This is a genomic window from Streptomyces iakyrus (assembly GCF_000717055.1).
GTDB lineage: Bacteria > Actinomycetota > Actinomycetes > Streptomycetales > Streptomycetaceae > Streptomyces > Streptomyces iakyrus.
The window spans coordinates 55,703-168,040 of record NZ_JNXI01000011.1 but is presented as its reverse complement, the minus strand read 5'-3'; the positions used below and the strand labels follow the sequence as shown (position 1 = coordinate 168,040).

General features: G+C 71.6%; 103 protein-coding genes and 4 pseudogenes (1 of these 107 running past the window's edge). 62 read left to right on the top strand and 45 right to left on the bottom strand.

Annotated features, from left to right (window positions below; all coding sequences use genetic code 11):
* From clpB to OO68_RS18550, 5 genes are all read left to right on the top strand, one after another.
* Positions 1-1,825: the 3' portion of an ATP-dependent chaperone ClpB gene (gene clpB / locus OO68_RS18570; protein ID WP_033309498.1), read on the top strand. 815 nt of this gene lie to the left of the window's left edge; the window shows 1,825 of its 2,640 coding nt (coding positions 816-2,640); its start codon lies beyond the left edge, outside the window; the stop codon is at positions 1,823-1,825.
* Positions 1,822-2,280: a thioredoxin gene (gene trxA / locus OO68_RS18565; protein ID WP_033309497.1), complete on the top strand. Its 459-nt coding sequence runs from the start codon at positions 1,822-1,824 to the stop codon at positions 2,278-2,280. Before clpB ends, trxA begins: the two co-directional genes overlap by 4 nt.
* 6 nt (positions 2,281-2,286) lie before the next feature.
* Complete coding sequence (locus tag OO68_RS18560) at positions 2,287-2,550, top strand: UBP-type zinc finger domain-containing protein (protein WP_033309496.1); 264 nt, start codon at positions 2,287-2,289, stop codon at positions 2,548-2,550.
* Positions 2,550-4,331, top strand: coding sequence for an FAD-dependent oxidoreductase (locus tag OO68_RS18555; RefSeq protein ID WP_033309495.1), 1,782 nt, complete (start codon positions 2,550-2,552; stop codon positions 4,329-4,331). Before OO68_RS18560 ends, OO68_RS18555 begins: the two co-directional genes overlap by 1 nt.
* A gap of 281 nt (positions 4,332-4,612) precedes the next feature.
* Positions 4,613-5,005: a DUF2267 domain-containing protein gene (locus OO68_RS18550; protein WP_033309494.1), complete on the top strand. Its 393-nt coding sequence runs from the start codon at positions 4,613-4,615 to the stop codon at positions 5,003-5,005.
* A 117-nt stretch (positions 5,006-5,122) separates the two neighbouring features.
* On the opposite strand, the pseudogene OO68_RS44110 reads toward OO68_RS18550, so the two are convergent.
* A pseudogene (locus OO68_RS44110) lies at positions 5,123-5,879 on the bottom strand (PP2C family protein-serine/threonine phosphatase); the annotation flags it as partial.
* Positions 5,880-5,916: 37 nt separating this feature from the next.
* Positions 5,917-6,366, bottom strand: coding sequence for a DUF1931 family protein (locus tag OO68_RS18545; RefSeq protein WP_033309493.1), 450 nt, complete (start codon positions 6,364-6,366; stop codon positions 5,917-5,919).
* Positions 6,367-6,828: 462 nt separating this feature from the next.
* Between OO68_RS18545 and OO68_RS18540 the strand changes: the two genes are divergently transcribed.
* From OO68_RS18540 to OO68_RS48305, 5 genes are all read left to right on the top strand, one after another.
* Positions 6,829-7,950: a hypothetical protein gene (locus OO68_RS18540; protein ID WP_209442598.1), complete on the top strand. Its 1,122-nt coding sequence runs from the start codon at positions 6,829-6,831 to the stop codon at positions 7,948-7,950.
* A 320-nt stretch (positions 7,951-8,270) separates the two neighbouring features.
* Positions 8,271-9,446, top strand: a complete 1,176-nt coding sequence (locus OO68_RS18535; RefSeq protein WP_051814712.1) for a glutathione-independent formaldehyde dehydrogenase — start codon at positions 8,271-8,273, stop codon at positions 9,444-9,446.
* 328 nt (positions 9,447-9,774) lie between these two features.
* Complete coding sequence (locus tag OO68_RS18530) at positions 9,775-11,949, top strand: FUSC family protein (protein ID WP_033309492.1); 2,175 nt, start codon at positions 9,775-9,777, stop codon at positions 11,947-11,949.
* A gap of 943 nt (positions 11,950-12,892) precedes the next feature.
* Entirely contained in the window at positions 12,893-13,873 is a 981-nt protein-coding gene (locus OO68_RS18525) for an acetate/propionate family kinase (RefSeq protein ID WP_245237039.1), read from the top strand.
* 61 nt (positions 13,874-13,934) lie between these two features.
* Complete coding sequence (locus OO68_RS48305) at positions 13,935-14,063, top strand: hypothetical protein (RefSeq protein ID WP_280922510.1); 129 nt, start codon at positions 13,935-13,937, stop codon at positions 14,061-14,063.
* A gap of 27 nt (positions 14,064-14,090) precedes the next feature.
* Here the strand turns inward: OO68_RS48305 and OO68_RS18520 are convergent, their stop codons facing one another.
* Entirely contained in the window at positions 14,091-14,774 is a 684-nt protein-coding gene (locus tag OO68_RS18520) for a haloacid dehalogenase type II (protein WP_033309490.1), read from the bottom strand.
* 370 nt (positions 14,775-15,144) lie between these two features.
* Complete coding sequence (locus tag OO68_RS18515; RefSeq protein ID WP_033309489.1) at positions 15,145-16,362, bottom strand: RsbRD N-terminal domain-containing protein; 1,218 nt, start codon at positions 16,360-16,362, stop codon at positions 15,145-15,147.
* A gap of 462 nt (positions 16,363-16,824) precedes the next feature.
* On the opposite strand from OO68_RS18515, the gene OO68_RS18510 reads away from it, so the two are divergent.
* The 3 genes from OO68_RS18510 to OO68_RS18500 all read left to right on the top strand — a co-directional run bounded on the left by OO68_RS18510 (position 16,825) and on the right by OO68_RS18500 (position 21,234).
* Entirely contained in the window at positions 16,825-19,851 is a 3,027-nt protein-coding gene (locus OO68_RS18510; RefSeq protein ID WP_033309488.1) for an aminotransferase class III-fold pyridoxal phosphate-dependent enzyme, read from the top strand.
* A gap of 102 nt (positions 19,852-19,953) precedes the next feature.
* Positions 19,954-20,145 (top strand): hypothetical protein, encoded by a 192-nt coding sequence (locus tag OO68_RS18505; protein WP_033309487.1) that lies wholly within the window; start codon positions 19,954-19,956, stop codon positions 20,143-20,145.
* Between the two features lie 63 nt (positions 20,146-20,208).
* On the top strand, positions 20,209-21,234 hold the full coding sequence (locus OO68_RS18500) for a 6-phosphofructokinase (RefSeq protein ID WP_033309486.1): 1,026 nt from the start codon (positions 20,209-20,211) through the stop codon (positions 21,232-21,234).
* A 4-nt stretch (positions 21,235-21,238) separates the two neighbouring features.
* Here OO68_RS18500 and OO68_RS18495 read toward each other — a convergent pair whose 3' ends face one another.
* Entirely contained in the window at positions 21,239-22,129 is an 891-nt protein-coding gene (locus OO68_RS18495) for a universal stress protein (protein ID WP_033309485.1), read from the bottom strand.
* A 359-nt stretch (positions 22,130-22,488) separates the two neighbouring features.
* Between OO68_RS18495 and OO68_RS18490 the strand changes: the two genes are divergently transcribed.
* The gene (locus OO68_RS18490) at positions 22,489-23,562 is read left to right on the top strand and encodes a zinc-dependent alcohol dehydrogenase family protein (protein WP_033309484.1); all 1,074 of its coding nucleotides are present in this window, start codon (positions 22,489-22,491) and stop codon (positions 23,560-23,562) included.
* A gap of 22 nt (positions 23,563-23,584) precedes the next feature.
* A complete protein-coding gene (locus OO68_RS18485; protein ID WP_033309483.1) occupies positions 23,585-24,262 on the top strand; it encodes a helix-turn-helix domain-containing protein in 678 nt (225 codons plus the stop codon).
* 29 nt (positions 24,263-24,291) lie between these two features.
* Here OO68_RS18485 and OO68_RS47700 read toward each other — a convergent pair.
* From OO68_RS47700 to OO68_RS18475, 3 genes and pseudogenes are all read right to left on the bottom strand, one after another.
* Positions 24,292-24,456, bottom strand: a pseudogene (locus OO68_RS47700) (regulator); the annotation flags it as partial.
* A 118-nt stretch (positions 24,457-24,574) separates the two neighbouring features.
* Complete coding sequence (locus tag OO68_RS18480; protein ID WP_051814711.1) at positions 24,575-26,329, bottom strand: ABC transporter permease subunit; 1,755 nt, start codon at positions 26,327-26,329, stop codon at positions 24,575-24,577.
* Between the two features lie 4 nt (positions 26,330-26,333).
* The gene (locus tag OO68_RS18475) at positions 26,334-27,851 is read right to left on the bottom strand and encodes an ABC transporter substrate-binding protein (RefSeq protein ID WP_033309482.1); all 1,518 of its coding nucleotides are present in this window, start codon (positions 27,849-27,851) and stop codon (positions 26,334-26,336) included.
* Between the two features lie 178 nt (positions 27,852-28,029).
* Between OO68_RS18475 and OO68_RS18470 the strand changes: the two genes are divergently transcribed.
* The 3 genes from OO68_RS18470 to OO68_RS18460 all read left to right on the top strand — a co-directional run bounded on the left by OO68_RS18470 (position 28,030) and on the right by OO68_RS18460 (position 32,828).
* Positions 28,030-28,896, top strand: coding sequence for an oxygenase MpaB family protein (locus tag OO68_RS18470; protein ID WP_033309481.1), 867 nt, complete (start codon positions 28,030-28,032; stop codon positions 28,894-28,896).
* 61 nt (positions 28,897-28,957) lie between these two features.
* Positions 28,958-31,189 (top strand): serine/threonine-protein kinase, encoded by a 2,232-nt coding sequence (locus tag OO68_RS18465; RefSeq protein WP_033309480.1) that lies wholly within the window; start codon positions 28,958-28,960, stop codon positions 31,187-31,189.
* Between the two features lie 61 nt (positions 31,190-31,250).
* Positions 31,251-32,828 carry a phytoene desaturase family protein gene (locus tag OO68_RS18460; protein ID WP_106974368.1) on the top strand — a complete coding sequence of 526 codons (1,578 nt, stop codon included), beginning with the start codon at positions 31,251-31,253 and terminating at the stop codon, positions 32,826-32,828.
* Between the two features lie 4 nt (positions 32,829-32,832).
* Here OO68_RS18460 and OO68_RS18455 read toward each other — a convergent pair whose 3' ends face one another.
* Positions 32,833-34,614 (bottom strand): serine hydrolase domain-containing protein, encoded by a 1,782-nt coding sequence (locus OO68_RS18455; RefSeq protein ID WP_033309479.1) that lies wholly within the window; start codon positions 34,612-34,614, stop codon positions 32,833-32,835.
* A 163-nt stretch (positions 34,615-34,777) separates the two neighbouring features.
* Between OO68_RS18455 and OO68_RS18450 the strand changes: the two genes are divergently transcribed.
* Positions 34,778-35,887, top strand: a complete 1,110-nt coding sequence (locus OO68_RS18450) for an NAD(P)H-dependent flavin oxidoreductase (protein WP_033309478.1) — start codon at positions 34,778-34,780, stop codon at positions 35,885-35,887.
* Entirely contained in the window at positions 35,884-37,437 is a 1,554-nt protein-coding gene (locus OO68_RS18445) for an acyl-CoA synthetase (RefSeq protein ID WP_033309477.1), read from the top strand. The genes OO68_RS18450 and OO68_RS18445 overlap by 4 nt, the downstream gene beginning before the upstream one ends.
* A gap of 29 nt (positions 37,438-37,466) precedes the next feature.
* On the opposite strand, the gene OO68_RS18440 is transcribed toward OO68_RS18445, so the two are convergent.
* A complete protein-coding gene (locus OO68_RS18440) occupies positions 37,467-39,893 on the bottom strand; it encodes a penicillin acylase family protein (RefSeq protein ID WP_033309476.1) in 2,427 nt (808 codons plus the stop codon).
* 185 nt (positions 39,894-40,078) lie between these two features.
* Here OO68_RS18440 and OO68_RS18435 point away from each other — a divergent pair, with 185 nt between their 5' ends.
* From OO68_RS18435 to OO68_RS18425, 3 genes are all read left to right on the top strand, one after another.
* The gene (locus OO68_RS18435; protein ID WP_033309475.1) at positions 40,079-41,581 is read left to right on the top strand and encodes an acyl-CoA synthetase; all 1,503 of its coding nucleotides are present in this window, start codon (positions 40,079-40,081) and stop codon (positions 41,579-41,581) included.
* Between the two features lie 60 nt (positions 41,582-41,641).
* Complete coding sequence (locus tag OO68_RS18430) at positions 41,642-42,475, top strand: alpha/beta fold hydrolase (protein ID WP_033309474.1); 834 nt, start codon at positions 41,642-41,644, stop codon at positions 42,473-42,475.
* Positions 42,476-42,546: 71 nt separating this feature from the next.
* The gene (locus OO68_RS18425; RefSeq protein WP_033309473.1) at positions 42,547-43,269 is read left to right on the top strand and encodes an alpha/beta fold hydrolase; all 723 of its coding nucleotides are present in this window, start codon (positions 42,547-42,549) and stop codon (positions 43,267-43,269) included.
* On the opposite strand, the gene OO68_RS18420 is transcribed toward OO68_RS18425, so the two are convergent.
* The gene (locus tag OO68_RS18420) at positions 43,241-45,205 is read right to left on the bottom strand and encodes an LTA synthase family protein (RefSeq protein WP_033309472.1); all 1,965 of its coding nucleotides are present in this window, start codon (positions 45,203-45,205) and stop codon (positions 43,241-43,243) included. The genes OO68_RS18425 and OO68_RS18420 overlap by 29 nt on opposite strands.
* A gap of 113 nt (positions 45,206-45,318) precedes the next feature.
* The gene (locus OO68_RS18415; protein ID WP_033309471.1) at positions 45,319-46,938 is read right to left on the bottom strand and encodes an acyl-CoA synthetase; all 1,620 of its coding nucleotides are present in this window, start codon (positions 46,936-46,938) and stop codon (positions 45,319-45,321) included.
* A gap of 175 nt (positions 46,939-47,113) precedes the next feature.
* Between OO68_RS18415 and OO68_RS18410 the strand changes: the two genes are divergently transcribed.
* The 8 genes from OO68_RS18410 to OO68_RS18380 all read left to right on the top strand — a co-directional run bounded on the left by OO68_RS18410 (position 47,114) and on the right by OO68_RS18380 (position 53,340).
* Positions 47,114-47,914: a crotonase/enoyl-CoA hydratase family protein gene (locus OO68_RS18410; RefSeq protein WP_033309470.1), complete on the top strand. Its 801-nt coding sequence runs from the start codon at positions 47,114-47,116 to the stop codon at positions 47,912-47,914.
* A 56-nt stretch (positions 47,915-47,970) separates the two neighbouring features.
* Positions 47,971-48,912: a Zn-ribbon domain-containing OB-fold protein gene (locus OO68_RS18405; protein ID WP_033309469.1), complete on the top strand. Its 942-nt coding sequence runs from the start codon at positions 47,971-47,973 to the stop codon at positions 48,910-48,912.
* A complete protein-coding gene (locus OO68_RS18400; protein ID WP_033309468.1) occupies positions 48,909-49,973 on the top strand; it encodes a thiolase family protein in 1,065 nt (354 codons plus the stop codon). Before OO68_RS18405 ends, OO68_RS18400 begins: the two co-directional genes overlap by 4 nt.
* Entirely contained in the window at positions 49,970-51,136 is a 1,167-nt protein-coding gene (locus tag OO68_RS18395) for a thiolase family protein (protein WP_033309467.1), read from the top strand. Before OO68_RS18400 ends, OO68_RS18395 begins: the two co-directional genes overlap by 4 nt.
* A gap of 82 nt (positions 51,137-51,218) precedes the next feature.
* Complete coding sequence (locus OO68_RS18390) at positions 51,219-51,461, top strand: DUF397 domain-containing protein (protein ID WP_010033039.1); 243 nt, start codon at positions 51,219-51,221, stop codon at positions 51,459-51,461.
* A gap of 184 nt (positions 51,462-51,645) precedes the next feature.
* Positions 51,646-52,548, top strand: coding sequence for a universal stress protein (locus OO68_RS18385; protein WP_033309466.1), 903 nt, complete (start codon positions 51,646-51,648; stop codon positions 52,546-52,548).
* Positions 52,549-52,648: 100 nt separating this feature from the next.
* Positions 52,649-52,795, top strand: a complete 147-nt coding sequence (locus tag OO68_RS48805; protein WP_500691361.1) for a CGNR zinc finger domain-containing protein — start codon at positions 52,649-52,651, stop codon at positions 52,793-52,795.
* Positions 52,796-52,842: 47 nt separating this feature from the next.
* Positions 52,843-53,340: a hypothetical protein gene (locus OO68_RS18380; protein WP_033309560.1), complete on the top strand. Its 498-nt coding sequence runs from the start codon at positions 52,843-52,845 to the stop codon at positions 53,338-53,340.
* Between the two features lie 69 nt (positions 53,341-53,409).
* Here the strand turns inward: OO68_RS18380 and OO68_RS18375 are convergent, their stop codons facing one another.
* On the bottom strand, positions 53,410-54,549 hold the full coding sequence (locus OO68_RS18375) for an aminoglycoside phosphotransferase family protein (RefSeq protein ID WP_033309465.1): 1,140 nt from the start codon (positions 54,547-54,549) through the stop codon (positions 53,410-53,412).
* 232 nt (positions 54,550-54,781) lie between these two features.
* Here OO68_RS18375 and OO68_RS18370 point away from each other — a divergent pair, with 232 nt between their 5' ends.
* Positions 54,782-56,275, top strand: a complete 1,494-nt coding sequence (locus OO68_RS18370) for a DNA-binding protein NsdB (RefSeq protein ID WP_033309464.1) — start codon at positions 54,782-54,784, stop codon at positions 56,273-56,275.
* 28 nt (positions 56,276-56,303) lie between these two features.
* Here the strand turns inward: OO68_RS18370 and OO68_RS18365 are convergent, their stop codons facing one another.
* The 3 genes from OO68_RS18365 to OO68_RS18355 form a co-directional block, all read right to left on the bottom strand.
* On the bottom strand, positions 56,304-57,713 hold the full coding sequence (locus OO68_RS18365) for a PP2C family protein-serine/threonine phosphatase (RefSeq protein WP_033309463.1): 1,410 nt from the start codon (positions 57,711-57,713) through the stop codon (positions 56,304-56,306).
* 274 nt (positions 57,714-57,987) lie between these two features.
* Complete coding sequence (locus OO68_RS18360; protein WP_033309462.1) at positions 57,988-59,082, bottom strand: baeRF3 domain-containing protein; 1,095 nt, start codon at positions 59,080-59,082, stop codon at positions 57,988-57,990.
* Positions 59,083-59,132: 50 nt separating this feature from the next.
* Entirely contained in the window at positions 59,133-60,704 is a 1,572-nt protein-coding gene (locus tag OO68_RS18355; protein WP_033309461.1) for an alpha/beta hydrolase, read from the bottom strand.
* Between the two features lie 247 nt (positions 60,705-60,951).
* Between OO68_RS18355 and OO68_RS18350 the strand changes: the two genes are divergently transcribed.
* Positions 60,952-61,629, top strand: coding sequence for a chaplin (locus OO68_RS18350; RefSeq protein ID WP_051814710.1), 678 nt, complete (start codon positions 60,952-60,954; stop codon positions 61,627-61,629).
* A 10-nt stretch (positions 61,630-61,639) separates the two neighbouring features.
* On the opposite strand, the gene OO68_RS18345 is transcribed toward OO68_RS18350, so the two are convergent.
* On the bottom strand, positions 61,640-62,374 hold the full coding sequence (locus OO68_RS18345) for a hypothetical protein (protein ID WP_033309460.1): 735 nt from the start codon (positions 62,372-62,374) through the stop codon (positions 61,640-61,642).
* Positions 62,375-62,582: 208 nt separating this feature from the next.
* Between OO68_RS18345 and OO68_RS18340 the strand changes: the two genes are divergently transcribed.
* Positions 62,583-63,359: a GNAT family N-acetyltransferase gene (locus OO68_RS18340; RefSeq protein WP_033309459.1), complete on the top strand. Its 777-nt coding sequence runs from the start codon at positions 62,583-62,585 to the stop codon at positions 63,357-63,359.
* Positions 63,360-63,414: 55 nt separating this feature from the next.
* Positions 63,415-64,341 carry an NAD-dependent epimerase/dehydratase family protein gene (locus tag OO68_RS18335; protein WP_033309458.1) on the top strand — a complete coding sequence of 309 codons (927 nt, stop codon included), beginning with the start codon at positions 63,415-63,417 and terminating at the stop codon, positions 64,339-64,341.
* Positions 64,342-64,418: 77 nt separating this feature from the next.
* Here OO68_RS18335 and OO68_RS18330 read toward each other — a convergent pair whose 3' ends face one another.
* Entirely contained in the window at positions 64,419-64,859 is a 441-nt protein-coding gene (locus OO68_RS18330) for an SPW repeat protein (protein WP_033309457.1), read from the bottom strand.
* Between the two features lie 240 nt (positions 64,860-65,099).
* Here OO68_RS18330 and OO68_RS46835 point away from each other — a divergent pair, with 240 nt between their 5' ends.
* The 5 genes from OO68_RS46835 to OO68_RS18315 all read left to right on the top strand — a co-directional run bounded on the left by OO68_RS46835 (position 65,100) and on the right by OO68_RS18315 (position 68,708).
* Positions 65,100-65,264 carry a DUF8839 family protein gene (locus OO68_RS46835; protein WP_490723321.1) on the top strand — a complete coding sequence of 55 codons (165 nt, stop codon included), beginning with the start codon at positions 65,100-65,102 and terminating at the stop codon, positions 65,262-65,264.
* Positions 65,265-65,380: 116 nt separating this feature from the next.
* The gene (locus tag OO68_RS48610; protein ID WP_350710819.1) at positions 65,381-65,464 is read left to right on the top strand and encodes a putative leader peptide; all 84 of its coding nucleotides are present in this window, start codon (positions 65,381-65,383) and stop codon (positions 65,462-65,464) included.
* 191 nt (positions 65,465-65,655) lie between these two features.
* Positions 65,656-66,210 (top strand): NADPH-dependent FMN reductase, encoded by a 555-nt coding sequence (gene ssuE, locus OO68_RS18325; protein ID WP_033309456.1) that lies wholly within the window; start codon positions 65,656-65,658, stop codon positions 66,208-66,210.
* A 40-nt stretch (positions 66,211-66,250) separates the two neighbouring features.
* Positions 66,251-67,402, top strand: a complete 1,152-nt coding sequence (locus OO68_RS18320) for an LLM class flavin-dependent oxidoreductase (protein WP_033309455.1) — start codon at positions 66,251-66,253, stop codon at positions 67,400-67,402.
* A gap of 103 nt (positions 67,403-67,505) precedes the next feature.
* A complete protein-coding gene (locus OO68_RS18315; RefSeq protein ID WP_033309454.1) occupies positions 67,506-68,708 on the top strand; it encodes a serine hydrolase domain-containing protein in 1,203 nt (400 codons plus the stop codon).
* On the opposite strand, the gene OO68_RS18310 is transcribed toward OO68_RS18315, so the two are convergent.
* Complete coding sequence (locus OO68_RS18310) at positions 68,705-69,754, bottom strand: acyl-CoA dehydrogenase family protein (protein WP_033309453.1); 1,050 nt, start codon at positions 69,752-69,754, stop codon at positions 68,705-68,707. The two genes, OO68_RS18315 and OO68_RS18310, sit on opposite strands and share 4 nt — an antisense overlap.
* 372 nt (positions 69,755-70,126) lie before the next feature.
* Between OO68_RS18310 and OO68_RS18305 the strand changes: the two genes are divergently transcribed.
* Positions 70,127-70,960, top strand: coding sequence for a PIG-L family deacetylase (locus OO68_RS18305; RefSeq protein WP_033309452.1), 834 nt, complete (start codon positions 70,127-70,129; stop codon positions 70,958-70,960).
* An 80-nt stretch (positions 70,961-71,040) separates the two neighbouring features.
* Here the strand turns inward: OO68_RS18305 and OO68_RS43130 are convergent, their stop codons facing one another.
* The 4 genes from OO68_RS43130 to OO68_RS18285 form a co-directional block, all read right to left on the bottom strand.
* Positions 71,041-71,865 carry a M57 family metalloprotease gene (locus OO68_RS43130; RefSeq protein ID WP_157852737.1) on the bottom strand — a complete coding sequence of 275 codons (825 nt, stop codon included), beginning with the start codon at positions 71,863-71,865 and terminating at the stop codon, positions 71,041-71,043.
* A complete protein-coding gene (locus OO68_RS18295; RefSeq protein ID WP_157852736.1) occupies positions 71,855-72,115 on the bottom strand; it encodes a hypothetical protein in 261 nt (86 codons plus the stop codon). Before OO68_RS18295 ends, OO68_RS43130 begins: the two co-directional genes overlap by 11 nt.
* A gap of 36 nt (positions 72,116-72,151) precedes the next feature.
* The gene (locus tag OO68_RS43125; RefSeq protein WP_051814708.1) at positions 72,152-72,499 is read right to left on the bottom strand and encodes a hypothetical protein; all 348 of its coding nucleotides are present in this window, start codon (positions 72,497-72,499) and stop codon (positions 72,152-72,154) included.
* Between the two features lie 547 nt (positions 72,500-73,046).
* Positions 73,047-74,171, bottom strand: coding sequence for a substrate-binding domain-containing protein (locus OO68_RS18285; protein WP_033309450.1), 1,125 nt, complete (start codon positions 74,169-74,171; stop codon positions 73,047-73,049).
* Positions 74,172-74,252: 81 nt separating this feature from the next.
* On the opposite strand from OO68_RS18285, the gene OO68_RS18280 reads away from it, so the two are divergent.
* From OO68_RS18280 to OO68_RS18265, 4 genes are all read left to right on the top strand, one after another.
* Positions 74,253-74,690, top strand: coding sequence for a MarR family winged helix-turn-helix transcriptional regulator (locus OO68_RS18280; protein WP_033309449.1), 438 nt, complete (start codon positions 74,253-74,255; stop codon positions 74,688-74,690).
* A gap of 273 nt (positions 74,691-74,963) precedes the next feature.
* Positions 74,964-75,854 carry a glycoside hydrolase family 19 protein gene (locus tag OO68_RS18275; protein ID WP_033309448.1) on the top strand — a complete coding sequence of 297 codons (891 nt, stop codon included), beginning with the start codon at positions 74,964-74,966 and terminating at the stop codon, positions 75,852-75,854.
* Positions 75,855-75,923: 69 nt separating this feature from the next.
* Positions 75,924-77,291, top strand: coding sequence for a PI-PLC domain-containing protein (locus tag OO68_RS18270; RefSeq protein ID WP_033309447.1), 1,368 nt, complete (start codon positions 75,924-75,926; stop codon positions 77,289-77,291).
* 42 nt (positions 77,292-77,333) lie between these two features.
* Positions 77,334-78,242 (top strand): oxidoreductase, encoded by a 909-nt coding sequence (locus OO68_RS18265; protein WP_033309446.1) that lies wholly within the window; start codon positions 77,334-77,336, stop codon positions 78,240-78,242.
* Positions 78,243-78,249: 7 nt separating this feature from the next.
* On the opposite strand, the gene OO68_RS18260 is transcribed toward OO68_RS18265, so the two are convergent.
* Together OO68_RS18260 and OO68_RS18255 are read right to left on the bottom strand one after the other, a co-directional pair.
* Positions 78,250-78,708: a pyridoxamine 5'-phosphate oxidase family protein gene (locus OO68_RS18260; RefSeq protein ID WP_033309445.1), complete on the bottom strand. Its 459-nt coding sequence runs from the start codon at positions 78,706-78,708 to the stop codon at positions 78,250-78,252.
* 61 nt (positions 78,709-78,769) lie between these two features.
* Positions 78,770-79,162, bottom strand: coding sequence for a tautomerase family protein (locus OO68_RS18255; RefSeq protein WP_033309444.1), 393 nt, complete (start codon positions 79,160-79,162; stop codon positions 78,770-78,772).
* Between the two features lie 139 nt (positions 79,163-79,301).
* Between OO68_RS18255 and OO68_RS18250 the strand changes: the two genes are divergently transcribed.
* Positions 79,302-79,694 (top strand): VOC family protein, encoded by a 393-nt coding sequence (locus OO68_RS18250; protein ID WP_033309443.1) that lies wholly within the window; start codon positions 79,302-79,304, stop codon positions 79,692-79,694.
* 44 nt (positions 79,695-79,738) lie between these two features.
* Positions 79,739-80,818 (top strand): adenosine deaminase, encoded by a 1,080-nt coding sequence (locus OO68_RS18245; protein WP_033309442.1) that lies wholly within the window; start codon positions 79,739-79,741, stop codon positions 80,816-80,818.
* Here OO68_RS18245 and OO68_RS18240 read toward each other — a convergent pair.
* The 3 genes and pseudogenes from OO68_RS18240 to OO68_RS18230 all read right to left on the bottom strand — a co-directional run bounded on the left by OO68_RS18240 (position 80,800) and on the right by OO68_RS18230 (position 83,822).
* Positions 80,800-81,315 (bottom strand): mycothiol transferase, encoded by a 516-nt coding sequence (locus OO68_RS18240; RefSeq protein ID WP_033309441.1) that lies wholly within the window; start codon positions 81,313-81,315, stop codon positions 80,800-80,802. The genes OO68_RS18245 and OO68_RS18240 overlap by 19 nt on opposite strands.
* Positions 81,316-81,342: 27 nt before the next feature.
* Positions 81,343-82,839 (bottom strand): annotated as a pseudogene (locus OO68_RS48730) (carotenoid oxygenase family protein).
* Positions 82,840-82,904: 65 nt separating this feature from the next.
* Positions 82,905-83,822 carry a LysR family transcriptional regulator gene (locus tag OO68_RS18230; RefSeq protein ID WP_033309440.1) on the bottom strand — a complete coding sequence of 306 codons (918 nt, stop codon included), beginning with the start codon at positions 83,820-83,822 and terminating at the stop codon, positions 82,905-82,907.
* Positions 83,823-83,940: 118 nt separating this feature from the next.
* Here OO68_RS18230 and mgrA point away from each other — a divergent pair, with 118 nt between their 5' ends.
* The gene (mgrA, locus tag OO68_RS18225; RefSeq protein WP_033309439.1) at positions 83,941-84,933 is read left to right on the top strand and encodes an L-glyceraldehyde 3-phosphate reductase; all 993 of its coding nucleotides are present in this window, start codon (positions 83,941-83,943) and stop codon (positions 84,931-84,933) included.
* Positions 84,934-84,976: 43 nt separating this feature from the next.
* On the opposite strand, the gene OO68_RS18220 is transcribed toward mgrA, so the two are convergent.
* Positions 84,977-85,264 carry a DUF1905 domain-containing protein gene (locus tag OO68_RS18220; RefSeq protein WP_033309438.1) on the bottom strand — a complete coding sequence of 96 codons (288 nt, stop codon included), beginning with the start codon at positions 85,262-85,264 and terminating at the stop codon, positions 84,977-84,979.
* Positions 85,265-85,605: 341 nt separating this feature from the next.
* Between OO68_RS18220 and OO68_RS18215 the strand changes: the two genes are divergently transcribed.
* From OO68_RS18215 to OO68_RS18195, 4 genes and pseudogenes are all read left to right on the top strand, one after another.
* Positions 85,606-86,016: a hypothetical protein gene (locus OO68_RS18215; protein ID WP_033309437.1), complete on the top strand. Its 411-nt coding sequence runs from the start codon at positions 85,606-85,608 to the stop codon at positions 86,014-86,016.
* Positions 86,017-86,074: 58 nt separating this feature from the next.
* Positions 86,075-88,414, top strand: a complete 2,340-nt coding sequence (locus OO68_RS18210; protein WP_033309436.1) for an FHA domain-containing protein — start codon at positions 86,075-86,077, stop codon at positions 88,412-88,414.
* 9 nt (positions 88,415-88,423) lie between these two features.
* Positions 88,424-88,975, top strand: a pseudogene (locus OO68_RS18205) (hypothetical protein); the annotation flags it as partial.
* Between the two features lie 785 nt (positions 88,976-89,760).
* Entirely contained in the window at positions 89,761-90,759 is a 999-nt protein-coding gene (locus OO68_RS18195) for a serine/threonine-protein kinase (RefSeq protein WP_033309435.1), read from the top strand.
* An 8-nt stretch (positions 90,760-90,767) separates the two neighbouring features.
* Here OO68_RS18195 and OO68_RS18190 read toward each other — a convergent pair whose 3' ends face one another.
* Positions 90,768-92,066 (bottom strand): streptophobe family protein, encoded by a 1,299-nt coding sequence (locus OO68_RS18190; RefSeq protein ID WP_033309434.1) that lies wholly within the window; start codon positions 92,064-92,066, stop codon positions 90,768-90,770.
* 175 nt (positions 92,067-92,241) lie between these two features.
* Between OO68_RS18190 and OO68_RS18185 the strand changes: the two genes are divergently transcribed.
* A complete protein-coding gene (locus OO68_RS18185; protein ID WP_051814707.1) occupies positions 92,242-93,393 on the top strand; it encodes a DUF6777 domain-containing protein in 1,152 nt (383 codons plus the stop codon).
* Between the two features lie 27 nt (positions 93,394-93,420).
* On the opposite strand, the gene OO68_RS18180 is transcribed toward OO68_RS18185, so the two are convergent.
* A complete protein-coding gene (locus OO68_RS18180; RefSeq protein ID WP_033309433.1) occupies positions 93,421-93,837 on the bottom strand; it encodes a PRC-barrel domain-containing protein in 417 nt (138 codons plus the stop codon).
* On the bottom strand, positions 93,834-94,418 hold the full coding sequence (locus tag OO68_RS18175; RefSeq protein WP_033309432.1) for a PRC-barrel domain-containing protein: 585 nt from the start codon (positions 94,416-94,418) through the stop codon (positions 93,834-93,836). The genes OO68_RS18180 and OO68_RS18175 overlap by 4 nt, the downstream gene beginning before the upstream one ends.
* Before the next feature lie 36 nt (positions 94,419-94,454).
* Here OO68_RS18175 and OO68_RS46295 point away from each other — a divergent pair, with 36 nt between their 5' ends.
* A complete protein-coding gene (locus tag OO68_RS46295; RefSeq protein ID WP_157852735.1) occupies positions 94,455-94,601 on the top strand; it encodes a hypothetical protein in 147 nt (48 codons plus the stop codon).
* Positions 94,602-94,742: 141 nt separating this feature from the next.
* Complete coding sequence (locus OO68_RS18170; RefSeq protein WP_033309431.1) at positions 94,743-95,207, top strand: ATP-binding protein; 465 nt, start codon at positions 94,743-94,745, stop codon at positions 95,205-95,207.
* 130 nt (positions 95,208-95,337) lie between these two features.
* Here OO68_RS18170 and OO68_RS18165 read toward each other — a convergent pair whose 3' ends face one another.
* Positions 95,338-96,225 carry an RNA polymerase sigma factor SigF gene (locus OO68_RS18165; protein WP_033309430.1) on the bottom strand — a complete coding sequence of 296 codons (888 nt, stop codon included), beginning with the start codon at positions 96,223-96,225 and terminating at the stop codon, positions 95,338-95,340.
* A gap of 202 nt (positions 96,226-96,427) precedes the next feature.
* Here OO68_RS18165 and OO68_RS18160 point away from each other — a divergent pair, with 202 nt between their 5' ends.
* The gene (locus OO68_RS18160; protein ID WP_033309429.1) at positions 96,428-96,841 is read left to right on the top strand and encodes a helix-turn-helix domain-containing protein; all 414 of its coding nucleotides are present in this window, start codon (positions 96,428-96,430) and stop codon (positions 96,839-96,841) included.
* A 20-nt stretch (positions 96,842-96,861) separates the two neighbouring features.
* On the opposite strand, the gene OO68_RS18155 is transcribed toward OO68_RS18160, so the two are convergent.
* The 3 genes from OO68_RS18155 to OO68_RS18145 form a co-directional block, all read right to left on the bottom strand.
* On the bottom strand, positions 96,862-97,464 hold the full coding sequence (locus OO68_RS18155) for a ClpP family protease (protein WP_033309428.1): 603 nt from the start codon (positions 97,462-97,464) through the stop codon (positions 96,862-96,864).
* Positions 97,464-98,105 carry an ATP-dependent Clp protease proteolytic subunit gene (locus OO68_RS18150; RefSeq protein ID WP_033309427.1) on the bottom strand — a complete coding sequence of 214 codons (642 nt, stop codon included), beginning with the start codon at positions 98,103-98,105 and terminating at the stop codon, positions 97,464-97,466. The genes OO68_RS18155 and OO68_RS18150 overlap by 1 nt, the downstream gene beginning before the upstream one ends.
* A 135-nt stretch (positions 98,106-98,240) precedes the next feature.
* Positions 98,241-99,446, bottom strand: coding sequence for an epoxide hydrolase family protein (locus tag OO68_RS18145; RefSeq protein ID WP_033309426.1), 1,206 nt, complete (start codon positions 99,444-99,446; stop codon positions 98,241-98,243).
* A 122-nt stretch (positions 99,447-99,568) separates the two neighbouring features.
* Here OO68_RS18145 and OO68_RS18140 point away from each other — a divergent pair, with 122 nt between their 5' ends.
* Entirely contained in the window at positions 99,569-100,051 is a 483-nt protein-coding gene (locus OO68_RS18140) for a VOC family protein (RefSeq protein ID WP_033309553.1), read from the top strand.
* A 108-nt stretch (positions 100,052-100,159) separates the two neighbouring features.
* Here OO68_RS18140 and OO68_RS42335 read toward each other — a convergent pair whose 3' ends face one another.
* On the bottom strand, positions 100,160-101,002 hold the full coding sequence (locus OO68_RS42335; protein WP_329503400.1) for an aminoglycoside phosphotransferase family protein: 843 nt from the start codon (positions 101,000-101,002) through the stop codon (positions 100,160-100,162).
* Positions 100,999-101,898, bottom strand: a complete 900-nt coding sequence (locus tag OO68_RS18130; RefSeq protein WP_033309425.1) for an SGNH/GDSL hydrolase family protein — start codon at positions 101,896-101,898, stop codon at positions 100,999-101,001. The genes OO68_RS42335 and OO68_RS18130 overlap by 4 nt, the downstream gene beginning before the upstream one ends.
* Positions 101,899-102,101: 203 nt before the next feature.
* Here OO68_RS18130 and OO68_RS18125 point away from each other — a divergent pair, with 203 nt between their 5' ends.
* Both OO68_RS18125 and OO68_RS18120 read left to right on the top strand, forming a co-directional pair.
* On the top strand, positions 102,102-102,896 hold the full coding sequence (locus OO68_RS18125) for a VOC family protein (RefSeq protein ID WP_033309552.1): 795 nt from the start codon (positions 102,102-102,104) through the stop codon (positions 102,894-102,896).
* Between the two features lie 41 nt (positions 102,897-102,937).
* Positions 102,938-103,636 carry a ribonuclease H family protein gene (locus OO68_RS18120; RefSeq protein WP_033309424.1) on the top strand — a complete coding sequence of 233 codons (699 nt, stop codon included), beginning with the start codon at positions 102,938-102,940 and terminating at the stop codon, positions 103,634-103,636.
* On the opposite strand, the gene melC2 is transcribed toward OO68_RS18120, so the two are convergent.
* The 3 genes from melC2 to OO68_RS18105 form a co-directional block, all read right to left on the bottom strand.
* Positions 103,637-104,458, bottom strand: a complete 822-nt coding sequence (gene melC2 / locus OO68_RS18115; RefSeq protein WP_033309423.1) for a tyrosinase MelC2 — start codon at positions 104,456-104,458, stop codon at positions 103,637-103,639.
* Positions 104,459-104,490: 32 nt separating this feature from the next.
* Positions 104,491-104,859, bottom strand: coding sequence for an apotyrosinase chaperone MelC1 (gene melC1, locus OO68_RS18110; protein WP_033309422.1), 369 nt, complete (start codon positions 104,857-104,859; stop codon positions 104,491-104,493).
* A gap of 309 nt (positions 104,860-105,168) precedes the next feature.
* Positions 105,169-106,908 carry a cholesterol oxidase substrate-binding domain-containing protein gene (locus OO68_RS18105; protein ID WP_033309551.1) on the bottom strand — a complete coding sequence of 580 codons (1,740 nt, stop codon included), beginning with the start codon at positions 106,906-106,908 and terminating at the stop codon, positions 105,169-105,171.
* Between the two features lie 139 nt (positions 106,909-107,047).
* Between OO68_RS18105 and OO68_RS18100 the strand changes: the two genes are divergently transcribed.
* Positions 107,048-108,031, top strand: coding sequence for an aldo/keto reductase (locus OO68_RS18100; RefSeq protein ID WP_033309421.1), 984 nt, complete (start codon positions 107,048-107,050; stop codon positions 108,029-108,031).
* 9 nt (positions 108,032-108,040) lie between these two features.
* On the opposite strand, the gene OO68_RS18095 is transcribed toward OO68_RS18100, so the two are convergent.
* Positions 108,041-108,388 (bottom strand): hypothetical protein, encoded by a 348-nt coding sequence (locus OO68_RS18095; protein ID WP_033309420.1) that lies wholly within the window; start codon positions 108,386-108,388, stop codon positions 108,041-108,043.
* Between the two features lie 176 nt (positions 108,389-108,564).
* Here OO68_RS18095 and OO68_RS18090 point away from each other — a divergent pair, with 176 nt between their 5' ends.
* Entirely contained in the window at positions 108,565-109,035 is a 471-nt protein-coding gene (locus OO68_RS18090) for a DUF6328 family protein (RefSeq protein ID WP_078625365.1), read from the top strand.
* Between the two features lie 59 nt (positions 109,036-109,094).
* Here the strand turns inward: OO68_RS18090 and OO68_RS18085 are convergent, their stop codons facing one another.
* Both OO68_RS18085 and OO68_RS18080 read right to left on the bottom strand, forming a co-directional pair.
* Positions 109,095-109,520, bottom strand: a complete 426-nt coding sequence (locus tag OO68_RS18085; RefSeq protein ID WP_033309418.1) for an SsgA family sporulation/cell division regulator — start codon at positions 109,518-109,520, stop codon at positions 109,095-109,097.
* Positions 109,521-109,582: 62 nt separating this feature from the next.
* Complete coding sequence (locus tag OO68_RS18080; protein WP_051814706.1) at positions 109,583-110,623, bottom strand: hypothetical protein; 1,041 nt, start codon at positions 110,621-110,623, stop codon at positions 109,583-109,585.
* A 150-nt stretch (positions 110,624-110,773) separates the two neighbouring features.
* On the opposite strand from OO68_RS18080, the gene OO68_RS44095 reads away from it, so the two are divergent.
* Positions 110,774-111,469, top strand: coding sequence for a hypothetical protein (locus tag OO68_RS44095; RefSeq protein ID WP_078625364.1), 696 nt, complete (start codon positions 110,774-110,776; stop codon positions 111,467-111,469).
* On the opposite strand, the gene OO68_RS18070 is transcribed toward OO68_RS44095, so the two are convergent.
* Positions 111,366-112,337 carry an LLM class F420-dependent oxidoreductase gene (locus OO68_RS18070; protein ID WP_033309416.1) on the bottom strand — a complete coding sequence of 324 codons (972 nt, stop codon included), beginning with the start codon at positions 112,335-112,337 and terminating at the stop codon, positions 111,366-111,368. The genes OO68_RS44095 and OO68_RS18070 overlap by 104 nt on opposite strands.
* Between the last annotated feature and the right edge of the window lies 1 nt (position 112,338).

Here is a 112,338-nt window from a genome sequence, read left to right as displayed (position 1 = left end):
GGCAGCCCAGGGCCACATCCTGCTCTTCGTCGACGAACTCCACACCGTCGTCGGCGCGGGCGCCGCCGAAGGAGCCATGGACGCGGGCAACATGCTCAAGCCGATGCTCGCCCGCGGCGAACTGCACATGATCGGCGCCACCACCCTCGACGAGTACCGCAAGCACATCGAGAAGGACGCCGCCCTCGAACGCCGCTTCCAGCAGGTCCTGGTCGACGAGCCGAGCGTGGAGGACACCATCTCCATCCTGCGCGGACTGCGCGAACGCCTGGAGATCTTCCACGGCGTGAAGATCCAGGACACCGCGCTGGTGTCCGCGGCCACCCTCTCCCACCGCTACATCACCGACCGGTTCCTGCCCGACAAGGCCATCGACCTCGTCGACGAAGCCTGCGCCCGGCTGCGTACCGAGATCGACTCGATGCCCGCCGAACTCGACGAGATCACCCGCCGCGTCACGCGTCTGGAGATCGAGGAGGCCGCCCTCTCCAAGGAGACCGACCCGGCCAGCAAGACCCGCCTGGAGGAGCTGCGCAGGGAACTGGCCGACCTGCGCGGCGAGGCCGACGCCAAGCACGCCCAGTGGGAGGCCGAACGGCAGGCCATCCGCCGTGTGCAGGAGCTGCGCCAGGAACTGGAGCAGGTCCGCATCGAGGCGGAGGAGGCCGAACGCGCCTACGACCTCAACCGCGCCGCTGAACTCCGCTACGGCCGCCTCCAGGACCTGGAGCGCCGGCTCGCCGCGGAGGAGGAGCAACTGGCCGCGAAGCAAGGGGAGAACCGGCTGCTGCGCGAGGTCGTCACGGAGGAGGAGATCGCCGAGATCGTCGCTGCCTGGACCGGCGTTCCCGTCGCCCGCCTCCAGGAGGGCGAACGCGAGAAGCTGCTGCGCCTCGACGAGATCCTGCGCGAGCGTGTCATCGGCCAGGACGAGGCCGTCAAGCTCGTCGCCGACGCCATCATCCGCGCCCGCTCCGGCATCCGCGACCCGCGCCGCCCCATCGGCTCGTTCATCTTCCTAGGCCCCACCGGCGTCGGGAAGACCGAGCTGGCCAAGACTCTCGCCCGGGCCCTGTTCGACTCCGAGGAGAACATGGTGCGCCTCGACATGAGCGAGTACCAGGAGCGGCACACCGTCAGCCGGCTGATGGGGGCCCCGCCCGGGTACGTCGGCTATGAGGAAGGCGGACAGCTCACCGAGGCCGTACGCCGCAAGCCGTACTCGGTCGTGCTGTTCGACGAGATCGAGAAGGCGCACACCGATGTCTTCAACACCCTGCTGCAGCTCCTCGACGACGGCCGCATCACCGACGCCCAGGGCCGCACCGTCGACTTCCGCAACACCGTGATCATCATGACGTCCAACATCGGCTCCGAGCACCTCCTCGACGGCGTCACCGCCGAGGGTGAGATCAAGCCGGACGCCCGCGCCCTGGTGATGGGTGAGCTGCGCGGGCACTTCCGTCCGGAGTTCCTCAACCGCGTCGACGACATCGTGCTGTTCAGGCCGCTCGGTGAGCGGCAGATCGAGCGGATCGTGGAGCTGCAGTTCGATGAGCTGCGCCGCCGCCTCGCCGAGCGTCGCATCACCGTCGAACTCACCGAGGCGGCCCGGGAGTTGATCGCCCACCAGGGTTACGACCCGGTGTACGGGGCCCGGCCGCTGCGGCGTTACATCTCCCACGAGGTCGAGACGCTGGTCGGGCGTGCCCTGCTGCGGGGCGACGTCCAGGACGGCGCGACGGTCCGTGTCGACGCCCAGGCCGGAGAGCTGGTGGTCACCTATGACCAGCCCGAGGACCTGAAGGGAGCGCAGGCGGCATGAGCACTGTTCAGGCCACGAACGTCACCTGCCCGCACTGCGGGCGCAAGAACCGGGTGCCCGTGTCCGCCGAGGGCCGCCCCAGGTGTGGCAACTGCAAGCAGCCGCTGCCGTGGATGGCGGACGCCGGCGACGACGACTTCGCCGAGGTCGTCGAGCGGGCCGACGTGCCCGTCGTGGTCGACCTGTGGGCCACCTGGTGCGGCCCCTGCCGCATGGTGAGCCCCGCGCTGGAGAAGGTCGCCGCCGATCTCGCCGGCCGCATCAAACTCGTCAAGGTCGACATCGACGACAACCCGCGCCTGGCACAGCGGTTCGAGGTCCAGGCGGTTCCGACGCTGTTGGTCCTCGACAAAGGACAGACCATCGCCCGGCAGGCGGGCGCCGCACCCGCCCCTGCCCTGCGGCGGTGGGTGGAGCAGTCGATCGCGGGCCGCGAACCGGCCGGGAAAGGGTGATCAGCCATGACCGTACGAACCGACCCCCACCTCGCGCTGGTCCGGCCGATCCAGCCACTGACCCCCGAAGGGTGTCAGGAGTGCCTGCTCCTCGGCTCCCCGTGGGTCCACCTCAGGCTCTGCCTGACCTGCGGCCACGTCGGCTGCTGCGATTCCTCGCCGAACCGGCACGCGCGCCGTCACGCCGCCGCCGACGGCCATCCGATCGCGGCGTCGTTCGAGCCCGGTGAGAGCTGGCGGTGGTGCTTCGTCCACGAGGCGTTCGTGTGATGCCCGGCGACGAGACGCGGCCGGGCACAGCGCAGGTGCCTGACGAGACGGAGGAAAGCGTCCCCTTCGAGACCGCCGACATCTACGGCGCCTATCCCCGCCTGCCGGAGGAGCAGATGGACCGCTTGGCGCAGCGTGGCCGACGGCGCGAAGCCGACGCCGGCGATGTGCTGATCAGGGAGGGGGAGCCGTGCGAGATGTTCTACGTCGTCCTCAGTGGCTCGATCGCCATCGTTGAGGGCTACGGCGCACCCGACGAGCGTCTGCTGCGTGTGCACGGCCCCGGGCGCTTCATCGGCGAACTCGGCCTTCTGCACGGGCAGGTGGCCTTCTACACCGCCGTCGTCAGGGACCCCGGTGAGGTCCTCGCCGTGTCCATGGACCAGCTGCGTGACCTGGTGACCCGGGACTCCGTCCTCGGCGACGTGGTGCTGCGCGCCTGCCTGGGCCGGCGTGCTCTGCTCGTCGGGCAGGGCGCCGGTTTCCGCATCGTCGGCTCGCGCTATTCGCCCGACACCAGGCGGCTGCGTGAGTTCGCCGCCCGCAACCGGCTGCCGTACCGCTGGATCGATCTGGAGACCGACGAGGAAGCCGAGGAGTTGCTGCGCCGCTTCGGCGTCGGCCCGGCGGAGACACCGCTCGTCATATGGCGGGACACCACACTCTTGCGGAATCCCAGCAACGTGGAACTGGCCCGGCTCATGGGCCTTCCCTCGCTGCCTGCCCGAAACCATCACGGCGATCTCCTGATCGTCGGCTCCGGACCCGCCGGTCTCGCTGCCGCGGTGAACGCCGCCTCGGAGGGCCTGGACACGACCGTGGTCGAGGCCATGGCCAGCGGCGGCCAGGCCGGCACGTCGTCCCGCATCGAGAATCTGCTCGGCTTCCCCTCCGGCATCTCCGGCGCCGAACTCACCGAACGCGCCGTGCTCCAGGCCGACAAGTTCGGCGCCAGGATCAGCGTCCCGGCGGAGGCGGCCCGACTCGAACCGCGGGACGGTTACTACGCCGTCGGGTTCGCCGACGGCAGCGAGATCACCGCCCGCACCGTCGTGCTGGCCACCGGCGCCCGCTACCGCCGCCTCCACGTGCCCGGCATCGAACGCCTGGAGGGAACGAGCGTCCACTACTCGGCGACCCTCTACGAAGCCCAGCAGTGCCGCACTGACCCGGTGGCCGTCGTCGGCGGCGGCAACTCCGCGGGCCAGGCCGTGCTCTTCCTGGCCGGGTACGCACCGCAGGTGTATCTGCTCGTCCGTGGGCCGAGCCTCGAGGCGCACATGTCCCGCTACCTGATCGATCAGGTGGAGCGCCACTCGCGGGTGCGCGTGCTGCTGCACACCGAGATGACCGAGGCACTCGGCGACGAGGTGCTGGAGGCGGTCACCGTGGTCGACCATCGTACGGGCGGGCATCGGCAGCTCGCGGTGCGCGCCCTGTTCGTCTTCACCGGCGCCGAGCCGCACACCGAGTGGCTGTCCGACGCGCTCGCCCTCGACGCGCGCGGCTTCGTGCTCACCGGGGCGGAGGCGCAGGCCTGCTCCGTCCCCGGACTGTGGCAGAGCCAGGGCCGCGACTGCCTGACGTTGGAGACCAGCCTGCCTGGGGTCTTCGCCGCCGGAGACGTCCGTAGCGGCTCGGTGAAACGCGTGGCCTCCGCGGTCGGCGAAGGCGCGATGAGCATCCACTTCGTGCACCGCTACCTGGGCCACACGGCCGCGCCCGGCGGCACTGACAGCTCCCCGCGTACCCGTCCGAAGGAGTCCGCTTGGCTCGGATGAGCCCGAAGAGAGACAAGATCACGAGGAGGAGAAGGAGGCGATGGGAATGACTACGCCCGTCCGGCATCAACGGGGTGCCGCAATGCAGGCCAGGCCGCTCGGCTGGGCACGCAATCCGCTGACGGAGTGTTGCTTCCCTCCGCAACCGGCCCGGCGAGCCGCGACCGACTCGAGCAAGACGCTTGCCAACGGCAGCTACGCGCCGACGGACGGACGCCGCCGGCCCCGCAGCGCACAGGACGACCTCATGACCGGCGGTGACCGGGGCAAAGGAGGCAGCGATGAAATACGACGGATTCCTCGCCCACGTACGGGAGCGAGGCGAATACAAGGACCAGGACGAAGCCGCGGACGTCACCAACGCCGTGTTGGAAGTGCTGGCCCAGCGGATCAGCCCGGGAGAGGTCAAGGACCTCGCATCCCAGATGCCCGGCCCGCTGAGACAGGTTCTCCACCGAGTGACGCCCCAGCAGACGCAGAGCTTCGGGATCGAGGAGTTCTACCGCCGGGTCGCCGAGCGCACGGGCGCCCGGCCGCGTACGGCGCAGTGGGACGCCAGCGCGGTCCTGACCACCGTTGCCGACGCCGTGACCGGCGGAGAGCTGAATCAGATCATCAGCCAACTCCCTTCCAGTTACGCGGTCTTGTTCGGAAAGGCCGACCTCGCGGACTGAGTTCGTGGGGAGGTCAGAACGAAAGGCCCACTCATGGCAGCACCTCACATCCCGGGCGCCGAACCAGCTTGCCGCGCTCCTGCCGTGACCACGGTGGAGAAGGTCGTGCTCTTGCGGTCACGGATCAGGGGGCCGCCACTCGAACATCAAGATCGTGGCGTCGTCGCTGAGTTCGTTGTGCTGATGCTCGAGGATGGCATGGATGAGCAGGCGCAGTACTTCCGGGGCACTCTGCCCCGCTGCGGTCGACCGGATGATGTAGTCGGTGAAGCGCTCAAGGCCGAATCTTCACCCGCCTCGTCGCGTGATTCCACGACGCCGTCCGAGTAGAGCAGTATTCGGTCACCGGGTTCGAGGCTGACGTCGTGCACCTGCCGGGCGCTCCCGGCGAGGCCGGCGGGCAGACCCAAAGGGGGCTCAGGCGGCCGCTCCAGGGCCTTGTGAAGCAGGCGGTGGCGACGGATGAGCAACGGAGGCGGGTGGCCGCAATTGCACCAGCGCAACACACCGGTGGGCATGTGCAACTGGGTAAAGACACCCGTGCAGAACTGCTCCGGAAGCCACTTTGCCAACGCCTCGTCCAGGGCACCCACGAGTTCGTTCAGATCTGCCCCGCTGCGCCGGGCGTTACGGCAGCCTGCCATGGCGACAGAGGTGGCAAGTCCGGACGCCAGATCGTGCCCTATGCCGTCGAGGACTGCGGCGTGGAGAACGTCCTCGGTGAACGCATGGTCGAAAGCATCGCCGCCCAGTTCGTACGCAAGCTCCAGGACCGCCGTCGACACGACCCGCCCGGTGCCGATCGACGGGGAGGGAGAAACGCCCTGACCATCTCCGTGGGCAGGTGCATCGGCCGGGTACGCATGCGCTGCGCGGACCCGGCGGACACGTTCCTGTCCATGCTTTTCGAGTCACAGCAGAAGGTCGAAGACGGCTCGAGCCTCGTCCCAGTGCTGGGTCTGGGGGTTTTTCAGGTCGGGGTGGAGGATCTTGAAACTCTGGGCAAGGGCCAGGCTGAGTCCGCCGATGATGTCCGGATAGGCCGCCTCGGTCTCCTCATCGGGCGTACGGTCCAGAGCGGGATGGGTGGCGAGCTGTTCCAGGATCGGCTTGAGTTCTACGTCCTGGTCGATCTTCCGGAAGTGGTGAATGCTCTCCTGAAGGCCTTTCGTGATCGGCAGGTCACCGGTCCGGATGACGTCGCGCCCGTTGGCCTTGGCAGTGGCCTGGGCGACGGTCAGCAGATCGTAGAGCTTTGCGTCGACGAAGTCGCTGTAGCGCTTGAGATCGTTCTTGTCGACGTCCAGTCCTGCGGCCGCGCGAAAGAACTTCTCGAATCTGGCGATGGACATCACGGTCATGATGGCAACCTCCGGCTGCGGGAGCCGGCCGGCTCCCGGCCCCTGGGCTTGCCAGTCAGCCTGGCCGACGGGAGCGCGCGAATGCATGCGTATGTCGGGCCCAATTAGCCTTCCTGTTTTGCCCTGCCAGGCCCATGCGTCCGACTGCCCGGGGCGTTGGATGGGCGTGCGGACCTACGGCAGGGCCAGAGAGCGCTCGGGAGAGGCCGGTGAGCAGCAGCCGGGCCGGTGCGTTGTGGATTTCCCGCGTAGCAGGGCTTTGCGGACTCCGGCTCCCGGGCGGACACCGGAGCGGGGTGGTCGGTGGCGCGGCGTGTGGTGCGTGCGCGGGATGATGCCGGAGCGGGTCTTCGCGGTGGCGGACGCGCGCGGGGGCTGGCGTGTCACGCGGCGTCGACGTTACCTCGGCGGCGTCCGTGGGCACTTGGGAGCGGCGGGGCAGCCGACGAGGAGGGCCCAGTCATGCAGCTGTTGTCTCAGGGCGTTACAGTCGTGGTTCTCCTGGCGGATCCGGACGCGCCGACGGAGATCGCGCAGCGCATGGCCCGGACACTTGCTGCTCGGCTCGCCGAGAAGTCGGGTCAGGGGCGACGGTTCGACGTCGAGGTGGTCAGTGAGCCCTTCACCGCCGGGACGGAAGACCCGCCCACTTTGATGCGCCGGATCATGGACCGTGGGAGCGCGGAGAACTGGGACATCGTCGTGGCCCTCACCGACCTTCCGCTGCACACACACGGGCGCAGGCTCGCTGTGGATCTGAATCACGAATACGGCTTGGCGCTGCTCTCTCTTCCTTCTCTGGGAGGCCTGCGGTTGCAGACGAGGGCCCGGCGGGCCGTCGAAGAAGCCGTGCTTGGGTTGGCGGGTCCGCAAACCACTGAGGCTGAAGGACCTCCGCGAAGTCAGCCGCTTCTGGGGCCCTCCGTCGATCGTCTCGCGCCTGTTCATCCGGGCCGAACCGGTGAGAAGGAGACCGACGATCTTCGGTACGTCGTCAGCGGGCCGCGCGGTTACCTGCGGGTGCTCGCCGGTATGGTCCGCGCCAACCGGCCGTGGCGGTTGGTGCCGGGCTTGCAGAAAGGCCTGGCGGCCGCACTCGCCACGGGGGCAGTCGCCACCGTGAACTCCACCGTCTGGACCCTGGCCGCGTCTCTCAGCACGCCACGCCTCGTGATCGCCACGGTCGGATCTGTCGCGATCATGATCGGTTGGCTGATCATAGACGCGGAGCTGTGGCATCGATCAGCAGAGAGCTCGCCGGAGGCGAGGCAGAGGGCGCGGCTGTACAACGCCTCGACGGTCGTGACCGTGGGTATCGGCGTGCTCGTCTGCTACGTGGGTTTGTTGGTCATCAACTGGGTGTGGGCGCTGTTCATCCTCAACGACCAAGCTTTCGCCGCCGTGACACGAACTCCACTGCACGCTGAGGAGTACTTGACGCTGTCCTGGTTCGTCGCTTCGGTCGCCACCGTCGGTGGCGCGCTGGGATCAGGCCTGGAGAGCGACGAGGCGATCCGGGCGGCCGCCTACTCCAAGCGCGAACAGGAACGTCGCCGCGAGCTTCAGAAGAGCGACGATGACTAGCCGGGGTCCGAGTCGGGGATACGCCGGTGGCCGGTGGTCGTCCGGATGGAGGATTTCGCTGATCGGTGCGCGCGTGCTCGTTTCGCGTCGAGGCCGGCGGGGACCCGGACGGCACGCCGCCGGGACGCCGGCGCTCCGCGTGGCAAACCACCGGCGGTGCCGTTGCACCTGATCCGGGTGAACGACCCGCAGAGGCATGCCGGTGCCATGGACCGCGTCCCGCCGACCCCCACGCGTTCAACTCCCGGGAGTGAGGCTCTTCGCGCCGTCTCCATCACCGCCGTGGTGCGGTCATGCCGCGACATCAAGGGATCGCAATCATGAAGGCAGCGGTATACGAAGGCCCGCGAACGGTCGCGGTGAAGGACGTACCGGACGCGAAGATCGAGCACCCCTGCGACATCATCGTCAAGATCACCACCACCAACATCTGCGGATCGGACCTGCACATGTACGAGGGCCGCACCTCGTTCGAGTCCGGCCGCACGCTGGGACACGAGAACTTGGGCCAGGTCGTGGAGGTCGGCTCGGCCGTACGCAAGGTCCAGGTCGGCGAGTATGTGGTTCTGCCCTTCAACATCGCCTGCGGCTTCTGCAAGCAGTGCGAGCGGGGGCTGACCAACTACTGCCTGACCATGCAGCCGGAACCGGCCCTCGCCGGAGCCGCCTACGGCTTCGCCGACATGGGCCCCTACCAGGGCGGCCAGGCGGAACTGCTGCGCGTGCCCTACGGCGACTTCAACGCGTTGCGCCTGGGCGAGGACGCCGCCGAGCGACAGACCGACTACGTGATGCTCGCCGACATCTTCCCCACCGGCTATCACGCCACCGAGATGGCCGACGTCAAGCCGGGCGACCAGACGATCGTCTTCGGGGCCGGCCCCGTCGGGCTGATGGCGGCCTACTCCGCCGTGCTCAAGGGCGCCGGCCGTGTCTGGGTGGCCGATCACCAGCCCGACCGGCTGGCCAAGGCGGAGGAGATCGGGGCCATACCGATCAACACCGCCGAGCAGAACCCGGCGGAGGTCGTCAAGGAGGCCACCCTCGGTCTGGGCGCCGACAATGGCTGTGAATGCGTCGGTTACCAGGCACACGACCACGAGGGACACGAGGACGCCAGCCTCACGCTCAACGGCCTGATCGACTCGGTCAGGTTCACGGGCCACATCGGCGTGGTGGGCGTCTTCCTGCCCCAGGATCCCGGCGGCGAAGAGGCCCAGGGCGAGCTGGAAGCTCAGGGCAAGGTGCCGATCGACTTCGGCATGATGTGGTTCAAGGGCCAGCGCATGGGGACCGGCCAGGCGCCGGTGAAGAAGTACAACCGGGCGCTGCGGGACCTGATCGCCGGCGGGAAGGCGGAGCCGAGCTTCGTCGTCTCGCACGAACTCGGCCTGGACGAGGCCCCCACCGCCTATGAGCACTTCGATGCCCGTGACGAGGGCTGGACCAAGGTGGTCCTGCATCCGAACGGACACGGGAACGGCAGCAAGCGATAGGAACCCAGGGGCCGCCGCCGTCTGTCTTCCGGACCAGTCCGGGTGACGGGTGGCAGTCACCCTGATTCCGGCAGGGGCTGAACCAGCGGCGATCACCGGAGTTCGGCCCGACACTACGGACGGCGGCCCCGTATGTCGGCCGGCCGGAGGCGAAAGCCCCGCCGGACGTGCGTGCGAGGAAACCCTGGGACTGGTGAGGCCGCATGCTGATGTGCCGCGTATTCACCGATGCTCAATTCTTGGGCCCTGCGGGAGGCTTCCTCGCCCGGCGGCCGCACCTCGACCAGCCCGTCGCGACCCGGCAGGGCGTTCCGACCGGGCTCACACCGTGAAGTGGCTGCGGACCCTCGGGGAGGTCGGGCGCTCCGGACTCACGATCGAGGAGACGCGGCTGGAGCCCCTGCTCGCACTGCGCACGGCCGCTGGGGTGGCGCTCGTCATCGGACCGGCGCTGTGGCTGGTCTCCCCTGCGTACGCCGCGTCCGCCGCCCTCGGTGCCTACTCCGCGGGTGCTGCCACCTTCCAGCGCACCTGGCGTCCGCGCAAGGTGATCGCGCTCGGCGCGGGCGCGGGTCTGGCGCTCAGCACCTTCGTGGGCTACCTGGCGGCCGGGCGACTGGTGACGTTCCTCCCGCTGCTGGCCGTATGGGCCTTTGCCGCGGGGATGGCGTGGGCCCTCGGATCGACCGCTGGGATCGTCGCAGCGACGACGGTCGGCAGCATGCTGGTGACCATCACCCTGCCCACGAGCATCGGGCGAGCTCTGGAACACGCCGGGGTCATCGCGCTCGGAGGCGTGGCGCAGGCCGTGCTGATCCTGCTGTTCCCGATTCGCCGCTGGGGGGCGCATCGGGACGCGCTGGCCGACGCTCTGGCCGCCGTGGCTGACCACGCCCGCCGGCTGCGGCACGACCCGACCGCCCCGTTCGACCCGGAGCCGCTGATGACGGCCCGGGACGCGGCCGCCGTGACGCCATCACAGGCCCGCACCCGGCCCCCCGTCCTCCACGGCCCCCGGGGCCTCGCCGAGCGCATTCTGCCGGTCGTTGCCGCGCTTGCCGATCCGGACGTCGGCGCCCCGGCGGAGGGACCCGGGCGGGACCGAGCACGGGAGTTGCTCGGCGCGGCCGCCGACGTCCTGGACGCGGCCGCCCGTTCGATCCGCCGCGGCACTCCCGCTGAGATACCGCCCCGCAGCGCGGACGTCCTGCGCGTCGACGAGGAGGGCGAGGTGCTGGAGGGGCCCGCCCAGCAGGCCGCCGAACGGCTCGTGAAACTGCTCGCCGAGGCGTTGGAGATCGCCGGGAGCGGCGGGGCGCACGACAAGGCGCCTACGCCGCCCGGCCTCGCGAGCGCCCAGTTCTTGGTGCGCCCGACCATGTTCAGGCTGCTCCCGGTCGTCCTCCGGGCGGTCCGCCGTGAGCTCCGCCGGGACTCGCCCGTGTTCCGGCACGCCGTCCGCCTGGCGGCGGTGGCCACGCTCGGCTATCTGGTCGCTTCCCGGCTGCCCCTGGAACACGGTTACTGGGCGCCCATCGCCTCGGTGATGGTGATGCGGCCGGACTTCCACCGGACGTACGCGCGTGCGGTGGGTCGTCTCGCCGGGACCCTGGCGGGGGTCGCGCTCGCCACCGGGATGGTCCGGGCCCTGGGTCCGGACGCCCAGGTGTTCGGCGCGCTGGCGGTGGTCTCGGCGGCCCTGTCGTACACGCTGTTCCGTACCGGCTACGCCTACTCCCAGTGCTTCACCGCCGCGTACGTCGTCTTCCTGCTCGGCATGGGCGGCCAGGCATGGGAGCAGACGGTCCCGGAGCGGGTGGTGCTCACCCTGCTCGGCGGGGCCCTGGCCATGCTGGCGTACGTGGTGTTCCCCGCATGGGAGACCCCCCGGCTGCCGGGCCGGCTGGCGGACTGGCTCGCCGCCGACGGCCGCTACGCGGCCGCAGTGCTCCGCAACTACGCCGAACCGACCCGGGAGCATAGAGCCGACATGCGCAGAGCCCTGCTGGCGAGCAGGGAGGCACGTGCCGCCTGGCAGGACGCTTACGACCAGGCGAGGCAGGAACCGGTCCGCCCCAGGGGGCTGACGTCGCGCGAGGCGGAGGATGCGCAGGAGGCGCTCAAGGGGTTCGACCGGGCGGCGATGCTCATGGAGAGCCACGTCCCGCGGGTCGACAGCCGTTTCGTCCCCGAGGCGGAGCGGTTCGCCGAGGCCTTGGAAGCGGACACAGCGCAGGCGTCGGACGACGTGCGCGAGCACAGGAATCCGGACTGGGGGCGAGTGGAGAAGGCGCTCCACGCGTGGGAGGGCGCCAGAGGGGACCGGAGCCCGGTGCTGCGGCGCGGTGCGGAACTGCAGAAGAGGGCCTTGGACAACCTCGCGACAGCCGTAAGCCGCACACCCCTGGAACGGGACGTCGGCTCTGCTCGCGAGGAGCAACGGGTGCGGGCTGCCAGGGCTGCGGAAGGTGACGGATCAGCACCCGTGCAAGGGGGTGGCTGAGGACTCCGGCTACGGGGAGCGCGGCGTCTCCTGGGGCGGGAAGTAGTCTCCCGGCGGCTTCGAGCGCCGCGACCGGCTCCACGCGGTACGGCACCTGGATCGGCCTGATGACGTCAGGGACGACCCCGACGGTGAGGAGCCCCGCGAACAGCACGAAGAGTGCCGCGACGACAAGGTGGATGCCGTCCTCGATGAGCCGTAGGAAGCCCTGTACCCCGGCTGCCCTCGATCCTCGGGAGAATGGGTCGCACATTCAGCATGCAGTGGATGCCCCCCCGTAGGCGCGGCGTGCTGTCGAACGGGTGGACGAGCGGATCCCTCCCTGTGCTGGCAGCCTGGGGGGAAGTGGCGAGGCGCGACATCACCGAGGCCTATCAGGCGTCAGGACAAGGGTTATGAGGCAGCCCGACTCGAGCACGAACGGCAGGAACCTACGGCCCGTCCTGGCGCCGACCCGGAGTCTGCCCTCCGAGACGGACCGGGGAACGCGTCTCCAGCCGGCGGGAGGAACCGCGCCATTCCACCGCGGGGCATCCGCTGGCAGACGGAGACGGCGCCCCTGGCGGCGAAGGAACAGGTCGAAGTCCGACGTGGCCGAAACAGCGGCACCCGCCTGGAGGACGGCGACTGGGACATCAGTGTCTTCCTCACCGACCTGCCCGGGCGGATCACAACCCGGTTCGCACCGAGGCCGACCATGAGCACGATGTCGCACTCCGTGGCGGGCGCACCGTGCCGGAGGACGTAGGTGCACTGGAGGTGTGTGATGAGTGCTGACCGCTCCCACGAGAGTCGTGATGGTCACGTACTGGTCCTCGACGCCGGCTCTTCGAGCCTCCACACCGCTCTGTTCGCGGCGGACGGTGAACGGGTGGCGGATCGAGACGCCTCTCAGCCCCCGGGGCCCGCTGCGGCGGCGGAACTGCGGAACTTCCTCAGCGAGGTGCCCGCTCCTGCGGCGGTTGGTCACCGAATCGTCCACAGCGGCCCCCACCTGACTGGACATACGCTGATCGACGCACGCGTACGAGCTCTGCTGGCGGACGTCGCCGAACTCGCGCCGCTGCACGTGACTCCTGCCCTGCAAGTGGTGGATGCCGCACGAGAACTCCTGCCCGACCTTCCTCATGTCGCCTGCTTCGACACTGTCTTTCACAAGGATCTGCCGGCACAGGCGCTCACGTACGCCGTGCCGAAGCGATGGCGAGCCGAATACGGGCTGCGCCGGTACGGCTTCCACGGGCTTTCCTACTCGTGGGCACTGAAGAGGACAGCGCAGGCCCTGGGCCGGCCCGTCGACAACCTCCATGTCGTACTTGTGCACTTGGGCGGCGGCTGCTCGGCCTGCGCCGTCCGGAACGGACGCAGCGTGGACACCACCATGGGCCTCACTCCGCTGGAAGGCCTGGTGATGAGCCGGCGCAGCGGCAGCCTCGACCCCGGCGCGCTGCTGTGGCTGCAGCGGAGGCACGGTCTGAGCACGGACGACTTGGATGACACACTCCACCGGCATTCAGGTCTGCTGGGCCTCTCCGGTACCTCGGGAGACACCCGGGACCTGGTGCGCGCCCGCGCGGAGGGTGATGCCGCGGCCGCGTTGGCGCTGGCGACGTTCACACTCAGCTGCCGCAGGGGCATCGCCTCGATGGCCGCCTCGCTGGACCGGCTGGACGCGTTGGTCTTCACCGGGGAGATCGGCGAAGACCAACCCGAGGTACGCGAGGAGATCTGCTCGGCCCTGACCGTTCTCGGTGTACGAGGCGGGCTGCTCGTCCCCGAACTGGAAGATCTGATGCGGGAAGGGCTCCGGCGCATCGATCAGGCGGGGAGAGGTGTCCCGGTCCTCGTGGTCGCAACCGGCGAGACACAGCAGATCGCCGCCGAGACCCGACGGGTGCTCGGCATTGCTGACGGGACGCGGTAGTCGTCACCATTTGGACAACTCGTTGTCACACCTTGTGAGTGGCCAGTCGGGTTGTCACCAGGTGACGGACGTCGCCTTCGAGGTCGACCACCTGGGCGAGGCCAGTGTGCGCGTCGGCGAGCGGGCGCTGGTGTCGACCTTGTCCTTCTCCACGAGGCCGACGTGGGCGCCCTTGCGTGCCGCGTGGTAGGCGTTGGACCGCTCGGGGGGCCCGGCTTCAGCAGCCGAGCAGGGCCGGCAGGCCGGACAGGTCGGGCAGCTCGTCGAAGGGCTGGTAGTCGGCGCTGCCACGGGCGCCGATGGAGCCGTTGTGGCCGTAGCGGTTGATCCACACGCGGCGAGCGAGGCCGAGGTCGCGGGTGGGGATGAGGTCGTACTCCCAGCCCTGGGCGACGTGGATGACCTGGGCGGGGTCGATGTCCATGGCCTGGAAGGCGTACTCGAAGGCCTGCCGGGACGGCTTGTACGCCTTGGCCTGCTGGGCGGTGATGACATGGTCGAACTCGACGCCCATGTTGGCCAGGTTCTGGGCGATGAGGTCGTCGTCCGTGTTGGAGATGATGGCGATCTCGTACCGGGACTTCAGCGCCCGCAGGGCGGCCGGGACCTCGGGGTGGGGGCCGAAGGTGGGCACGGCCGCGACCAGGGCCTCGCCGTCGGACTGCCGGTACTCCAGGCCGTGCAGACGCATCGCTGTCTCCAGGCTGACAGGCAGCAGCTCGCGGAAGGGGCGGTATGCCTCCAGGACGGCGTGGAACCGCATGATGCGGAAGTCGTCGAGGAACTCGTCGACGTTCAGACGGTCCAGGTCCAGCCGGTCGGCCAGAACCTTCAGGGTGGTGGGACCGAGCTGGAAGTCGACCAGGGTGCCGTAGGCATCGAAGGTGACGATCTGACGCATGGTGTTCAACCTCTTTCCGGGCATATGGGACACCCTGATCATCGAGAGGCGCGATCTCGTCGAGTGCGGCCAGGTCGGCCGCCTCGGGGGTTCGGACAGGGCCGGGGACGACGTATGCAGATCAGGCAGTCGGCGGCAGCATCAGTACTGCTCCGATGCGATGAGCCTCTCGCCGGCTCAAGGTGATGCGTCAGTGAAGCACTGGGGAGAATCCGGCAACAAGGGACGTGAGGCCGCGAGATCGACCGCGCATTTTGTGCCTGTGCACAATTTCCTGTCAGAGAACGGATGCAGTTTCGGTCCACGCTCTGCCTCCGGCCCTCCCGGTCGCGGCCCGGCCGGTTGCCTCGGCCGTCCAGCGATCGGTGGATCAGGACATCGTCGCCCGGAAGCGGGCGCCCGCGTCCGTCTCCAGCCAAGCCAGGGCGAGGACCAGCCGGGCGGCGTCGTTCGGTCGGGACAGCTTCAGCCCGGTCGCCTCTTCCGCAGCCTGCAGGCGATTGCCCACCGTGTTCCGGTGACGGTAGGTGCGTGCGGCCACCTCGGCGACCGAGCCCAGGTCGAGGTACCAGCGCAGGGTCTCGACGATGCTGGCGCTGTCGCGCAGCCCGAGCAGTGGGCGCAGCACGCCGGTGGCCATGGCACCGGTGAGCTCCTCCTGCGCCGACATGATCACCCCGGTCCAGTGGCCCTCCACATGCCGCACTCCGGGCTGCGCGGAGCTGCGGATCGCGGCACGTGCGAACCGGATGCCCCGTGCCGTCAGCGCCAGCCCGGGGACTTCCGCGACGCCGCAGCGCCACGGGGCGAACGGCCGGAGCATGGCAAGCACCTCCTCTTCATCGCGCCGTCCGTGACCGATGATGCCGAGGAGCTCGTCGCCCATCCATCCGAAGTGACGCAGCAGGCCGCCCCGACGCAGCGCGTCGTCGACCTGGGACACGGCCGGGTCCCCGGTAGGAACGGATTCGACCACGACCACGGTCAGGGCGACGTTCTCGGAGAAACCCAGCAATGTGGAGGCCTCGGCGACGGTCGAGGGATCCTGCTCCCCTTCCAGGACCAGGCGGCTGAAGGCGCGGTTGCGCACCTCCGTACGACGGCTCGCCAGGTCGCGCTCGGTGCGGCGGTAGGCGTCGACGACCTCGACGCTGTTGGCGTCCGTCGCCTCCCAGACACGGATCAGCCCGTCGAGGAAGTCGGGATCGGCGCTGATGCCACGTGCTCGCCCCTCTGCGAGCACGGCCTCCCACAGGGTCCTGAGGTCCAGCTGGAAGGAGTGCATCAGAGCGGTCAGGGGGAACGCCTGCTCCGCTCGCTCGCGTCCCACGTCCTCGGTGGCGCGCGAGACCGTCCGGGGCACGGGACCGCCGGCCAGCCGGGTCAGGGCGAGTTCGAGGGTTCGTCGCATCCCCTCCCGTTTCTGGACCGGGTCCCAGTCCGCCGACGCGTAGGCGGGCTCCTCGGCTTCCAGTTGTTCGAGAGCGCGAGAGGTCAGTTCGTCGAGTCGTTCCTCGAGGAGCCTGCGCGCGATCGCCTGCACGGCGTCGTGGCGGGCCCCGCCCTGACGGCGTCCCGGGCCGCTCATGAGGACCGCCTCTCCCTACGACAGCGGTAACCGGACGGATCCGGGGCCGGCTCCGCGTGATGCCGCTGACATGTCGCTGGGGTTCTCCGACAGAGATTGTGCATAGGCACAAAATACGGGGTCGATGTCGTGGCCTGGCGTCCCTTGTTGCCGGATTCTTCGCGGTGTTTCATCTGACGCACCACCTCGGGCTGGAGAGAAGAGGACACCAATGGACCCAGCCGAGGCGCTGCGCGGGGTGCTCGACGCCGACGTCACCTGGGACGCCATGACCGCCGCCGCGTGAGGTGATGACCGGTCCCGTGAGCGCTCCGCCTTTGAAGCACCGAACGGGAGTCCGCCCTGGACCTGTTGGTCGTCGACCTGGCCGAGGTCTGCGCAGCCCTGGCCACGGCCTGAGCGTCGTGCCACAGGCCCACGGTGAGTGATGAGCGACCTGACGACGAGAGAGAGAACGCACCGATGACCGCAGTGACCACCACCGGCCAGGACGGAACGACCATCCCCGGTCACACCGGCCCACTGCCGGGCCCGCTCCTCGACCACGTGCTGCGGCAGTCCTTCGGACTCGACGGATACGTCCAGCACCCACTGGGAGGGGAGATCGACCAGAACGTCCGGATCACCGGCGACGACGGCACGCGCTACTTCGTACGGGTCACTCGCGCGGAGCCGGACTCGGCCGACGTCCTCTGGCAGAACTCGCTCTTCCAGCATCTGGCCGCCACCGTTCCCGACCTTCCGGTGCCACGGCTGGTCCCGACACGCGAGGGGAAGTTCCTCGCCGTCGTCGTCCACGAGGGCCGAACGCACGTGGTTCGCGTAATGAGCTGGCTTGAGGGCCGGGTCCTGGCGGAACTCGACGACCACCCCGCGGCGCTTCTGCGTCAGCTGGGAGAAGCCGCCGGGCGGCTGAGCCTCGGCCTCTCCGGCATGGAGCCACCGGTGGGCTTGGAACCGCACGACTGGGACATGCGCCGGGCCGCTGAGATCGTCGAGGCGTCGCTGCACGCTGTACAGGACGCGGACCGGCGGGAGTCGGTGCGCACGATCATGGGCTGGTACGACGCTCTCCTGCCGGCCTGGGACCGACTGCCGCGGAGCGTCGTACACCAGGACCTCAACGACGCCAACGTCCTGGCCGACGCCGACGAGGACGGAGTGCTGCGGATCTCGGGCATCGTCGACCTGGGCGACTCGCTCTACAGCGTGCGCGCGGCGGAGGTGGCGATCGCGGCGGCCTACGCCATGGTCCGCAAGGCCGACCCGCTCGCCGCGGCGGCCGAAGTCGTGGCCGGCTTCCACTCGGTGCTCCCTCTCACGGCTGAGGAACTGGCGGCTGTCCATCCGTTGGCGGCAGCCCGGCTGTGCATGAACGCCGTGACGTGGACGCGCCGGGTCGCCGAGAGCGACACGCCGTACGGGCGGAGCCGCATGCAACACACCTGGCCGGCGATCGCTCAGGTGGCCGAGATCTGCCCCGACGTCGCCGAGGCGACATTCCGGGTCGGCTGCGGGCTCCCCCCGACGCAGGAGCAGCGAGGTTTGGAAGAGGTCCTGGCTGAGGCAGCCCGAGACGGTGCCCCGCACATAGCGGCCCTGCAACTGCTCGGCCTGCGACCGGCAAGTGATCTCTACGACGAAGTCGACTGGCACGACGCGAGGGCGGTGCGCGCGCGCATCGACGACGTCCTCGACGGACGACGGCGACGGGGCTACCTGCCCCACCTCAGCGCATCGCTGCTCCTGGGGGGACGGCGCCGCCCGGGCGCCGACGAGCCCGCGACGGTCCAGGTCGGCGGCTCACTGATCGTGGCCGACGCCGAGGAAGTTGCCAGCCCGCTGTCCGGCGTCGTCGAAGCCGCTGGTGGCGCCGGTATGCCGTTGGTGCTGCGACATGCGGTCGAAGGGTTGGAGTTCTGGACGTGCTGGTGGGGACTCGACGAGACGCCGCCCGTCGCGGCGACAGTCCCGGCCGGGGCGCCGTTGGGACGCGCCGCCGCGAGCGAGGAGAAGGACCCGCTCGGATCCTGCGTCCAGGTGCAGGTCCACCGCACCGCGCGGATGGCCACATGGCCGCCGCCTCGTGTCGTGCCGCCTTCCGCACGGCAGGTCTGGAGCCACCTGTCACCCGACCCCGCCCGGCTCCTCGGGTTCACCGAAGCCCCCGCCGAGGCCCCCACCATCGACGACGTCGTCTCAGTGCGCCGTCGCCACATCGCTCGCTCCCAGCGCAACTACTACCGCACCCCGATGAACCTCGTGCGGGGGCGGGACGTGTGGTTCCACGACGAGGACGGCCTGGCCTATCTGGACTCGCTGAACAACGTCACCCACGTCGGCCATGCCGAGCCACGCGTGACGGCCGCCGCCACCCGGCAGATGCGCAAGCTCAACACCAACAGCCGTTTCGTCTACCCGCAGATCGCCAGTTACGTGCAGAAGCTGGTAGCCACGCTGCCCGACCCGCTCGAGGTCGTCTTCCTCGTGTGCACCGGCAGCGAGGCGAACGACCTGGCGCTGCGGATCGCCCGCCAGGTGACAGGCCGTCAGCACATCGTCAACATCGACGGCGCGTACCACGGAAACACCGGCGTGGTGACCGGGATCAGCCCGAACCGTTACAAGGGCCCCGGCGGCGCCGGTGCGCCCGCGACCACCCACGAGGTCGTCATCCCGGACCGCTACCGCAGCACCTACGGGTACGACGACCCGGACGCCGGAGCCAAGTACGCGCGTGACGCCGCGGCTGTCATCGACCGGATCACGGCCGACGGCCGGCCCCCGGCCGCCTTCATCGCCGAGTCCCTGATGGGATCGGGTGGGAACATCGTGTTCCCCGACGGCTACCTCGACGGCGTTTTCACCGCTGCCAGGCGGGCGGGCGCCCTGTGCATCTCCGACGAGGTCCAGGTCGGCGTCGGACGACTCGGGCCCTGGTGGGGGTTCGAGCTCCAGGGGGTGGTCCCCGACATCGTCACGATGGGCAAGCCGCTCGGGAACGGGCATCCCCTCGCGGCGGTGGTCACGACTCGGGAGATCGCCGACGCGTTCGACACGGGCATGAAGTACTTCAACACCTTCGGCGGCAACCCGGTCTCCTGCGCGATCGGCGAGGCCGTGCTCGACATCGTCGAGCAGGACGGGCTGAGGGAGAACGCCGTGAGCGTGGGCGGGTACTTCGCCCGGTCGCTGCGCGAGCTCCAGCAGCGCCAGCCGCTCATCGGTGACGTGCGGGCACAAGGGCTCTACCTCGGCGTCGAACTGGTCCGCAACCGCACCACCAAGACGCCGGCCACTGAGCAGGCCTTCATGGTCACCGAACTCATGAAGGAGCGAGGCGTCATCGTCTTCCCCAATGGCGTGCACGACAACGTACTGAAGATCAAACCGCCCATGACCTTCCGCCGCGAGCACGTGGATCTCTACGTCGACGTGCTGGACGAGGTCCTGTCCCTGCCCGAGCTGCGCTCGGCCGTTCAGTCCTGAGACGGGCAACCGCCTACTGAGGCAGTGAACGGAAGTGGCCCGCGAAAGCGAGAAGTGCCTCGCGGGCCGGCTTCTCCGGCCAGACCTCAAGCAAGAAGACACATGACCCTGACCATCGGCCCGCTGAGGACCGAGCCCGGCCAGAAGACCCGCGGGACTGGCGACGCCGGGCTCGACGCGAAGAACAAGGCGATGGCCCACGCGGTCGGATACGAGCTGGTCATCCTCGGCACCCGACTGGGACGCGTGCAGGAACCCCGCCGGTCGGCGTCCGCCGAGTGGCAGCCGTCGTGAGAACCGGGGGAGGCTGGAAGGGGCGACCACATGCCCCGGGGTGCGGCGGATGGGAGAAGACCCATGAAGGTCGGAGTGCTGACCGGGGGCGGTGACTGTCCCGGCCTCAACGCGGTGATCCGCAGTGTCGTACGCAAGGGCGTACAGGAGTACTCGTTCGACTTCGTCGGTGTGCGGGACGGCTGGCTCGGTCTGCTCAAGAACGACGTCGTTCCGCTCGACATCGCCGGCGTTCGGGGGATCCTCCCCCGGGGAGGAACCATCCTGGGTTCCTCCCGTACGAACCCGTTCAAGCACGACAACGGCCTGCAACGGGTGCGGGACACCCTGGCCGCGCACGATGTCGACGCGCTCGTCGTGATCGGCGGGGAGGACACGCTCGGGGCGGCGACAGAGCTCAGCCGGCAGGGGATCAACCTGGTCGGCGTGCCGAAGACCATCGACAACGACGTCTCGGGCACCGACTACACCTTCGGCTTCGACACCGCCGTCGGCATCGCGACGGAGGCCATCGACCGCCTGCACACCACCGCCGAATCACACATGCGCGCCCTCGTGGTGGAGGTGATGGGCCGCCACTCCGGCTGGATCGCCCTGCACGCCGGCGTCTCCGGCGGCGCCAACGTCATCCTCATCCCTGAGCGGCCGTTCGACATCGATCAGGTCTGTGAGCTGGTGAGGCGCCGGTTCGAGATCAACTACGCGCCGATCGTCGTCGTGGCCGAAGGGGCCGTCCCCAAGGAAGGGCAGATGATCCTCAAGGACCAGTCGCTGGACGAGTTCGGGCATGTGCGGCTGTCCGGCATCGGCGAATGGCTGGCCCGGGAGATCTCGGCACGCACCCAGAAGGACGCTCGCACCACGGTCCTCGGCCACATCCAGCGCGGCGGCACCCCGAGTCCCTTCGACCGGTGGCTTGCCACCCGTTTCGGGCTGCACGCCATCGACGCGGTCGAGGAAGGGGACTTCGGCTGCATGGTCGCCCTTCAGGGCACCGACATCGTCCGCGTGCCCCTCGCGGACGCCACCGCGGAGAACAAGACCGTGAAGCCGTCGCTGTACGACGAGTTCGAGGTGTTCTTCGGCTGAGCCGTCATCCTGCGTGCGGCACGACGGCGACCGGGCAGCGGGCATGGTGCAGGACGGCGTGAGTGACCGGGCCCAGCCGGCCCTCGGCCGCGGTCGGCTCGGTGCGGCGCCCCACGACGAGCAGGTCCGCGTTCCGGGAGGCGTTCAGGAGCGCTTCCGCGGGATGGAGCAGCATCAGATCGGTGGCGGCCGGAACGCGCGGGTACTTCCCCTGCCAGGGCCGCAGGGCGTCGGAGAGCTGCAGCACTTCCTGGTCCTCCCAGGTGGCGCGATCCTCCTCGGTCACCACCAGGGTGCGGGAGGAGACGGACTCGGCGGGCAGGCCCCAGGCCTGCACCACGCGCAGGCGTGCCGCGCGCGCCTCGGCGGCCGAGAACGCGAAGCCGGCCGCCTCACCGACCGGACGGTGGGCGTCGAACCCCAGCACGATCTGGCCGGTGCGGCGGGTGGCGGACGCCCCGTCGGCGTAGGCGCCTGGGCGGGGCGGCGGGACGAGTACGACGGGGCAAGGGGCCGCTGCCGCCATCCGCAGGGCGACCGAGCCGACCGCGAGACCCTCGAAACCGCCCGTCCCGCGGGTGCCGACGACGAGGAGCCCGGCATCGCGTGCCGCACCGAGGAGAGCGTCGACCGGGGGCTCTTCCGCCTGCTCGCCCTCGACCTGGAGATCCGGGTGGCGGTCGGCGAGGTCCTCGGCCGTCCGCTGTGTCAACCGGACGCCGATGAGGCGCAACCGGTCCAGGGCGGGGCGCGGAACGGTGGCCCCGGGAAGCTGCGGAGACGCATGCAGCAGCCGCACGGGGACGCCGCGCCGCGCGGCTTCCCGCGCCGCCCAGCCGGCGGCTGCCGCGGCGCACTCGGATCCGTCGATGCCCGCCAGCACCAGGGGATGCATCCTGGCCTCCTTCGTCCGGCCCGCACCCTTGTGGGCGCCGAATGTCCTCTCCTCCACTGTTCCACGGCGGCCGTGGCCGGGCTCGGCGTCAGGGATCACGTGACATTCGGCGGCCGCGAGGGTTCCGACGCCGATACGGAGCGAGACATGGGCGGCGAAGACGGATACGGAACCGCGACGGGCACGGCAGGCTGCGGCCGATCACCGGCAGCACTCATGTCGTGTGAGCCGGAGGCGCTCGCGCGGCCCTGCCGGGCTGGTCGGGGCCGACCGGCCCCAGCGTGTCCGGCCGATCCGCGCCAAGCTGGAACTGTGGTGCGGAACCCGCACATCGCCCGCGGCGATAGGGAGGCAACTCCATGAAGGCCTACGTCTTCCACGGTCCACGACAGTCCGCATGGGAGGACGTCCCGGACCCGGGCGTCCAGGAACCGACCGATGCCATCGTGCGCGTCGACGCCGTCACCCTCTGCGGAACCGACCTGCACATCCTCAAGGGCGACGTTCCCGAGGTGCGCCCCGGCACGGTGCTGGGGCACGAGGCGGTCGGCGAGATCGTCGACGTCGGCGCCGACGTACGCACGGTGCGGCCGGGCGAGCGGGTCCTGGTCTCCTGCATCACCGCCTGCGGCCGCTGCCGGTACTGCCGTGAGGGCACGTACGGGCAGTGCCGGGGTGGCGGAGGCTGGATCCTGGGCCATCTGACCGACGGGACACAGGCCGAGTACGTCCGCGTGCCGTACGCGGACCTCTCGGTGCACCGGCTGCCCAGCGCCCTGGACAGCAAGGACGCCGTGCTGCTGGCCGACATCTTCCCCACCTCCTACGAGGTCGGCGTGCTCAACGGGCAGGTGCGGCCCGGAGGCACCGTCGCCGTCGTGGGCGCCGGGCCCGTCGGGCTCGCGGTCGTCGCGACGGCCCGGCTGTTCGCTCCGGAGCGCATCATCGCGGTGGACCTGGCCCCCGCCCGGCTGGACGCGGCCAAGCACCTCGGCGCCGACGCCGTCGCGGACGCCCGGGAGGCCCCCGAACAGCTGATCGCGGACCTCACCGGCGGACTGGGCGCGGACGTCGTCGTCGAAGCGGTCGGGGTCCCGGAGACCTTCGAGCTCTGCACGCGCATGGTGCGGCCCGGCGGCCACGTCGCCAACGTGGGCGTGCACGGCGAACCCGCGACGCTCCATCTGGAAGACCTGTGGATCAAGAACGTGACGATCACCACGGGACTGGTGGACACGTACTCCACCCCCACGCTGCTCCGGATGGCGGCCGCGGGCCGCCTGCCCACCGGTCAGCTGGTCACGCACACCTTCCCGCTGAACCACATGGAGGAGGCCTACGACGTCTTCGCCCGGGGCGCCGACACCGGTGCGCTCAAGGTGGTGCTCGGCGAGGAGCCGCACGAGGAAGTCGTCCCCTACCGGGCGGCCTGACGAACGAGAGAGGTGACACGTCATGCCCGAACGGCCTTCGTCGCACCCCGTGGAAGGCCGCCCGCTGGGCGACCTCGGGCGCCGGATCACCCAGCGGCGTACGGAACTCGGCCTGAGCCGGCAGGAGACGGCCGCACGGGCGGGCATGTCGCCCGCCTACCTCCAGTACCTGGAGGAGCGGCCGCCGGCCGACCCGGGCGCGGGCACCCTCCTCCGGCTGGCGGGAGCACTGAAGACCACGGTGTGGCACCTGACCGGTGGCGACACCGAGCTGCCGCCGGGCCTCGGCCGGGCCGCCCGCACACCCCGTTTCGCGGAGCTGACCGAGGCGGAGTGCCGCTCCCTGCTCTCCACGCACGGGGTGGGACGCCTCGCCGTGCCCGCGGACGCCGGGCCGGTCGTCATCCCGGTCAACTACAGCGTCATCGAGGGTGGGATCGTCTTCCGCACCGCACCCGGCACCGCCCCGGCACAGGCGGCCGGCCACCGGGTCGCCTTCGAGGCCGACCGCATCGACGAGGCGTTCAGCGAGGGCTGGAGCGTCCTGGTGCGCGGGCCCGCGACGACCGTGACGGACCCGGACGAGGTCGCCCGTCTCGAAGAACAGGCGTACAGCACACCCTGGGCGGGAGGCCGCCGCGACCTGTGGCTGCGCATCGAGCCCGTCGCCGTCACGGGGCGCCGGATCACGGTGGTCTGAACGAGTTCACCCCCGGCCGCGCACGGCGCGCTGCCGCTGCCGCAGGGGGTGAAGAGGTCGAGCAGCCGGACCCGCGACGCGTGCAGCCGGTGGGCGATCACGCGGCCGACGCGGTCCGCGATCCCGCGGCCGAACTCGGGGTCCCGGGCGCACATCGCCCGTACGGCTTCCGCGTCGGACTCGTGGGCACCCACCTCCGTGCCCCACCACGTGGACAAGCGGCGCCGTTACGTGATCCACGAGGTGCACTCCGCCTGGAAGGCGAGGGGCCGACGCCCCCGGCCGGTGGTCTCCACCGGCCGGGGGCGTTCGCTATGCGCCTTTCCCCCGCCCCCGTACGCTGGCCGTCACCGCCAGGACGGACAGCACGACGAGCGCGGCTGCCGGGCCCAGTACGGTCCAGGGTGCCAGTTCGGCGTACGGCTGGTTCTCCGAGAGGAGGCGGCCCCACTCGGGGGTGGGCGGCTGCTCGCCCAGGCCGAGGAAGCCGAGCGAGGCCAGGACCAGGACGGTCGTGGGCAGCCGGAGCAGGGCGTTGCGCAGGAGCGCCGGGACCACCGAGGGGAGCAGGTGGCGGCGCAGCAGGTGCAGCCGCCCGGCGCCGAGCGCGACGGACGCGGCGATGTGCCCGCTCGCACGTTCCTGCTCCAGCAGCGCGGCGGTCTGGGCGGCGTACGGAGTCCAGCCCACCGCGCAGACCGCGCTCGCCGCGCCCCACACCGAGGGCCCGGTCACACCCGCGATCAGCAGGCCCGCGAGGACCGCGGGCAGCGTCGACACGACCTCCGTCGGCCCCGCGCTCGCCCGTGGTGCCAGGCCCAGCAGCAGTCCGGTGGCGGCGCTGACCGCCGTGACGGCCAGGGCGACGCCCGCGGTGCGCAGCGCACCGTGGCCCAGCCGGGCCAGCAGGTCACGGCCCAGGGCGTCCGTGCCCAGAGGGTGGTCGAGGGACGGCGACAGCAGCCGGGCCGTCGTGTCGACCTGGAGCGGGTCGCGCAGCAGGCCCGCCGTGACCAGGGCCAGCAGGACGAGGGCGCATGCGACGGTGATCCAGCGCAGGGAGGACGGCACCGTGAGCGGGGGCCGGTGCAGAGCGGGCAGGGCGCCGTCGAGCAGGGTCCGGCCGAGGAGTGCGTGACGCAGGGCGCGGATCACGATGCCCGCGCACACGCCGAGCAGGACCAGTGCCAGCGTCGCGGTCTGGAGCACCGGGAGGTCCTGGGCGACGGCGGAGTCGAGCGAGAGCCGGCCGAGGCCCGGGATATTGAAGATCTTCTCCACGGCGACCGCACCGCCGACCAGCGCCACGACGGTCGGCAGCAGCTGCGGCAGGATGCCGGGCAGGGTGCGGCGCAGCGCGCCCTGGGCGATGCGGCCGGGCGGGAGGCCGACGGCGTACGCGGTGCGCGCCCAGGGTTCGTGGAAGGCCGCGGGCAGCGCCTGGTCGAGCATGCCGCCGAGCATCGCGCCCGACGGGATGCCGAGGGCGAGCGAGGGCAGCAGCATCGACTGGGGCCCCTCCCATCCGCTGGAGGGGAACCACCCCCACCACACCCCGAACACGGTGGCCAGCACCGAGGCGAGCAGGAACTTCGGCAGTGACGCGAGGACGGCGGCGGTGGCGCCCGCCCGGTCCTGCCGCAGCCGGCGCCGGGCACCGAGGAAAACCGTACGGGCGCACACCAGTCCGGCGACCAGCGCCGTGACCGCGAACGCACCCAGCATCAGCGTGAGGGAGACCGACAGGGCGGTGCCCACCTGCGGCATGACGGGCGCGCCGGAGACCCATGAGACGCCCGCGTCCCCGCGCGGGAGGCCGCCCAGCCAGTGCGCGAGGTGGGCCCAGGGGCCTTCGTCCAGGCCCAGCTGCTCGCGTACGGCGGCCAGTTGGGCGGGTGTCGGATCCACGTCCGCCGAGCGGGCCCGCAGCACGGTGCGCGCGGGGTCGCTGCCGGACAGCCACGGCAGCGTGGCCACCGCCGCCAGCAGGGCGGCCCCGGCGAGGGCCCGGCCGGCCGCCAGCCGCCCGGTGTACGGGCGGGCGGCCGGGAGGTGAGCGACGGCCATACCGCTACTTCAGGTGCGTGTCGAGGTCGACCAGGGACCGCTCGCGCGGGTCGAGGACCACGCCCTCGACATCGGCGGCGACGCCCTGGACGACCCTCTCGTGGACCAGCGGCACGACGGCGTCCGTGCGGAGTATCTCCGCCTCAGCCTTCATGATCTTCTGGTGGCGCCGTTCCGTGTCGCTCTCCGCCGCGGCCGCCCGGATCGCCTTGTCCACGCCGGCATCCTTGAGGCGGGCGATGTTGTAGACGCCGTCACTCGTGAAGTCGCTGGCCAGGTAGGCGACCGCGTCGCCGGTGTCGAGGAGGGTCACGCGGGAGAAGACGAGGGCGTCGTAGCGGCCCGCGAGGAGGCCGGCCTCCATCTGCGTGTACTCGCGGACGTCCAGCTTCACCGTGAACCCGGCCTTCTCCAGCCGCTGCTGGAGGACGGTCGCCGCCTCGGGCAGCTCCGCGCGGTTCGTGATGGCGGCCAGGCGCAGCGTCTTGCCCTGGGTCTCGGCCTTGACCCGGGCGGGGGCCGCGGCCTTCGCCCGTCCGGTCACGGCGACGCGCAGGTCGGCGGCCCAGGGGACGGCGGGCCCGAAGAGGCCCTGGGCGGGGTCGGCGTAGCCGCCGAAGACGGAGTCGACGAGGTCGGTGCCCTCGACGGCCTCACGGGCGGCCGCCCGCAGGCCGGGGTCGGTGAACATGCCCTTGCCGGTGTTGAGGATCAGGCTGTCGGTGCGCACCGAGGAGACCACGTGCCGTGTGCCGGCTGTGAGCAGCTTCGCCTGCGAGGTCGGGATCCACTCGGCGATGTCGGCCTCGCCGCCGCGCAGCGCGTTGGCGCGTGCCGTGCCGTCCGGGATCCAGGTCACGTCGAGGCCGGGCGCCTTCGCCTTGCCACCCCAGTAGCCGTCGAACCGGTCGAGCGTGGCGCTGGTCTTGCCGTTCAGCTTCTTGATCACGAAGGGGCCGGACCCGGTGCCGACCGGGCTGACCGTGCCGTCCTTCGCGTACGCCTTCGCCGACAGGATCGCCAGTGCGGGGCTGGCCAGTCGCAGCGGCAGCACCGGGTCGGGCGACTTGGTGGTGAGGGTGACGGTGTCGGCGTCGTCGGCCTTGGCGGTGAGTGTCACGTCACTCAGCACGCGCGGCTTGGGCTGGGCGGCGCCCGCGTGCCCGAGCGCGTCGACGACGGACTTCGCGGTGAGCGGGGTGCCGTCCTGGAACTCGGCCTTGCGCAGCTCGAAGGTCCAGGTGGTCGCGTTGTCCTGCTTCCAGGACTTCGCGAGCGCGGGCGCGGCGGCACCGTTCTTGCCGAGGACGGTGAGTCCTTCCGCGACGGACAGCTTGCTGAGCAACGTCGCGTCGTTGCTGTAGGGGGAGAGCGCCTGTATGGGAGGGATGGCCAGGGCGATCCGCAGCCGTCCCTGCGATCCGTTTCCACCCGTCGCGCCGTCGTCGCCCGGCGCGAAGCAGCCGGCCAGCAGGGGAGTGAGGGCGAGCGCCGCTATGAGGCCGCGGGAGGTGGTGCGCATGGGGGGTCCTGTCGTGTGCGAGGCGGGCATGCCGATGGGACCCGGTCCGGGCCTTGATCGACAGGACACACCATATAAGGGGAGCCTTACCAAACCTGCCACGAGGAAGGTGAAATCTCAACAACCGGACGGTTTGCGGGTATCGACCACCCGTTCGGTGTGTGCCAGGGTGAGCGCCGTGGCGGAGACGAGGCGCACGACCGGACCGGACCCCGGACTGTTCGGTCCGCGATCGGTGACCTGGCAGCTGCACGGCGACCCCATGATGTGGATCGCCGGCATCCGTGCGCTCTACCTGCAGGCCCTGCACCCGCGCGCGGTACGCGGCGTCACCCAGAACTCCGACTTCCGCCGCGACGCGTGGGGCCGGCTGATGCGCACCGCCCACTTCGTCGGCACGACGACGTACGGCACCACCGAGGCGGCCGAGCGGGCGGGCGCCAGGGTCCGGAAGATCCACCGCAGGCTGACGGCGACCGACCCGGCCACAGGGGAGCGCTACGGCGTCGACGAGCCCGGGCTGCTCCTGTGGGTGCACTGCGCCGAGATCGACTCCTATCTGCACGTGCTGCGCAGGTCCGGCCTCCGGCTCACCGACGCCGAGGCCGACCGCTACCTCGCCGAACACCGCGAGAGCGCCCGCCTCGTGGGCCTCGACCCCGGCGCCGTACCGGGCAACCGGGCCGAGATGGCCGCGTACTTCGACAAGGTGCGCCCGGACCTCGCCGCCGGACCCGAGGCACGCGAGGTGGACGACTTCCTGCTCCGCCCGCCGACGCACCCCCTCCTCGTACCGGCGCGCGAGGTGCTGTGGCGGCGCGTGGCGCATCTGGCGTACGCCTCCCTGCCGCCGTACGCCCACGAGTTGTACGGCAGACCGGCCCCCGCGCCCGCCACCGTCACCCGCCAACTGCGCCTCGCGGGCCTCCTGCTGCGCCGCGTTCCCGCACGTGTGCGGTGGCAACTCCCGCCCAAACACATCCTGCGGGCCATGGCGAGGCTCGGCCCCGGCGCCCGCCCGGCACCGTACAAACTCGGACGATAGCCCGCCATACTGAGTGGGCCAGGGGGCGGGCGAACAGCTACCGGGGGGAGCGTCGCGCGACATGGGGGACAGCAGGCTCATCCAGGGCCGGTACCGGCTGCTCGATCTGATCGGGCGCGGCGGCATGGGCGAGGTGTGGCGGGCACGGGACGAGTCCCTGGGCCGGCACGTCGCCGTCAAGTGCCTCAAACCGCTGGGCCCGAACCACGACCACGCCTTCACCCGCGTACTGCGGGAGCGGTTCCGCCGCGAGGCCCGGGTGGCCGCCGCGCTCCAGCACCGCGGCATCACCGTCGTGCACGACTTCGGCGAAGCCGACGGCGTCCTTTACCTCGTCATGGAATTGCTCGACGGCCGCAACCTCAGCCAGCTCCTGGAGGACAACAAGCAGCACCCGCTGCCGGTCGCGGACGTCATGGAGATCGCCGAGCAGGTCGCCGCCGCCCTCGCCTACTGCCACGAACAGGGCATCGTCCACCGGGACCTGAAGCCCGCCAACATCGTGCGGCTCGGCGACGGCACGGTGAAGATCTGCGACTTCGGCATCGCCCGCCTCGGTCACGACATCGGCTTCACCTCCCGGCTGACCGGCACCGGCATCGCCATGGGCACCCCGCACTACATGTCCCCGGAGCAGATCGGCGGCGACGGGGTCGACCACCGCAGCGACCTCTACTCCTTCGGGTGCGTCCTGTACGAGATCGCCACCGGCGTACCGCCGTTCGACCTCGACGACGCCTGGGCCGTCCTCGTCGGCCACCGCGACACCCCGCCCCGCCCGCCGCGCGAGCACCGGGCCGAACTGCCCGAGTACCTGGAGCGGGTCGTCCTCGACCTGCTCGCCAAGGAACCCGGGCAACGCCCCGACGACGCCCGTGAGCTGGCCCGCCGGATCAGCGCCCACCGGGCCGCCCCGGCGTACGTGCCCGCCGTCGCGGCGGCCCGCCCGGCCCCCGGCGGGACGGCGGGCGCGGCCAGGCTGCCGTCCTGGACCCGCGGCATGACCACCGGCCACAAGGCGACCGGCACCGGGCTGCGCACCACGCCCGCGGACCCCTCGGCGGGACTGTCCGGCGAGTGGATCGCACGGCCCGCCACCGGCCCCGTCATCGAGGAACCCGCCCCCGCCCGGCGGCCCGCCCCGCCCACGGAGGTCCTGACCGCCCTGGCCGGCCGGCACAACGCGGGCCTGAGCCTCGGACGGCTCGGCCGCTGGGCGGAGGCGGGCGAGGTGCACCGGGCGGTCGCCGCCGAACGCGAGCACCTCCTCGGGCCCGACCACCCCGACACCCTCTCCAGCCGCTACGAGGTCGCCTTCACCCTCAGCCGCACCGGCCGCGCCGCGGACGCCCTGCGCGAGTACAAGCACGTCGCCGAGGCCAGGATCCGCACCCTCGGCGCCGACCACGCCGACACCCTGGCCGCCCGCCAGGAGATGGCCTACGTGCTCGGCCAAATGGGCCGTCCCTTCGACGCCCACCGCGTCTACACCTCGGTGCTCACCGCCCGCGAGCACACCATGGGCCCCGACCACCCCGACACCCTGCGCTGCCGCCACAACCTCGCCTTCAACCTCAGCCGCCTCGGCCGCCTGGAGGACTCGTACCGCATGGCCCGCGAGGTGGCCACCGCCCGCGCCCGGGTCCTCGGCCCGGACCACCCCGACACGCTCGTCACCCGCTACGAAGTCGCCTACGCCCTCGGTCAGCTGGGCCGCTGGCCCGAAGCCCTGGAGACCTACCGCGAGGTCGCCGAGGCCCGCGGCCGCGCCCTCGGCCCCGACCACCCCGACACCCTCGCCGCCCGGCACGAGATCGGCATCAGCCTGGGCCGCCTCGGCCGCAGCGCGGAGGCCCTTGACCTCTACCGCGGCCTGGCCGAGGACCGCGGCCGCAGCCAGGGCCCCACCCACCCCGAAACCCTGCGCGCCCGCCACGGCCGCTGCGTCAACCTCGGACGGCTCGGCCGCTGGGAGGAGGCCCTCACCGAATCCCGGGAGGTCGCCGCCCTCCGCGAACAGGTCCTCGGCCCCGACCACCCGGACACCCTGGTCAGCCTGCGCGAGGTCGCCGTCGGCCTCGGCTGGCTGGGCCGCTGGGCCGACGCGCTCACCGAGTACCGGCGCGTGGCCGGCGCCCGCGAACGCGTCCTCGGCACCGACCACCCCGACACCCTCGCCAGCCGCAACGACGAGGCCCACTGCCTGGAGCAGCTCGGCCGCGGCGCCGAGGCCGTGGCCCTGTACCGAAGAGTGGCGGCCCTGCGAGAGCAGCGGGCCGCGGCCGCACGCTGACCCCGGGCAGCCGGGCAGGCGCCGTCTGGCCGACCCGGATCACCCCGTGTTACCAAGAACCATGACCGCACCCGAGGGACCCCGCGCACACCGGACGTACGACGCCGTCATCGTCGGCGGCGGCCACAACGGCCTGGTGGCCGCCGCCTATCTGGCCCGGGCCGGGCGTTCCGTACTCGTACTGGAGCGGCTGGACCACACCGGCGGCGCGGCGGTGTCCACCCGGCCCTTCGCCGGGGTCGACGCCCGGCTGTCCCGCTACTCGTACCTGGTCAGCCTGCTGCCGAAGAAGATCGTCCGGGACCTCGGCCTGGACTTCCGGGTCCGCACCCGGACCGTCTCCTCCTACACACCCGCCGAGCGCGACGGGCGCCCCACCGGTCTCCTCGTCGGCGGCGGCGAGCGGCGCACCCGTGAGGCGTTCACCCGGCTCACCGGCTCCGACCGCGAGTACCGGGCCTGGCAGGAGTTCTACGGCATGACCGGCCGCGCCGCCCGGCGGATCTTCCCGACCCTCACGGAGCCGCTGCCCACCCGCGCCGAACTGCGGGGCCGCCTCGACGACGAGGAAGCCTGGCGGACGCTCTTCGAGGAGCCGATCGGCAGCGCCGTCGAAGAGCGTTTCGAGGACGACCTGGTGCGTGGCGTCGTCCTCACCGACGCCCTCATCGGCACCTTCGCCGACGCCCACGACCCCTCCCTGAAGCAGAACCGCTGCTTCCTCTACCACGTGATCGGCGGCGGCACCGGCGACTGGGACGTACCGGTCGGCGGCATGGGAGCCCTCACCGACGCCCTCGCCGGCACGGCACGCGCGGCGGGCGCGGTCCTCGCCACCGGTCACGAGGCGCTGCGCATCACCACGGACGGCCGAACCGCCGAGGTCACGTATCGCACGGCCGACGGCGAAGGCACCGTCGCCGCCCGCCACGTCCTGGTGAACGCCTCACCGCAGGCCCTGGCCGACCTGACGGGCGACACACCTCCGGAGCCCGCCGAGGGCGCACAGCTCAAGGTCAACATGCTGCTCAAGCGGCTGCCGCGGCTGCGCGACGGCTCCGTCGACCCGCGGGAGGCCTTCGCCGGCACCTTCCACATCGCCGAGGGCTACGAGCAACTGGCCACCGCCCACGCCCAGGCCGCCGCCGGGGAGCTGCCCGCCGCGCCGCCCTCCGAGATCTACTGCCACTCGCTCACCGACCCGACCATCCTCGGGTCCGGCCTGGCCGAACAGGGCTACCAGACGCTCACCCTCTTCGGCCTGCACACCCCGGCCCGCCTGTTCGAGCGGGACAACGACGCCGTACGCGAGGACCTGCTGAAGTCCACCCTCGCCCAGCTCGACGCCCACCTGGCCGAACCCCTCGCCGACTGCCTGGCCACCGACGCCGACGGACGCCCCTGCATCGAGGCCCGGACCCCCCTCGACCTGGAGCGGGACCTCGGCCTGCCCGGCGGCAACATCTTCCACCGCGAACTCAGCTGGCCCTACGCCCAGGACGGCACCGGCCGCTGGGGCGTGGAGACCGCGCACGCCAACGTGCTGCTGTGCGGGGCCGGTGCGGTCCGCGGGGGCGGGGTCAGCGGGGTACCGGGGCACAACGCGGCCATGGCCGTGCTGGAGAACACCGGAGGGTGACCGCTCAGTCGGCCTCCCGCGTCCACCCCTCGGCCTTCAGGCGCGCCCCGTCCGCCGGACGCGTCTCGTCGAACAGGACGTCCCCGGGCGCCTCCACCCGCAGCCCGTCCACGTAGCAGCCGCGCCCGACGTACAGCCGGTCCGTCGCGTACCGCCAGCGCAGGGCGAGTTCCCTCGCGGCCGGGAGGCCGGCGGTGAGCTGGTGCCACACGCGGCCGGACCAGCCCGTGACCGAGCCCGAGGGGTGCTGCTCGGGGCCCTGACCGCGGCGGGAGGTCGTGAAGGGCACCGGCTGCCAGGTCGTGCCGCCGTCGGTCGTGGCCTCCAGGACCAGGACGTCGGCCCCGGGCTCGGTGTCCCACCACAGCGCGCAACGCAGCCGCGCCCGCCCGGCAGAGGTGTCCAGCACCGGAAGCGCGAGGGTCGCCGCGGTGGCGAGCGCCATCCCGGAGAACCAGGCCGTGCGTCCCCGCGCCGGCCGGACCGGCACGGCTCGCGCCATGTTGTTCGCCGCGGCGACCCTGGGCGCCGAACCGGAACGCCAGCTGCGCACCGGATGAACCGAGTTGCCGAGGACGACGAGGAACGAGTCGGTCGTCGGGTCGAGCACGAGCGAAGTGCCCGTGAACCCGGTGTGTCCCGCGCTGCGCGGCGTGGCCATCGCGCCCATGTACCAGTGCTGGTAGAGCTCGAACCCGAGGCCGTGCTCGTCTCCGGGGAAGGCCGTGTTGAAGTCGGTGAACATCAGCTCCACCGACTCCGGCGTCAGGATCCTGGACCGCCCGTAGACACCGCCGTTGAGCAGCGTACGGCCGAGCACCGCCAGGTCCCACGCGTCGGAGAACACGCCCGCGTGGCCCGCGACCCCGCCCAGGCCGAAGGCGTTCTCGTCATGCACCTCGCCCCACACCAGACCCCGGTTCAGACCGGACCACGGTGCCCGCGCGTCCTCCGTGGCCGCGATCTTCGGCCGCCAGGACGCGGGCGGGTTGTAACGGGTGCGGCGCAGGCCGAGCGGCCCGGTGATCTCGTCCCGGAGCAGGACGTCCAGGGTGCGGCCGGTGACCCGTTCCAGCACGAGCTGGAGCGAGATGAGGTTCAGGTCCGAGTACAGGTACGCCGTGCCCGGCGCGCTGACCGGTGCCTCGTTCCAGATGCGCTGGAGTTTCTCCTCGTACGTCGGAGCGCTGTACAGCGGGATCCAGGCGCGGAATCCGGAGGTGTGGGTCAGGAGCTGACGGATCGTGATGTCCTGCTTGCCCGCACGCCCGAAGTCCGGCAGGTACGAGGCGACCTTCGCCTCCAGCTCCAGTGCGCCCCGCTCCATCTGCTGCACGGCGAGGATCGAGGTGAACAGCTTCGACACCGACGCCAGGTCGAAGACGGTGTCCTCGGCCATCGGGATCTGCTCGCCGGGCGGGAACTCGATGCCGGTGTCGGTCTTCTCGTCGTAGGCCCGGTAGCGCACCGCCATGCCGATGGGCCGGTGCAGCGCGACCGTGCCGCCGCGTCCGGCGAGCAGCACGGCGCCCGCGTACCAGGGGTGTGCGGGGGAGGGGCCGAGGAACGCCTTCGCGTCGGTGACGAGCCGGCGCAGGTGGGAGGAGAGCAGCCCGGCGCGGGCGGCGGAGCCGTGCCGCAGGGTGGGGCGGTGGCCGGCCCCGCCCGGAGCGGCCGAGGCGGGCCCGGCGGGCAACGGGGAGAGGGCGAGCGCGCCGCCCAGGGCCAGCCCCGCCCGGCCCAGTTGACGTCGGGTCAGTTCGCTGCTCGCAGGTCTGTCGGTCACCGCACACACACCCCTTCGTCCCAACCGTCTCGCATGTCCCGTGCAGTATGTCCGCCGCGCGTCTCCGCATACAGACCGCACGCACGGGCCGGCGACGGCCTGAATCTGACGGAGCATCAGAAAACCCCTTCCGTCCTCCGGAGGACTCCGGCATCCTGCGCCCATGCAGACGGAGCTGAGCCAGACACTGGGAATCGAGCACGCCGTCTTCGGCTTCACGCCGTTCCCCGCCGTCGCCGCGGCCATCAGCCGGGCCGGTGGCTTCGGCGTGCTCGGCGCGGTCCGCTACACCGCCCCCGACGAGCTCCAACGCGACCTGGACTGGATCGAGGCACACGTCGACGGCAGACCGTACGGCCTGGACGTCGTCATGCCGGCGAAGAAGGTCGAAGACGTCACGGAGGCCGACGTCGAGGCGATGATCCCCGAGGGCCACCGGCAGTTCGTCCGGGACACCCTCGCCAAGCACGGTGTGCCCGAACTCGCCGAGGGCGAGGCGTCCGGCTGGCGCATCACGGGCTGGATGGAGCAGGTCGCCCGCAGCCAGCTCGACGTCGCCTTCGACTACCCGATCCGGCTCCTCGCCAACGCCCTCGGCTCACCGCCCGCCGACGTCATCGCCCGCGCCCACGACCAGGACGTCCTCGTCGCCGCACTCGCGGGCAGCGCCCGGCACGCCCGCAAGCACCGGGACGCCGGGATCGACATCGTCGTGGCGCAGGGCTACGAGGCGGGCGGCCACACCGGCGAGATCGCCTCCATGGTGCTCACCCCGGAGGTGGTCGACGCCGTCGACCCGCTGCCCGTGCTGGCCGCCGGCGGCATCGGCAGCGGGCAGCAGGTGGCCGCCGCGCTCGCCCTCGGCGCCCAGGGGGTATGGCTGGGCTCCCTGTGGCTGACCACCACGGAAGCGGACCTCCACTCACCCGCCCTGACCCGCAAGCTCCTCGCGGCCGGCTCCGGGGACACCGTCCGGTCCCGGGCGCTGACGGGCAAGCCCGCACGCCAGTTGCGCACCGAGTGGACCGACGCCTGGGACGACCCGGAGGGGCCCGGCACCCTCCCCATGCCCCTGCAGGGGCTGCTGGTCGCCGAGGCCGTGTCGCGCATCCAGAAGTACGAGGTCGACCCGCTGCTCGGCACCCCGGTCGGACAGATCGTCGGCCGGATGACCAGCGAACGCAGCGTCCAGGCGGTCTTCGACGACCTCACCCGCGGCTTCGAGCGGGCCGTGGACCGCGTCAACCGCATCGCCGGAAGGAGCGGACAGTGAACACCCAAGCTCCCGTGGGCTTCTGGGCCCAGGCCGCCATCGACCCCGACCGCGCGGTCATGGTCGCCCCCGACGGCGAGGAGTGGACCGCCGGACGCCTGCACGCCGCCGCCAACCGGCTCGTGCACGGCCTGCGCGCGGCCGGGCTGGAACGCGGCGACACCTTCGCGGTGGTCCTGCCCAACGGCGTCGAGTTCCTCACCGCGTACCTCGCCGCGAGCCAGGCCGGGTTCTATCTCGTGCCCGTCAACCACCACCTGGTCGGGCCGGAGATCGCCTGGATCGTCTCCGACTCCGGCGCCAAGGTCCTCCTCGCCCACGAGCGCTTCGCCGCCGCGGCCCGCGCCGCCGCCGACGAGGCCGGTCTGCCGCACACGTACCGGTACGCCGTCGGCACGGTCGAGGGCTTCCGCCCGTACGCCGAACTCCTCACCGGACAGCCCGAGTCACCGCCGGCGGACCGCACCCTCGGCTGGGTCATGAACTACACGTCCGGCACCACCGGACGCCCCCGCGGCATCCGCCGCCCCCTGCCCGGCAAACCCCCGGAGGAGGCCTACCTCGGCGGGTTCCTCGGCATCTTCGGCATCCGCCCGTTCGACGACAACGTGCACCTGGTCTGCTCGCCGCTCTACCACACGGCCGTGCTCCAGTTCGCCGGCGCGTCCCTGCACATCGGCCACCGGCTGGTCCTCATGGACAAGTGGACGCCCGAGGAGATGCTCCGCCTCATCGACGCCCACCGCTGCACCCACACCCATATGGTCCCCACCCAGTTCCACCGCCTGCTGGCCCTGCCCGACGCGGTGAAGGACCGCTACGACGTCTCCTCGATGCGCCACGCCATCCACGGCGCCGCGCCCTGCCCCGACCATGTGAAGCGGGCCATGCTCGACTGGTGGGGGCCCTGTGTGGAGGAGTACTACGCCGCCAGTGAGGGCGGCGGCGCCTTCGCCACTGCCGGGGACTGGCTGAAGAAGCCCGGCACCGTCGGCAAGGCCTGGCCCATCAGCGAACTCGCCGTCTTCGACGACGACGGCAACCGGCTGCCGCCCGGCGAACTCGGCACCGTCTACATGAAGATGAACACCGGTGGCTTCTCGTACCACAAGGACGAGGCCAAGACCCGCAAGAACCGCATCGGCGACTTCTTCACCGTCGGCGACCTCGGCCACCTCGACGAGGACGGGTACCTCTTCCTGCGCGACCGCAAGATCGACCTGATCATCTCCGGCGGCGTCAACATCTACCCGGCCGAGATCGAGTCGGCCCTGCTCGCCCACCCGGCCGTCGCGGACGCCGCCGTCTTCGGAATTCCGCACGACGACTGGGGCGAGGAGGTCAAGGCGGTCGTGGAACCGGCCCCCGGACACCGTCCCGGGCCCGCCCTCGCCGCCGACCTCCTCGACCACTGCGCCCACCGGCTCGCCGGCTACAAGCGGCCCCGGAGCGTCGACTTCATCACCGAGATGCCCCGCGACCCCAACGGCAAGCTGTACAAGCGGCGGCTGCGGGAACCGTACTGGGAGGGCCGGACGCGCCCGGTGTGAGCGCGCCCGGCCCCTGGGCGGTGTCCCGCTCAGCGGCGCTCGTGCACCCGCACCACCTTCAGCTTCGGCGAGGCCAGGATGTCCTTCTCGCAGAAGCGCGACGTCACCCAGCGTTCACCGGAGAACAGCCGGGTCTGGTCGGCGTGGTGCGGTGATGTCGGGTCAGACGACTGGGCGTACGTCAGCAGCGTGCGCGCCACCGGGCAGCGACTGCCGTCCCAGCCGACGGCCTGGAGGTGGCTGGAGCCGAACGGCACCTCCCTATAGCCCCCGGATGCCGCGTCCCACGTCGGCTCGATCACGTTCCACACGCCGAGCCGCCCCGAGCCGCCCGGCACGGGCAGACGCTCGCCGCCGCGGACGACGAACTGGTGCGCGCCGAGCGGCGCGTCGAGCGCGATGCCTGCGGCCCGCAGCTCGCCCACCGCGTCGGCGAGGGCGGTGGGGAAGCCGGGCGCGTCCGTGTTCAGGGTGTTCGGGGTGCGGACCGGGTCCGCCGCCGAGTACGGCACCTTCCACAACCGGTCGGCCGGCACCACCTGTTCGAGCCTGCGCCAGAACCGGTCGAAGAGAAGCGCTCCGCGGCTCCCGGTGTCCATGGTGCGGTCCCATGCCTTCAGCACCCCGCAGGCCTCCGACACGTCGACGGTCTTGCCGTCGCCACCCGTCGCGGTGCCCCCGGGCAGCGTGGCGCACGCCCGAGCCACGTCACCGACGGCGAGATCACCCGCCGGCACCCGGTTGGCGAACTGCTGCCGTTGCAGGTCGCGTACGGTCAGGCCGCCGCGGTCCGCCATCGCCGCCACGTCCTCGATCGCGCCACGGGTGCGCAGGCCGAGCTGTGTGCCGACCGTGCCGAAGATCCGCTCATAGCCGGTGAGCGGCCGGTCGGTGTTCGTCATCCACGCGGTGCCGTTGGAGTTCTCCGCGTACGGGGCGTCCTTCAGCGTCGGCATCCTCGCCGGGCCGAAGATCCCCGGCACGACGGCGTCGGAGTCACCGCCGAGAGCGCAGTCGCCGCGCGAGCCGTCGAGGATCGCGATGCCGGACGCCGGGTACGTGGTCCTGCCGAGCTCCGTCGAGCAGCGCCGGGCCAGGTCGTCGGTGATGCGGGGGAGCACCTGCGACTGGGTGAAGAGGGAGCGTCCCGCACGGTCGGCGGCGAGCGTGTTCACCCAGGGGAGGCCCTGGTGCCGGTCGAGGGAGGCGAGGACGTCGGCCGTGCTCCGCGCCTTGCCGAAGCCGAGCGAGGTGTCGGCGAAGCGGAGGTTCGAGGCGTTGGGGTCGTGGAGGGCGTACGCCGTCTTCTCGGTCCAGGGCAGGGGGACCTGGGGGCTGAGGGAGGTGACGACCGGGCCGTAGCGGGTCCACCACTGGGTGCGGGTGACCGGCGCGCCGTCCTTCACGGCGACCGTCACGGTCCGCTTCGTCATGCGCTCCGGCCTGCCGTCTACGAGGTACGTCGTGGGATCGGCCGCATCGAGCGTCAGCCGGTGGAAGTTGGCCGGGATGCCGGTGGAGACCGTGTGGCTCCACGCCACATGTGCGTTGAAGCCGATGGAGACCGCCGGGGTGCCGAGCAGGGACCCGCCGGACACGTTCAGCTCGCCCGGGATCGTCTGCTGCGACTGCCAGAACCGGCGCCCGCCCTCCCACGGGTAGTGCGGGTTGCCCAGCAGCAGACCACGGCCGCTCGCCGTCGTGTCACCGCGGAAGGCGACCGCGTTGGAGCCCATGCCCGGGTCGCCCCACAGCTCCTCCGCCGCCTTCGCCACGGCCCTGGCGCCCGGCACGCGGGCGGACGGAGCGCCGGAGGGCGCGGTGCCGCCGGCCGGCGGCTGCGCGGCCGTGATCGTCTCGACGAACCGTCCCTGGCCGGATATCGAGGCGATGGCCAGGCCGCGGGCCGCCACGTCCAGCTCGGTGACCGGCCGCACCCAGGACGCGCCCGCACAGGCCGGATCCGTGACCTTCTTCTGCTTCAGCCAGGTGTTGTAACCGGCGGCCCAGCCCCGCATCATGGCCCGGACCTCACGGCTCGGCCCCACGGGAGCGGGCTCGGCGAGGTGCTTCCGCACCGTGCGGGTCTCGCGGACCCCGCGGAAGTACAGGTCACTGGCGAGGTTCGTCCTGGCCGCCGAAAGATCGCCGCCGGCGGACGCGTCGGCACCGAAGTACCGGGACCGCTCGCCCCGCAGCGTCACAAACCCGTCGGCGAGCGTGCACACCTCGTCGGCGGCCTGCGCCCAGCCCGTACCGAAGCCCAGGCCGGCGTAGTTCTTGGCGAGGATGTGCGGGATGCCGTACTCCGTGTAGCGGATGACGGCGGACAGACCGTCGTGGGAAGGGTGTTGCTCCGCTCGCTGCTGGGTCGTGGCGGCTGCCGCGGGTAACGCGGACGCGGCGGTGAACAGGGCCGTGGCCCCGAGAACGAGTCGTCTCAGACGACTGCGCATCGTGCCCTCCAACATCGTCGGGGGATGGAAGCGCCGACGGCACGCACCCTGTTTCGAACGTCTGTCGGCTTCATGACACCGGACGCCGTCGGCACCGGCAGGGTTGCTCATGGCCGAACACCGCCCCTGCCCGTGCCCATCGGGGTCCTTGACCTCCACGGGCCGTGAACCGAGGATCATGTGTCATGACGACGTCCGGACACGGCAGCACGGTCGACGCGGTCCTGCGGCGCAGCGCCCGGCGGACACCGGCACGCGTCGCGGTGGAGTACGCAGAGCGCAGCTGGACGTACGACGAACTCGACACCGCCGTCTCCCGGGCGGCGAGCGTCCTCCTCGACCAGGGGCTGGCCCCCGGGGACCGGGTGGGCGCCTACGGCCACAACTCCGACGCCTACCTGATCGCCTTCCTGGCCTGCGCCCGCGCCGGACTGGTGCACGTGCCCGTCAACCAGAACCTGACCGGCGACGACCTCGCCTACATCGTCGGCCAGTCCGGCAGCTCCCTCGTCCTCACCGACCCGGACCTCGCGCCGCGACTGCCGGAAGGCGTACGGGCCTTGCCCCTGCGGGACGCCGAGGACTCGCTGCTCGCGCGGCTGCCCGGGGCGCCCGCGTACGACGGCCCCGAGCCGCGCACCGAAGACCTCGTGCAGCTGCTGTACACGTCCGGCACGACCGCCCTGCCCAAGGGCGCGATGATGACGCACCGGGCCCTGGTGCACGAGTACCTGAGCGCGATCACGGCCCTCGACCTCAGTGCGGGCGACCGGCCCGCGCACTCCCTGCCGCTGTACCACTCGGCCCAGATGCACGTCTTTCTGCTGCCCTACCTCACCGTCGGCGCGACGAACATCATCCTCGACGCGCCCGACGGCGACCGGCTCTTCGACCTGATCGAATCGGGCCGTGCGGACAGCCTGTTCGCGCCGCCCACCGTCTGGATCGCCCTGGCCAACCGGCCCGACTTCGCGACCCGTGACCTGTCCGGCCTGCGCAAGGCCTACTACGGCGCGTCGATCATGCCGGTCCCCGTACTCGAACGGCTCCGGGAGCGCCTGCCGGGCCTGGCCTTCTACAACTGCTTCGGCCAGAGCGAGATCGGCCCCCTCGCCACGGTGCTCGCGCCCGACGAGCACAAAGGCCGTATGGACTCCTGCGGCCGGCCCGTGCTGTTCGTGGACGCGCGGGTGGTCGACGAGGACGGCAAGGACGTCCCCGACGGCACCCCCGGTGAGATCGTCTACCGCTCCCCGCAACTGTGCGAGGGCTACTGGGACAAGCCCGAGGAGACCGCCGAGGCCTTCCGTAACGGCTGGTTCCGCTCCGGCGATCTCGCGGTACGCGACGCGCACGGCTACTACACGATCGTCGACCGGGTGAAGGACGTCATCAACTCCGGTGGTGTGGTCGTCGCCTCACGCCAGGTCGAGGACGCGCTGTACACCCACCCCGCAGTCGCCGAGGCCGCGGTCGTGGGCCTGCCGGACGAGCGCTGGATCGAGGCGGTGACGGCCGTCGTCGTGCCACGCGGCGACGTCTCCGAGGCGGAACTGATCGACCACGTCCGCGGGAAACTCGCCCACTTCAAGGCGCCGAAGCGGGTGGTGTTCGTGGACGAACTCCCGCGCAACGCCAGCGGGAAGATCCTCAAGCGGGAGCTGAGGAACGAACTCGGGACGCGGTAGCGCGCACGAGCCGCAGAACCCGGTTGTGCCGGACCGGCTCCGGACACCAGGATCGGCGGCATGCCGATCTTCCGTGCCCCGGACGGGACCCGACTCACCTACCACCTGCGCGGCGAGGGCGAGCCGCTCGTCGTGCTGCCCGGCGGACCCATGCGGGCCTCCGCCTACCTGGGGAACCTGGGCGGACTGGACGCCCACCGGCAGCTGGTGCTGCTCGACCTGCGCGGCACGGGGGAGTCCGAGGTACCGGAGCATACGGGCACGTACCGCTGCGACCGGCTCGTGGACGACGTCGAGGCGTTGCGGCGCCGGCTGGGCCGGGAGCGGCTGGACGTGCTCGCGCACTCGGCGGGCGGCAGTCTCGCCATGCTGTACGCGGCCCGGCATCCGCAGCGGCTGGGACGGCTGGCGCTGATCACCGCCACGCCGTGGGCCCTCGGCATGCCCGCGACGGCCCGGGACCGGCTGGCGGCGGCCCGGCTGCGCGCGTCCGAACCCTGGTTCGCGGACGCGTTCCCGCCGTTCGAGGCCTGGCTGGAGGGCAAGGGCGACTTCGACCCGGCATTCCTCCCGTTCTTCTACGGGCGGTGGGACGACACCGCCCGGGCCCACGCCGACCGTGAGGAGGCCGAGACCAACGACGACGCCGCGGAGATCTACGGTGCCGACGGCGCCTACCAACCGGACGCGACCCGCAGCGCGCTCGCCCGCGTGCGAACCCCTGTACTCGTCCTGGCCGGTGAAGTCGACGGCGGCCCGAGCCCGGCGCTCGCCCGGAAGGCTGCACAGGCCTTCCCCTCCGCCGAGTTCGCGGTGCAGCCGGGTGCGGGACACTACCCGTGGCTCGACGACCCGGACCGGTTCGTGCGGCGCGTGGCCGGCTTCTTCGCCTGACGCGGCAGGCACCCCTCTGCTGTCGGCAGAACGGCCCCGGCCCGGCGGCGCCCCTCGCCTACCGTGCCGGTATGGACGACCGACCGCGCACCCTACGGGCGAACGGCATCACCCAGGCCTACCGCGTCTGGGGACCGCAGGACGCACCGCCCCTCCTGCTGCTGCACGCCCGCGGGGCCGACGGCGGCGACTGGGCGGAGATCGCCCCCGCCCTGGCCACGGGGGCAGCGGGGCCCCGCCGGGTCTACGCGCCCGATCTGCGCGGACACGGCCGCAGCGACTGGCCCGGCAGATACGCGTACGAGACCCTGCGCGACGACGTTCACGCCTTCCTCCGCACGCTCGGCATCGAGCGCGCCGACGTCGTGGGCCACTCGCTCGGCGGCGCCGTCGCCTACCTGCTCGCCCAACGCGGCCCGGGACTCGTCCGGCGGCTCGTCCTGGAGGACGTGCCCGCGCCCTTCCCGCTGGACCCGCCGCGCCCACCCGCCGAACGGCCCGCCGGGGACCTGCCGTACGACTGGGCCATGATCCTCGCCACCGACGAACAGCGCAACGCACCGAACCCCGAGTGGTGGGACCACATGGGGCGGATCACGAGCCCCACTCTGCTGATCGGCGGCGGGCCGGGCAGCCTGATCCCGCAGGAGCAGATCGCCGCCTTCGCCGAACTGCTCCCCGACGCCCGGCACATCACCGTCGACGCGGGGCATCTCGTGCACGAGGCCCGCCCGGAGGAGTTCCTCGCGGCCGTCGAGAACTTCCTCAGCCCTGCGGACCGTACGCCGTCATGAAGCGGTCGCGGAACTTGTCCATGCCCCACCGGGGGGCGTTCGCGGCCGGCTTGAGGCCGTCCGTCCAGTTCCAGTCGGCGACCCGGTCCAGGACCTTCTTGTCCTTGGCGACGATGGTGACCGGCACGTCCTTGCCGGTGTCCCCGGCGGTGACGGTCGGTACCGGCTGGTGGTCGCCGAGGAAGACCAGCACCGTGTCCTCGTCGCCGTAGCGCTCGACCCACTCGGTCAGGCTCCGGATCGAGTACTCGATGGCCCGCCGGTACTCGGTGCGCACCCTCTCCGGGTCCTTCCAGACCTCCGTGGGGTTGGTGCCCTCCTTCTTGATCCGGTGGAACACCGAGCCGTCGCCGAGGTCGTCCCAGTCGATCATCCGCGCGATGGGGGACCAGGGGTTGTGGCTCGACGCCAGGATGATCTCCGCCATGATCGGCTCGCGGTCCTTCTTGCCGTGCTCCAGCCGCTGGAAGGCCTCCATGCTGAACTGGTCGGGCACGGGCGTCCAGCTGAAGTACGGGCCGTGGTAGCCGAGGTGCTCGGAGTCGTAGATGTGGTCCAGGCCGAAGTACTTCCCCTCCGGCCAGGCCCGCCGCACCCCCGGCACGATGCCGACGGTCCGCCAGGCGCCTGTCTTCCCGAAGTACTTCGTCAGCGTCATGCGATCGCTCGTGGTCAGGTTGCGGTACCGCTGCTGGTTCTTGATCCACAGGCCGGACAGGAAGGTCGAGTGGGCGAGCCAGCTGCCCGCGCCCGTCACCGGCGACTGCAACCAGCCGCTGCGCGACGCGAACCCGGCCGCCTTCAGCCGGCCGGTGCCCTCCTTGAGGACCGTGTCGGTCTGCTGCGCCATCGCCGGGTCGTCGATCGCGACCCGGCCGTAGCTCTCGATGAAGGTGAACAGGACGTCCTTACCGCGCAGTCCCGTGAGCAGCTGGTCGGGCGGCGTCTTCGCGAAGGCGTCGACGGCGGCCTGCTTCTCGAAGACCCGTGCGTCCTTCAGGCCCGCCCGGACCTGCTCCACCCGGTTGCCCAGGAACTCAGCGTTGCCCTTGGTGGCGATCGGCACCGTGCCGATCTGGAGGCCCAGGGTCATGCAGGTCATCCACGCCGTGCCGAGGATCAGCGTCGCACGGGCGGCGACGGGCCGGTGCCGGACCATCAGACGGGTCAGCCGCACCACGGAGAGGGTCGTGAGGACCAGCACCGCGACGAACAGCACGATCACGCCGGTCACGGCCAGCACCTGGCCGGTACGGCCGAACGTCTCCCTCAGGAAGTCCGTGCCGTTCTCGATCAGGATCCAGTCCAGCACCAGGTCGAAGGGGCGGGCCAGGATCTGGTAGAAGCCCATGTCCACGAACTTCAGGATCGTGACCAGGCCGAGGAACGCGCCCATGACCACGGCGGCGATCCGGCGGGCCTTCGGCGGCAGGGCGAGCAGCAGGCCCGCGAGCAGCACGCCCTCGGCGGGGATCCTGACGAACGAGGCGAACTCGATCTTGTCGACCTGATTGGGCACGAGCAGCGCGAACAGCACGAGGGCACCCGCCAGCACGGTGGTTCCCACGCTGACGCCGCGTGCCACCCGGGGATAGCGGCGCCGCCAGCCGAACCAGCCGGGCTTCGGCGCACCGGGGGGCCCGTCGGAACCCGGGCCGGGAGCCGGGTCCGGGTCAGGGGCCGTGTCCTGGCCGGCGTCCACAGCCGTGCCCGGTGAGGTCTCCACCGCCGTGTCCGGTTCGTCCTTCGGGGCGGTGCCCGGCGCCGCCTCCTCAGCTGTGTCCGGTTCCGTCTCCGCACCCGTGTCCGGTTCCGCGTCCGGCCTCTCCGCCTCGGCCCGTTCCCCGGCCGGATCCTCTGCCGCCGTGTCGTCATCCGGTTCCGCTCCGCCCTCGGTCGGGTCCGAGAGCTGACGGGAGCGAGTGAAAGGCGACACCCGGTGGTCCTTCCGTGCGGTCTTGCTGGCATGGCTGACAGAGCCCGGAGTCCGAGCCTGCCACCACCAGTACGTCCGCACGTCATCCTGGGTTCAACGTTCCGGCCGGAGAATCACCCGTCCGCCGCCACTGCCACCTCCCGGGCCCACCGGTAGTCCGCCTTGCCGCTCGGCGACCGCCGGATCGATTCGGTGATCACCAGCCGGCGCGGGACCTTGTAGCCGGCGAGCCGGTCACGGCAGTGCGTGCGGATGTCCTCCAGCGACAGCCGTGCCGCCCCCTCGCGCAGTTGCACCACCGCCGCCACGTGGTGGCCCCACCGGGGGTCGGGCACCCCGGCCACCAGCGCGTCGTAGACGTCCGGGTGGGACTTCAGGGCCTGCTCGACCTCCTCCGGGTACACCTTCTCGCCGCCGGTGTTGATGCACTGCGAGCCCCGGCCCAGGACGGTGACCACGCCCTCCTCGTCGACGGTGGCCATGTCGCCGAGCAGCACCCACCGCTCGCCGTCCCTCTCGAAGAAGGTCGCGGCGGTCTTGACCGGGTCGTTGTAGTAGCCGAGCGGCACGTGTCCGCACTGGGCGATCCGGCCCACCTCACCGGCCGGCACCGGCGCGTACGTGGCCGGGTCGACCACCTGGGTGCGGGCGTTGACCCGCACCCGGAAGCCCCGCTCCGGACCGGAGTCCTCGGTCGCCGTGCCGTTGAAGCCGGACTCCGAGGAGCCGAAGTTGTTCAGCAGCATGGCGTTCGGCACCAGCGCCTGGAACTGCCGGCGCACCGTGTCCGACATGATCGCGCCGGACGACGACACGCTGAACAGCGACGAGCGGTCGATGTGCCGCAGCGGTCCGCTCAGGGCGTCGATCAGCGGCCGCAGCATGGCGTCGCCCACCAGCGAGATGCTGCTGACCCGCTCCTTCTCCACGGTCCGCAGCACCTCCTCGGGCACGAACTTGCGGTGGATGACGACCCGCTGCCCGAAGTTGAAGCCGATGAACGCGGTGAGGGTGGAGGTGCCGTGCATCAGCGGGGCCGTCGGGAAAAACGTGATGCCCGCGCCACCGGCCGCGACCCGCTCCGCCAGTTCCTCCGGCTTCTTCACCGGTTCCCCGGTCGGGGCGCCCCCGCCGAGGCCCGCGAAGAACAGGTCCTCCTGCCGCCACATCACGCCCTTGGGCATGCCGGTCGTGCCGCCGGTGTAGATGATGAACTGGTCGTCGGCCGAGCGGGACGGGAATCCGCGCTCGGGCGACCCGGCGGCCTCCACCTGCGCGAACTCCACGCAGGGCACCTCCGCGGCTCCCGGCGGCGCAGTGCCCACCCGGATCAGATGCCGCAGCTTCTCCGCCCGGGGACGCGCCGCCGCCACCCGGTCCGTGAACTCGGCGTCGAAGACCAGCGCGACCAGGTCGGCGTCCCGGTAGAGGTACACCAGCTCCTCTTCGACATAGCGGTAGTTGACGTTGACCGGCACGATCCGCGCCTTCAGGCAGCCCAGCACCGTCTGGAGGTACTCCACCCCGTTGTAGAGGTGGAGCCCGAGGTGCTCGCCGGGGCGTATCCCGCTGTCGAGCAGGTGGTGCCCGACGCGGTCGGCCGCCGCGTCCAGCTCCGCGTACGTCAGGCGTCGCTCCGCGCCCGTGCCGGGATGGTCGGCGTACACCAGCGCCTCACGGCCGGGGACGACGTCGACGACCGACTCGAACAGGTCGGCAAGGTTGTACTCCACCGCTCCTCCTGACCCCGGGCGTGCCTGGCATCGGACGGTTCGCCGGTCATCAGAGCAAAGGGCGGTCCAACTGTGAAGGGTCTCCGCGAAAGAATCTGACTGACTGTCAGAAAACCCTTGAAGTGCTTCCCGCCCTACTGCAACCTGTTCTCGTTCCAGGAGACGGGAGTTCGCCATGGGCGGGACGGAACACCTCACCGTGCAGCGCGAAGGCGCCACACTGGTGCTCACGCTCAACAGGCCGGAAGCCAGGAACGCGCTCTCGCTGCCGATGCTCGTCGGCCTCCACGACGGGTGGCTGGAGGCCGACGCGGACGACTCGGTCCGCTCGATCGTCTTCACCGGCGCTGGCGGCTCGTTCTGCTCCGGCATGGACCTCAAGGCCCTCGCCGGGAACGGCATGGCCGGGGAGGAGTACCGCGACCGGCTCAAGGCCGACCCCGACCTGCACTGGAAGGCCATGCTGCGTCATCACCGCCCGCGCAAACCGGTGATCGCCGCCGTCGAGGGGGCGTGCGTCGCGGGCGGCACCGAGATGCTCCAGGGCACCGACATCCGGGTCGCCGCCGAGTCCGCCACCTTCGGCCTGTTCGAAGTGCGGCGGGGCCTGTTCCCGATCGGCGGCTCCACGGTCCGCCTGCAACGCCAGATCCCGCGCACCCACGCCCTGGAGATGCTCCTCACCGGCCGCCCCTACAGCGCCCGCGAGGCCGCCGCCATCGGCCTGGTCGGCCGCGTCGTCCCCGACGGCACGGCACTCGACGCAGCCCTGGAGATCGCCGAGCGGATCAACTCCTGCGGCCCGCTGGCCGTCGAAGCCGTCAAGGCCTCCGTCTACGAGACCGCCGAGATGACCGAGTCCGACGGCCTCGCCGCCGAACTCGCCCGCGGCTGGCCGGTCTTCGACACCGCCGACGCCAAGGAGGGCGCCCGCGCCTTCGCGGAGAAGCGACCGCCCGTCTTCAAGCGAGCCTGACCGTGCGCGTTCAAGCGAGCCCGACCGTGCGCGCCCGAGAGAAGGAGCCCTCCGGCATGGCCGAAGTCCTCAAAGCCCCCCTCGTCGTCGAGTTTCCCTTCACCCGCTCCCTCGGCCCCGTCCAGAGCGCGTTCCTGACCGGCCTGCGCGAGCGCGTCGTCCTCGGGGTCCGCACGGGCGACGGCCGCGTCCTCGTCCCGCCCGTCGAGTACGACCCCGTCACCGCCGAGGAACTCGGCGACCTGGTCGAGGTCGCCCCCACCGGCACGGTCACCACCTGGGCCTGGAACCCCGCCCCCCGCCGCGGCCAGCCTCTCACCACGCCCTTCGCCTGGGTCCTGGTCCGCCTCGACGGCGCCGACACCGCCCTCCTGCACGCCCTCGACGCCCCCGGCCCCGCCGCCGTGCACACCGGCATGCCGGTCCGCATCCGCTGGGCGGGCGAACGCACCGGCGCCATCACCGACATCGCCTGCTTCGAGCCCTACGACGGCCACCGGGCCGAACCCACGGGACACACCGGCGAGTTCGAGGACCCCGTCACCGGCATCGTCGCCGCCGCCCGCCTCGACTACACCTACTCGCCGGGGCGCGCCCAGACCGCCTACATCAACGCCCTCTCCGGCCGGCGCACCGTCGGCGAACGCTGCCCGTCCTGCCGCAAGGTGTACGTCCCCCCGAGGGGCGCGTGCCCCACCTGCGGGGTCGCCACGTCCGAGCAGGTCGAGGTCGGGCCGCGCGGCACGGTGACCACGTTCTGCATCGTCAACATCAAAGCGAAGAACCTCGACATCGAGGTGCCGTACGTCTACGCCCACATCGCCCTCGACGGCGCCGGCCTCGCCCTGCACGGACGGATCGGCGGCATCCCCTACGACGAGGTCCGCATGGGCCTGCGCGTCGAACCCGTCTGGACCGCGGACGCCCGCTACCCCGACCACTACCGGCCCACCGGCGAACCCGACGCGGACTACGACACCTACAAGGAGCTGCTGTGACGAGCGCACCGCGGGACCGCGAGATCGCCGTCGTCGCCTTCGCCCAGACCGACCACCGGCGCACCAGCGAGGAGCTCTCCGAGGTGGAGATGCTGATGCCGGTGCTGCACGAGGTCCTCGACTCCACCGGCCTGAAGACCGCCGACATCGGCTTCACCTGCTCCGGCTCCAGCGACTACCTCGCCGGCCGCGCCTTCTCCTTCACCCTCGCCCTCGACGGCGTCGGTGCCTGGCCCCCGATCTCCGAGTCCCACGTCGAGATGGACGGCGCCTGGGCCCTGTACGAGGCCTGGACGAAACTCCTCACCGGCGACGCCGACACCGCCCTGGTCTACTCCTACGGCAAGTCCTCACCCGGCTCGGTCCGCGACGTCCTGACCCGTCAGCTCGACCCCTACTACGTGGCACCCCTGTGGCCCGACTCCGTGGCCCTCGCCGCCCTCCAGGCCCAGGCGCTCATCGACGCCGGCGACACCGACGAGCCCGCCCTCGCCGCCGTCGCCTCCCGCAACCGCGAGGCGGCGACCACCAACCCCCACGCACAAGTGAGCGGAACCGTGCCGCAGGGCGACCACATCGTCCAGCCCCTGCGCACCGGCGACTGCCCGCCCATCGGCGACGGCGCTGCGGCCGTGATCCTCGCGGCGGGGGACAGGGCCCGCGACCTGTGCGCACGCCCCGCCTGGATCCGCGGCATCGACCACCGCATCGAGGCGCACGGCCTCGGCGTGCGCGACCTGACGGACTCGCCGTCCACCCGCCTGGCCGCCGAGCGGGCCGGAGCCTTCGAGCGGCCCGTCGACACCGCCGAACTGCACGCGCCCTTCTCCTCACAGGAGATCGTCCTGCGCAAGGCCCTCCGGCTGGGCGAGGACGTGGACGTGAACCCCTCCGGCGGCGCCCTCGCCGCCAACCCGATCATGGCCGCCGGCCTGATCCGCATCGGCGAAGCCGCCGCCCGCATCCACCGCGGCCGGTCCGACCGCGCCCTCGCCCATGCCACGTCCGGCCCCTGCCTCCAGCAGAACCTGGTCGCCGTACTCGAAGGGGAACCCCGATGAGCAAGGAGCCCGTGGCCGTCGTCGGCATCGGCCAGACCAGGCACGTCGCGGCACGCCGGGACGTCTCCCTCGCCGGACTGGTCCGGGAGGCGGCCCTGCGCGCCCTCCAGGACGCGGAGCTGACCTGGGCCGACATCGACGCCGTCGTCATCGGCAAGGCGCCCGACTTCTTCGAGGGCGTCATGATGCCGGAGCTCTACCTCGCCGACGCCCTCGGCGCCGTCGGCAAACCCATGCTCCGCGTGCACACCGCCGGCTCGGTCGGCGGCTCCACCGCGCTGGTCGCCGCGAACCTCGTCGCGGCCCGCGTCCACGGCACGGTCCTCACCCTCGCCTTCGAGAAGCAGTCCGAGTCCAACGCCATGTGGGGCCTGTCCCTCCCCATCCCCTTCCAGCAGCCCCTGCTCGCCGGTGCCGGCGGGTTCTTCGCACCGCACATCCGCGCCTACATGCGCCGCAGCGGAGCGCCCGAGACGATCGGCGCCCTCGTCGCCTACAAGGACCGCCGCAACGCGCTCAAGAACCCCTACGCCCACCTGCACGAACACGACATCACCCTCGACAAGGTCATGGCCTCGCCCATGCTGTGGGACCCGATCCGCTACTCGGAGACCTGCCCCTCCTCCGACGGGGCCTGCGCCATGATCCTCACCGACCGCGCCGGGGCCGCCCGGGCACCACGGCCACCGGCCTGGATGCTCGGCGGCGCCATGCGCAGCGAACCGACCCTCTTCGCCGGCAAGGACTTCGTCTCCCCGCGGGCCGGGCAGGACTGCGCCGCCGACGTCTACCGGCAGGCCGGGATCACCGACCCCCGCCGCGAGATCGACGGCGCCGAGATCTACGTGCCGTTCTCCTGGTACGAGCCGATGTGGCTGGAGAACCTCGGCTTCGCCGGCGAGGGCGAGGGCTGGAAACTCACCGAGTCCGGCGTGACCGAGCTGGACGGCGACCTGCCCGTCAACATGTCGGGCGGCGTGCTGTCCACCAACCCCATCGGCGCCTCCGGCATGATCCGCTTCGCGGAAGCGGCGCTCCAGGTGCGCGGGCAGGCCGGAGAACACCAGGTGGACGGGGCGCGCCGGGTCCTCGGACACGCCTACGGCGGCGGATCGCAGTTCTTCTCCATGTGGCTCGTGGGCGACCGGCCCCCGGACTCCTGAAGAGTCCCCCTCACGTGCCCTGTTGGCCGTGGGACACGATCGCTAGGCTGGCCGCGGACGACGAACCGGGAGGAGCACGGACGTGGCCGAGACCACCACCCAGCAGCGCCCGCTCACAGGCTGGGACAAGCCGGAGCTGGACCTCACCAACGCACAGTGGCAGTCCAGCAGCCGAGGGCGGGGGGATGTCCAGATCGCCTTCGTCGAGGGCTTCATCGCCATGCGGAACAGCGCCCGCCCGGAGAGCCCTTCGCTGATCTTCACCCCCGCCGAGTGGGGCGCGTTCGTGTCGGGAGCGCGGGAAGGAGAGTTCGACCTCACCTGAGGACGAGCCGGACCCTTCTCGCTCGAGGAGGGACCGAACCCTTCCGGACGGCCGGGAGCCGACGGCCGATCCGGGGGTTTCCGTCCCCATTTCCGGACACGCGACCTGACGCGACGTCCCGGAGCCACCGCCTGAGTCAGGCTGGCCCCAGGAGGAGACGGCCGGATCACGGAGGTGAGGACCCATGAGCACCCTGCCCGTCGTCGCGGCGGTCGACGGTTCGGACGACAGCCTGCGTGCCCTGGAATGGGCTGCCGACGCCGCTCGCCGGCGCGCCGCACCCCTGCGCGTGGCGCACGTCCGCCAGTACGCCCACTGGGCACAGCCCGAAGTCCTCGCCGCCGGGCCCGCGGACCCGCAGGACGACCCCGTTCTCACCCAGGTCCGCACCCACCTGGAGGGCCGTGCCGATCAGCCGGACACGGAGTACGCCGGCCTGGAGGGCGCGGCCGGTGCGGTCCTGCCCGAACTGGGTGCGACCGCCCAACTGCTGGTGCTCGGCTCCCGGGGCCGCGGCGGCTTCGCCAGTCTGCTGCTCGGCTCCAACAGCATGGCCGCCGCCCGCGACGCCGAATGCCCCGTCGTCGTGGTGCCCCGGCCCGGACGCGAGGTCCACGGCGAGGCACCGGGCGGTCCCGGCCCGCGCGTGGTCGTCGGCCTGAAGGTGGACGGCCCCGACGAGGCCACACTCGAGTTCGCCTTCGCCGAGGCCGCCCGGCGCGGCGCCCGGCTCCAGGCGGTCGCCGCCTACCCCTGGCCGGCGCAGCCCTGGATGATGCCCGGGGAGATGCCCCCGCCGATCGTCGACCAGGACGTCATCGAGGACGAGACCCGGGTGCTCGCCGACGGCTTCCTCGCCCCGTACCGCGAGCGGCACCCTGACGTCCCGATCCAGCTGATCCCTGCGGCGGGCGACGCGGCCGGCTACCTCGTCGCGGCCTCCCGGGACGCCGACCTCGTCGTCGTGGGCCGCCACCGGCGGCGTCTGCTCTCACCCGTGCGCATGATGGGCTCGGTCACCCACGCCGTCCTGCTGCACGCCGCGAGCCCCGTCGCCGTGGTGCCACCGGCGTCCTCCGCGGGCTGACCTCGCCTTTCAGGGATGCAGCCGTACGGCTTCTCAACAGCGGTGCCGCCCGCAACGGCGGCCCTCGCACACGCCGTGATCGCATTCCTCGCGAGCTCCGATCGCGACCGGCCGCGGCCCTGCCACGCGCCACGCTGGGTGCGGTACTTCCTCATGGAGCACTCCGCGTCGGGAGTGGTGCACACCCCGCTGCGGCGACCGCGCCCGAGTGGCCCGCCACCACCGGCGGCACCAGGCGCCGGCCTGAGCCGCCCGCCCCGCACTTCGCAGGCCGGGACACGTACCATGGGCGACATGTCGTTCCTCCGCCGCCGCAGCGCCACTCCCGCCGGGCCCGACTTCGACGTACTGGCCATGGACCCGGGCGACTGGCCCGGCAACCTCGGTGCGGGACTGCTGCCCGCGCCCGACGGCACCTGCCAGGGCGTCTTCCTGCGCTACGACCTGTTCGGCGGTCGCGGCCCCGCGATGATCATCGGCAATCTGCCGGAGGGCTCCCCGGCCCGCGAGGTCCCCGAGGGAGAGGTCCCCTTCGAGGTCGCCCAGCTGCTGCTGGCCCTGGAGAACGACGAGGAGGTCACCGTCGTCGGCACCGAGGACGTACCGGTGATGCAGGGCGACAACCTCCTGATCGTGCGGCGCGTGAAGCTCTCCGAGAGCCGGATCTCCTGCGTGCAGTTCGACCGCAGCGACAACGTCCTCGTGACCATCGCCGCCTGGGACCGCCCCATCACGGACGACCTCTACGCCCTCCTCAAGCCGCTGCCGGCGGAGCTCTTCCAGCAGGGCTGAGCCGAACCGACCGCACACGAAAGGGCCGCTGCCCGCCTGATCCGGCGTGCAGCGGCCCTTTCGTCCCCGTCAGCGAGTGCCGACCGCCGCGCGCACGGCGCGCCGGGCCAACTGGCAGTCGTCGTGCAGCCGCCGCAGCAGCAGCCTCTGCTCCTCGCCGGACGGCGCAGCAGCCGGGTGGGCCGTGCCCGGTGCCGCCGGGGCCGCGTCGTGCAGGGAACGCTGCACGGCCGTCTCGTAGGTACGGATCTCACGGGTCAGCACCAGCATCAGGTTCACCAGGAAGGCGTCCCTGGACGCAAGCCCCGCCGACTGTGCAATCTGGCTGATCTGGCGGCGGGCGACCGGTGCGTCCCCGAGCACCGACCACAGCGTCGCCAGGTCGTAGCCCGGCAGGTACCAGCCGGCATGCTCCCAATCCACCAGCACTGGACCGGCCGGTGACAGGAGAATGTTGGACAGCAGTGCGTCGCCGTGGCAGAACTGGCCCATGCCCTGCCGCCCGGCCGTCTGTGCGATGCCGTGCAGCAGCTTCTGCAGGTCGCCCAGGTCCCGGTCGGTGAGCAGGCCCAGCTCGTGGTACCGGGAGATCCGGGCCGCGTAGTCGAGTGGGGCGTCGAACGTGCCCGCCGGTGGACGCCAGGCGTTCAGCCGGCAGATCGCGCCGAGTGCCGCTCTGATGTCCGCCCGGGGCGGTGCCTCGACTGGGTGCCGCTGGAGCGCCGCCACCCGGCCCGGCATGCGCTCGATCACCAGGGTGCAGTTGTCCGGGTCCGCCGCGATCAGTCTCGGCGCCCGCACGGGAGGGCGGTGCCGGACGAACGAGCGGTACGCCGCTATCTCGTGGCGGATCCGCTCGGACCAGGCGGGGGAGTGGTCGAGTAAACACTTGGCGACAGCCGTGCTCCGACCGGTCGTACCGACCAGGAGCACGGACCGTCCGTTGCGGCGCAGGACCTGCACCGGGGCGAACTCCGGGCAGATGCGGTGCACGGACGCGATCGCCGTGCGCAGCTGCGCGCCCTGGGGGCCGGACAAGTCGAGTCTCCCGCTGAGCGGTTGGGTGCCGATGACCGCGCCGCGCCTGGCCCTGCCCGCACCGAGCACGGGGGCCGCCGGCCGCGCGGGGGCGAGGTAGGGGCCGCTGTCCGTGGGACGAGGGTGCAGCGACCGGGGCGGTGCGGACACGGAGGACGATGCTGCGTACATGGGCGAAACAGATCCCTTCGTGTGCCTGCGACGACAGCGCACCACCCGGCCCGGAGGCCCGGGAGAACCCTGGGGAGTGTCCCTGGCGACCGGGTCGGGGTGGCGCGTTCCTACCTGACACCGGATGGCCCGTGGCACACCATCTGGCGCACCCTGGCGAACCCTGGCGAATAGTCGCCCGGCAAGTCTCCTCGGGCTACTGTCAACTCAGCCGAGAACCTGGGGGCTTGACGTGAGCGGACAACCCAACACCCGGCTCGCGGACCTGTTCGGCCTGGCCGGCTGGTCCAAAGGCGAACTCGCGAGGCTGGTCAACCGGCAGGCGGCGGCCATGGGCCACCCCCAGCTGTCGACCGACACCTCCCGGGTGCGGCGGTGGATCGACACGGGAGAGATCCCGCGCGATCCGGTGCCGCGGGTGCTGGCGGCTCTGTTCACCGAGCGTCTCGGCCGTGTCGTGACCATCGAGGACCTCGGTCTGGTCCGGCACGGGCGTGCGGGGAAACGGCAGGGCGGCGGGAGCGCCGAAGCTCCCGACGGCGTGCCGTGGGCGCCCGAGCGGACGGCTGCGGTCCTCACCGAATTCACGGGAATGGACCTCATGCTCAACCGACGCGGCTTGGTGGGCGCGGGCGCCGCGCTCGCCGCGGGCTCCGCACTCAGCAGCGCCATGTACGACTGGCTGCACACCGACCCTTCCCTGGCTGCCGACGCCCCCGACCTCGACCACCCCCTCCACGCCGACCCCGCTGGGTTCGACCGCTACGAGGCGGCCCCCATCGGGTCGCAGGAGATCGAGGAACTGGAGCGCTCGGTCGAGGTTTTCCGCGCCTGGGACGCGGCCCGCGGCGGCGGGCTCCAGCGCAAGGCCGTGGTGGGCCAGCTCAACGAGGTGGGCGGCATGCTCGCCTACCGTCACCCACCCCACCTCCAGCGGCGCCTGTGGGGCGTCGCCGCCAACCTCGCCGTCCTCGCGGGCTGGATGTCGCACGACGTCGGTCTGGAGCCCACGGCCCAGAAGTACTTCGTCATCGCCGCGCACGCGGCCAGAGAGGGCGGGGACCGCCCCCGAGCGGGCGAGGCCCTGTCCCGCGCGGCCCGCCAGATGGTGCACCTGGGCCGGCCGGACGACGCCCTGGACCTGATGAAGCTCGCCACGTCCGGCTCCGGTGACGAGGTGCTGCCGCGCACCCGGGCGATGCTGTACACCATCGAGGCCTGGGCGCAAGCCTCCATGGGCAAGGGCCAGGCGATGCGCCGCACGCTCGGGCGGGCCGAGGACCTGTTCGTCTCCGACAAGGCCGACGTACCGCCGCCGGACTGGATGCAGACCTTCAAGGAGGAGGACCTCTACGGCATGCAGGCCCTGGCCTATCGCACGCTGGCCGAGTTCGAGCCGGGGGCCGCCGCCCATGCGCAGCACTACGCGGAGAAGGCCCTGGCCCTGCGGGTGGACGGCCGGCAGCGGTCGAAGATCTTCGACTACCTGTCGATGGCGTCGGCCTGCTTCATCGCGGACGACCCCGAACAGGCGGACCGGTACGCGCGACTGGCCCTGGTGTCGATGGGCTCCAACTCCTCCCACCGGACCTGGGACCGGCTGCGCCAGATGTACCGGCTCACCGCCGAGTACTCGGGCTACCCGAGGATCCAGGAGCTGCGGGAGGAGATCAAGCTGGCCCTGCCGAAGACGAAGGGCAGGGGCGGCAACCGCGCGCAGGCCTGAGTCCCCGGTAAGCCCGAGCTCCGGTTCCCTACGACACGACCTTGGCGACGAGCAGACAGGCGTTGTCCTCGCGCTCGCCCTCGCCGAACTCCTCGACCACGGTGCGTACGCAGTCCTCCGCGGTGCGGTTGCCGGCCAGGCGCGGTGCCAGACCGAGGAGGAGGTTCGCCGCCGCCGATCCGGTGTGCCCCGGCACCAGCCCGTCGGTGTGCAGGAGCAGCAGGTCGCCCACCCGGAGCGTCTCTTCGGCCTGCCCGTAGACGGCGCCCGAGGTGGCGCCGAGCAGGACGCCGTCCGGTGCGTCCAGGACGCGCCCCGTCCCGTCGCGGAACAGCAGCGGGGCGGGGTGTCCGGCCTGCGCCCACACCAGGGTGCGGTTCGCGGGCCGGTAGCGGCAGCACAGGGCGCTGCCGAGGGCGGGTTGCACGGTGGCGTCGAGTAACTGGTTCAGCCAGGCCATCACCTGCCCCGGCTGCGCACCGGCCATGGCCATGCCGCGAACGGCACCGAGCAGCATGGTCATGTTCGACGTGACACCGACTCCCTGGCCGGTGAGATCGCCGACGCCGAGAAGCGTTTCGCCGTCGGTCAGTTCGAGGGCGTCGTACCAGTCGCCGCCGATGAGTGTGCGGGAGGACGCCGGCAGGTGGTGGGACGCGAGGTCGAGGGCCCTGGCGCCCCGGTGCGGGAGCCGCAGGGAGCCGCGCCACGGCGGCAGCACGGCCTCCTGCAACTCGGCCGCGAGCCGGTGCTCGCTCTGCGCGGTGTCCTGCCGGTGGTGGAGCGAGTCACGGGTCTCGCTCACCACCCGCTGGCTGCGCCGCAGTTCGCTGACGTCACGCAGCACGGCCCACATCGAGGCGGTGCTGCCGTCGGTGTCGAGCACCGGTTCGCCCATCATGTGCACGGTCCGCACGTCGCCGGTCCGGCGGGCGATGCGGAACTCGCCGTCGATGGGCCGGGCGTCGACGAGACAGTCGGTGACCATCGCCGTCAGCTTCGGCCGGTCCTCGTCCACGACCAGCGACGGCAGTTCGTCGAGGGTGAGCGGGGGAGCGGCCGGGTCGCGGCCCAGGATCCGGTAGAGCTCTCCGGACCAACTGGCCTCGTCCGTCAGCAGGTTCCACTCGGCGCTGCCGACCCGGCTGAGCAGGGAGCCCTGCTCGGGGCGGGGGGCTTCCGGGGCCGCCGCCGTTGGCAGGGGGCCGTCCCGCAGCTGGGCCAGGTGCTCGTCGAGGTCGTTGAGCTGGTGCAGGGCCAGGTCGTACAGGGCGCGCTGCCAGCGCTCGCGCGGGTGGTCCGATCCCACGTCCTCGGAGTCGCGGCGCACCGCGTCCACTTCGCCCTTGAGCCGCCGCGTCTGCGATATGAGCGCGTCGACCGAGCCGCGTCCGGGCGGCTGGGCGGCTGGGCGGTCCGCGGAGAGGTGGGACGGCATGACGCACTCCGATGCGGGGACGGTTCGACCAAGGCGGACGGAGGGACCGTTACGACTGTTGCACAGCCCGCGACGGCCTGTAAGGGATTCGGCAACACACGATACGGTGGTGCTTCTGGCATATGCCACAGTCTCGCGGAGCTACTCCGGGGTAGGTGGGGAACACCCTCACTGCAGGCTCAACTCGTAGATTACACAGGGTATTTGATGGCCCATCGGAAACACCCGCACGAGGCTCATGCGGGTGTTCGATGGTCCTGTGTTCGAGCCCTGGTCAGTACCGCAGCACCGCGGCCATGCCGTCCGCCTCCCCGAGCGTGCCGTCCGGGACGAAGCGGACATCGGCTCCGGTCTCCAGGCACTGTTCGACGATCTCGTCCACGATGTCCTCGCGGGAGTCGAGGTCGCCGCTCTCGGCGAGGACCAGATGGTCCCCGGCGTCGCGGACCGTCACGCGATAGTTCTCCTCGACGGCCAGCAGCCGGACGCGGCCGTCCCGGGCGCTCTGCCACAGCTCGTCGACACCGGCGGCGAACTCCCGTCGGCCGCGGGCCGTTTCGAGGGCGCGGGTCACGGCGTCCGTGCTGCGGCGGGCCTCCGCCTCGACCACCGGGCGCACGGCCTGCCAGACGGTCTCATGGGTCCCATGGGCGAGTCCGCCGTGCGGGACGTGCACCGCGCCGCGGGCGGTGCCGACGACCTCGTCCAGCAGGGAGAGGGCCGCCGGCTCGCCGGTGACGTACAGCTGCCGCGGGTGGTCGCGCAGTACGGCGTTCATCGCGGTGCCGGCCTCGCGCAGGAACTGGCGGGTGCGTTCCTCCCGGAAGGCGCTAGGCGTGTCGCCGATCCGCTGCTGCCGCTCCGGGTCGAAGTTCTCCACGCGCCGGGTCATCGGGAAGCCGCCGACCCGGGCCTCGGCGACCCGGTCGACGCCGCCGTTCCACAGGGTGACGCGGTCCGCGGCGAGCGACAGGACCCAGAAGGGCCGCCCGGCCGTCTGCGCGGAGACGAGGTTGCGGGTGAGGAAGGTGTCCGAGAGCACCACGCGTTCGGGTACGGACCTCGCCACCGACCACACCTGGTGTTCGCCCGGAGCGGCGAAGATCACCAGGCCGTCCTCGGCGTGTGTCAGGTCCACTTCGGTCATGGCCCGGTCCAGGTGCCCGGCCACCTCGGTGCGTCGCTCCCGGGTGACGGCCGGATCGGCCTCCAGCTGCCTCTTGGCCTCGGCCACCGCATTGCGCAGCCGGACCTGGTCCTGGGCGTTGTAGGGATCGCGCCGATGGGTCGGCGTCAGCACGGAGACCGCGGGGTAGGGGCGCGGGCGCCGCAGCTCGGCAAGGGTCGCGGGACTCAGAACGCTCTCCATGACAGAACGATAGAGCGAATTCGCGACCGGGGCATTTGGGGCATTCGATCTCACTCGTCGTCGCGGTCGGAGCCGCAGGAACTGCCGTCCGGCGGGAGGGTTCCGTACAGCAGGAAGGCGTCGACCTTGCCGTGCACGCACTTCGACGAGCCGTAGCCGGTGTGTCCTTCCCCGCGGTTGTCGAGCACCACGGCCGACGAGCCGAGCCGCCTGGCCGTCTCCACCGTCCAGCGGTACGGAGTGGCCGGATCGCCCCGGGTGCCGACGAGCAGCATCCTCGGCGTGTCGACGTCCTTGACGTCCTCGCGGATGTAGTCGGTGCCCTTGGGGCGGCCGTAGCACATCAGCACCTGGGTGAGCCGGTAGCGGCCGAAGACCGGTGAGGCCTGCTCGTAGCGGGCGCGCAGCCGCCCGAGGTGCTCGGTGACCTCGGCGGCGGCGGGGCGGTCCGGATCGTCCGCGCAGTTGACGGCCATCAGCGCCGCCGGCAGGTTGTCGAGCGGTACGTCCGCGGGGTCGGTGAGCCCGGCGTGCGGGCCGCGCCGCGGCGGGAGGGTGAAGCCCCCGGACAGGAACGCCTCCAGGCCGCTCGGGTCGCCGTCCTCCAGCAGCCGGCCGACGGCCCGCTGCAGCGACGGCCAGAGCTCCCTGCTGTAGAGGCCCTGCCCGAGAGCGCCGGCGAAGTCCTGGCCGGAGAACGCCTCGCCGAAGTCGTTCGGCAGCGGATCCTTGTCGAGCGACTCGACCACCTGTACGACGTGCTTCCGGGCTTCCCGCGGGTCCCGTCCGAACGGGCAGGCGATGTCCTCGGTGCACCAGGTCAGGAAGTTCTCCAGTGCGGTCTGCTGTCCCCGGGCGCTCGCCACACCCTGGTCGGACAGCGGCTCGGTCAGCGTGTCGACGCCGTCCAGCACCATCCTGCCGACCTTGTCGGGGTGCTGGGCCGCGTACACCGCGCCGAGCCGGCTCCCGTAGGAGAAGCCCAGGTAATTGAGCTTGTCGTCGCCGAGCGCGTCGCGTATGACGTCCAGGTCGCGGGCGGCGTTGACCGTGCCGATGTGGGGCAGGACCGGGCCCGAGTGCTCGGTGCACTCGGCCGCCGCCGCGCGCAGCTCTTCGAGCACGGCCCCCGGATCGGTCACGTCGGCATTGCCGTCGGTGGCGTCCAGGGCGCTGTCCGAGGCGTTTCCGCAGCTGACCGGCGAGGAGCGGCCGACGCCGCGCGGGTCGAAGGAGACCACGTCGTAGCCGTTCGTCAGGCCCATGAAGTCCTTGGCGCCCATGGCGAGTTGGGCCACGCCCTGGCCGCCCGGGCCGCCGAAGTTCAGCAGGACCGATCCCCGCGAGGTGCCCGTGGCCCGATAGCGGGCGACGGCGACGTCGAGGGTGCCCTGCCCGGGCTTGGCGTAGTCGAGCGGGACGGTGACCTTCCCGCACTGGAGATCCTTCGGCATGTCCATGCCTTTGCACTTCGACCAGGTGACCTTCTGGTCGTAGAAGCGCGTGAGGCCGGGCGGCGGGTCGTCGGCGGCCGGCAGTGCCGTGCCCAGCAGGGCGAGCCCGGCCGTACCGGTGACCGCGCAGCGCCGTATCGAGGGGCGCGTTGACAGCTTGGCCAGCATCGATGCCTCCAGGGCGCGGGGCGTCCCGCAGCGGACCGGGACCGGCGCCCTCGCTCACCATAAGCGGGCCCCGGAAGCCTCGCCTCCGGGCGGGCCGGGCCGGCATACGAAGGGCTTTACCGCTAGTTCGACAACCGGGCCGCTCGATGGAGTGAAAGGCCGATAAGCCATAACTCGGACCGGTCGCCCCGCGTTCTCCCCGTGCGGGTGAGTGCCCGCGACACGATGTCTGGAAGGCAGGGTTCCCATGAGACGCCTTACCCGAAACGGAGTGATCGCCGTCGCCGCCGCCTCGGGCGCGATGGCCGTGACCGTCCCCGCGTACGCCGGTTCCGGTGCGGACGGCTCGGCGGCCGGTTCGCCCGGGGTGGTCTCCGGCAACACCGTCCAGCTGCCGGTGCACGTTCCGGTGAACGCGTGCGGGAACACCGTGAACGTGGTGGGGCTCCTGAACCCCGCTGCGGGCAACACCTGCGCGAACAAGGACGACGGACGGGCGGGCCGGAAGGCCACGTCCGGCGGCGCGGTCGCCGAGGCCGGCGGAAAGGATTCACCGGGCGTAATCTCCGGCAACGGCGTGCAGGTGCCGGTCGACCTCCCGGTCAACGTCACGGGCAACTCCGTGAACGTGGTCGGCATCGGCAACCCGGCGACCGGCAACGAGTCCTCGAACACCCCTGGTCACCAGCGCCCGGTCCGCCCCCAGCACCCGCCGAAGCCCGTCCCGGAGCGGACCCCGCCGCCCCGGCCGAAGCCGGCCCCCGAACCGGCCCCGCACAGCGGCCCGCACACCGTCCCGCACGCCACCGGCGCCCTGGCCCACACGGGCACCGAGCACACCCTCCAGGCCGTCGCGGCGAGCGCGGCACTGGTCGCCGGCGGAGTGGTGCTGCGCCGCAGGTTCCGCCCGGGGTCGGACGGCTGACGGCCGCGGGCTACACCGCCTCCGCGACCCCCGTGAGCAGGACCATCCCCGAGCCACCGTAGTCGGGCAGGGCTGGGTCCACGTCGATGTGGGTGACGTCCAGGTCCCGGGTCAGGGGCGTGAAGACCTCCGTCACGGTCGCCGGGTTCACCGGGCAGCCGGGCCAGCGGGAGGCCGGACCGATGCGGTACGTCGGCATGTTCTCCATGAACGCGGCCACCAGGTGGCCGCCCGGCCGGACCGTGCGGACGAAGGCGCGGCAGAAGTCGGTGAACTCCGCGAAGTCCTCCGTGACGCTCTCGGCGACGAAGTGCATGGAGGCGAGTCCGTACGCGCCCGGCGGCAGGGTCCGCACGTCGGCGTGGACGATGTTCACCGGGGCCAGCGCCCCGGCGAGGGTCGTGGGCACCTCCGGGTTCAGCCGCCGGCACAGGGTGTGGAAGGGCAGCCAGCTCGCGTCGAGCCGGTGGCAGATCTGGTCCTCCAGGTAGGCGATGTTGCTCGCTCCGGCCTCCACGGCGTCGATCCTGCGGCACGCGGCGGACGCCAGTATGAGCGGGTACAGGTTGGGTCCCGCCCTGAACTCCACCGAACGGGCGATCCGGCCGGACGGGAGGCCCCGGTAGAACGCGGAATGGTGCGCGATCACCGCCGCGTCCGACGCGTGCACCTCGCGGTAGTTCTCCGCGAGGTAGTCGGAGACCGGCCAGCGGTCCCAGTCCACGTCGTCGTTGTGCGTCGTCATGGCCGTCCAGCCCTTCAGCCGCAGCGGGAAGCGTTCAGTTCCGTCTCCTTCACGACCATGGGGCCGGCCTTTCCCGTGATGAGTGCGATCAAGAGGACCCTAGGGCGCCGGGGCGCGGGGCGAAAGGAACGGGGCCGCAGGCCGGCAGGGTGCCGCCGGGCCGGAAAACCGTTTGCCGTGCGGCCCGGGCGGCTGCTGAGGTCTGCCTATGGATCATGCCGAGTTGCTCGCCCTGTTCGACCGGAACCTGCGTGCGGGAGCGCGGCCGGACGGGCCCGGCGCCCGGGTCGAGCGGACCGGCGGCGTCGTCCGCCAGGTCGCCACCCCGCACGGCTGGAACGGCATCGTGTGGTCCGCCCTCGACGAGGCCGGGGCGGACGCGGCGATCGCCGCGCAGATCGGCCACTACACCGGCCTCGGCCTCGACTTCGAGTGGAAGCTGTACGGGCACGACCGCCCGGCCGACCTCGGGCGGCGGCTCTGCGCGGCCGGGTTCACGCCCGGGCCCGAGGAGACGCTGATGATCGGCGAAGCCGACGGCCTGGCCCACTGCGCCGAACCGCCCGAGGGTGTGCGCGTCGTGCCGGTCACCGGCCCGGCGGGCGTCGATCTCGTGGCCGACGTCCACGAGAAGGCCTTCGGCGCGGACAGCTCCTGGCTGCGCCATCAGCTCCTCGCCCGGCTGGCGGCGGACCCGGACACCGTCGTCGCCGTCGTGGCGATGGCCGGCGGTGAGCCGGTGAGCGCGGCCCGCATGGAACTCGTAGCCGGCACGCCCTTCGCCGGGCTGTGGGGCGGCGGCACCGTCCGGGACTGGCGGGGCCGCGGCATCTACCGCACGCTGGTGGCGCACCGCGCCCGCGCCGCCGCGGCCCGCGGCTACCGCTACCTCCAGGTCGACGCCTCCAGCCAGAGCCGGCCGATCCTGCAACGCCTCGGCTTCGTGCCGCTGACGACCACGACGCCGTACGAGTACACCTCGTAGCCGATCGGGGCGGTGCGGATGTCACGTCCGGGGCCGCCCGGTCCGTCGTAGTGGCATGACGACGAACGAGACGAGCCAGAGCATCCTCCTCGCCGGCATGAGCGGCGTCCTCGGCCGGCACATCACCCGCGCCCTGACCGAGGCGGGCCACAAGGTCACCGGCCTCGGCAGAAGCCGGGAGAACGGCATCCGGGCCGACCTCATGGACCGTGACGCGCTGCTGCGCGCCGTCGACGGGCACCACTTCGACACCGTGGTCCACGCCGCGACGGCCCTGCGCAAACCCCCCGTGAGGGACCGCGACATGTACGCCACCGATGCCCTGCGCACCGAGGGCACGGCCCACCTCGTCGAGGCCGCCCGCGCCACCGGCGCCCGCCGCTTCGTCGTGGAGTCCATGGCCTTCGGCTATGGCTACGGCGACCACGGCGACCGCCCGCTCACCGAGGACGACCCCTTCGGCCCGCGCGGCGCCACACCACCGCTGGAGCGGCACATCGCCGGCATGCGGACCAAGGAGCGGCTCGCCTTCGAAGCGGAGGCCCTGGACGGCATCGCCCTGCGCCTCGGCCTGTTCTACGGCCCCGGCGGCACCGAAGCCCTGCTGCACCTGCTGCGCCGACGGCAGCTGCCCCTGCCCGACGACCGGGGCCGGGTGCTGCCGTGGGTGGAGCTCACGGACGCCGCCCGCGCGGTGGTGGCCGCCGTGGAGCGCGGCCGGCCGGGGCAGGCGTACAACATCGCGGACGACACCCCCATGGGGTTCCGCGCCCACGTCGAGGCGGTGGCCCGGACCTTCGGACTGCCGAAGCCGGTGAACGTGCCGCTGTGGCTTCTGAAGCCCATGTCGTACGTGCACACGGTGATGTCGTCCCGGCTGCGCGTGTCCTGCGCGAAGGCGGAGCGCGAACTCGGCTGGACGCCGCACTACGCGTCGAGCCACGAGGGGCTCGCCGCGCTGCGGCGGACGAGTCACCTCTGAGCTCCGCACGGCCAGGGGTGGACGTGGGCGGGCCGGTCCGGGAGACGGACCGGCCTTCGGCTCCTTTCCGGCGTCCGCTACGGCCTCGGCGAGGCCTTCGCCGCCGTTCCGGCGCACACCAGCCCGAGGACCACGGCCAGTGCACCGATGATGATGTTGTTCCACACGACACCGGCGTCCGGGCTTTCGCCCACGATCCACGGCGAGATGATCATCCAGACCCCGAGGGCACACATGGCCCAGCTCAGGCCGTACATGCGCTCCGGAGCACGGGTGAAGCCGAGCGCCAGCAGGCCGATCGCGATACCCATGATCAGGTTGTGGGTCACGAGTGCCGGCTGGCTGGTCGTGTAGTGGACTATCCAGGGGGAGGCGGCGCAGTACAGACCGAGCAGGAACACCGGTCCGTCCACGAGCGCCACATCGCGGCCACCGAGCACGCGGGCGTACCGGTCCCGCATCTCGGAGGCATCGGGGTGGCTGGTGATGTCACCTCTGGTGGGCGAGACGTTGGCCATGACTCGTCTCCTTCATGGTGCAGGGCGCCCGCGTCTGGAGGGGTATGCGGTAAACGCCGCGTAAGCATCATTCTGCTCTTATGTCCTCTTTATGTGTAGGGGTCTGTGAAAGGCAGGGAATCTACCCGGCGGTACATGGCCGGCCGGATCGGGGGCATCCGGATGTGTACGACAGCGACCGATCGACGTCGCCCGGCGGGCGGCGCGGGACAGGGGAGGGCAGCGGACGTGACTGCGGCCATCAGCGCGAAGGTGTTGGAGCGGTTCCCGGCGGGGTCTCCGCGCGGATCGTGGCCCGCGGAGGAGTACGCGGCCCGCCGCCGCGCCGAGGGCGAGGCCGCCACCGTCGTGATGGATCTGGAGTCGGACGCCTTCCTCGTGGTCGTCCCGGCGGACGAGGACTGAATTCCTCCGCCCCGCACGGCCTTTCAGGCCGCCTTTCGTGAAATCCGCGGTCCGGGATACGAGATGGGCCGCGGATTTCTTGACGGGCGTCGTCTCCCACTGCCACGATCCATGGCATGACCATGCGACTGGACCTCACGCGGCGACGCCACGTCGACCTCGCGCGCGTCTCCAGCGCCTCCTGTCGCGCCGCAGCCTGAGTCTTCCGGCTCGCCGTTTCTTCTCACCGCCTCATCCGCCGTCGGACGACTCTCGTCGTGCCGAGAGGACGCCCTGTGCGGTGAATTTCCCTCACGCCTGAATTCGGCGCTCCAGCACGCCCTTTTGCAGTGGCGTCCCCGAATTCGGTGGTGCCCCGCGCAGTCGCGCCCTCTCCCGGAAGAGAGAACCCATGGCCACCGTCCTGTCCGTCTCCGGCAGCCCCTCCGCCTCCTCCCGCACCAGCCGGCTGCTGCGCCACCTCGACCAGCGGCTTGTGGCCCAGGGCCACGACGTGATTCCGCTCGACGTCCGTACGATCCCCGCCGAAGCCCTCCTCGGCGCGGACTTCCGCCACCCCGCCATCGTCGAGGCCACCGAGCTGTTCGCGCGGGCCGACGGCGTCGTCGTCGGCACCCCCGTGTACAAGGCGTCATACTCCGGTGTCCTGAAGGCCTTGCTGGACCTGCTCCCGCAGTACGCCCTCGCCGGGAAGACCGTGCTGCCGCTCGCCACCGGCGGCAGCGTCGCCCATGTCCTGGCCATCGACTACGCGCTGCGCCCGGTCCTCACCTCCATGGGCGCGGCCCACATCGTGCAGGGCTGGTTCACCGTCGACAAGGACCTCGCCGTGCAGGACGACGGCTCCCTGGCCGTCGCGCCGGCCGCCACCGAGGCACTCGGCCAGGTGGTCGACCAGTTCTCCGCCGCCCTCGGCCGCACCCCGCTGCTTGCCGTCGCCGGCTGACCCCGCCCCCTCGCCGCACCACCCCTCGATCGGAGACCCCGTGTCCCTCACCTTCCACTGGTTCCTGCCCACCAACGGCGACAGCCGCCATGTCGTCGGCGGCGGTCACGGCACCCCGGCCACCGCGTCCGGGCGGGACCGGCCGCCGACGGTCGCGTACCTGAGCCAGATCGCCCGGGCCGCCGAGGAGGTGGGCTTCGCGGGTGCCCTCACGCCCACCGGCGCCTGGTGCGAGGACGCGTGGCTCACCACGGCGATGGTCGCCCAGCACTCCGAACGCCTGAAGTTCCTCGTCGCCTTCCGGCCGGGGCTGATCTCACCCACGCTCGCCGCGCAGATGGCCACCACCTTCCAGCGGCAGACCGGCGGCCGGCTGCTGCTCAACGTCGTCACCGGCGGCGAGAACAAGGAGCAGCGCGCCTTCGGGGACTTCCTGGACAAGGACGGCCGATACCGCCGCACCGGCGAGTTCCTGCACGTCCTCAGGGGCTTGTGGGAGGGCAGGACCGTCGACCTGCACGGCGAGCACATCCGGGTGGAAGGCGCGGCGCCGGCCCGAGTTCCCGACCCCGTGCCCGAGGTCTACTTCGGCGGCTCCTCGCCCATCGCCGGTGAGATCGCCGCCCGCCACTCCGACGTCTACCTCACCTGGGGCGAACCGCCCGCCCAGGTCGCCGAGAAGATCACCCGGATCCGGTCGCTGGCCGAAGCACAGGGCCGCACCCTGCGCTTCGGCATCCGGCTGCACGTCATCACCCGCGACACCGCCGAACAGGCGTGGGCCGAGGCGGACCGACTGCTCGACGGCTTCGACCCGGAGGTGGTGGCGTCGGTGCAGGCCGGCCTCGCCCGCAGCGAGTCCGAGGGGCAGCAGCGCATGCTCGCCCTGCACGGCGGCCGCCGCGACCGCCTGGAGATCCACCCCAACCTGTGGGCCGGAATCGGCCTGGTGCGCGGCGGGGCGGGCACCGCCCTGGTCGGCAGCCACGACGAGGTGGCCGAGCGGATCAGGGAGTACCACGCCCTGGGGGTCGACGAGTTCATCCTCTCCGGCTATCCGCACCTGGAGGAGGCGTACTGGTTCGGCGAGGGCGTCCTGCCGCGCCTCGCCGCGCAGGGACTGTGGCGGCACCCCGCGGGCCGGGAGACCGCTCCCGCCGCTCAGGCTCCGTTCGTGCCGGTCGCGAGCTGACACCTCGCGGATCGCACGCAAAGATCAACCCTGGCAAGGGACTTGGGCGTCCTGGTCACCGAGAGGGCGGGCCCGCCGCCCTCTCGGTGACCAGGAGGCCATCATGCAGCAGCGCGCCGCACGCACCGTCGCGATCGCCCTGGCCGTGGCGCTGTCCGCCGGTACGGCGGCCCTCGCCCCGGCAGCGCAGGCGGCAGGACCGACGCACGGCCACGAGGCCACCCGGAGCGCGTTACGCGCTCTCGTCGAGAAGGGCGGACTCCCCGGAGCGGCGGCCACGGTCCATGACAGCAAGGGGAGTTGGTTCGGACGCGCCGGCCACGCGGACACCGGCTCGGGCCGCAAGCGGACACCCGGCGAGCACTTCCGCGGGGCCAGCATCACCAAGACGTTCGTCGCGACCGTCCTGCTCCAACTGGAGGCGGAAGGCAGACTGGACCTGGACGACACGGTCGAGCGATGGCTGCCGGGCCTGGTGCACGGCAACGGCTATGACGGCAGCAAGGTGACGCTGCGCCAACTCCTCAACCACACCAGTGGCGTTCCGAACCACACCGACGACCCCGACTTCATCCACGACGCCGCGGGGCCCGGATTCCTGGAACACCGGTACGACACCCACACACCCGAGGAACTGGTGGCGATCGCCCTGCGGCGCCCACCGCGGCCCGGCCCGGACAACGAACCGGCGTACTCGAACACCAACTTCATCGTCGCCGGCATGGTCATCGAGAAGGTCACCGGCCGTGGCTACGCCCAGGAGATCACCCGTCGCATCATCCGGCCCCTGAAACTGCGCGGAACGTCGTTCCCGGGCACATCACCCGAGATGCCGAAGCCGCACCCCGTCGGCTACTCCCGGCTCCACCAGGACACGCCCGACGCAGAGATCCACGACGCCACCGAGCAGAACATGACCTGGCTGGGCGCGGCCGGTGACGTCATTTCCACCAGCGGCGACCTGAACCGTTTCCAACGGGCCCTGGTCAAGGGTGACGTGCTGCCCCCGCGGCAGACGAAAGAGATGTTCGACGAGGTCCCGGCCGGCCACGGCATCGGCTTCGGACTCGGAGTCGAGTTCGCGCGGTTGTCCTGCGGTGTGAAGGTGGTCGGCAAGAGCGGCCGTACGAACGGCTCCCTGTCCGCGATGGTCGGCACCGAGGACGGTGAGCACCAGCTCACCTTCAACATCAACGGCGACTGGCTCCCGGACTCCTCGCTCTACATCGACGTCATCGAAGCCGAGTTCTGCGGGAAGGTCCCGTCCCGGACGCACCGGGCGCCGGCCGCGCTCCGCCTCGGCTAGCCGGACGCCAGCGAGCCGAGGTGCCTCCGGCGCGCTTCGGCCGTCTGGCCCTGCACCAGCAGGAACATCCCCTCGCGCGCCAGCCGCTGCGCCCGGCTGCCGAGGTCCATGGCGCGCCCGCCTCCGGCCACGATCGCAGCGGTGGTGGCGGTGCGCAGGAGGTCGTACGCGCGGGTCTTCACGGCCAGTCGCTCCGGTACGCAGCCGGGCGCGGCGGGCTGGTCGGCCAGCGCGTAGGCCTCCCGCCGGATCTCGTCGAGCCGGGCCCGCAGCGACCGGGCCGTCTCCTCGCCGTCCGGGCTCCGCGCCACCAGGTCGAGCGCCGCGTCCGCCACCCCGAACACGGCCGGACTGGCGTTGGCGGCCCGGGGAAGGTCGACCAGAGCGAATTCCTCCTGCGTGGTGCGCAGCACGACGGACTCGTCCGGAACCCACAGGCCATCCAGCTCCAGGGACACCGTGCGCGCGGCGGTGAGGGCCGCGAGCCGCATCGGCGCCGAGGGCGTCAGCCCCGGCTGCTCGCGGGCCTCGGCGAACACGAACACCACCTCGGCCGAGTCCGTCACCCCGGCCAGCAGCATCACGTCGTTCAGCCCCCAGCCGGTGTACCAGGGCACCCGGCCCTCGAACCGCCAGCCGCCCTTCTCTGCGACGGCCCGCACGGGCACCCGGGGGAAGGCACGGACGTGGGCGAACGCGATGCCGGCCATCAGCTCGCCGGTCGCCAGCGGGCGCAGCAGCTTCTCCCGGACGGGGGAGTCGTAGGTGGTGAGCAGCTTCACCGGCGTGTGGTGCTGTGTCTGCACGAACCATGTGGAGCAGCACGCCCCGGCCAGGATCTCCGCGGTCTCCCGCGCCACGGCCACGGGCGCGTCCGCCCCGCCGTACTCCCGCGGCGCGACCACCCCCAGCAGCCCTGCCCGCTTCACCGCCTCGACATGGCTCGCGGGCACCCCCTCCTGGTCGACGCGCTCGGCCTGTGGGACGAGGAGATCGCGCGCCAGTCGCTGCGCGCCGGTGACGAGGGGATGGGGTGTGGTGGTCATGGGAGGAATTCTCGCGGTCGAGCGGCGCGGGGCGCTGATCCGGGGGCGTGTCGTCGTCGGGCCCCGGCCGGCGCTGCTCTGCGGCCAGGCGGCCACGCGGCCAGGCGGTGGGGCGCCGGGCCGTCAGGCCGCCTGCGACCCGACGCTCATGCCGAGGGCCGCATTCCGCCACGCCTCATATGTGGCCCTTCCAGCCGTGCGGGGAACAGCCGGACCGGTCGGCGCGGTTGCATGGTCCGAGGGACCGGCGCCGCGCGGGCGGGGAAGCACGGAGACCGTGAGGTCGTCCACCCTGCGGGGATCCGGGCACCAGGTGTGTGGTGGCTCGCCGAGCACTTTGATCACGACATATGTCTGCAGGAGGACTGCTTCATGACCGACCGGCCTTTGACGCTCATGGCTGTGCACGCGCACCCCGACGACGAGGCCACCGGAACCGGCGGTGTCCTCGCGCGGTACGCGGCGGAAGGCATCCGTACGGTTCTCGTGACATGCACCGACGGTGCTTGCGGTGACGGACCGGGGGGTGTCAAGCCCGGGGATCCCGGACACGATTCGGCGGCCGTCGCCTTGATGCGCCGTCAAGAACTCCAGGCGAGCTGTGACGTGCTGAAGATCAGTGATCTGGAGATGCTGGACTACGCTGACTCCGGAATGGCCGGCTGGCCGAGCAACGACGCCCCCGGTGCCTTCTGGCAGACCCCCGTGCAGGAAGGTGCGGCCCGGCTCGCGGAACTCATGCGGCACTATCGGCCCGATGTGGTCGTCACCTACGACGAGAACGGCTTCTACGGTCACCCTGACCACATCCAGGCCCACCGCATCACCATGGCGGCGCTGGAGATGACCACGCTGTCACCGAAGGTGTACTGGACGACGATGCCCCGCTCGATGATGCGGCGGTTCGGCGAGCTCATGAGCGAGTTCGGTGAGGACATGCCGGAGCCGGATCCTGCCGAGGCCGCCGCGCTGGCCGAGATCGGCCTCCCCGACGATGAGATCACCACATGGGTGGACACCACCGCGTTCAGCGGCCAGAAGTTCGACGCGCTGGCCGCGCACGCCAGTCAGGGCGAGAACATCTTCTTCCTCAGGATGGGCAAGGAGAGGTTCGGCGAACTGATGGGCATGGAGACCTTCCTGCGCGTCCAGGACACCACCGGCGCGGCCACACCCGAGAACGACCTCTTCGCCGGACTTCGCTGACCCGCCCGACCGTTGATGCGGTGTCCCGGTCCGTGGCCGGCCGCTGCCCGCGGCGCCATGTGGCGCCGCGGGCAAGTCCGTCAGGCGGCGAGGAGGTTGAAACCGGTCAGCGGAGGCCCGTAGACCTTCTGGGCACCCACCCGGTCGATTTCGGAGATGGCGAGTTCCCGCGATCCCAGCCCACCGCAGAAGTAGTGCATGACGGATTGCGGGTCGTACTGCGTCAGGTCCACCGTTCCCTCGGTGGATTCGTCGGGGCATACGGCGGGCGCGCCCGAGCGGATGTGTTCGTGCCGGAAGCCGATGGCATGGCCCAACTCATGCCGTAGTACGCCTACGCGGTCGAAACTGGTGGTCTGGTACGACGGGTCGATGAAAACGCGCCTGCGGTTCTCCGGGTCGTTGGGAAAGAACGCCGCGGCGATGAACTGGCCCCCGGAGTCGAGGTGCCGCACCGGGAAGACGACTTCGGGCGGCCGCAGCGCATCACTGTCGTCGGCGGTTTCGACGTGCTCGAACTGCACGCCGCAGGTCGCCGACCAGTCGTCGGTGGCGCGTCGCATGTTCTCGACGACCGACTCGTACCACTCCCGCTCCGGGAAGGTCTTGCGCAGGACGCAGTACTTCAGGACCGTGCCCGGTTCCCAGCGGACGATCCTGCCGTCCTGCATGATGCCGAGCAGACCGCTGCTCGGCTGCCCGAGCGGACTGATACCGCTGCCGATGGTGCCCACCCCTGTCCGTGCCAGCTGCCGGGCGGCCTCGCGCTGTGCCCGCAGTGCCTTCTGCGCCTCGATGTAGACATCGAGTTCGTCGGCGTCGAGCAGCAGGTCACCCTCTACCCGGTAGAACACCTGGCCGTCGATCACGATCTCGGGCCGCCGTACCTCGGAGCTATCTGTCATTTTCCGCACCTTCTTCGAACAGTTGCGGCCGGAAAAGCCTTATCCACTCGACCATCATCTGGTCACGATCCATGAGCTGGTCACCCCGGGCCACCCGGAACGACTCCGCGTCCACTTCGACGAGGGGGAAGCTGTCATTCCAGGCGATGAATTCCGGCAGCGACGCCACGGAATCACGCAGCCCGGGGTGCCGGTCCAGCATGCGGCTTTCCTGTGTCCGCTGTTCACTCGCGCCGTTGTCGTCGGGCACTGATTCTCTCCGGAAGGTTCCGTGCTCCCATCTCGGTCACTGCCAGAGCACGCTTGCCCGTATCTTGATGTCGGAGTTCCACTGGATGGATCCCACTATTTCCAGGATTCCATCGTCGTGGGGAACGACGTTGGCGACGCTCATCGTGGCCAACCCCCGGAAGGGGACATTGTTCCCGTCCACTTCGCAGAGCGACACGACCGCACGGCTGTACGACTTGAGGGTGGGGCCGCAGATGAGCCGCCTTGCGAAGACGCCGTGCGCGGGGAAGAAGAACGTTGTGTAATCGACGATCTGCTGCTCTCCGCCGGATTCTCCATCCGGTTCCAGGAGTTCGTCCCGGACGTCGATGTCGACCTGTTCCGGGGATGCGTGCGAAACCATGAGATGCCCGCTTTCTGATGGGCGTCAACGCTTCTCCCGTGTCTCTTGCCGAGGCATGCGGGCGACCGCGCCGAGAAGTTGACGCCGGAACGAAATGATTTTTGCGAAAGGTGAGCCAAATTTGCACTTCCGCAAGTGCGGTCTGCTTTCAGATTACGCTCCGACCTGCAATCTTGCAGCACGGAACGCTGTCCGATCCCGCCCCGTCGGCAGGGCGTCAAGCAGGGGATCTGTCGATATCTTGTCCCATATTGAAATATGCGGCGGGGGTCGCACACGGCCTCTTCCGGGCCGCCGAAAGGGGCGATTTCACTGATCCGGGCCCGGCGGCGCGTCCTCGAACCCCTCTTGCGGTGCAGATCGCGTCTCACGCGGCAGGAGTGCTGCTGGTCCAGGAGGCCGGAGGCGTCGTGACCGACCTCGTCTCAGCCGGCTTGACAGAGTCCTTGCGGTGCCGCAGGGATCTTTGGTGGCCGGGGCGGTGAGGACGCGCAGCGTCGAAATGCAGCCGTCGCGAGCGTTGACGCATAAACCGTGCCGATCAGACCTAGGCCCTGTCGCCCTGGGAGCGCGCCTCCAGCTCCGTGAGCACGTCGAAGTCGAGCCCGTCGGCCCGCGCCAGGTAGATCCGCTGGCGCACATGAGCGTCGCGCAGGTGCAGCAGCCCACGCGGACCCTCGTACGACACCGCCCCCGCCCCGGCCGCCGCGCCGACCGCCGAGACGTCCAGCGCCCCGGCCCGCTGCAGCAGCGCGGCCAGCAGCAGCACGCCCTCGTAGCAGGACTCCCCGAGGCTGCCGAGGGCGGGCGCCTCGACGCCGTAGCGGGCGGCGTACCGTCCGTGGAAGTCGAGGGTGTCGCGATTGGCCAGTGAGGCGAAGAACCCGGCCGTGCTGTAGAGGTCCTCGGTGGCCTCCGGGCCGCTCGCCACCAGCATGTTCTCGTCCATCAGCGTGCTCAGCCGCAGACAGCGCGCGGGCAGGCCGTACGCGGCGAACGCCCGGTTGAAGCGCACCGCGTCACTGCCGACGAGCAGCATCAGCACCGCGTCGGCGTCCGAGCGTTCGACTCGGCGCAGCACCGGCTCGAAGTCGTGGGTGCCGAGCGGGAGATAGGCCTCGCCGGCGACGCACCCGCCGCAGCCCCGGGCGTATCCGCGGGCCGAGCGGGCCGTGTGCCGCGGCCACACGTAGTCGTTGCCCACCACGAACCAGCGCCGCACCCCGCGCTCGCGCGCCAGCAGATCCATCGCCGGCCGGAGTTGGTCGCGCGGGGTCTCGCTGGTCAGGAACACCCCCGCCGTGTCCTCCCCGCCCTCGTACAGCGCGGTGTACACGTACGGGACACGGTGCGCGATCCGCGGTGCCAGTGCCCGCCGTATGGAGGAGATGTGCCAGCCCGTGACGCCCTGCACGGCGCCCAGGTCCACCAGTGCCTCGACCTCGTCGGCGATGGCGTGCGGCGCGCCCGAGCCGTCGACCGGCACCAGCCGGAGCTGTCTGCCGAGCACACCCCCGTCCCGGTTGACCTCCTCGGCGGCCAGCCGCGCACACAGCTCACACGTGGGCCCGAAGATTCCGGCCGGACCCTGCAGCGGGAATACGAGGGCCACGCCGAGCACGTCGTCGTCGGCCGTGAACCACTCGGGCCCGGGAAGGTCGCGGCGGAACATGGCGTCATGATTCCGGCTCCCCGGGACGAACTCCAGTGCGTCTCCTACGATGGACACCCCTCGGCACCTAGGAGAGCAGGGATGCCCAGCCCCACCCCGCGTCGGCCCGACGACCTCGTGCAGTTGCTGACGCGGGCCGAACGGCTCGCGGCGCGGCGATTGCAGGGCGTGCTGGAGGCGGAGGGCTGCTCGCTGGACGCGTGGCGGGTGCTGGCCTCGCTGTCGGACGGCGAGGGGCACCACATGACAGGGCTCGCGGAGGCCGCCTTCCTGCCGCCGCCGACGCTGACCAAGCTGGTCGACCAGCTCGTCGATCAGAACCTCGTGCACCGCAGGGTCGATCCGTTCGACCGGCGCCGTATCCTCGCCCATCTCACCCCGCGCGGCCAGGAGTACTGGCAGCGCGTCGACCGTGCGGTCCGCGTCGCCCGGCCCTCGCTCGGCGAAGGCGACGACGACCTGCTGCGGTCCCTGCTGGACCGGCTGGCGGCGACGCTGGAGGACCCGGCGCACGTGTGAGAGCTCCAGGACGCCCGACGGCACGCACGGGTCACGATCACGCCGGCCCGATCGGGGAATGACGGGCCGTCAACCAGCCCGGACCCCAACAGGTCTATACCTGACTGGTCTACACCCTTGACTGGTACAGACCAACGCGGTTGAGTGTGGCTCCACAGCCCCCCACCACGGCCGCCCCCACGCCGTGACCGGACCCCCGGTGCGTGCGGTCGAGGGCCCGCTTCGCCCTGCCCTCGTCAGGGTGCGGCCGTGCTCCGCGAAGGAGTTGAACCCGTGTCGAGACGCCGTATCTCCGCAGTCCTGGCCACCCTCGCCCTCGCCGGCACCGCGCCGGTGCTCCTGCCCGCCTCGAACGCCTCGGCCGCCGCCTGCTCCAGCTACCCGAACTGGACAGCCGGTAAGTCGTACAACGCCGGTGACATCGTCCGCTACACCGACGGCAAGGCGTACATCGCCGAGCACGCGAACCCGGGCTACGACCCGGTCATCAGCACCTGGTACTGGGAGCCGTACGCCTGCGACAGCGGTCCCGGCACGCCCAATGCGCGCTTCGTGGTGAGCGAGGCCCAGTTCAACCAGATGTTCCCGAACCGGAATTCGTTCTACAGCTACAGCGGGCTCACCGCTGCCCTCGGTGCCTACCCCGGCTTCGCCAACACCGGCAGCGACACGGTGAAGAAGCAGGAGGCCGCCGCCTTCCTCGCCAACGTCAGCCACGAGACCGGCGGTCTGGTGCACGTGGTGGAGCAGAACACCGCCAACTACCCGCACTACTGCGACTGGGGGCGGCCCTACGGCTGTCCGGCCGGGCAGGCCGCCTACTACGGGCGCGGCCCGATCCAGCTGAGCTGGAACTTCAACTACAAGGCCGCGGGCGACGCGCTCGGCATCGACCTGCTGAACAACCCCTGGCTGGTGCAGAACGACTCGGCCGTCGCCTGGAAGACCGCCCTGTGGTACTGGAACACCCAGACCGGCCCCGGTTCCATGACACCGCACAACGCCATGGTGAACGGCGCCGGGTTCGGCCAGACGATCCGCAGCATCAACGGCTCCCTGGAGTGCGACGGAAAGAACCCGGCGCAGGTGCAGAGCCGCGTGAACAACTACCAGCGGTTCACGCAGATCCTCGGCACGTCACCCGGAGGCAACCTGTACTGCTGACGCGGGACCGTGCGGCGTGGTCTCATGCCGGATGTCATGAACCTGACGGTTGACCGAAGGGCATCCCTCATGCGCCTACGCACCCCCCACGCCCTGCTCGTCACGGCCGCGGCTCTGGCCGCCGCGGTCGTGGCCCCCCAGCCCGCTGCCGCCGCTGTTCCGGCTCCGGGCGCGTACTACGTCCAGAGCGCCACGACCGGGCTCAACGCGGCCGACAACGGTGGCGCGGTCGAGCAGCACAGACCCCGCGGCAACGAGGGCCGCCAGCAGTGGCAGCTGAAGCCGAGCGGCACCGCGTACGTCCTGGAGAGCACCGACGCGCCCGGCAGCTGTCTCGGCCGCAGCGGCGACCTGGCCGCGACCGTCGCCTGCACGAGCGCCGACGCCGGGTGGGAGGTCGGCCCGCTCGGCGCCGACCGCTACACGCTCAAAGCCCCGGGGGCCACCCGCCACCTCACGGTCGCACCCAAGCCGCCCGGCGCCACCTACCCCGCCCGGCTCGCCGTCGGAGGATCCGGCGACCTCGCCGCCTGGTACCTCACCCCCGTGAACCCCGCCACCGGCCCCATGCCCCCCCAGGACCGCCGCACCCTGGACCAGGTCACGTTCCTCACCACCCACAACGCCTACGCCAACGGCGTCGACGGCGGCTTCGCCCCGCCCTTCGTGAACCTCGTGCCCAACCAGACCCGCGGCATCGAACGCCAACTGGCCGACGGTGTCCGCGGATTCATGCTGGACATCCACCAGACCCCCGACGGCGCGATCCTCTGCCACAACAGCTGCACCCTCGTCAGCAGGCCCGTCGCCCTGTGGGTCGACCTCCAGCGCATGGTCGACTTCCTCAAGGCCCACCCCGACCAGTTCCTCACCGTCTTCCTGGAGGACTACGTCGACCCGGCCGTCCTGCGCGCCGAACTCGCCCGGGTCAGCGGCCTGTCGGACGTGCTCTACCGGCCCGACCTCACCGGCGTACGGCAGAACGGCTGGCCGACAATGGCCGCCCTGGCCGCCGCGGGCGACCGGCTGCTGATCTTCACCGACCACAGCCGCTCGGCCGACCAGGCCGCAGGCCTCACACGGGACAGCTTCGGGGTCATGTACCAGCGCGAATGGACCGTCGAGAACTACTGGTCGATGGGCTCCGGGCTCGGCACCTCCGACTGGTCCTGCTACAGCCGCTGGTACGGCGCCGACACGAACATCCCGCTGACCCGTACCGAACCCGGGTTCCGCCCGCTGTTCGTCATGAACCACTTCCGAGACGTCCCGCTCACCGGCACGGCCGGCACGGACAACACCAAACTCGCCGACCGCGCCCAGCGGTTCTGCCGGCCGGCCGCCCGCAAGAAGCCCAACTTCCTCGCCGTGGACCACTACGACCGCGGCAACCCGGCCTCCGCCGTCACCACCCTGAACTCGTACACGTATCCGTAAACCGGCTTCGCCGTCCCGCGTGCCGTGTGTGAGACTCCGCCGATGAGCTCACCGACGATCACAGCGGACGCCGCGGGCACCTGGAAACTCGGCGAGTTGCCCGTCCACCGCCTCGGCTTCGGCGCGATGCGGCTGACGGGCAGCGCCGCCTTCCACCACGGCACACCGAGCGACCGCGACCGGTCGATCGCCGTCCTGCGCAAGGCGATCGACCTCGGCGTCAACCACATCGACACCGCCGCCTTCTACTTCTCCTCGCTGCGCTCCGCCAACGAACTGATCAACAGGGCGCTCGCGCCCTACCCCGACGACCTGGTCATCGTCACCAAGGTGGGCCCGTACCGCGCCTACGACGGGGAGTGGGGCACCTCCGCGCGGCCCGAGGACCTGCGCGGCCAGGTGGAGGAGAACCTGCGCCAGCTCGGCCGCGACCACCTGGACGTGGTCAACCTGCGCCGGATGCCGCGCTACGACTCGATAGCCGAGCACTTCGGGGCACTCGCCGACCTGCGGGAGGCGGGCCTGATCCGGCACCTCGGCATCTCCGACGTCACGCCCAGCCATCTCGCAGAAGCCCGGGCCATCGCCCCCGTCGTCTGCGTCCAGAACCGGTACGCCCTCGACCGCCCCGACCCGGACAGCGACGAACTGCTGCGCCTCTGCGGCGAACAGGGCATCGCCTTCGTGCCGTTCTACGCCGTCGCGGGCGAGGCCGCCGAGCGGGGCGCCACCACCGCACACGACGAGGACGTCCGAGCCGTGGCCCGGGCCCATGGCGCGAGCCCCGCCCAGATCCGCATCGCCTGGACCCTCCACCAGGGCCCCCACGTCCTCGCCATCCCCGGCACCGGCAACCCCGACCACCTCGCCGAGAACGTCGCAGCGGGCGCGATCGGTCTCACCGACGAGGAGCTGACCCGGCTCAACAGGCCGCGCCGGGAAGCGGGTTGACCCACCCCTAAACAGCCCAGACACCCTCCCGCATGAGATGCCTGCGCGGCAGCTCGTGCACCTCGCACCACGCCTGCACCGCGCGCGGCCGCACCCGGAAGAACGCGTACGACGCGTGATCCTCGCGCGGATCCCAGCCGGTCTTCGCGCGGAACGCCTCGACCGCCGCCGGCGGCACGTCCCGCATCGGGTACGTGCGCACCTCGCCGTCGACCAGCACGACGTCCCGGGTGTCCCCGAGGGCCAGCCGGGTCCGCCCGCCGTCCCGCAGATTGCGGCCGGTGGGGTTGGTCTGCCGGGTGCACAGCCACACGGCCTCGTCGTGCCACACGAACCACAGCGGCACGAGACAGGGCATACCTTCGGCGTCGGCCGTCGCGACCCAGATGTCCATCTCGCGCTCCAGGCGCCCCAGCAGATCCGCCTTGCGCTGCTCGGGGGTGCGGGGCGGCTCGGTGATCTTCATGGAGGGGACGCTAGCGGCCGGAGGGTGCGGGGCGCCTCCGGCCGCAGCCCTAGGCCGGGTCTTAGGACCCCTGGTCGAGGTACTGCGCCATGCCCTCTCCGAGCGACCAGTCCGCCGACCCGTTCTCCGTCAGGACGACGAACATGTTCCGCGGCTCCGTGCCCGCGTACGCGTGGGCCAGCTCGGCGATCCTCCGGTGGAGCGCCTGCTTCTGCGCGGGCGTGCGGCCGGACCGCAGGGTGATCGCGACGTAGGCGATGCCGTCGTCGCGGTGCACGCCCAGGTAGTCGTCGTGACGCAGGGTGCCGTTGGTGCCGTCATGGTCCGTCAGCACCTGGAACCGGTCGTCGGACGGGATGCCGATGGTCTCCGTCAGGGCGTCATGCACCGCCCGGCCGAGTGCGGCGAGGCGTTCGGGACCGGCCCGGAGCGTGTCGATGCGGACGAACGGCATGGAGCCTCCCGGGAGTCGTTGATCGCGAGTGTACATACTAGTAGTTACAGTTGTGGATCCAGAAGTCGGCAAGTAGTTGGCATCCCCTGAGTTTTACGTATAACCTCTCCGGTCAACCGCCCGCTCCGAGAGGCTCTCGATGAGACGTATCGCCCTGGTCACCCTCGTCGTCGACGACTACGACGAGGCGATCCGCTTCTACACGGACGCCCTCGGATTCCGGCTCGTCGAGGACGCACCCCGGCCCGACGGATCGCGCTGGGTCGTCGTCGAACCCGGCACCCCGGGGACCGGCTCCGGACTGCTGCTGGCCCGCGCCAAGGGGGACGTTCAGGCCGCCCGGGTCGGGGACCAGACCGGTGGACGGGTCGGGTTCTTCCTGCACACCGACGACTTCGCCCGCGACCACGCCCGGATGGCCGCCGCGGGCGTGACCTTCCTGGAAGAGCCGCGGCACGAGCCGTACGGGACCGTCGCCGTCTTCCAGGACCTGTACGGCAACCGCTGGGACCTGCTCCAGCCCGCCGGCTGACCCGTCCCGCCGCTTCGAACCACCCGCCCGAGGAAAGACCCGCCATGACTGCTACGCGCGTAGACGCCGATCTGATCCGCCCCCTCCCCAAGGCCGTGCTGCACGACCACCTCGACGGCGGCCTGCGCCCCGCCACCGTGGTGGAGCTGGCCGACGCGGTCGGCCACACCCTGCCCACCACCGACCCGGACGAGCTCGCCGCCTGGTACTACGAGGCCGCCAACTCCGGCGACCTGGTCCGCTACATAGCCACCTTCGAGCACACCCTCGCCGTGATGCAGACCCGCGAGGGCCTGCTGCGCGCGGCCGAGGAGTACGTGCTGGACCTGGCCGCCGACGGTGTCGTCTACGGCGAGGTGCGCTACGCCCCCGAGCTGAACACCAACGGCGAGCTGACCATGGCCGAGGTCGTCGAAACCGTCCAGGAGGGTCTGGCGGCGGGCATGGCCAAGGCGGCCGCCGCGGGCACGCCGGTGCGGGTCGGCACCCTGCTCTGCGGCATGCGGATGTTCGACCGGGTGCGCGAGGCCGCCGACCTGGCCGTGGCGTTCCGCGACGCCGGTGTCGTCGGCTTCGACATCGCCGGCGCCGAGGACGGCTTCCCGCCCGCCGACCACCTCGCGGCCTTCGAGCACCTGCGCCGCGAGAACGTGCCCTTCACCATTCACGCCGGTGAGGCCCACGGCCTGCCCAGCATCCACCAGGCGCTCCAGGTCTGCGGCGCCCAGCGCATCGGGCACGGCGTGCGGATCACCGACGACATCCCGGACCTCACGACCGGCAAGCTCGGCCGGCTCGCGGGCTGGGTGCGCGACCGGCGCATCGCCCTGGAGATGTGCCCGACGTCCAACCTCCAGACGGGCGCCGCCACCTCCATCGCCGAGCACCCGATCACCGCCCTCAAGGACCTCGGCTTCCGTGTCACCCTCAACACCGACAACCGGCTGGTGTCGGGCACGACGATGACCCGCGAGATGTCCCTGCTGGTCGAGCAGGCGGGCTGGACCGTCGAGGATCTGCGCACGGTCACCGTGAACGCCCTGAAGAGCGCGTTCATCCCCTTCGACGAGCGGAACGCGCTCATCCGGGACGTGGTGCTGCCCGGTTACGCCGCCGCGCTCTGAAGCAGCCCGCGCAGGTAGGCGGCCTGTCCGACGTGCTGGAGATCGTCGGACAGGACGCTGACCAGCCGGACGCCCAGGGTGACCGGCGGGTCCCAGCGCTCGTCGACGACCCGCTCCAGGTCCTTGGCGGCGAGACCTCGCAGGGCTTCCAGGCTCTGGTCGTGCACGGCGTCGTAGTAGCCGGTCAGCAGCTCGCCCGAGTCGACCCGCACCCGTGCGACCTTGGCGGGACTGTGGCCGTAGCCCGTGTCGCGGCGGGGCAGGTCGAGACCGAAGCGCTTCTCCCAGTCCTGGGACAGCCACACCTGTTCCAGGCCGAAGGCGTCGGCCATGTGGTCGTCCTGGACGCGGGTGAGGTGCCAGACCAGCCAGGCGATCGAATTGGTGTCGGGGGAGGGGCGGGCGGTCAGCTCGTCCGGCCCGAGCCCCCCGACGGTGGCGTGGACTTCTTCGCGGATGCGGCTGAAGCCGTCGATGAGGATGTCCTTCGCATGCATACGTCCACCATCGCGCATGGCCGGGGATCACGCGTCGGGAATCCAGCTCCCGTGGAAGCCCAGCGGCACCCGCCCCGGGAGGTGGACCCGGGCCACCGGCTCCCCGGTGAAGTCCTGGGCCGCGAGGATCACCAGGTCGGACGCCCCGCGGTCGGGGTTGTGCACGTAGGCGACCGCGTACCCGTCGTCCTCCGCGGCCTGGCCGTCGCACGGGTCGGACGGCGCGAAGACGGCCTCGCTCGCCGCCGCGCCCCCGGGCAGCCGGTGGACCTCGGACGTGCCGCGCAGCAGGTCGTGCTTGACGAGCGCGTTGGCGAAGGCCCCGCCGGGGGGCGGCGTTCCGTCGACCGCCTGATAGGCGAGCGACATCTCCGCGGCCGCGGCCGAGTAGCCGTACCGGTGCCGGCGGACACCAGAGCCTCGTTGACCCGGGGGAACTCCTGCGGGCGGTCGTCGAGGGTCCTGGTCCGTACCCGCCCCTGACGCAGGTCGACCGTCCGCGGTCGAGCCGGGGCGTGCCCGCTCCGTAGGGGCCGCCCGAGCCGTTGCCGGCGACGAGGAACGGCGCGTCGAAGTCGGTCATGTCGACGACGATGCGCTGCCCCTCCTCGTACGCGTTGAGGGTGTGCGAGCAGTAGACCGGGTCGACCTCGAGCCAGCGGACCGCGCCGCCCTTGCGGGGCAGCACGCCGACCCGTGCCGGATGCCGGTCGTTCCAGACGTACGGCACGAGGTCGCCGCGCCCGGCGCCCGCCGGGTCGAAGGTGACCGGCATGTCGAGGATCACCACGTGGTGCTCGGTGAGCGCGAAGTCGTGGATCATCGGCGCGTCCGCCACCGCGATCCTCGTGGTCCGCACGAGCCGGCCCGTCGGGCCGAACACCAGGTGCCGGACGTGGTCCCAGGTCGGGTAGTAGGCGATCGCGTGCAGCTCTCCGGCGTGCACGTCGAACTTGGTGTGGGCGGTGAGCGGGCCCTGCAGGGTGCCCCGGAAGTCGTACGGACCGACCGTGTTCAGCTCGTCGTCGAGTTCGTACGGCAGCGGCCCGCTCTCCTGGAGGGCGAGGATCCGCCCGCGGTGGGGGATCACATGGGTGTTGCACGGGAAGTCGTCCGGCGGCACCGGACCCGGACAGGCTCACCGAGCTTCTTCGCCACCTGCGAGGACCGCACCCAGCGGTTGCGGTACCACTCCGCCCGGCCCTCGCGCAGCCGCACCCCGTGCACCATGCCCTCGCCGAGCATCCAGTGGTGGGCGCGCGGGTCCTCCAGTCCCAGGACATTGGGGCCGTTGCGCAGGTAGCGGCCGTTCAGCGCGCGCGGGACGCGGCCGGTGACCGGCAGGTCGAAGGCCGTCAGCTCCTCGGTTACCGGCTCGAACGCGCCCTTCAGGAAGGGAAAGCGGCGCGGTGCCGAGGGCGCCGCCACGGCCGGCCGCACCGCCGTGCCGGTGCCCGCGAGCGTGCCGGCCGCCGTGATCGCCGCAGCACCGCGCAGCACGTTCCGCCGGGTGTGATCCGTCATCTCGCCCACTCCTGACCGCAGTTGCTCCGGGACGGTCACGAGTCTGCTGCGCGGGACGGATCGGGTCAGGAGGGGTGGACACCCTCCTGGGGTGGTGCCACACCCCCTGTTTCCAGCAGGGCCATCAGGGCCCGCGCCGCCGGACTGGTCGCCTGCTCGGGCGGCAGCAGGGCCACCGTCTCGTACACGGCGTCTTCGGCGCCCTTCACCGGCAGGGCGGTCAGTGAGGCCCGCTTGTGCCGGAAGTGGCGCGGCACGACGGCGATGCCGAGATCCTCGTCCACGAGATCGAGGAGGCTGTGCACGTCGTTGACCTCCAGGGCGACGCTCCGGCGCACGCCCGCGGCGGCGAACGCCGCGTCGGTGGTGCGCCGCGGCCCCCAGTCCGGATGGAAGTCGACGAAGACCTCCCCGCCCAGATCCTCCGGCGTCACCGCCGCCCCGGCCGCCGCGAGCCGGTGGCTCGGATGGCACAGCACGGTCATCGGCTCGCTGGTCAGCGGCACGGCCCGCAGCTGGTCGGTGTCCTCCTGCGCGGTGTGCACGGCGAACGCCAGATCCAGGCGCCCGGCCGCGACCTCCTCCGCGAGGGCCCCCGACCCCGCCTGCCGCAGACAGATCTCCACGTCCGGGTGGCTCCGCCGGAACGCCGCCAGCAGCCCCGCCACGTGCACCCCGGCGATGCACTGCTCGGACCCGAGCGCCAGCATCCCGCGCAGCACGCCCTGCACCGCGGCCACTGCCTCGTGGGCCGAACGGACCTGGGCGAGGATCCGCTCCGCCTCGCCGAGCAGCGCCCGCCCGGCCGGGGTGAGCGTCACCCGGCGGGTGGTCCGCACGAACAGCGGCGTCTGCAGCTCCCGCTCCAGCGCACGGATCGACGCCGACAGGCCCGACTGGGAGACCAGGAGGCGCTCCGCCGCCCGGGTGAAGTGCTGGTCCTCGGCGACCGCGACGAAATGCTGCAAGTGGCGCAGTTCCATGACTGAGAAGCGTAGCCGCTGAATTCCATCGGATTCTTCTGTTGGACGCATGGGCGCAGGTCACGCCAGAGTGGACACCGGCTTCCCCTCCGACCGTGCCAACCCCTCTGGAGTCGCGTTGTACACCGCACACCCCGACCGCTACGCGGACATGCCCTACCGGCGCACCGGACGCAGCGGCCTGAAGCTTCCCGCGCTGTCGCTCGGCCTGTGGCACAACTTCGGCCCGGACCGGTCCGTCGAGACACAGCGCGCCATCCTGCGCCGCGCATTCGACCTCGGCGTCACCCACTTCGACCTGGCCAACAACTACGGCCCGCCGCCCGGCGCCGCCGAGTCCGCGCTGGGCGAGTTCCTGAAGGCGGACTTCGCGCCGTACCGCGACGAGCTGGTGATCTCCACCAAGGCCGGCTACCTGATGTGGCCCGGCCCGTACGGCGAGTGGGGCTCGCGCAAGTACGTGCTGTCCTCGCTGGACCAGAGCCTGAAGCGCATGGGTCTGGACTACGTCGACGTCTTCTACTCGCACCGCCCCGACCCGGACACTCCGCTGGAGGAGACGATGGGGGCCCTGCACTCGGCGGTGCAGCAGGGCAAGGCGCTGTACGTCGGTGTCTCCAACTACTCCGCGGAGCAGACGCGCGAGGCCGCCCGCATCCTGGGCGAGCTGGGCACCCCGCTCCTCATCCACCAGCCCCGCTACTCGATGCTGGACCGCCGCCCCGAGGACGAGGGGCTGCTCGACGCCCTCGACGAGCTCCAGGTCGGGTCCATCGTCTTCTCCCCGCTGGAGCAGGGCGTGCTCTCCGCCCGCTACCTCGACGGCATCCCCGAGGGTTCCCGGGCCGCGAGCGACAGCCCCTTCCTGAACTCCGACGCGCTCACCGAGGACCTGGTGGGCCGGCTGCGCGACCTGAACGACATCGCGAAGGGCCGCGGCCAGACCCTGGCCCAGATGGCACTGGCCTGGGTGCTGCGCGGCGGCCGGGTCACCTCCGCACTCGTGGGCGCGAGCAGCGCGCAGCAGATCGAGGACAGCGTGGGCGCCATCCGCAACCTGGACTTCGACGCGGACGAACTGGCCCGGATCGACGCCATCGTCAAGCAGTAGCAGGCCGGCCCGCCCGGGGGCGTCCGCCCCCGGGCACGGACGGCTAGGAACCGATCCGTTCCTCCAGGTGCACGGTCACCGTGTCACCCTCCTCCTTGCCGATGGCTTCGCGGACGTCGGCCTTCACGGGCAGCTTGTGGGTGCCGTCCCCCAGCGCCATGAACGAGCTGCGGAACGGATGCCCGTCGATCGTCCCGCGGACCTTGACCAGGCCGCGGGTACCGAAGAACTCGACGGACCGGGGCCAGACCAGATAGGTCCAGCCGCCCTCGGCGGGGCTCTTGCGCAGGACCGCGGTGAACTCCGCGTCCAGGACTCCCGTGGTGGCCATGATGTCCTCCGGTGCTCGGCGGCCTCTACCTCCCGTCAGACCGCCGGCCTCCGGAAAACTCATCGCGCTCGCCCGTTTCACGCCGTGGCGCCCGCCGTGAACGCCGATCACCTGCATAGACATGGGCCGGCGCGCGGGCTTACCGGATTTCGGCCAACCCCGGGGGTGAATATGCCAGGAGAGTGGCCGGAAAGTCGTGGTGACAGTGATTCAGCAGTGAACATACTGACCTGCGAGAGCGCTTTTCACATCGAGCGACGGCGCCCTCACGCACAGCACGCGAGCCGCAGGAGAAGTGAGGCCGGGCAAGGCAGACGGGCGGGGCGACGGGGGAGGATCACGTGCACGACGAGTTTCTGTGCCACGTCACGGCGTACGGAGTCTGCGACGGCCGCCGGATCGGAGTGCCCCTCGGTACGTACCGCGCGCCCACCCTCGCCCTCGCCCTGTGGTGGCTGCGCGACCGCGCCTCCTGGATCGCCCAGCGCCTCGACCCCCAGCCCGACGCGGAGCACTTACCGCCGGGCGCGCTCGTGCCGGTCGCCCACACCGTGCCCGACGTGCCCGGGCTGCTGCGCGCCTGGTGCGCCGATCCGGCCCAGCAGGAGCGGGTCGCCGGGGAGTTGGCGGCCGGACGGCTGGTGCGGATCGCCACCAGCGACGACACCACCGAATACGAACTGCTCGCCGAGTCCGTGGACGCCCTGCGGATGCAGCGCACGGCACCCTTCGTCGGCATCTCCGTCGGCTGACCTGCCGCAGTCCCGTTCGCCCAGGCGCGTAACAGGGCAAATCGGTAGAATCTTGACCATGGCGCAACCCTCGGTAGCACCAGAGCTCGTCCTGGAGACGGAGACGGGCAGCACCGTGATGATCCCGGGCCGTGACTACCACGTGGGGCGCGACCCGATGTGCGACATCGTCATCGACGACGACCGGGTCTCCTGGCACCACGCGGTGCTGAAGCCCGAGGACGGTCACTGGACCATCGAGGACGAGGACAGCACCAACGGCACCTACGCCGACGGCCGGCGCATCCACGAGCGGGACGTCGGGCCCGGCACCGTCATCCGCTTCGGCAACCCGGCCGACGGACCGCGCATGACCCTGACGGGCCGCCCCGTCCCCGCCCGACGCGCCCCGGAACGCCCCTCCGCCGTCTCCATGCCGTCCCACACGGGCACCTACCGCCGGCCCACGACCGTACGTCCACTGCCCACCCGCACCGTCCGCATCGGCCGCGCCCCCGACAACGACCTGGTCATCGACGACCTCGTCGTCTCCCGCCGGCACGCCGAACTGCGCGCCCTGGCCGACGGCACCTACGAGATCACCGACCTGGGCAGCCACAACGGCACCTATCTCAACGGCAGCCGCGTCACCAGCGCCCCTGTCGGCCAGGGCGACATCGTCGGCATCGGCCACTCGGCGTTCTGCCTCGTCGGCGACCAGCTCCAGGAGTACGTCGACACCGGAGAGGTCTCCCTCGACGTGCAGGATCTCGCGGTCTCCGTCGACCGCGGCCGCAGGACGCTGCTGGACCGCGTGTCGTTCCCGGTGGGGGAGAAGTGCCTGCTCGCCGTCGTCGGCCCGAGTGGCGCCGGCAAGTCCACGCTCCTCAACGCCCTCACCGGCCAGCGGCCCGCCGACCACGGCACCGTCCTCTACGACGGCCGCGACCTCTACCGCGACTACGCCGAGCTGCGCCAGCGCATCGGCCTGGTCCCGCAGGACGACATCCTGCACGCGCAGCTGACCGTCCGCAAAGCCCTCTCCTACGCCGCCGAACTGCGCTTCCCGCAGGACACCGCCAAGGCCGAGCGGCGCGCCCGGGTCGACGAGGTCATCCGCGAACTGGGCCTGGAGCAGCGCGCCGACCAACCCGTGCACAGCCTGTCCGGCGGCCAGCGCAAGCGCGTCAGCGTGGCCCTGGAACTGCTGACGAAGCCGTCGCTGCTGTTCCTCGACGAGCCGACCTCCGGCCTCGACCCCGGCATGGACCGCTCGGTGATGCACATGCTGCGCGGCCTCGCCGACGACGGCCGCACCGTCATCGTCGTCACCCACAGCGTGCTCAGCCTCGACGTGTGCGACCGGCTCCTCGTCCTCGCACCCGGCGGGAAGATCGCCTACTACGGGCCGCCCGAGGACGCCCTGTCCTTCTTCGGCTTCGAGGAGTGGCCGGAGGCCTTCGAGGCCTTCGACCGGGACACCGGCCGGGACTGGGCGGGGGAGTACCTCACCTCACCTTTCCACGGCCGGTACGTGGCCGACGCCTCCGCACAGCCCCGGCAGCCGCGGTCCGAGCCCGTCGTCATCACCGCCCCGCCCCGGCCGCGCAGCCGCGGCGCCCAACTGGGCACGCTGGTGCGCCGGTACGCGGCCGCGCTGAGCGCCGACCGCACCTTCCTGATCATCATGATCGCGCTGCCGTTCGTCATGGGAGCGATGGCGCGTGCCCTGGCGGGAGGCAAGCTGACCCTCGACACGGCGATGAACGCGCTGCTCATCCTGTGCGTCGGCGCGGTGCTGACCGGGGCCGCCAACGCCGTGCGCGAACTCGTCAAGGAACGCGTGATCTACCAGCGGGAACGGGCGGTTGGCCTGTCCAGATCGGCGTACTTGATGTCCAAGGTCATCGTCCTGGGCGTCATCACCGTCCTCCAGGCGGTGGTGCTGACCCTGGTCGCCCTGCTCGGCGTCGACCTCAACGCACCCGGCGGCGAGGGCGTGCTGATGCCGCCCCTGGTGGAGATCACGGTCGCCGTCGCCCTGCTGGCGTTCACCGCGATGATGCTCGGCCTGCTCGTCTCCGCGCTGGTGCGCAAGGAAGAGGTGACGATGCCGCTGCTGGTGCTCATCGCCATCGTGCAGGTCGTCTTCTGCGGGGCCCTGCTGAAGTTGGCCGACACACCCGGGCTGGAGCAGCTGGGCTGGCTGGTGCCGGCGCGCTGGGCGCTGGCCGCGATGGCCGGGACCGTCGGGCTGGCCCGGATCGTGCCCGACGACCTGACGAAGGACCCCCTCTTCGAGCACTCCGCGGGCACGTGGCTGCTGGATGTCGGGATGCTGGTCGTGCTGTCGGTGCTCTTCGGCTTCCTCGTGTCCCGGCTGCTGCGCCGGCACGAACCGGCCGTGATGCGGAAGTAGGGGGCGCCCGTGACGACTCCCGGATTCCGGCCCACGCACGTCGTCCCGCAGCACGGGATGCCCGCCTGGGAGGCCCCCGACCCGTCCCGGCCCACGGTGGACCTGGACCCGCTGCTGCCGGTGCAGCTCCTGGAGCGGCAGGGGGACTGGGGGCACGTGCTGTGCTTCAACGGCTGGTCGGCCTGGGTGGACGGACGCCGCCTGGTGGCTGTACCGCAGGATCCGCCCGCGGCGGACGGGCCGCTCACCCGTACCGCCGATCCGCGCCCGCTGCTGGGCCGGGCGCAGGAAGCCCTGGCGCGCTACCGCTCCGCGGTGGAGGACCTCGCGGGCGGCCTCGACCGGGAGTCGTTCCGCGCCCGTACCCATGGCATGCGGGTCGGCGTCGTCGTCGACGGCGAGTCCGTGTGGCTCTACGACTCCGCCCACGGGCACTGGGTGTACGCCGACGGCGCCCGGATGACCACGTACGCGACGGACGAGACGCCCGCGGCCGGACCGGCGTCCCGCCCGGCCGGGGCGCCCGCGCGTCCCCCCACGCGGGCGGTGCCGCCCGAGGGCCCGGTCGGGGCCACCCGCCGGCCCGACACGCGTCCGCCCGAGCCGCGGGGGGCTGCGCGGCCTGAGACACCTGATCCGGAGGGCTTCACGCCTGCGGAGTGGCCTGCGCCGAACAGGGCTGAGCCTGCCGTGGCACCTGAGCCGACCCGCGTGGTTGCAACGGGGGCCCGGGAGCCCGCCCGGAGCACGCCGCCTCCGGAGAGCCCTGAGCCGACCAAGGTGGTGCCGGCGGAGGCGCCTGAACCGACGCGGGTGGCATCGCCTGGGGTTTCGGAGTCCGCCGTGGCGCCCGAGCCCACCAGGGTGGTGCCTTCGGAGGCTCCCAAGCCCACCGGGGTGGTGCCCGCCGAGGCGCCCGGGCCGACCCGGGTGGTGTCGCCTGAGGCTCCGAAGCCCGCGGAAGTCGTGTCATCGGAGGCGCCTGAGTCGACGCGGGTGGCATCGCCTGGGGTTTCGGAGTCCGCCGTGGCGCCCGAGCCCACCAGGGTGGTGCCACCGGAGGCTCCCAAGCCCACCCGGGTGGTGTCTTCCGAGGCGCCCGAGCCCACCCGCGTGGTGTCTTCCGCGGCCTCCGAGCCCGCGCGGGGAGCGTCTCCCGAGGCTCCTCCACCCACACGAGTGGTGTCCCCCGACGCGCCCGGGCCCACGAGGGTCGTGGCGGACGAGGCCCCCGAACCCACCCGCGTCGTGTCCCGTGAGGAGCAGGACGGGAACGGGGAGGGTGAGGTGGACCGGCCTGCCAGGGCGGCGCCCACGCGGGTCGTCCCGCCCGAGGGTGACGGGCGGTGAACCGCGAGACCAGCCTGTTCTCGGGGCGGCCCTCCGAGCTGATCGGGCAGCAGATCGCCGGGTACCGGATCGAGCAGGAGATCGGGCGCGGCGGCATGGCCGTCGTCTACCGGGCCCGCGACCTGCGCCTGGAACGCACCGTCGCCCTGAAGCTGCTCGCCCCCGAACTCGCCCGCAACGACACCTTCCGCCGCCGGTTCACCCACGAGTCCCGGGCCGCCGCGGCGATCGACCACCCGCACATCGTGCCGGTGTTCGAGGCCGGTGAGACGGACGGCGTGCTGTACATCGCGATGCGGTACGTCGCCGGCAGCGACCTGCGGCACGTCCTCGACCGCGAGGGCCCGATGCCGCCCGTCACCGCCGTGCGCGTCGCCGCCCAGGTCGCCTCCGCGCTCGACGCGGCCCACGACCACGGACTGGTCCACCGGGACGTCAAGCCCGGCAACATCCTGGTCTCCCGCGGCACCGACAGCGACCACCCCGAGCACGTCTACCTCACCGACTTCGGCCTGACGAAGAAGTCGCTGTCACTGACCGGCTTCACCACCGTCGGCCAGTTCGTCGGCACGCTCGACTACGTCTCTCCCGAGCAGATCTCCGGCAAGCCGGTCGACGCCCGTTGTGACGTGTACGGGTTCGCCTGCGTCGTCTTCGAGACCCTGGCCGGCCATCCGCCCTTCCTCCGCGACGACGACATGGCCCTGCTGTGGGCCCACCAGTACGACGAACCGCCGCCGCTGACCGAGGACCGGCCCGATCTCGACCCCCGGGTGGACCCCGTCTTCGCCCAGGCCCTCGCCAAGAGCCCCGACGACCGGTTCCCGTCCTGCCTCGCCTTCGTCGCCGCGCTGCGCGCCGCGACGACCGGCGGCGGGAAGGGCGGTGCCACGAGGCAGCCCACGCGCGTGGACCGGCAGCTGCCGGGCGTGGGGGAGGAGCGGCCCAAGCCACCCCCGCGCTGGGCCCAACCGGTCTTCGTGGAGCGGACGTAGAACGGGCGTCAGGCCGCGCTGTCGGAACGCACCTCGCCGCGCCGCCGTACGCGCCGGGCCAGCAGCGCCCCGGCGAACCCGGTCACCAGCCCCCACGGGACGGCCAGGCCGACGGCGCCCCATAGCCTGGGTCTCAGGAACAGCTCGCCCCCGAGACCGCCGCCCAGGTCCCCGATGCCGAGCACGGACAGGCCGTAGTGCGCGGAGATGCGCCCCACGAGGCAGATCATGAACACCGTGAGCACCAGGGCGACCGCCATGTGCACCGCGTGCTGCCAGGCCCGCACCCGGGCCGGTGACCGGGCCGCCATCACGAACGCGGCTGCCAGCAGCAGCACGATGTCGGCGACCAGCAGCCACCACACGCGGCCGTCGTGCTCGGCCAGGGTGCGCAGGTTCAGTTCGGAGACGTCCGGGGTGCGCAGCACCTCGTCGAGCACCTGCGGCATGGGCAGCCCGAACGGACCCTCCACCCGGCCGTTCCAGGTGGCGCCAAGTCCGATCGTCAGCGCCGGCCACACCAGGTTGGGGATGCCGAGCAGGATCACGGCGAACGTCTCCCGCGCGTTCCCCTTGGTCGCCGCGACGACCAGGGCGATGACCACGCCGATGGCGACACAGGCCAGCAGCAGCGCGACCATCGCGTACGCGGCCGGCCGCACGGACGCCTGGAAGCGCAACAGCCCCGCGGGCAACGGGGCCCCGCGCGACACCAGCAGCGCCAGCACCAGCACACCGGCCAGCCACACCACGCCGACGAACACGGACAGCGGAACGTCCGCGGTGAAGCCGACCTTCGGCGACGCGCCGAACAGGTCGCCGAGTTCACCCAGCGTGTCGTCACCGAGGGAGATGTCGAAGGTGTGGCGGGCGGCGAGCGTCAGGCCGATCAACGCGAGCAGCCACAGGGCCGCCACCCGGCCGGCCCAGCCGGCCAGTTCTCTCGCTCCCGCGACCGCGCGGTGCCGCAGCGGCCGCAGAAAGCCCCAGGCGACCACCAGGGCACCCGTCAGCGTGACGGACAACGGAATCACCGTCAGATCCGCCTGGGTGTCGGCGAGGTCGCCCGCGCTTCCGGCGAGCCTCACCGTGCCGCCGACGGCCGTGACCATCGTGGCCGCGACGACGGGAGCGAAGGAGCCGTCCGGAAGATCCGCGGCCCCGGCCGCCCACAGACCCAGGCCGGTCACCACCGCCATGGCGAGCAAGGCGCCGAGCACCGTGACGAGGGCATGGACCCAGCCGTGGCGGGCGACGGCCCGCTCGCCGGAGGTGCGTGCCTGGCCGGAGGGGGTGCGCGAACTCACGCTGCCACGCTAAGCAGCCCCCGCGCCGCCCGCCCGCCGGAGAGGTCCGTCCGCGTCGGCTTGCGGGGTGTAAGGGGCCAGAGCACACAATGAACATGTAGTGGAACAAGCGGCATATACCGGGACCCATGGCCCTGGGGACAGCCGCAGAGAACGAGCGCGGGGAGAAGAACTCGTGAGCGTCGATCCGCCGTCGTCCGGCCGCCCCACAGGACCTCCCTCGGGCCCGTTGTCCGGCCCCTCCCAACCGCCGCCGGGCGGCGGCCCGCCCTCGGAGCCGCCCACCGGAGGCGGCAGGGAGCCGGAGCCCCGCCGGCCGTGGTGGGGGTCCGTGCCCCGTGTCGCGATCATCGCCACCGCGGTGGTGGCCGCCGTCATCCTGGCCGTGGTGCTCTCGCGGCCCGACAACGGCGGCACCGGCGCGTCCGACGGCGGCACCAGCACGTCCAGTGGTGAGGTCTTCCTCCAGCCCGCCGCGGACACGGGGCCCGACGCGTTCACCGAGTCGACGGCAGAGGAGAAGAGCTCCGCCTCGCCGGTCTCGCCCTCTGGGGCAACCGAGTCGGCACCGCAGAACGCCGTCCGGGGGGTGAACGGCGACGCGCCCGGCCTGTACGGCGGCACCCGCAACGTCGCCAGCTGCGACGTGGAGAAGCAGATCACGTATCTCGGGGAAGATCCGGACAAGCAGCGCGCGTTCGCCTCGGCCGCCCGGATCGAGCCGTCCGAGGTCCCCGCCTACCTCCGCTCGCTCACCCCTGTCCAGCTGCGCATGGACACCCGCGTCACCAACCACGGCTACAAGGACGGCGCCCCCACCAGCTACCAGGCCGTCCTCCAGGCCCGTACCGCCGTCCTCGTCGACGACCGCGGCGTACCGCGGGTGCGTTGCGCGTGCGGCAACCCGCTGTCCCCGCCGGTGGCCCAGCGAAGCGCCCCCAGGACGACCGGCGAGGCATGGCCGGGCTACAAGTCGTCGAACGTCGTCATGGTGACACCCGCCCCGGAGCCGGTCGACGCCTTCGTGATGTGCGAACCGGACGGCGAGTGGTTCGAGCGCCGGCCGGGCGACACGGGCAAGAAGGACCACAAGACCGAGAAGCCCGGCAAGCCCTCCCCGTCGGCGAGCGTCACCACGCCCACGGCGCCGCCCGACACGACGTCGTCGCAGCCGCCCACCAGTGAACCGCCGACCTCGGACACGGACACGACGGGGCCGACGACGGACGAGCCGCCGTCCGACACCCAGCAGCCCCCGCCCGACGGCACCACCGACACCGGAAGCGACACCGGCGGCGGCACGACGGAAGAGGCCCCGGCCTCCTGACCGGGCGCCCTTGCCGACCCGGCCGGTTCAGGCGGCGCGGACCACCAGGGCGTAGTTCCCGAGTCCGAGCAGCTGATCGGCCGGCAGGTCGCCGTGGGCGGTGACGACCGCCTCGACCCGGCCCGTCTCCGGTTCGAACGCGACGTCCTGGACGGTGCCGAGCGTGTCGCCCGTCTCGGTGAGGATCCGCAGCCCCGGCAGCTCGTGATGCGGCGGCACCTCGGCCGGTTCGGCGGTGGTGCGGACCAGCACCGCGTCCGGGCCGACGGCGTGCAGCGCGCCCCAGGCCAGCACGGTCTCCTTGCGGGAGTGCCGGCCGCGCACCCGGACGTGGGTGACCACGCCGGACACGGCGTCGACCGTCAGCGACCTCAGGGCGCCCACTTCCTCCGCCTCGGCCAGCGTCAGCACCGGCAAGCCCCGCGCCTCGGAGAACAGCATCATGACGCCGTCCCCTCCCGCCCGGCCCGGAAGGCCCCGACCCGGGAGGCGAAGGCCGGCAGGTCGTCGGCGACGTAGCGGATGGCGTCCGCCGGGATGACCAGCGCCCGTCCGGAGACGGCGAGTGTCTCGCCGCGCGGTACGTACACCCGGTGCCGGCGGCGCCTGGAACCCTGCACCAGCGCCTTGCCCGCGGCGATCCGGAACCCCACGACCCGGCCGCTGGCCCCGCCCTCGACGATCACGTCGAGCACGGTGCCGACCTCGGCACCCTCGTCGGTCAGCACCTTCGCGTGCAGCACCCGGCCCTGCTGGGCCTCACGGCGGGCCACCACCACGGACGTGTCCTGCAGCGCGAGGGCATCGCGGATCATGACCGCGTGCGGACCCAGCGCGTGCACCGCCGACCAGGGCAGACTCTGCTTCAGCGGGCCCGACAGCAGGCCCCGGCCGCTGAGGGTGAAGCCGGTGATCCGGCCGGCGGCGGCGTCGAAGACGGTGTCCTTGACCTGGGCGACGGCCTCCCCTCCGAGGGTGACCACCGGCAGGGTCGTCAGGCTCCGCGCAGCCAGCAGCTCGTTCATCGCAGGCTCTTTCCGCCGGGCCGGCGCCTCACCGCGATGACGGTCCCCGACCGGCGGCCCGCCTGCACGGCGAGTGTCACCACCGCGACGGCGGCGAGCGCCGCGATCACCACGACCAGCCATGTCCACCAGGCCACCGCGCACCTCCGGCGATCCGGCCCGGCCGCCCTCGGCCGGTCCTGATTCCTTCCGGGTGCCCCGCGAAGGGGGGACAATGCCCGGGTCATCGAATGGGGGAGAATCTGTCAGGACTGTGAAGCCCGGCTCGGGGTACGAGCACTGGTGCAGAGCGTCCGGCCAGTCCGGCTTCCCAGAGAGAAAAGAATGATCGACCACCTGGACGAGGCAGTGATACCGACTGGTTTCGACGTGCCCGTGGAACCGCTGAGGCGGGCGGCACACTACACCGGTGAGCAGGGATGCATCGCCGAGGCGCGGTCCTTCGCCGCGCTCTTCCTCGACCAGCTCAGGACCGAGTGGTGCGCGCGGATCGACGAGCGGGTCGACGGCGCCGTACTGCTGGTGGTGAGCGAGCTGGTCACCAACGCCGACCGGCACAGCAATGGGCCGTACATCCTGGAGCTCGTCGGGACCGACAGCGCCGTGACGGTGTCGGTCTACGACAGCAGCTCCGCGCTGCCCCGCATCTTCCCGCGCAACCCCGAGCGCATCGGCCGGCACGGCCTGGAGATCGTCCACGCGCTCGCGGAGCAGGTCAGCGTGGAGCGAGTGCCGGTGGGCAAGCGGGTGCGCGCGGTGCTGCCGCTCGCCGAGGCAAGCCAGGGGTGAACCTTCCGGGTGAGATGCGTCACCCGGAAGGAATCAGAACGAACGAACCAGAACGAACGCATCGGAACGCAGTCGCGGGTGCCGCCCCACTCCCGCATGGGGGACGGCACCCGCTGGTCGTACGGCGGTGTCAGGCGCAGCCCAGCTCGCCCAGCATGCCCTCGCGCAGCCGCGTGATGATCCGCTTGATCAGACGGGAGACGTGCATCTGCGAGCAGCCGAGCCGCTCACCGATCTCCGCCTGCGTTGCCTCCTCCACGAACCGCATGTGGATGATCTGCCGGTCGCGCTCGCTCAGCTCCGCCATGAGCGGGGCGAGCGAGTGGAAGTCCTCGACGAGCCGCAGCCCGTCCTCCTCCACGCCGATGAAGTCGGCCAGGACCGCCTCGCCGCTCTCCGGGCCGTCGCCGGTGAGGGCGGCGTCCAGCGACGACGAGTTGTACCCGTTCGCCGCGATCTGCCCCTCGACGACCTGGCGCTCGGAGATGTTCATCAGGGTGGCCAGCTCGGCGACCGTCGGCTCGCGGTCCAGCCGGCTGGCGAGCTCCTCACGGGCCTTGGCCAGCTCCACGCGCAGCTCCTGGAGCCGCCGCGGCACGTGCACTGCCCACGTCGTGTCGCGGAAGAAGCGCTTGATCTCGCCGACGATGTACGGCAGCGCGAAGGACGTGAACTCGACCTCGCGTGAGAGCTCGAACCGGTCGATGGCCTTGATCAGGCCGATCATGCCGGTCTGGACGATGTCCTCCATGTCGTCGCCGCGGCCCCGGAACCGGCCGGCCGCGAAGCGCACGAGCGACATGTTCATCTCGATCAGGGTGTTACGCGCGTACTGGTACTCGTGCGTGCCCTCTTCGAGTTCCGTCAGGCGCTGGAAGAACTGGCGGGACAGCTCCCTGGCGTCCCGCGGGGCCACGGACCGCGGGTCCACGACGCCCGGCAGTGCTCCGTCACCCGCGCTGGCCTCGGTGTTCTCTCCGACGACCTGTGCCTTCGACCGGATCACGGCGGTCTCCATTACCTCTCCCACGAGTCACGGCGGACATCTGCATAGGTACTCCCGAGTTGCGGGTACCCGGGTCGACGCGCACCATGCCCCGCTATTTTCCCACGGGCGAAATCGGGCGGAATGTACCCCTCCGGCGGTGTGGACGCGTGATTCCACTCAGGGCGGAACGCCGGTCCCTTCCCCCGGCGGCCGGGATTCCTAGGCTGGAGCGGTGAGCAACCACCTGCCGAACGAAGCCCGAGTCATCCCTCTGCGCCCGCACGGCGCCCGCCCCGCCGGAGCACCGCCGCGCCAGGCGCCGCCGGCCCCCGCCGGCAAGGAGCCGCTGTGGCGGGACCTGGTGGGAGACGTGCTGCGCCGTGAACGCCTGGCACAGGAGCGCACCCTGAAGGACGTCGCCGACGCGGCGCGGATCTCCATGCCTTACCTCTCGGAGGTGGAGCGCGGCCGCAAGGAGGCCTCCTCGGAGGTCCTCGCGGCCGCCGCCCGCGCCCTCGGGCTGAACCTCGGCGACCTGCTGGCGAGGGCCCAGGGCGAACTGACCCGCGTCACCTCGCGCTACGCGGGCGGCAGCCGCCGTGGGGTGTCCACCTCCTCGCACAACGGAATGTGCCTGGCCGCCTGAACTGTGTCACGGCCGGCGCCTCAGACCGTCACGAGGCGCCGGCTGAGCACCTCGTCGGCCAGCCCGTAGCCCACCGCCTCCTGCGCGGTGAACACCTTGTCGCGGTCCATGTCGGCCCGCAGGGCCGCCACGTCGTGGTGGGTGTGCCGCGCCAGCACCTCCTCCACCTGGGAGCGGATCCGCACCATCTCCTTGGCCTGGAGCGCCAGGTCGGACACCGTGCCGCGCTGTCCGCCGGCGGCCGGCTGGCCGAGCAGCACCCGGGAGTGCTCCAGCACGAACCGCCGCCCCGGATCCCCGCCGGCCAGCAGCACGGCCGCCGTGGAGGCCGCCTGCCCGACGCAGAACGTGGAGACCGGCGCCTGCACGAACGTCATGGTGTCGTAGATGGCCATCAGCGAAGTGAACGAGCCGCCAGGGGAGTTGATGTAGATCGCGATCTCGCTCTCCGGGGACGACGACTCCAGGTGGAGGAGCTGGGCGATGACGACGTTGGCGACGCCGTCGTCGATCTCGGTGCCGAGGAAGATGATCCGCTCGGACAGCAGCCGGCTGAAGACGTCGTAGGACCGCTCGCCCTGCGGGGTGCGCTCGACGACGTTCGGAATCGTGTACGTACCCATCACTGCAGCCCCATCCTGCGCCGGGTGGCCGCCGGGCGGACGTCCGCGAGGGACTCCACGACCCGGTCCACCATGCCGTACTCGCGGGCCTCCTCGGCCGTGAACCAGCGGTCCCGGTCGCTGTCCCGGGAGATGGTCTCCTCACTCTGTCCGGTGTGCTCGGCGGTGATCCGCTCGATGGTCCGTTTGGTGAACTCCAGGTTCTCCGCCTGGATCTCGATGTCGGCGGTGGTGCCGCCGATGCCCGCCGACGGCTGGTGCATCATGATCCGCGCGTTCGGCAGGGCGTAGCGCTTGCCCGGCGCGCCGACGCTCAGCAGGAACTGGCCCATGCTGGCCGCGAACCCTATGGCCAGCGTGGAGACGTCGTTCGGGATGAGCCGCATCGTGTCGTAGATGGCGAGACCCGCGTGCACCCCCCCGCCCGGGCTGTTGATGTAGAGGCTGATGTCGGTGTGGGCGTCCTCCGCGGACAGGATGAGCAACTGGGAGCAGACCCGGTTCGCGGAGACCTCGTCGACCTGGGTGCCCAGCAGCACGATGCGCTGCGCGAGCAGCTGGGCGGCCAGGTGGTCGTCGAAGGGGGTCGGAGGGGTGTCGCCCTCCTCCGCCCGCGGGGTGAGCGTCGTGAGTGGAGTCATCGGTTCTCCTCGTCGTGGCGACAAGCGCCGTGGACGTGTCGGGGATGTGCCGTCGACTCCACTCTTGACCTCGGACGATGTCCGCGAACGGTTTCTCTGCCCTCGGCAGATCCGCTACCGGCAGAGCCCTCCGGCTCAGCCCTTGCCGCGCAACTGGCGGAAGAACGCCCGCACATCACCCACCAGCAGGTCGGGCTCCTCCAGCGCCGCGAAGTGCCCGCCGCGGTCGAACTCCGTCCAGCGGACGATGTTCTCCGTCCGCTCCGCCTTGTGCCGCAGCGGGATCTGGGGGTCTCCGGCGAAGGACGCGACGCCGGTCGGTGTGGTGGAGGGTTCTTGCGGGGCGGCGGTCCGCTCACCCCGGGCGTGGGCGCGCTCGTAGTAGATCCGGGCCGACGAACCGGCCGTGCCCGTCAGCCAGTACAGCATCACGTTCGTGAGCATCAGGTCCCGGTCGACGGCCTCCTCGGGCAGCTCCTCCGCGTCCGTCCACTCCTGGAACTTCTCGACGATCCAGGCCAGCTGCCCCACGGGGGAGTCCGTGAGCGCGTAGGAGAGCGTCTGCGGACGGGTGGACTGCACGTGGAAGTAGCCCGTGCCGTCGCGGGACCACAGCGTCCACCGCCGCCACGAGGCCAGCGTGCGCTCCCGCTCGGCGGGGCTCAGCGCCTCCAGTTCCCCGGCCGTCGGCTCGACGGCCGCCTGAGCGCCCGGCAGCAGATTGAGGTGGAGGCCGATCACCCGGTCGCTGTGGACGCGCCCCAGTTCACGGGAGATCGCCGCCCCCCAGTCGCCGCCCTGGGCACCGAACCGCTCGTAGCCCAGGCGCGTCATCAGTTCGGCCCACGCGTCGGCGATCCGACGCGCTTCCCAGCCGGTCTCCCGGGTGGGGCCCGAGAACCCGAAGCCGGGGATCCCCGGCAGCACGAGGTGGAAGGCGTCGGCAGGATCGCCGCCGTGGGCGGCCGGGTCGGTCAGCGGCCCCGCGATGCCGGCGAACTCGACGATCGACCCAGGCCACCCGTGCGTGACGATCAGCGGGGTGGCGTCGGGCTCGGGGGAGCGGATGTGCGCGAAATGCACCCGCGCGCCGTCGATCTCGGTGGTGAACTGCGGCCACGCGTTCAGCCGCGCCTCCGCGGCCCGCCAGTCGTAGTCGTGCCGCCAGTACCGCACCAGCTCGCGCAGATAGCCCGAGGGAACGCCGTACGACCAGCCCACGCCGGGCAGCTCGTCCGGCCAGCGGGTCCGGTCGAGGCGGTCGTGGAGGTCATCGAGGTCGCTCTGCGGTACGTCGATGCGGAAGGGACGGATGCCGCTGTCTGCGGGCGAAGACGTCATGACCGGATGCTAGTTCCGAACGGTGTAGCGGCCATCCGGATTGCCCGGCCCCCGGCCGATGAGTTCCGGGGCGAGTGCCGGTCGACAGTGGTGACAGCGTTCGACGCATGCAGGAGGACTTCATGACCACCGACGGTTTCACCACGTGCCTCTGGTTCGACGGCCAGGCCGAGGAGGCCGCCCACCACTACGTCTCGATCTTCAAGAACTCCAGCATCGGCAAGGTCGCCCGCTACCCCGAGGGAGCCATGCAGCCCGCCGGCAGCGTGATGACCGTCGAGTTCACGGCGAACGGCCACAAGTTCCTCGGGCTCAACGGCGGCCCCCAGTTCAAGTTCACCGAGGCGACCTCGTTCATGATCTTCTGCGAGAACCAGGAGGAGATCGACTACTACTGGACCAGGCTCACCGAGAACGGCGGCGAGCCGGGCCCCTGCGGCTGGCTCAAGGACAGGTTCGGCGTGTCCTGGCAGGTCGTCCCGGACCGGCTCGCCGAGATGATCAGCGACCCGGACCCGGCGAAGGCGTCCCGGGTGACCCGGGCGTTCATGGCGATGAGCAAGTTCGACATCGCCGCACTGGAGAAGGCGTACGCGGGTGAGTGACGTGCCCCCCGGCACGTCGGGGCGGAGCCGTCTCCGCCCCTACGCCGTCTCGGCCAGGATCTCCGCGATCACATGCCGGGAGTTCTCCGCGACCGGCGGGTTGGTGTCCTAGTAGTACGGCAGGGCGATGACCGCGATCGACAGGGCCCAGCCCCGGGCCCGTGCCCACTCGGCCTCGCCGGCACCCACGGCGTCGCGGAAGACGCCGCGGACCGCGGCGGGCAGCACACACCAGGCGCCGATGAGGTCGACGGCGGGATCCCCCACCCCCACCGTGCCGAAGTCGATCACGGCGCTCAGCCGCCCGCCCGTGACCAGGAGGTTCCCGGCCATCAGGTCGCCGTGGGCCCACAGCGGCGGTCCGGTGTGCTCCGGAGCCCGCAGGGCCTCCTCCCACACCCTCGTCACCGCGGCGGTGTCGACCCGCCCCGCGAGCCGCCCCAGCGCCTCACGCAGGAAGGGGTCGCGGGCCGCCAGCGGCACGCCCCGGTAACCCGGGGGTCCCTCCGACGCGTCGATGCGGCGCAGGGCCGTGACCCACGCCGCGAGGTCCCCGGCGAGCAGGGTGGGCTCCTCGATCCTGCCGGGTACCGGGTTGCGGCCGTCGAGCCAGCCGTAGACCGACCAGGGCCACGGGAACCCGTCACCGGGTTCGCCCCGGCCGAGGGGTGCGGGCGAGGCGGCGGGCAGGCCCGGGCCCAGCCGGGGCAGCCAGCGCAGCTCGTGCGCGATGGCCTCCACGGCGCGGGGATGCCGGGGGAACCTGACGACCTTGTCCTCGCCGAGGCGGAACATGGCGTTCTCCGTCCCGGAGGACTCCAGCCGCCGCAGGGCCAGCCCGGCCCACTGCGGGAACTGCCCCGCGATCAGCCGGCCGACGAGGGAGACGTCGATGGCCAGCTCGTCCTCATGCATCCGCACCGCGCACATGCCGCCCATTCGAGCGGTCAACGCGCCGCCTGTCGAATGGTTTTGGTGACCTCCCGGGCGATGCGCAGGATGCCGGGGGAGCGGACCGGGCAGGGCTTCGGCCGGGTGGTGGTCGGGGCCAGGCAGAAGTGCAGATAGTCGTCGTCGCGGTGCAGCGCCGTGCGGTCGCGGCCGGGCTGTGTGCACAGGCCGGGGCGGGCACGCTCGTGGGCCGTGCACGGCAGGTACTGCGTCCAGGCGTAGCGGTCCGCGGCCGGACTCACCGCTTTCCCGGCGTCCGCCACGAGGTCGCCCGAGGCGGCGGCCCGCTTCTCGTAGAGCGCGTTGACGCGCCGGACCCGGTCGGGGGTGACCGGGTCCGGGCCCTGGGACACCCAGACGATCCGCGGGCGGCCGCCGTCCCCGGCCGTGGTGATCTGCTCGGTGAGCCGGCGCGCGTCGGCCTCGTAGCGGCGGAAGTACCGGGCCGGGGACTTGTCGTAGGTGATGCCGTCCATGCACGGCGTGTAGCCCCAGGAGTTCCCCCAGAACTGCAGGACCACGAAGTCGGGCCGCAGCCTGCGCACCAGGGCGGCCGCCTTGTCGGCGGCCGGCACGAGGGACCGTTCGGCCGTGCCCTCCAGGTAGTCGCACAGGGTGGTGCCGGAGTACGGGGCGCCGGTGTACCGCGCCTTCAGATCCCGGCGTAGCTCCTGGCCCAGGACCTTCTGGCCCTCCATCGCCAGCGAGTCGCCGAGGTACAGCACCCTGGGTGCCTTCCCCGGCTCCGGGCCGGGGGAGGCGGGGGCCCGCTGATGCGTGGTGGCCGACGCGCGCGGCGCGGCCGGCGCCGGCTCCTCGGGTCCGGAAGCGGGATCCCCGCACCCGCCGAGGAGCACTCCGGCCAGTAGTGCCCCCACGATCCACGGCTTGCGCATACGGCAACTCCCGCCCCGGCCTGAGAAACGGCACTCAGGCAAGCACAGCCGGGCGCCGGGGGGGAAGACATCCGCCGGACGCGATGGTCCGGGCCGTGGACGCGGCTGCCCGGGCGGCCGGACCGCTCGACGCGCGGGCCGGCCGCCGGGTGACTAGCGTGAGGAAGCGGACGATTCCAGCCATTTCGGAGAGGGTCGTGGTCATGGCCGTGCAACCTGAAGGAACCCCCTGCTGGGCCGACGCGATGTTCGGCGACCTCGAAGGGGCCAAGAGCTTCTACGGGGACGTCCTCGGCTGGACCTTCGCCGAGGCGTCCGCGGAGCTCGGCAACTACACGGAGGCCTACGCGAACGGCAAGGCGGTCGCCGCCGTCGTCCCGCCCATGCCGGGCCAGGAGGGCATGTCGCAGTGGTGCCTGTACTTCGCCGCGGACGACGCCGCCGCCACCGCCGGCCGGATCCGCGACAATGGCGGCGAGGTGCTGATGGAGCCCATGCAGGTCGCCGACTTCGGCACCATGTGCCTGGCCCGCGACCCCGGCGGCGTCGTCTTCGGCGTCTGGCAGGCGGGCACCCACGAGGGCTTCCAGGCGATGGCCGAACCCGGTGCCTACACCTGGGCGGAGGTCTTCACCCGCGAGCCCGCGAAGTCCGACGCGTTCTTCCCCGCCGTCTTCTCCTACCGGCAGCGGGACATGGAGGACGAAATGGACTTCCGGATCTACGACCTCGGCGAACGCACCGTGCTGGGCCGCATGAAGATGGGCGACGACTTCCCGCCCGAGGTGCAGCCGTACATCAACGTGTACTTCACCGTGGAGGACTGCGACGCGGCCGTGGCGAAGGCCACAGAGCTCGGCGGCGTGCTGCGGTTCGGCCCGATGACCACCCCGTTCGGCCGCTTCGCGACGCTCAGCGACCCGCAGGGCGCGAACTTCTCGGTGATCGACATCACGAAGACCGAGGGAGAGATGCCGAAGCTGACCGACGTGGCGTAGGCGCCCGGCCCTCCCGGCCGGACGGCCCCCGCGGTCATGGCATGATCGAGCGCATGCGTGAACGTGTTGTGGCCGCGTGTGACGGGGCTTCGAAGGGAAATCCCGGGCCCGCGGGCTGGGCCTGGGTCGTCGCCGACGCTTCCGAGACGCCGGAGCGGTGGGCGGCGGGGCCGCTCGGCAAGGCCACCAACAACGTCGCCGAACTCACCGCGCTGGAGCGCCTGCTGGCGGCGACCGACCCGGACGTGCCGCTTGAGATCCGGATGGACTCGCAGTACGCGATGAAGGCCGTCACCACCTGGCTCCCCGGCTGGAAGCGCAACGGCTGGAAGACCTCCGCCGGCAAGCCGGTCGCCAACCAGGACCTCGTCGTCCGCATCGACGAACTGCTGGACGGCCGCTCGGTCGAGTTCCGCTACGTCCCCGCCCACCAGGTCGACGGCGACCGGCTCAACGACTTCGCCGACCGGGCCGCCAGCCAGGCCGCCACCGTCCAGGAGCCCGCGGGCAGCGGCCTCGGCTCCCCCGAGCCGCCGCCCGCCCCGGATACCCCTGCCAAGGCCCCGCGTTCCCGCCCGCGCCCCGCCAAGGCCGCGGGGGGCAAGGGTTCCGCGCGCACGATCAAGGCGAAGTTCCCCGGCCGCTGCCAGTGCGGCCGCTCCTACGCGGCCGGTGAGCCCATCGCCAAGAACGACAGCGGCTGGGGCCACCCGGAGTGCCGCACGGGCGCGAGCGTCTGATCAGGCGTCGAACGTGTAGTGCGGCGTGTGGTCCAGCAGATCCGCCGGGCTCATGTCGTGCCACGGCCGCATCGTCTCGTTGAGGTCGATCACGTTCGGCGTGCCGGCGGCCGGCAGATAACCGGAGCCGGGGTGCCGGCGCTGCCACTCGGCCCACAGCTTGTCTATGTACGCGTGGTGCAGCCAGAACACCGGGTCGTTGGGGGAGACCCCGGTCGCCATCTGCCCGCCGACCCAGACGTGGACGCGGTTGTGCAGGTTCACGCCCCGCCACCCTTCGAGGTGGTTGCGGAAGCCGTCCGAGCCGCTGTTCCAGGGCGCCATGTCGTACGTGGACATCGCCAGCACCGACTCGACCTCGGCCCGGGTCGGCAGCTCGCGCGTACCGGACCCGAGGGAGCGCCGCAGGAACGTACGGCCGTCGACCCGCACGTTGACCGGCCAGTTCCCGCCGGACGCGGAGAACGGCCCGTCCGTCACCCGGCCGTCCCGCTCCCGCCCGGTACCCCCGAGGAAGTCGGGCGCCCACAGCGAGGCGCGCGGCGTACGGTCGACGGTCCAGTCCCAGTAGGGCAGCGACACCGACGCGTCCACCGACTGCAGCGCCCGCTCGAACTCCAGGAGGAATCTTCGGTGCCAGGGCAGGAAGGACGGTGAACGGTGCCCGGTCCGCTCGCCGTTGTCGGTGTCGGAGACGATGAAGGCGTTGTGCGTCGTGACGAACTCGTCGTAGCGGCCGCTGCGCTTCAGCTCCAGCAGCGCGGCGACGAAACGCCGCTTCTCGTCGGCGGTCAGAGTGGACTGGTTCTTGCGGACTGCCATGTGCGGTTGCTCCAGGTGCTGTGCGGGACGGGTCAGTTGGCAGGGAAGGGCAGCAGCGGCGCGCCCTGCAGCTCGTCCACCGCGGCGCGGGCGGCGGCCCGCGGGGTGGCCACCGGGTCGTAGTGGCTGACGACGCTGATCCAGCTGCCGTCGGCGTTGCGCATCACGTGCAGCTCGACCCCGTCGACGAACACCGCGTATCCCGCGCCGTGGTGCCCGTGGTGACCTGACCCGGTGGCCGGACGGCCCTGTATCCGGCGGCCCTTGTAGACCTCGTCGAAGCTTCCGGGGGAGCCGTGGTGCCCGGCGGCCGAGGCCGGGGTGACGGCGGACAACGTGCCCGCGCTCGTGGCGAGGACGGCCGCGGCGGTGAGCGCGCTGCGACGGCTGAGTTCCGGCATGCGGACCTCCAGGGGTGGGTTCGGCTGATGTCCCCGCATGCCTACCGGCCGGTCCGCTACCAGGAGAAATCCCCGCGAGCCGGTTGGCTGTGATCCGGGCAATTCCCCTTATGTCGTGCAAGATTGAACGAAGATGATCTTGCCACGGGACATCCGTGGCCGGGTGCGGAAGGGGAAGTTCCGCCCGCCGGGAGTGCTGTGGCGGATGTTTCTTCCGGTGCGGCTCGCCGCCCCGTGGTGCGCGTCACGCCGCGAATCTGGCGCGATCCGGCGGTCCGGTCGGAGGCCCGCTCGTGCTGCTGCTCTGCGCTACCTCACCCCCGAGGGACCGAACAGCCGGTCCAGGAAGGCGTTGCCGTACACGCCGTGCGGATCGAGCCGGTCCAGTGCGGCGTTCGCCTCCGCCCACGCGTCCTGGCCGACCGCCGCCGGGACGACGTCGCTCAGCACCTCCGGGTCGCTCCACACGTCGTCGTCCGTGTACGCCCACCCCTTGGACCACTCCACCCGGGTGAGGGCGGACCCGCCGTCGAACGTACGCAGCAGGAACCGCTCGATCTCGCGCAGGAACGCCTCCGCGTCCGGCGTGCCCGGCAGCGTCAGGACGTCCAGCCACACGGCCGTGTCCCACTCGGGGTGGTCCTCGGGCGGCCGGAGCGCCGACAGCAGCGGCGGACGGGCCCCGGCCATGCCGGCGACGGCCGGGTCGTCCAGGCCGGTCACCCGGATCTCCACCGAGCCGTTGACCGGGAAGCTGCCCCGGGCGGCGTACGCCGTCAGCCGCTCGCGGTAGAACGCCGCGAACTCGGAGACGACCCGCTGCACCCCGTCCCGCGCGGTGAGGACCGCGTAGCCGTTGGCGTGCACCTGGAGTGTGGTCGGCTTCAGGTACAGCAGTGTGTTCTTCGAGGGCCCCCAGAGGTCGGCGGAGAGCGTCGTCACCAGCCCGAGGGCGGCGGCCTCGTACTGGGCGGTGCCGAGCACCGGCGCGAGGTACCAGGCCGCCTCCGACGTCATCCGGCCGACCAGCTCCGCCACCGGCGTGGGCACGTTGTCGGAGAACGGATAGTTGTACGGCCGTGTCACCTTCCGCGAGGTCAGCGGCCGGGTGGGGGAGAGACTCCACACCTTCAGCCAGGGATGCTCGGTGAAGGCGAACCAGATCGCCTCGACCCGCCCCGCCTCGTCCAGGAAGCTCGCGAACGTGCGCCCGTCGCCCGAGCCGGGCGCGGCGAACAGCTCTCCGGCCGGGATGTCCGTGCGGCTCACGCACCGCAGGTTCGTGTTCGCGCCGACGCGCAGCACCACCTCGGTGACCAGGGACCGCCCGAGATGGGTCGACAGCGCCGCGCAGTGCGCCCCGTCGCGCCGGAAGGTGCGCAGTACGTACGCACCGGCCCCGTCGTCCCACACCACGGCCGTGAGGGACAGGATCAGGTTGCTGAGCGAGCCGTAGGTGTGCCCGGGCTGCCGCTGCTCGCCCCGCGCGGGGACGGCCGTGCCGTGGCCGTCGACGGCCAGGACCCCGCCCAGGGTGAGCACGCCCGGAGCGGGTGCCGCGGTGACACCGAGGCCGTGCTCCTCCAGGAAGGCGAGCAGGTCCTCCATGGTCACGCCGGTCCCGGCGCGCACCGCGGTCGGGGAGTCCAGGGCGAGGTCCGTGAGATGGACCCTGGTGTCGACCAGGAGGACCGGGGCCCCGGACGGCGTTTCCTCCGTCACCGTCAGCGGCGACCAGCCGTGCGCGGCGCCCCGGGCACGCACCCGCCACCCGTGCCGCCACGCCCAGTTGACGACGGCGACCACCTGGTCCGGGCCGTCCGGAGCGCACGCCCACAGACCGTCGGCGGTGATCTCACCGACCCAGTTGCGGTAGGCCGAGCGGTACAGCGCGACGTCCGCCGGGAAGTCCGGCAACTCCGCGGCGGCGGCCGCGGGGTCCGCCGGCAGACCGGGCAGCGCGGCCAGGGCGGCGGCGCCGAGGAGGAAACCCCGGCGGGTCCAGGGCGCGGCTTCGGAGGGGTGGTTGTTCGCTGAATCAGTAGTCATCGGCGTCACGCTAGGGGCCGGGACGGCACGTGACGTGTTCCTGTCGCATCGCCTCACTCGTGTGAGTGAATCGTGGGGCTTGACGGGCCGGAGCAGACCGTTCCGCGCGGCGCCGTGACGTAATGACAGACTGACGCCCATGGACGAGCGCACATTCGACAGGTCGGGTCAGCACGCCTCCGTCATCGGTCTGGGCACCTGGCAGCTGGGAGCCGACTGGGGAGACGTCGACGACAAGGAAGCCCTCGCGGTACTGGAGACGGCGGCCGAGGCAGGTGTGACCTTCTTCGACACCGCCGACGTGTACGGCGACGGCCGCAGCGAGCAGACCATCGCCACCTTCCTCAGCGGCCGCCCGGACCTGCACGTCATGGTCGCCACGAAGATGGGCCGCAGGGTCGACCAGATCCCCGCCAACTACGTGCTCGGCAATTTCCGCGCCTGGAACGACCGCTCCCGGCGCAACCTCGGCGTCGACCGGATCGACCTGGTGCAGCTGCACTGCCCGCCGACGCCCGTCTACTCCACGGACGAGGTGTTCGACGCCCTCGACACCCTGGTCGACGAGGAGCGCGTCGCCGCGTACGGCGTCAGCGTCGAGACCTGCGAGGAGGCACTGACCGCGATCGCCCGGCCGAACGTGGCGAGCGTGCAGATCATCCTCAACCCGTTCCGCATGAAGCCGCTGCGCGAGGTGCTTCCCGCCGCCCGTGAGGCCGGCGTCGGCATCATCGCCCGGGTCCCGCTGGCCTCCGGACTGCTGTCGGGCAAGTACACCCGGGACACCGTCTTCCCGGAGAACGACCACCGCACCTACAACCGGCACGGCGAGGCCTTCGACCAGGGCGAGACCTTCTCCGGCGTCGACTACGCCACCGGTGTGGAGGCCGCCGCCGAGTTCGCGGCGCTCGCCCCCGAGGGGTACACCCCGGCTCAGCTGGCCCTGCGCTGGATCGTCGAGCAGCCCGGCGTCACGACTGTGATCCCCGGCGCGCGCTCACCCCAGCAGGCCCGGGCCAACGCGGCCGCCGCCCGCCTCCCGGAACTGCCCGGCGAGACGCTCACGGCGATCCGCGACCTCTACGACCGGCGGATCAAGGACCAGGTCGAATCCCGCTGGTGAGGCCGGGCCTCACGGCTCCAGGAGCAGCTCCCTCTCCTGCTCCTGGTCGCCGGAGGCGGCCCCGTCGTCGCGTGCCGTGAACGCCCGGGTGAGCGTGTCGCTCGCCCGCCGCACGGCCTCGGGACTGCCCTGCACGGTGACGGTGACGGGTGCGGACAGCCGCCCGGAACCCTCCCCGCCGCCGTCGGCGGGGCCCCTCTGCCCCTCCCCGTCGAAGGTCGCCGTGTGCACCGTCGCGTTCTCGTCGGCGGGAACCTCGTCGGGCGCCCCGAAGGTGCCTTCCAGGGCGCGGACGACCGCTCGCGCGTCGTCGGCGCCTCCGCCGCTGAGCGTCACGGTGAGCTGCGTACCGGACATGCGTCCACGACCTCCTCAAGCCTGCGTCATTCGCGCCGTCCGTGTAACCGCCCACTGATCGCTCAAACCGACGCGGTCCCCGGGACGACGCGTCGTTACGGGGAACCCGGGAAAGAGGAGGGCTCAGGTCTCACACCAGGGAGGAAACAGTGGCGGACACGGCAGAGGGCGGGGCGATGCGCCGGGGGCGCAACGAGACGGAGGAGGAGAGAGCGGACCGGATGTGGCAGGAGCTCATCCAGGAGGTCCGCGTCGCGCAGATGGGCGTGCAGATCCTGTTCGGCTTTCTGCTCACGGTGGTGTTCACCGAGAAGTACGACGACCTCTCGGGCACCGACCAGACGATCTACCTCGTGACGGTCGTGCTGGGAGCGTGCGCCACCGGGGCGCTCATAGGCCCGGTGTCCCTGCACCGTCTGGTCTCCGGGCGGCGCGTCAAGCCCCAGGCGGTGCAGCTGGCCTCCCGGCTCACCCTGCTCGGCCTCGTACTGCTGCTCGCCACGACGACCTCGTCGCTGCTGCTGATCCTGCGCGTGGCGACGCATGACGGCTTCGTGCCCTTCCTGGTCGCCGGGGTGGTCGCCTGGTACCTGCTGTGCTGGTTCGTCCTGCCGCTGTGGACGCGGCACCGCTACACGTCGAGGTGACGGTACGGTCGCCCGCTGCCGGCCGGCAGCGGGCGCCTCTCGAAACAGCTCGCGGTGATTCAGCCCCCGGCGAGAACACCCGCCAGGAAGTCGTCGACGTGGACCTCCTCGCGGCCCGGCGGCACCACCTCGTACGTCTCGCGCAGGAACGCGGCGAACCCCGGAGCCCACGCGAACACCACCGCGTGGTGCCGCCCGCCGTCGGCGCGGGCGTCGCCGAGGAACTCCATGCGCAGCTCCTGCCACATCCCCCGCGATTCCGGGCGCATCCGCACGTCCCCCACCCCCACCGGACGACGCAGCGCCTCACCGAGCATCTCCCGGTCCAGCTGCCACCGGGCGAGAACGCGGCCGTCGTGGCTGAAGACCACGGTGACGGCGAACGGGTCCGCGGCGTCGTAGCTCAGGTGGGCGAGCACGGAGAAACGGTCCGTGTCACCCGCCTGGAGCTGCACCACCAGGGTCTTGTGGACGAACGAGTTCACGAGGGGGCCTCCGGGAAGAACCGACGTAGAGCCCTCTAGTACCCCCGATCCCGCCGGAATGCTCAGCCGACCGGGTGATTCCCGCGTGCACCGCGCAGCGACTCGATGCAGACGGCGACGGCCCGCTGCAGATCCTCCAGACGCTGCACCATGTCGTCCTCGTAGAACTCCCCGGCGTCGTCGAAGGTCAGCTCCTCGAACACCTTGGTCGCCTTCTGCAGGCTGCTGTAGAACTTCGTGCGCCGCTCCTGCACCCGCAGCCCCGGATCGGCCTCCACGACCTCGACGACGAGGGACTTCATCGTGTCGTAGGCCTCGGCGGCCCACTCGCCGGCGTCCTCGCCCTCGTCCAGCTCATCGAGGAGCGACAGGTGACGCTCGGCCTCCTGGCGCAGATCGGCGGGCGCGTCGACGGTCTGCCCGGCGGGCGTCCTGATCTGCCCCGACTCGGCGATCTGGCGCACGTAGCCGATCCGGTCGGCCGCCCTGCTCTCCCCGGCGACGGCCTTCTTCAGCTCGTCGGTGCGCACCACGTCCCGGGCCAGCTCCGACTGGAGGTCCGGGTCCTCGCGGACCCGGTCCAGCAACGCCTGGCGGGCCGCGCGGGCGGTGGAGGGGTCGGCGAGGATCGCGGCGCGCAGGGCGGTGGGATTCTCCGCGACCTCCAGGGCCTTCGTGGGCCGGATGCCCTCGGCCTCGGCCGCCTCGGTGATGGCGGTGCCGCGCTCGGAGGTCGCGCTGTTCCGGGAGACGTAGTAGCCCAGCCACACGTCGGCATCCGGCAGTTCGACCTCCTGACCGGGCGTCAGCGCCTCGAAGTGCGGGACCATCCCGTCGTCGGCCGCCCGGTCCCACGCCTTGTAGTAGCGCATGACCCGCTCCGGGGAGCAGCCGGCCAGTTCCGCGAACTCCTTCGCGGACACCTTCGGCGTCTCGTCCGCGCCCTGCCCGCCGGGACGCACACTGCGCGCCACCTTCAGCCCGAAGGCCCACCCCCCGGTCCGGGCGTACGCCCCGAACTCCCGCGCGTCCCGCGCGACCAGGTCGGACAGCGGCGCCGGGGAAGCGGGGGACGTCTCGGGCGGGGTGATGGCTACGGTCACGGACGACTCTCCTGGGGCGGGGCAGATCGGACGGCACGAGGTGCGCACGGAAGCCTAGCGGCACCCGCTGACCTCGCTGTCCACACCCGGGCGGCGGCCCGTCCGAAAACCGCTGTCGCCGCCGGGCGCGCGTGCGCGACGATGTCCGGCGTGGTGCGGCAGGAGACGGACGTCATGCTGCGCCGCTGTACGGAGTGCCACGGCTACGCGTACGGCGGCGGCCCCGCCTGTGCCGTCTGCCGCGACCTCGTGGACGGCCTCGTCGAGGGGGCGTGGGCCGCCTTCCTGCGGCAGTGGGACACCGTCGCGGGCGGCGACCAGGAACGCGCGCTCGCCGAGATGGTCGCCGCCGAACCGGATCGGTACGACTGGCGGATCGTGGACGCCGCGTTCGACCGGCTGGTGTGCCCCGACTGCGGCGGCAGGATCGCCCGTGGCCCGGCCGGCTGCCCGGCCTGCGACCTGGCGCACGGCTTCCGCTACGCCGCGGTCGAGACGGACCGTCCGGGCGTCCCGCCCGGCAACGAACACGCGATCCGGGTCAACGTCTCGGTGGTGCGCAGGCCGCAGGTCACCTCGGAGAGCGAAGTGCTCGTCCGGCGGCTGTTGCTGCCCCTGCTGCTCGCCGGGTTCCTGCCCACGACGCAGGAGGCCCAGCGGGTGAGCGCGCTCGTGAAGAAGAGCCCTCCTGGACGGAGGGCTCAACTGGTGGAACAGGCCGTCGAAGCGCTGGCCGAGGAGTTCAGCCGAACGCGTCGCGCAGCGCGGGCAGCAGCGTCTTCTCCGACCAGTCCAGATACGCCGGCTGCGACTCGCCACCGATCTGCACGAGGGCGACCTCGGTGAACCCGGCCTCGGCGTACGGGCGGACGGCCTCGACGAACGCGTCCGGGTCGTCACCGCACGGAATGGCCTCGGCGACGTCGTCCTGCGTGACGAACTGGGTCGCCGCCTCGAAGGAATCCGGATGCGGCAGCTCCGAGTTGACCTTCCAGCCACTGCCGAACCAGCGGAACTGGGAGTGCGCCCGCTTGACGGCCGCCTCCCGGTCGGGGTCGTAGCAGACCGGCAGCTGGCCGACCCGGGGCTTGCCCCGGCCGCCGTGCCGGTCGAAGGCCTCCAGCAGCCCGGCCTTGGGCTCCGTGGCGATCACCAGGTCGCCGAGCCGCCCCGCGAGTTCGCAGGACCGCTCACCGGAGACGGCGACACCGATCGGCGGCGCCTCGTCGGGGAGGTCCCACAGCCGGGCCGACTCCACGTCGAAGTGCGTGCCGCGATGGTTGACGTGCCCGCCCTCGAAGAGGGCGCGAATGATCTCCACGGCCTCCTCGAACATCTCGTGCCGCACATCGACGGAGGGCCAGCCGCCGCCCACGACGTGCTCGTTGAGGTTCTCGCCCGAGCCCAGTCCCAGCCGGAACCGGCCCTCGGACAGCAACTGCACCGTCGCCGCCTTCTGCGCCACCACCGCGGGGTGGTAGCGGAACGTCGGGCACGTCACGTACGTCATCAGCGGGATACGTGACGTGGCCTGGGCGGCCGCGCCGAGCACGGCCCACGCGTACGGCGAGTGACCCTGCGAGCGCAGCCACGGGAAGTAGTGGTCGGAGGTCACCGAGAAGTCGAAGCCGGCCTCCTCGGCCCGGACCACGTGGTCGACGAGGTCACGGGGGCCGGCCTGCTCGGTCATCATCGTGTATCCGATTTGCACCATA

What these genes read in the sequence shown, in the direction of transcription:
- trxA (WP_033309497.1), top strand. Translation starts at nt 1,822, where the DNA reads ATGAGCACTGTTCAGGCCACGAACGTCACCTGCCCGCACTGCGGGCGC.
- OO68_RS18560 (WP_033309496.1), top strand. Translation starts at nt 2,287, where the DNA reads ATGACCGTACGAACCGACCCCCACCTCGCGCTGGTCCGGCCGATCCAG.
- OO68_RS18555 (WP_033309495.1), top strand. Translation starts at nt 2,550, where the DNA reads ATGCCCGGCGACGAGACGCGGCCGGGCACAGCGCAGGTGCCTGACGAG.
- OO68_RS18550 (WP_033309494.1), top strand. Translation starts at nt 4,613, where the DNA reads ATGAAATACGACGGATTCCTCGCCCACGTACGGGAGCGAGGCGAATAC.
- OO68_RS18545 (WP_033309493.1), bottom strand. Translation starts at nt 6,366, where the DNA reads ATGACCGTGATGTCCATCGCCAGATTCGAGAAGTTCTTTCGCGCGGCC.
- OO68_RS18540 (WP_209442598.1), top strand. Translation starts at nt 6,829, where the DNA reads ATGCAGCTGTTGTCTCAGGGCGTTACAGTCGTGGTTCTCCTGGCGGAT.
- OO68_RS18535 (WP_051814712.1), top strand. Translation starts at nt 8,271, where the DNA reads ATGAAGGCAGCGGTATACGAAGGCCCGCGAACGGTCGCGGTGAAGGAC.
- OO68_RS18520 (WP_033309490.1), bottom strand. Translation starts at nt 14,774, where the DNA reads ATGCGTCAGATCGTCACCTTCGATGCCTACGGCACCCTGGTCGACTTC.
- OO68_RS18515 (WP_033309489.1), bottom strand. Translation starts at nt 16,362, where the DNA reads ATGAGCGGCCCGGGACGCCGTCAGGGCGGGGCCCGCCACGACGCCGTG.
- OO68_RS18510 (WP_033309488.1), top strand. Translation starts at nt 16,825, where the DNA reads ATGACCGCAGTGACCACCACCGGCCAGGACGGAACGACCATCCCCGGT.
- OO68_RS18505 (WP_033309487.1), top strand. Translation starts at nt 19,954, where the DNA reads ATGACCCTGACCATCGGCCCGCTGAGGACCGAGCCCGGCCAGAAGACC.
- OO68_RS18500 (WP_033309486.1), top strand. Translation starts at nt 20,209, where the DNA reads ATGAAGGTCGGAGTGCTGACCGGGGGCGGTGACTGTCCCGGCCTCAAC.
- OO68_RS18495 (WP_033309485.1), bottom strand. Translation starts at nt 22,129, where the DNA reads ATGCATCCCCTGGTGCTGGCGGGCATCGACGGATCCGAGTGCGCCGCG.
- OO68_RS18490 (WP_033309484.1), top strand. Translation starts at nt 22,489, where the DNA reads ATGAAGGCCTACGTCTTCCACGGTCCACGACAGTCCGCATGGGAGGAC.
- OO68_RS18485 (WP_033309483.1), top strand. Translation starts at nt 23,585, where the DNA reads ATGCCCGAACGGCCTTCGTCGCACCCCGTGGAAGGCCGCCCGCTGGGC.
- OO68_RS18480 (WP_051814711.1), bottom strand. Translation starts at nt 26,329, where the DNA reads ATGGCCGTCGCTCACCTCCCGGCCGCCCGCCCGTACACCGGGCGGCTG.
- OO68_RS18475 (WP_033309482.1), bottom strand. Translation starts at nt 27,851, where the DNA reads ATGCGCACCACCTCCCGCGGCCTCATAGCGGCGCTCGCCCTCACTCCC.
- OO68_RS18465 (WP_033309480.1), top strand. Translation starts at nt 28,958, where the DNA reads ATGGGGGACAGCAGGCTCATCCAGGGCCGGTACCGGCTGCTCGATCTG.
- OO68_RS18460 (WP_106974368.1), top strand. Translation starts at nt 31,251, where the DNA reads ATGACCGCACCCGAGGGACCCCGCGCACACCGGACGTACGACGCCGTC.
- OO68_RS18450 (WP_033309478.1), top strand. Translation starts at nt 34,778, where the DNA reads ATGCAGACGGAGCTGAGCCAGACACTGGGAATCGAGCACGCCGTCTTC.
- OO68_RS18440 (WP_033309476.1), bottom strand. Translation starts at nt 39,893, where the DNA reads ATGCGCAGTCGTCTGAGACGACTCGTTCTCGGGGCCACGGCCCTGTTC.
- OO68_RS18435 (WP_033309475.1), top strand. Translation starts at nt 40,079, where the DNA reads ATGACGACGTCCGGACACGGCAGCACGGTCGACGCGGTCCTGCGGCGC.
- OO68_RS18430 (WP_033309474.1), top strand. Translation starts at nt 41,642, where the DNA reads ATGCCGATCTTCCGTGCCCCGGACGGGACCCGACTCACCTACCACCTG.
- OO68_RS18425 (WP_033309473.1), top strand. Translation starts at nt 42,547, where the DNA reads ATGGACGACCGACCGCGCACCCTACGGGCGAACGGCATCACCCAGGCC.
- OO68_RS18410 (WP_033309470.1), top strand. Translation starts at nt 47,114, where the DNA reads ATGGGCGGGACGGAACACCTCACCGTGCAGCGCGAAGGCGCCACACTG.
- OO68_RS18405 (WP_033309469.1), top strand. Translation starts at nt 47,971, where the DNA reads ATGGCCGAAGTCCTCAAAGCCCCCCTCGTCGTCGAGTTTCCCTTCACC.
- OO68_RS18395 (WP_033309467.1), top strand. Translation starts at nt 49,970, where the DNA reads ATGAGCAAGGAGCCCGTGGCCGTCGTCGGCATCGGCCAGACCAGGCAC.
- OO68_RS18385 (WP_033309466.1), top strand. Translation starts at nt 51,646, where the DNA reads ATGAGCACCCTGCCCGTCGTCGCGGCGGTCGACGGTTCGGACGACAGC.
- OO68_RS18380 (WP_033309560.1), top strand. Translation starts at nt 52,843, where the DNA reads ATGTCGTTCCTCCGCCGCCGCAGCGCCACTCCCGCCGGGCCCGACTTC.
- OO68_RS18375 (WP_033309465.1), bottom strand. Translation starts at nt 54,549, where the DNA reads ATGTACGCAGCATCGTCCTCCGTGTCCGCACCGCCCCGGTCGCTGCAC.
- OO68_RS18365 (WP_033309463.1), bottom strand. Translation starts at nt 57,713, where the DNA reads ATGCCGTCCCACCTCTCCGCGGACCGCCCAGCCGCCCAGCCGCCCGGA.
- OO68_RS18360 (WP_033309462.1), bottom strand. Translation starts at nt 59,082, where the DNA reads ATGGAGAGCGTTCTGAGTCCCGCGACCCTTGCCGAGCTGCGGCGCCCG.
- OO68_RS18355 (WP_033309461.1), bottom strand. Translation starts at nt 60,704, where the DNA reads ATGCTGGCCAAGCTGTCAACGCGCCCCTCGATACGGCGCTGCGCGGTC.
- OO68_RS18350 (WP_051814710.1), top strand. Translation starts at nt 60,952, where the DNA reads ATGAGACGCCTTACCCGAAACGGAGTGATCGCCGTCGCCGCCGCCTCG.
- OO68_RS18345 (WP_033309460.1), bottom strand. Translation starts at nt 62,374, where the DNA reads ATGACGACGCACAACGACGACGTGGACTGGGACCGCTGGCCGGTCTCC.
- OO68_RS18340 (WP_033309459.1), top strand. Translation starts at nt 62,583, where the DNA reads ATGGATCATGCCGAGTTGCTCGCCCTGTTCGACCGGAACCTGCGTGCG.
- OO68_RS18335 (WP_033309458.1), top strand. Translation starts at nt 63,415, where the DNA reads ATGACGACGAACGAGACGAGCCAGAGCATCCTCCTCGCCGGCATGAGC.
- OO68_RS18330 (WP_033309457.1), bottom strand. Translation starts at nt 64,859, where the DNA reads ATGGCCAACGTCTCGCCCACCAGAGGTGACATCACCAGCCACCCCGAT.
- OO68_RS48610 (WP_350710819.1), top strand. Translation starts at nt 65,381, where the DNA reads ATGACCATGCGACTGGACCTCACGCGGCGACGCCACGTCGACCTCGCG.
- ssuE (WP_033309456.1), top strand. Translation starts at nt 65,656, where the DNA reads ATGGCCACCGTCCTGTCCGTCTCCGGCAGCCCCTCCGCCTCCTCCCGC.
- OO68_RS18315 (WP_033309454.1), top strand. Translation starts at nt 67,506, where the DNA reads ATGCAGCAGCGCGCCGCACGCACCGTCGCGATCGCCCTGGCCGTGGCG.
- OO68_RS18310 (WP_033309453.1), bottom strand. Translation starts at nt 69,754, where the DNA reads ATGACCACCACACCCCATCCCCTCGTCACCGGCGCGCAGCGACTGGCG.
- OO68_RS18305 (WP_033309452.1), top strand. Translation starts at nt 70,127, where the DNA reads ATGACCGACCGGCCTTTGACGCTCATGGCTGTGCACGCGCACCCCGAC.
- OO68_RS43130 (WP_157852737.1), bottom strand. Translation starts at nt 71,865, where the DNA reads ATGACAGATAGCTCCGAGGTACGGCGGCCCGAGATCGTGATCGACGGC.
- OO68_RS43125 (WP_051814708.1), bottom strand. Translation starts at nt 72,499, where the DNA reads ATGGTTTCGCACGCATCCCCGGAACAGGTCGACATCGACGTCCGGGAC.
- OO68_RS18285 (WP_033309450.1), bottom strand. Translation starts at nt 74,171, where the DNA reads ATGTTCCGCCGCGACCTTCCCGGGCCCGAGTGGTTCACGGCCGACGAC.
- OO68_RS18280 (WP_033309449.1), top strand. Translation starts at nt 74,253, where the DNA reads ATGCCCAGCCCCACCCCGCGTCGGCCCGACGACCTCGTGCAGTTGCTG.
- OO68_RS18270 (WP_033309447.1), top strand. Translation starts at nt 75,924, where the DNA reads ATGCGCCTACGCACCCCCCACGCCCTGCTCGTCACGGCCGCGGCTCTG.
- OO68_RS18265 (WP_033309446.1), top strand. Translation starts at nt 77,334, where the DNA reads ATGAGCTCACCGACGATCACAGCGGACGCCGCGGGCACCTGGAAACTC.
- OO68_RS18260 (WP_033309445.1), bottom strand. Translation starts at nt 78,708, where the DNA reads ATGAAGATCACCGAGCCGCCCCGCACCCCCGAGCAGCGCAAGGCGGAT.
- OO68_RS18255 (WP_033309444.1), bottom strand. Translation starts at nt 79,162, where the DNA reads ATGCCGTTCGTCCGCATCGACACGCTCCGGGCCGGTCCCGAACGCCTC.
- OO68_RS18250 (WP_033309443.1), top strand. Translation starts at nt 79,302, where the DNA reads ATGAGACGTATCGCCCTGGTCACCCTCGTCGTCGACGACTACGACGAG.
- OO68_RS18245 (WP_033309442.1), top strand. Translation starts at nt 79,739, where the DNA reads ATGACTGCTACGCGCGTAGACGCCGATCTGATCCGCCCCCTCCCCAAG.
- OO68_RS18240 (WP_033309441.1), bottom strand. Translation starts at nt 81,315, where the DNA reads ATGCATGCGAAGGACATCCTCATCGACGGCTTCAGCCGCATCCGCGAA.
- OO68_RS18230 (WP_033309440.1), bottom strand. Translation starts at nt 83,822, where the DNA reads ATGGAACTGCGCCACTTGCAGCATTTCGTCGCGGTCGCCGAGGACCAG.
- OO68_RS18220 (WP_033309438.1), bottom strand. Translation starts at nt 85,264, where the DNA reads ATGGCCACCACGGGAGTCCTGGACGCGGAGTTCACCGCGGTCCTGCGC.
- OO68_RS18210 (WP_033309436.1), top strand. Translation starts at nt 86,075, where the DNA reads ATGGCGCAACCCTCGGTAGCACCAGAGCTCGTCCTGGAGACGGAGACG.
- OO68_RS18180 (WP_033309433.1), bottom strand. Translation starts at nt 93,837, where the DNA reads ATGATGCTGTTCTCCGAGGCGCGGGGCTTGCCGGTGCTGACGCTGGCC.
- OO68_RS18175 (WP_033309432.1), bottom strand. Translation starts at nt 94,418, where the DNA reads ATGAACGAGCTGCTGGCTGCGCGGAGCCTGACGACCCTGCCGGTGGTC.
- OO68_RS46295 (WP_157852735.1), top strand. Translation starts at nt 94,455, where the DNA reads ATGACGGTCCCCGACCGGCGGCCCGCCTGCACGGCGAGTGTCACCACC.
- OO68_RS18170 (WP_033309431.1), top strand. Translation starts at nt 94,743, where the DNA reads ATGATCGACCACCTGGACGAGGCAGTGATACCGACTGGTTTCGACGTG.
- OO68_RS18165 (WP_033309430.1), bottom strand. Translation starts at nt 96,225, where the DNA reads ATGGAGACCGCCGTGATCCGGTCGAAGGCACAGGTCGTCGGAGAGAAC.
- OO68_RS18155 (WP_033309428.1), bottom strand. Translation starts at nt 97,464, where the DNA reads ATGGGTACGTACACGATTCCGAACGTCGTCGAGCGCACCCCGCAGGGC.
- OO68_RS18150 (WP_033309427.1), bottom strand. Translation starts at nt 98,105, where the DNA reads ATGACTCCACTCACGACGCTCACCCCGCGGGCGGAGGAGGGCGACACC.
- OO68_RS18145 (WP_033309426.1), bottom strand. Translation starts at nt 99,446, where the DNA reads ATGACGTCTTCGCCCGCAGACAGCGGCATCCGTCCCTTCCGCATCGAC.
- OO68_RS18140 (WP_033309553.1), top strand. Translation starts at nt 99,569, where the DNA reads ATGACCACCGACGGTTTCACCACGTGCCTCTGGTTCGACGGCCAGGCC.
- OO68_RS18130 (WP_033309425.1), bottom strand. Translation starts at nt 101,898, where the DNA reads ATGCGCAAGCCGTGGATCGTGGGGGCACTACTGGCCGGAGTGCTCCTC.
- OO68_RS18125 (WP_033309552.1), top strand. Translation starts at nt 102,102, where the DNA reads ATGGCCGTGCAACCTGAAGGAACCCCCTGCTGGGCCGACGCGATGTTC.
- OO68_RS18120 (WP_033309424.1), top strand. Translation starts at nt 102,938, where the DNA reads ATGATCGAGCGCATGCGTGAACGTGTTGTGGCCGCGTGTGACGGGGCT.
- melC2 (WP_033309423.1), bottom strand. Translation starts at nt 104,458, where the DNA reads ATGGCAGTCCGCAAGAACCAGTCCACTCTGACCGCCGACGAGAAGCGG.
- melC1 (WP_033309422.1), bottom strand. Translation starts at nt 104,859, where the DNA reads ATGCCGGAACTCAGCCGTCGCAGCGCGCTCACCGCCGCGGCCGTCCTC.
- OO68_RS18105 (WP_033309551.1), bottom strand. Translation starts at nt 106,908, where the DNA reads ATGACTACTGATTCAGCGAACAACCACCCCTCCGAAGCCGCGCCCTGG.
- OO68_RS18100 (WP_033309421.1), top strand. Translation starts at nt 107,048, where the DNA reads ATGGACGAGCGCACATTCGACAGGTCGGGTCAGCACGCCTCCGTCATC.
- OO68_RS18095 (WP_033309420.1), bottom strand. Translation starts at nt 108,388, where the DNA reads ATGTCCGGTACGCAGCTCACCGTGACGCTCAGCGGCGGAGGCGCCGAC.
- OO68_RS18090 (WP_078625365.1), top strand. Translation starts at nt 108,565, where the DNA reads ATGCGCCGGGGGCGCAACGAGACGGAGGAGGAGAGAGCGGACCGGATG.
- OO68_RS18070 (WP_033309416.1), bottom strand. Translation starts at nt 112,337, where the DNA reads ATGGTGCAAATCGGATACACGATGATGACCGAGCAGGCCGGCCCCCGT.